Genomic DNA, 115343 nt, shown 5'->3' with positions numbered 1-115343 from the left:
GTGAAGAGCAGGTTGCGGTGGGCGACGAACGGGTCGTCGGTCATGCCTTCGACGCTACGGCGAGCGGCGCGAGGTTGCAGGCGGCGGAAAACCCCTGCGACTCGATGCCGAGTGCAGTGTTGGAGCGGGTCATGAAGTTCGTCAGCGCGATGTACGCGGTCAGCTCCACCATCGCGGCCGGACCGAGCGCCTCCAGCAGCCGGGCCGACAACTCGTCGGTGACCGTCGGCGGGGTCTGCGTCATCGCCTCGGCGTACTCCATGACGTCGCGCTCCAGCGGCGTGAAGACATCCGACTCGCGCCACCGCGGCACCTCACGCGCCTTCGCCACGTCCAGCCCCTTGTTGTGGGCATGGAAGTAGCCGAGGTCCAGACAGAAGCTGCATCCGACCAGGCTGGCCACCGCCATGTGGGCGAACGACTTCAGGTTCTCGTCACACCGGTCCCACTTCTGAATCCGGCGACCGACCCCGAAGCTGAAGTTCAGCACTTTCCGGTTGTGCCACATCACCCCCACCGCCTCGGGCACGTCGCCGAGCATCCTTCGGGACATCCGCTTGACGAGCGCGCCGTAGATGCCGGTCAGCTCCGCCTTCGGGATCCTGGTGCTGCTGGTCATGATTCCTCCTTCGGTTATGTGCTCTCGGCATGGAGACACCGGCCACGAATCGAATGTGACATCCGAGCCGGAAATCGTTGCCGCGGGCGGCCGAACCGAGGAGGACGAATATGCACGCGGCCGGCGGCAAGCCGATCGAACCACCGCGAAGAGGACACCATCGAGCACCTCATCGCCCGGGTTCGCGCCGGACAGGGCCGCCAGGCCGTCGAGGACTCGCCGAAGGAAGCCGCCGAACCCCACCGCTTGTTCCCTGGGTGGTCCGTCACCGCCGATGCGGTGAGGACTTGCCGGCGGCGACGGGGTTGTGCGCCGGATAGGCGTGGACGAGCGCAGTGGACAGTTTCGGCACCGCATGGGTGAGGGTGTGTTCGGCCTCGTGCGCCAACCGGTGCGCGTCGGCCAGGCTCGTGTCGGCATCGATGTCGAGTTCGACGTCGGCATGCAACCGGTGCCCGATCCACCGCATCCGCACACTGCGCACGCTGCGCACGCCGGGCTCTTCGGACAACGATCTTTCGGCGGCATCGACGAGTTCGGGATCGATCCCGTCCATCAACCGCCGGAACACATCCCGCACCGCGGTGCGCAGGACCACGAGGATCGCGACGGTGATGACCAGTCCGACGATCGGGTCGGCCAGCGGGAACCCGAGGGCCACGCCGCCGGCGCCGAGCAACACGGCCAGGGAGGTGAAACCGTCGGTGCGAGCATGCAGCCCGTCGGCGACCAGAGCGGCGGAGCCGATCCGGCGGCCGACGCGAATGCGGTAGAGCGCGACGAGTTCGTTGCCGACGAATCCGACGAGCCCGGCCAGGGCGACCCATCCGAGTTGCTGGATCGGGACGGGGTTGATCAGCCGACGCACCGCCTCGACCCCGGCGACCACCGCGGACAGGGTGATCATCGCGACCACGAACAGCCCGGCCAGGTCCTCGGCCCGCCCGAACCCGTAGGTGTAGCGACGGGTGGCGGCCCGGCGGCCGAGCGCGAACGCGATCCACAGCGGAATCGCCGTCAACGCGTCGGAGAAGTTGTGCACCGTGTCCGCGAACAGCGCGACCGACCCGGAGACGGCGACGACAGCCAACTGCGCGACCGCGGTGACAACCAGCGCGACCAGGCTGATCTTGACCGCCCGGATACCGATTTCGCCGGACTCGAGCGCGTCGTCGACACTGTCCGCCGCGTCGTGGCTGTGCGGAGCGAACACCTCCCGCACCGCGGCACCCCACCGGCCACCGCGTTCGTGCCCATGCCCACGACCGTGGGTGTGGCTGTGGGTGTGGGTTGGCGGTTTCGGCGCGTGGCTCATGCTCGGCCACCTTCCGTGCGTGCCGGTGCGGGATCGACGCCTCGCTCGGCATGCAGAATCCGCAGATCGTCGCCGGTGCGGTGATGACCGGGAACGCCGGGCCCGGCATGCTCGGCATTGAACACCGCGTCGGTCACCAGTTGGCGGACGTGATCGTTCTCCAACCGGTAAATCACCTGGGTGCCCTCCTTCCGAGTGCGCACCAGCCGCGCCATCCGCAGCTTCGCCAGATGTTGCGACACCGACGGGGCGGGCTTCCCCACATGCTCGGCAAGGTCGTTGACCGACAACTCTCGATCCACCAACGCCCACAACACCTGGACTCGAGTGGAATCGGCCAGCATACGGAAGACCTCGACCACGAGATCGACCTGATCGCTCGGCAACCGCCGCCGACATGAATCATTATCTGCATTCATACGCAGATAATATCCAATACGGGTGATGGACTCCACGGAAGCGCAAGACGCCTCTTGACAACTACCCTGCACAAGCGGACATCAACGGGCGCCGACAGATCGAGACCGACCAGCACCGAGGGCGCCGATCACGAGGTCGACCGCCCACCGACGCAGATGCACTAACGAAACCGGACGATTGGTTTTTCGATGGTACGCTGAGAGCGCCTCCAGGGACAGACCTCCGGGACGTGGCGTGCGCCGCGGCACGGACGGGCCTCTGGTTGCACCGCAGGGAGCGGAGGGTGAGGTTCCGTTCGGGCAGGCTCGGGGGGCCGGCCCGAACGGAACACCCCCGTCCGCACCTAGGTCACGCACGCTGTGGGGGCGGACAACGAAGCGAGGAGTGGTGATGCCCCGGGACTCCGTCGGTGCACCGACCGTCGAATCGGCAGCGGCCCCGGCCGACGCGAACGAGCCGGCCGCGGCTTCCCCTGCCGGGCGCCCGGCCCAGCAGCGCGCGATCCGGACACGACAACAGATCCTCCTCGCCGCCGCGCAGTTGTTCGCCGACAACGGCATCCACGGCACGGCCCTGGCAGAGGCCGCAGCCTCGGCCGAAGTGACCAAGGGCGCACTGACCTTCCACTTCCCCACCAAGGACGCCTTGGTCCAGGCGTTGATCACCGAACAGGAACAGCGCACCCTCGCCACGATCGGCGCGGTCCTGCACACCGACGCCCCGGCGCTCGAGCAGCTGGTCGCGCTCACCCATGCGCTGGGCCGGTTGTTCACCGAGGACCTGATCGTCCAGGCCGGATTGCGGCTGACCGGCGAATACGAACGCGCCGATCCCGAGGCGTACCGAGGCTGGATCACAGTGTTCGAGAGCCTGTTCCGACGCGCCGCAGCCGAAGGCGAGCTGAGCACCCGACTGAACCCGACAGCGCACGCCCGGTTCCTCGTCTCCGCCGTCGCCGGGGTGTATCTCCTGTCGATGGTCCTCGCCGGCCGCGCGGACCTCGAGGTCCGCCTCGACCAGATGTGGGAGCTGTTGCTGCCCGGCATCGTCCGTGCCGACCGGCACGACCGGATCCCGGTGATCCGCACAGCACGCTGACGCTTTTCTCCTACCCGTCGGCGACGGGGCGGTAGGTGCAGACGTGCACGCCCGTCCCGCTGGTGACCGTGGAGACCAGCGCGAGCGTGCGCTGCACACCGTCGCCCGGGAAGATCGTCTTTCCGCCGCCGAGGATCACCGGCTCGATCATGAGCCGCAGCTCGTCGACCAGCCCTTCGTGGAGCAGGGTCCGGACGAGAGTGGGGCTTCCCATGACCATCAGGTCGCCGCCGTCGGTCTCGTGCAGCTTCCGCACGGCTGCGACGACCTCGTCGCCGGGGATCAGCGTGGTGTTGTTCCACGTCAGATCCGCGTCCCGCAACGTCCGGGACACGACGTACTTCGGGACGGCGTTCATCCGATCCGCGAACGGGTCGCCCGCCCGCTCGGGCCACGCCGCGGCCATCGTCTGCCACGTGCGCCGCCCGAACAGCAGGGCCCCGGTACGGCCCATCGCCTCGTCGATGGCCGCCCCCATCACCTCCTCGTCGAAGAACGGGAACGACCAGCCGCCGTGGGCGAAGCCCCCGTCGGTGTCCTCCTCCGGTCCACCCGGCGCCTGCACGACGCCGTCCAAGCTCATGAACTCACTGACCACGATGCGCACGGGACTCGCTCCTGTTCCTCGACGGGGTGTACAGCGATACAGACCATCGCGTCACCCCGAAATCATCGCCTCTCCCGTCCCTCGTGCGCACCTTCGGCCTCGAACCGGGAGGAACTCGCGACGAGAAGGCGGTTCCCGCGGCATCGGCCGAGTAGCACGCCCGGCGACCGCCCGCTCGTCGCAGGAACCTCCCGTTCGGTCCGCCGAGTACCCAGGCGCGCCGGTCCCCTTCGGGGTTGTCCCCCATTCCGATTTCCGGTGTGCGCCCGGATGTGCCGCCGCGCCCGCCCCAGCAGTATCGATCTCGTGAAGCGGGTACTGCTGCAACTGTCCGGCGCCGTCGTCGCCGTGATCGTCCTCGTCACCGCGATTGCTGCCGGCGTCGTCGTGCACGCCTGGAACTCGACGGTGGTCGACACCACCGGGCAGGTCACCTTCGACCGTCCGCTGAACATCCCACCGCTCGCGGACAGCACGGTCACGCCCGACGGGGTCCGCGTGTTCGATCTGACCATGCAGCGCGGCACCACGGACATCGGTCGCGGTCCCGGTACCCGGACCTGGGGTGTCAACGGGTCGTACCTCGGGCCGACGCTGCGTGCCGGGCGCGGCGAGCAGGTGCGGGTGAACGTCACCAACGATCTCGGCGAGACCGGCACCCTGCACTGGCACGGCATGCACCTGCCGGCCGCGATGGACGGCGGCCCGCACCAGCCGATCGCCCCGGGGGCGACGTGGAGTCCGCAGTGGACGATCGACCAACCCGCCGCAACGCTGTGGTATCACCCGCACCCGCACGGCGCCACCGCCGACCACGTCTACCGCGGGGTCGCCGGGATGTTCCTGCTCGACGACCCGGCCGGCGGCCCGTCCCTCCCCGATCGATACGGGATCGACGACATCCCACTCGTGGTGCAGGACAAGCGGTTCGACGGCGACCAGCTCGACACCGGCGGGCCGATGTTCGCCGCCGTCGGTCTCCTCGGCGACGAGATCGTCGTCAACGGCACCCCGCGGCCCTACCTCGACGTCGCCACCGAGCGGATCCGACTGCGGCTGCTGAACGCCTCCAACGCCCGCGTCTACAACTTCTCCTTCGACGCCGGCCTGCCGTTCCTGCTCATCGGCACCGAGGGCGGCCTGCTCGAACGTCCGGCGCCGATGCGCCGCATCCAGCTCTCCCCCGGCGAGCGCGCCGAGATCGTCGTCGCGTTGCCCGCGGGCACGACGACCGTGCTCCGCAGCACGGCGCCGGACCTGGGCGCGGACTTCTGGCAGACCCGGTTCTCCGGCGGTGACGACGAGTTCGACGTCCTCGAACTGCGTGCCGCGCGGACCCTCGCGCCCAGCGCGCCGGTGCCCGGGGAACCGACCACCCCCGAGGATCTCGGCACACCCACCGTCACGCGACGCATCGATCTCACCGGCTCCGGCACCATCGACGGCCGCGAAATGGACATGGCGCGCCTCGACCAGACCGTCGCCGCCGGCGCCACGGAGGTGTGGGAGGTCCGCAACAGCAGCGGCGCGATCCACAACTTCCACATCCACGGCACGAGCTTCCGCGTCCTCGGCGACGGCCATCCCGCGCTGTCCGGCCCGAAGGACACCGTATACATCGCGCCGGGGCACACCGTCCGGCTGCTGATGCGGTTCGCCGGCCGCCCCGGCCCGGCGACGCCGTACATGTACCACTGTCACCTGCTCCGGCACGAGGACAACGGCATGATGGGACAGTTCGTCGTCGTTGCCCCGGGCGAGGAGCCGAACGTGCCGCACGAACCGGCCGCCCACACCGCAGTCCACGAGTAGCGTGCGTCCCATGACGTCCGCGATCCGGATCGAGGGACTGGTCAAGCGATTCGGACGATTCACCGCGCTCGACGACCTCGATCTCGAGGTCGCCACCGGCGAGGTGCACGGCTTCCTCGGCCCCAACGGCGCCGGCAAGTCCACCACGCTGCGGGTCCTGCTGGGACTGCTCCGCCCGGACGCCGGACACGTCGAACTGCTCGGCGGCGACCCCTGGCGCGACGTGGTGAGCCTGCACCGGCGGCTCGCCTACGTGCCCGGCGACGTGAGCCTGTGGCCCGGCATGACCGGCGGCGAGGCTGTCGACCTGCTCGGCCGGTTACGCGGCGGGCTCGACCGGCGCCGCCGCGCGGACCTGCTCGACCGGTTCGAACTCGATCCGACCAAGCGCGGCCGCACCTATTCGAAGGGCAACCGGCAGAAGGTCGCGCTCGTCGCGGCGCTGGCCTCGGACGTGGAGTTGTTGCTGCTCGACGAGCCGACCGCGGGGCTCGATCCGCTCATGTCCGCGGTGTTCCACGACGAGATCGCCCGGGAGAAGCAGCGCGGGCGGACGGTCCTGCTGTCGAGCCACATTCTCAGCGAGGTCGAGGCGCTCGCCGACCGGATGAGCATCATCCGCGACGGCCGGGTCGTCGAGACCGGCACCCTCGAGGACATGCGCGCGGACCTGCGGTCCACGATCGACGCGGTCCTCGCCGCGCCCGTGGCCGACCCGACGGCGCTGACGGCGCTGTCCGGGATCCACGACGTGCGGATCGACGGCCCGCGCGTGCACTGCGCGGTCGAGCACGGCCGCGCCGGCCCGGTGCTCGCCGCGCTGGGCCGCTACGACATCCGCAGCGTCACCGTCTCGCCGCCGTCGCTCGAGGAGCTGTTCCTGCGGCACTATCACCGGCACGGCCGGGACGGGCAGGCCCCGACGTGACGGCATCGTTGACGGGGATGCGGCCGCTGCTGCGGGCCACCGCCGAGCAGGACCGCGGCAACGTCGCGCCGTGGATCGTTCTCATCACGGCGCTGTCGGTGTCGTCGGTCCTCGCCTACGGCTGGGTGTTCCCGGACGCGGCGAGCCGGCGCACCCTCGATGCCACGCTCGGCGCGAACCCGGCTCTGCGGGTCGTGTTCGGTCCGGCTCGCGACCTGACGTACGCGGACGGGTTCAACGCGTGGCGGGCCGGGGCGCTCGGCGCGTTCTTCGCGGCCCTGATGGCGATCCTGGCCGTCACCCGCAACAGCCGCGCGCACGAGGATTCGGGCCAGGCCGAGCTCATCGCCTCCGGCGTCGTCGGCCGCCAGGCCCGGCTGGCGACGGCCGTCGCCTGGGCGGCGCTGGCCTCCGTCGCGCTCGGTGTCGTCTGCGCGGGCGCGACGATCCTCGTCGGCGGCGGTGTCGCCAACTCGATCACGCTGGCCGCGACGTTCACCGCGTCCGGGCTGGTGTTCGGCGCCCTCGCGGCGGTCACCGCCCAGCTCGGCTCCTACGCCCCCACTGCCAATACCCTCGCGATCGGGATCCTCGGAGCCTGCCTGCTGATCCGCGCCTACGTCGACGTGACCACTCCGGACGGATGGGCGATCTGGACGACCCCGCTCGGCTGGATGCAGCAGGTCCGTCCCGCGTCGGGAAACGACTGGTGGCCGCTGGCGGCCTGCCTGACGCTGACGGCGGTGCTGCTGCTGGTCGCGTTCGTCGTACAGGCGCGACGGGACTTCGGAGTCGGCGTGATCGCGCCGTCACCCGGGCCTGCGGAGGGCGGCGCGGGGACGAGCGTGTGGGGCCTGGCGCTGCGGCTGCACCGCGGTGCAGCCGCAGCGTGGGCGACGGTGTTCGTGGCGCTCGGGGTGGTGTTCGGATTCATGTCCACCACGTTCGCCGATGTCTTCGCCGACAATCCGGCGCTCGGATCGTTGCTCGGGAGCGGCCGCGGCTCGCTCGTGTTCGGTTTCGTGGTGACGATGCTGCAGCTGATGGGCATCGTCGCCGCGGTGTTCGGGGTCCAGGTGATGATGCGGCTGCGCGCCGAGGAACTGGCGCTGCGGGTCGAACCGGTGCTGGCCGGGGCGCTGACCCGGACCCGGTACTTCGCGTCGCACGCCGGGATCGCGCTGCTCGCCCCCGCGGCGGCGCTGCTCGTGGGCGCGACGCTGTTCGCGTACGTCTCGTCGGCGCGGGGTGGACAGATTCCGGCCGGGGATCTGATCCGGCAGGCGCTCGTGACGATTCCGGCGGTGTGGGTGCTGGTCGGGCTGGCGGTCGCGGTGATCGGCGCCCGGCCCCAGGCGCGGATGCTCGGCTGGCTCGGTGTGGTCGCCGCATTCGCGCTGACGATCCTGGGGCCGCTGTTCCGGTTGTGGAACTGGATCCTGGGGATCAGTCCGTTCCGGCACGTGCCGGTGGTGACGGCGGCGCCGCCGCAGTGGCTCGGGTTCGCCGTGCTCACCGCCGTGGCCGCGCTGTTCGTCGCGGCGGGGTTCGCGGGGTTCCGGCGCCGGGACGTCGGCTGAGGACCGGACGCCACTACAGTCGCGGAGCATCGGGTCGTCACCGCGAACGGAGCACACCACATGAACCGTTGGTCCACATTCGTCGTCGACCGGCGCTGGTGGGTGCTCGGCTTGGCCGTCCTCGTCGTCGTGCTCGCCGGGGTCTGGGGCACCGGGGTGTTCGGCCGGCTCTCGCAGGGCGGGTTCTACGACCCCGGCAGCGAATCGGCCGAGGTGCAGCGCATCGTGGACGACAACTTCGGTCCGCAGACCGCCGACATCATCGCGATCTACACCCCGCCGCCCGGGCGCACCGTCGCCGACATCGGACCCGAGGTGACCGCGGTGCTCGACCGGTTCGCCGCCGAGGTTCCCACCCATGCGGTCGACTCCTACTGGTCGGCCGCGCCGCCGGCGAAGCAGCTGCTGCTGGCGAAGGACGGCGGCAGCGCGGCGGCGGCCGTCACCCTCGAGCCCGGCTCGGAGATCACCGTCACCACGTTCCAGGGCCTGCTGCCGAAGCTCGAGGTCCCCGGCGTCGACGCGCAGTTCGCGGGGAACTCGGTCGTCGGCGTCGCATTCACCACCCGGCTCGAGCGCGACCTGTTGTTCGCGGAGGCGATTGCGCTGCCGGTGACGCTGGTGCTGCTGGTGTTCATCTTCGGCGGTCTCGTCGCGGCGGCGGTCCCGGTGTTCGTCGGGGTCCTCGCCGTCCTCAGTGCCCTCGCCACGCTGCGCCTGCTCACGATGTACACCGACGTGAGCTCCTTCGCGCTGAACGTCACGTCCCTCATCGGGCTGGGCCTGGCGATCGACTACGGGCTGTTCATCGTCAGCCGCTTCCGGGAGGAACTCGACTCGGGTGCCGACCCGGCGACCGCGACCCGTCGCACCGTGCTCACCGCGGGCCGCACGGTGCTGTTCTCGGGGCTGCTGCTGATGTGCGCGTTCGCCGGAATGCTCGTCTTCCCGCAGGCGCTGCTGCGCTCGCTGGGCCTCGGCGCGATCGCCGCGGTGCTCAGCGCGGCGGTGCTCTCACTCACCGCGATCCCCGCGCTGCTGGCGATACTCGGGCACCGCATCAACGCACTGACGTGGCGGGAGGGCGCGGCGCGGCGGGGCGAGGCCCGGGCCCGGCGCTTCTGGGGGGCGGTGGTGACGAAGGTGATGCGCCGGCCGGCGCTGGTCGCGGTGACCATCACCGCCGGCCTGCTGCTGCTCGCCACGCCGCTGTTGCGCGCCTCCTTCGGGGAGATCGAGTACACGGCCTTGCCGGCGGGCGACCCGGCGCGTGCCGCCACCCAGACGCTGCTCGACGAATTCCCCTCCACCGGCAACGGCGTCACGCTCGTGCTGAGGGGTGACGAGGGCTCCGGGCCCGCCCCGGCCGTGGTCACGTCGGTGTCCCGCGCGGCGGCGGACGTGGACGGCGTCGCGCAGACCGTCACCGTCGCCTCGCGGAACGATGTCGTGGTGCTGCAGGCGCTGTACGCACAGGGCGTGGAGGAGACGCCGCGGGCCGGCGAGATCGTCCGGGAACTGCGGGATCTGCCGCCCCCGCCGGGCACCGACCTGCTCGTCGGTGGCGGCCGGGCGATGGTCGACGACAGCAACGCCGCGATAGCGCGGTCGATGCCGGCAATGATCGCGATCATGGTGCTCTCGACCCTCGTGCTGCTGTTCCTGGCATTCGGGTCCGTGGTGCTGCCGCTCAAGGCGGTGGCGATGGCGGGCCTGAGCCTGGCGGCCACGTTCGGCGTGCTCACCTGGGTGTTCCAGCTCGGGAACGGAGCGGAGTTGCTCGGCGTGACCCCCAGCCCGCTGGAGCCGAGCTTCGTGGTGCTGATCCTGGCGGTGGTGTTCGGCCTGTCCACCGACTACGAGGTGTTCCTCATGTCGCGCATGGTGGAGGCACGGGCCGCCGGGGCGAGCACGGAGGAGGCGGTGCGGTTCGGCACCGAACGCACCGGCCGGGTGGTGACCTCGGCGGCGCTGCTGCTGATCGTGGTGACCGGCGCCTTCACGATCTCGGGCCTGTCGATCATGCGGTTCCTGGGTGTGGGGATGATCCTCGCGCTGATCATCGACGCGACGGTGGTGCGGATGCTGCTGGTGCCGTCGCTGGTCAAGCTGATGGGCGAGGCGAACTGGTGGGCGCCGGCGTGGATGAAGCGGGTGCACGCGAAGGTCGGCATCGGACACTAGAATCCGTTCTTACCTTGCAGTAGGTTCGGGCCATGGCCACGTACCTCGTCACGGGCGGCACCGGCTTCCTCGGCACGCACGTGCTCGGGCGACTGCTCGCGACCCACCCGGACGCCGACGTCCATGTGCTGGTCCGGCCGGCGTCGCTGCCGAAGTTCGAGGCCCTCTCCGCGCGCCTGGAGGGTGGGACCCGGCTGCACCCGCTGCTCGGCGATCTCACCGAGCCGGGACTCGGACTCGAGGCCGCGACGATTCCGCCGGCCGAGCACGTCCTGCACGTCGGCGCCATCTACGACCTCACCGCCGGAGAGGAGCAGGCCGCCACGAACGTGGCGGGCACCCGCGCGGTGATCGCCCTCGCGGAGAAGCTGGGCGCGACTCTGCACCACGTCTCGTCCGTGGCCGTCGCCGGTGATCACCGCGGCACGTTCGCCGAGGACGACCTCGACCTGGGCCAGCACTTCCCGTCGCCCTACCACCGCACCAAGTTCGAGGCCGAGAAGGCGGTCCGGGCGAGCCGGGTGCGCCGGCGCATCTACCGGCCGTCCGCGATCGTGGGCAGCTCCACCACCGGCGAGATCGACAAGATCGACGGCCCCTACTACTTCTTTCCCGCCCTGGCCGCGCTGGCGGCGCTGCCGGCGCGGCTGCCGCTGGTCCTGCCCGACCTCGGCGACACCAACCTGGTGCCGGTCGACTACGTCGCGGCCGCGATCGTCGAACTGATGCATCGTCCCGGACTGGACGGGCGCACCTTCCACCTCGTCTCCCGCCCGCAACCGGTCCGCGAGGTGTTCGCGGCGCTGGCCGCGGCGGCCGGTGCCCCCGTTCCCGTCGCCGGCGTGCCCGGCGCGCTGGTACGTCCGCTGTTGTCGATCACCGCGCTTCCCGGCCTGAAGACCGCCCGACGCCTCGCACTGCGACGGACGGGCATCCCACCGGTCGTGTTCGGCCAGCTGACCTTCCCGAGCCGGTTCGCCGACCGCAGCACCCGGGAAGCCCTGCGCGGCAGCGGCATCACGCTGCCCGAGTTCGCCGGCTACGCCCCCGTGCTGTGGCGCTACTGGCGCGAGCACCTCGACCCCGGCCGTGCCCGCCGCGACGATCCGCGTGGACCGCTCGTGGGACGGCACGTGCTGATCACCGGTGCCTCCTCGGGGATCGGACGGGCGAGCGCGATCGCCGCGGCCCGCGAGGGTGCCGTGGTCTTCGCCCTCGCCCGTCGCGCCGAGGCACTCGACGCAGTCGTCGCCGTGATCCGGGCGGGCGGCGGCAGCGCGTACGCGTATCCGTGTGACCTCACCGACCCGGCGGCGGTGGAGCGCACCGTGCAGGCGGTCCTCGCCGAGCACGACCACGTCGACATGCTCGTCAACAACGCGGGACGCTCCATCCGGCGCGGGCTGTACCACTCGACGGACCGGCTGCACGACTTCGAACGCACCATGGCGGTCAACTACTTCGGTGCGGTGCGGTTGACCCTGGCCTTGGTGCCGCACATGCGCGCACGGCGGTTCGGGCACATCGTGAACATCAGCACCGCCGGGGTGCAGGCCCGCACCCCGCGATACGCCGCGTACATCGCCTCGAAGTCCGCGCTCGAGGGGTTCGCCGACGTCGCCGCCTCCGAAACCCGGGACGACGGAATCACTTTCACCACCATTCACATGCCGCTCGTGCGCACCCCCATGATCGAACCCAGCGGGGCGTACAACCCGGGTCCGGCGATCAGCCCGGAGGACGCCGCGCGGATGGTGGTCCGAGCCCTCGTCGAACGGCCCAAGCGCATCGACGTGCCGATCGGCACCCTCGGCGAGCTCGGCGGCATCTTCGCGCCGGGCCTGCGGGACCGGATGTTCTCGCTCTACTACCACGCCTACCCCGACGCGCCCGCCGCGCGCGGCGAGCAGTGCGCCTCCGCCGACGCACCCCCGCAGCCGCGGACGCTGCCCCGTCCGGTGCTGCCGAACCCTGCGGTGCTGCGCCGGATCGGCCGGCTACTGCCCGGCGTGCACTGGTGAGGCGGCTGCGCCGCCGGTGTGTCCTTCGGGCGGTCCCGGCCGCCCGAAGGACACACCGCACTAGAGCGCAGTTGTCTCCGTCGCCATCAGCGGTCGCACCGGCTTCGGATCGGCGCCGCAGCTGACCGGACGCGGCGGCAACTGCCGGGTCTCGACCTGCACGCGCCAGCGGCGACCGTCGCGGTGCCGCACCACCGTTCCGGCGTCGCCCTCGTCGACGACGAGCGCGTCCGCATCCGCGGGCACCTGCCCCCGCACCGCGATCTCGGCGACCTGCCCGGCCGCGGACCAGCTGCTGCGCCCCCGCAACCCCGGCAGATACACCTCGCCGCGAGCGGCGGCCGCCACGGCGTCCCGGCTCTGCGCGACGTCGAGCCGGCCGTAGGTGTAGCCCGTGGGCAACAGGATCAGCGACGGGGCGAAGCGGTGCCCGCCGGTGTGCGAACACTCCCACACGTCGTCGCCGAACTCCGCAGCCAGCGCCGCCGCCACGGGGCGCCCCAGCACGGCACAGCACCGGTCCCGTTTGCCGTGGGCGCACACCAGCGCGACGGGCCGGTCCTGCGCACGGCCGAGGCCGGGCGCCGGGCCGGCGACGATGCGCGGGATCAGGTCGAGCAGTTCCTTCGGCTCCCCGACCTCCAGCCGCTCGCACCAGCTGCCGCCCGGATCGGAGCGGGCCAGGAGCACGGTGCGGCCGTCGCCGCGGCGGGCGGTGTCACGACCGGGCCGCCGGACGAACAGGAACCGCACTCCGACGGCGTCGGCCGCGGCCGAGATCTCGCCGGCGAGGCCGGGGCCGAGAGCGGTGCCGTCGAGGACGTCGCGCCCCCAGCCGGACGGCATCTCGAGGCACACCCAGCCGGGGGCGGTCGCCGCGGTGCCGGGCAGGGGCTCGTCCAGCGCGGAGGCCGCCGAGCAGGCAGGAGGAAAGGCGAGGCTCACCCGCCCATTGTGTCCGTTCGGGCTAGTCGTGGAAGCGACGGCCCTCCGCGAGCTGCTGCACGAAGGCCTCGATGCGGCGTGCCCGGGTCTCCGGGCGCTTCGCGGCCTGCAGCCGGTACACGATCGCGTACCGGTTGCGGCCGTCGAGCGTGTCGTAGAAGGCCTGCGCCGCGGGATTGCCCGCGAGGGCGTCGAGGAAGTCCTGCGGCACCTGCGCGGTCGCCTGGCCGGCGTAGGCGCGCTCCCAGCGGCCGTCGGCGCGGGCGCGGGCGACCTCGGCGGCCCCGGCCGGCGCGAGCCGGCCCTCTGCCTCGAACCGTTCGGCGAGCGCCCGGTTACGCTGCGACCAGGGGCTGCGGGCCCGGCGCGGAGTGATGCGCTGCAGCCGGAAGTCGTCGTCGAGCCTGCGTGCCTGACTGTCGATCCAGCCGTGGCACAGCAGTTCCTCGACCACCTCGGCGTAGGTCACCGACGGATGCGCCGATCCCTTCTTGGCGAGCTTGACCCAGATGCCGGGCGAGTCCGTGTGGTGCTCACGCAGCCAGGCGGCGAAGGACTCCCGGTCCGGGAAGTACTCGACGGGCAGCTCGTCGGCCATGATCATCTCCCCAGCCGGCGCAGGCCCGCCCGCGTCCCCAGGCCCAGGAAGCCCTGGGACAGGTAGGCGAGAGAGCCGAGCGCGAGCACCCACTTGACGGTGCTGACCGTCGTCGCCACCCGGACGGTGGTGTCGGTGATGCGGTCACGGTGGTCGAGCAGATACAGGCCCGCGGCGTTCTCGACGTAGTCCGCCGCCGCGGCCACCGCCGGAGCGACGGCGAGGACCCGGCGGGTGTGCGCGGGCACGGGCCGGTGCTCGGCGAGCGATCGCGCACCGGCCTGCAGTGCGATGGCAAAGATCAAGGGATGCACCAGATCCCAGTAATAGTGCCGGCGATACCGCGGGGCGGTGTCCGCGTCGAGTCCGTCGAGAACGTTGCGGTATGTCGCCGCGGAGAAGGCGGCCTGGATCCGTCCCACCGCCGGCGCGGCGGGGCCGAGCACGCGGGCGATGTTCGCCTGCGACACCACGAATACCGCGGCGGCGGCCAACAGTCGACGGTCGGACGCGGTCCATGTCATGCGGCGATCCTAGCGGCTGCGCCGCAGCGCGAGCGCCCTGTCGGGCCGACGGCTCGTGGGTGCCCCGTTCCCGCCCTCCCCGATCCGGATCAGCACGTGGTGATGAACTGTGCCGGCGTGCACCGTGCCCTCGTGCGTCGTGCAGGGCTGCCCTGTGTGCGGGAGTCGAACCCGCGGCGCTGCCCTCCGCGCGCCTGAGGATACAAAAAGGTCGATTCACCGCGACCCACGGCGTGTGCTCGCTTCCGATTCGGGTACCCGCTGCCCACGATCACTCGCCGATCAGATCAACCTCCCAGTTCACGCGCTGGATCTCCATGTCCACCTGCCGGATCCGGCGGGCCAGGTCGTCGGTGGTGCGCCGCAGGTCCCGGACCGACAGCGCCGAGACGTATGCCAGTTCGGACCGGAGTTGTCGCCCGTATCGGTCCCTGCTGCCCGAGGCCGCGTCCGCGGCCGCGGTCAGCGCACGGTGCCGGGCCTGCAAGGCGTCTCGTTCGGCCAGCGCGTCGGTGAGCGTGCGGTCGCCGACGCGGGTGGCGGTGTTCGTCTTGTTGATCCGAGCGATCAGCAGCGCATGCCGATCCATGGCGTCGGTGAGTTGGTCGAGGAGCTCGCCGGCATTCTCGGCGGGCTCCTCACCCTCCTGGTACCGGGCGTTGGCCACGATCCGGGTGCCGAGCTGCTCGATCCGCCGTTTCAGCTCGCCTCGCTCGGCGAGTGCCTCTGCCAACCGCATGGCGTCGAATCGTAGACGACCGGTCGTGTTCATGTGAACCCGGTTTCCGGCACCGTCGAGACCACCCAGCCGGGCGGAAATACCGTGTCCCACGTTCCGGTCCGCGAACGGCCCTGCCACGTCGGCGTGCTCGGGGGTGAGCTGCGGTACAGGCCGCGCGCGGCGGCAAGAGTGCGGTCGTACTGAGTCGGCCAACCGATGTCGGCGGCGAGCTGCTCGAGGACGGTGCGATCTCGGCTCAACGCCCGCTCGGTGTGCGCCAGCGCGGGCAGCGAATCCCGCTTGTCGGTGTTGCAACCTCCGCAGGCGAGTACGAGATTGGCCAGCCCGTCGAGAGGCACCCGGGACCACGGTAGCACGTGGTCAACCGGATTTCCATCGGAAAGGCTTGTCGCACAATAGAAACACTGCGTTCCGAAGGCCTCGCGCAGCGCCACGCGCGGCTTCGCGAGCGAGACGCGGTCGCGGCCGAACAGGTGCCCCGCGATGTCGGGAACGTCCTCGTCGAGAAAGGCGTTGTAGCGGCGCACGTCCTGAACCCACAGGATCTCCAGTGTCGGGGTGAGCAGACCGGACAGGCGGGCCAGCGCCGCCGCGACCCCCGGAAACAGGCGGATTACGCCACCGTGCCGGGCAATCGCCGCTCGGGTGATTCCGGAGTGCAACCAGGAGTCGTCGTAGAGGAACGGTTCGCCACGTCCGCCCGGTAGCCGCTGCAGCCGGTACAGCGGTTGCTGCGCCAGTGTGAGCGCGACCTCCGCGACAGCCTCGCGGTACAAGTCGGGCATCCGCAGCCTCGCGATGGACAGGCCGACCACCCCGCCGGCGTTCGCCGCACCGCGCAGCACCTCCACCGCCGTCAGGATCCGAGCCTTCGGCTGCGAGGACTGGCGCAACCGGTGCCCGTCGAACGGACGGACCTGGGGCCAGTACAGGTCGATCACCCGCTCGGCCAGGGCGTCGATCGGCACGTCGAGTGCCGCAGCCGGGTCCGCCGGCAGATGTTCGACGCAGAAGCCGACAAGTGCCGAAAGGGTCGCAAGCTTGTAAGTGGCGGTCCGGGCACCGGTCTCGAGGACGGCGACGACGCGCTGACCGAGCGCGAGGGCGTCCGTGGGTGGTCCGGTACCGTCCACCCCGCCACGGTAGCGCAGCGGGAGGAATCATGATGGGCAAGCTGGTCCGCGACCGGATTCCCGACATCATCGAGGCCGACGGCCGGGTGGCGCGCACCCGTGTACTCGATCGGGACGAGTACCGCAGCGCCCTGCTCGACAAGCTGGTCGAGGAAGCACACGAGCTGCGGGAGGCGCACAACGGCGACGAGCGGCTCGGCGAACTCGCCGACGTGCACGAGGTGTTCACGTCCCTGCTCGCCGCGTTCGGGATCGCTGCCGAGGAGGTGGCTGCCGCGGCCACCGCCAAGCGCGCCGAGCGCGGCGGCTTCGATCGCCGCATCTGGCTGGAATAGCGTCGGTACACCGCCAACAGGCTCCGGACAGCGACAACCGTCTCGACGGTTGTCGCTGTCCGGAAGCTCTGTCGTGGCGGAACGAGTGCTCAGGTGAGGAAGGGCAGCACGGCGGCCTCGAACTCGCGGTGCCGATCGCGGTGGATGCTGTGGCCGCAGGTGAAGTCGTGGACCGCGACGTCGCCGAGGACGTCCACAGCGGCCTCGAGCCGGGCCGGATCGACCATGCTGCCCGGCCCGCCCCGCAGGATCATCGTCGGTGCGGTGATCCGCGGAAGATGTTCCCACCAAAGCGGATTCGGCGCGCGGAACTGGGTGAGCGCCGAGCCGGTCATGGAGCGGTCGAAGGCGAACGTCGCGCGCGGATTGCGCAGCAGGCTCGTCGAGGCGTGCCACAGCTCGGCCGGCGACGGCAGGCGCCCGCCGAGCACCTGCGGCGGATCGCCCGGGCGCAGCGGCAGCGGCGCCTCCTCGAGCACCAGGCGCCGCACCAGGCCCGGGCGCTGCTGCGCGACGAGGGATCCGGTGTGCCCGCCGAGGGAATGCCCGACGAGGTCGACCGTCTCGAGGCCCAGGTGTTCGCAGAGCCCGAGCACGTCGGCGCCGAACTCGTCGAAGCGGTAGGACGCGGCGCGGGCGCTGCGCCCGTGGCCGCGCAGGTCCACCGCGACGACCCGCCGGCCGGCCGCGAGCAGGGACCGGGCGAACCGGTCCCACGTGCGTCCGTCGCCGCCCATCCCGTGCACCAGCATCACCGGCACCGGGTGGTGGCCCGTCCTGGGAGCCGAATCCCGGTAGGCGATCGCCACACCGTTCGGCGCGGCCGTCAGCACACTGGTCTCCACGTCAACCGAGGGTACTCACTCGTAGACGCCCTCCACATGCCAGCGGTCGTCGACGTGGATCACCAGCAGGGCCCGGGACTCCTCGAGCCGCACCTGCAGCCGCGCCGCCGCCCGCGCCGCGGCCGGGTCCCACCAGTACTCGTCCACCGGCCACGGCCCGGCCCAGGCGTGCACCCGCCAGCTGCGGCTGCCCCAGCTCAGCCGGGTGGGATCGCCGCTGAGCAGACCGCGCTCGGTCACCGTCACCGGGGTGCCCGACGCGTCCTCGAGCGCGATCGGGGGCAGGGTGGTGAGCACCACCGCCGGGGCGGGCGGGGGCAGCCGACCCGGCCACGGCGCCGACGGATCCGTCGCCGGCACCCGCTCCTCCCCCAGCGGCACGAGGGTCACCCGTTCCAGCGGGCCACGTCCGCCGCTGAGCACCCCCACCAGCACGGCTTCGCCACCGAGCAGTCCCTGCACCCGCACCAGGGCGCGCCGGGCCCGTTCGTCCTCGTCGCCGGCCCCGCCCCACAGGCCCAGCTGCAGCGCCCCCGCCGCCACCACCTCCACCGGTTCGAGCCGCAGCAGCACGATCCCGGCGGTGGGGCGGGTCGCGCTGTGCCCGGTGAGCCAGCCGTCGAGCTGCCAGCGCACCCGGTCGGCGGTGCCGTCCGGGGTCAGCGGCTCGGCGCAGCGCCACGTCCGGGCCAGCTCCTCACCGTTGCCGGTGCGGGCGGCCACCAGCAGCCGGGTGCAGGCCACCCCCGCCGCGGCCAGCCGGGTGTGCAGCAGCGCGGCGAGCGCCCGGCCGGCGAAGGCGGCCGAGTCGACCCGTTCGAGCGGCGGATCGCAGGGGCGCTCCACCACCAGATCGGGCGGCAGGGCACGACCGGACGGCGGGCGCTGCGGCCGTGCCCGTGCGCTGCGGTGCGCGGCGACGGCGTCCGCACCGAAGCGGGAGGCGACGTCGGTCGGCGACAGCGCGGCGAACGCCCCGATCGTGCGCAGACCGAGCCGTTTCAGCAGGTCCACCAGGTCGACGCGGTCCGGAGCGGTCAGGGACGGCTCCACGCAGATCTCCGAAATATTCAGGGGTGCAAGGAATTCCTCGTCCTCTCCGGGCGGGACGAGGCGGGCGTGGCGGGCGGCGAGCACCGCGGTGAACAGCTCGTCGGCGATGCCGACCTGGCATTCGACGCCGGTGGCGGCCACCTCGTCGACCAACCGCTCGGCCGCCGCCTCCTCGGAACCGAACCAGCGCACGACGCCGCGTGCAGCGAGCACCACCAGACCGGGGCGCAGCACCTCCACGCCGGGCGCCGCCGCGTCGATCGCCGCCACCACCGGCTCGAACAACCGCGCATCGCGGTCCGGATCATCCTGGGTGACATACAAATCCGGGCACCGAGCCTGAGCCTCCCGTCGCCGCAGGCCCCGTCGCACGCCGGCGGCCCGGGCCGGTGCGGAACAGGCCGCCACGCGGTTGGCCGAGATCACCGCCACCGGCGCCGTGGGCGGCAGGTCGGCAGCCGCGGCGGCGGCGATCGCCGGCCAGTCCGGGCACCACAGGGCCACCACCCGGGCCGGGCAGCCGGATTCGCTCACCGCGCCACCTCGACCGGGCGGGGCACACTCCCCACCCGCGCCGGTTCGCCGGGGCGCCACTCCACTCCGGTTCGACCGGCACACAAGTCTATTCGCGCCACACGGGGCTGGAAGGCCCGACCCTGCGCGCGCACGGAAAGCCCGGTGCCGCACAGCCTGCCCCGGGCCGAGGCCGACAGTCCCCGGTAGCCGTGCACCGCGGCCTCGAGCCGCACGTGCGCTCCGTCCCACCGGCCGTCGGTGACCATCAGGGCCGCGCCCTTGCTGCGGGCCCGCGCAACCACCGCCCGGGTCCGCGCCGGCGGCACCACGGCGCCCCCGAGGCCGAGGACGACGAGGTCCATGCCGTCGAGCAGGACGGCGGCCACCTCCACCGGATCCGGTCCGGGCTCGGGGATCAGCGCGATCCGGCTCAGTTCGGCCCCCATCTCGGCGGCGGCGAGCAGGCCGAGGCGGCGATGACCGACGACGGCGGCGTGCCCACCGGCGGCGGTGGCCGAGGCCAGCACACCGATCAGCAAAGACATTGCCCCGGAGAAACTTACGACGGATCCGCGGACCAGGCCACCGTCCGGGAGCAGCCGTGCGAGCGGCTCGGGCACCGGAAGCAGCCGGTCGACCGGCACCGGGGACGTCGCGGGCTCGGCGGGGCGGGGACGAGCACTCTCCCCCCTCACAGGAATCGCGGCGATCTGCCGCCGCAACGCCTCGAGCCGTTCCTGCCGGGGGAGCCCCGCCGGAGCCTGCGACCCGCCCTCGACCGGAAACTCGGCCACCTCACCCACACGAACTCCCCTCGCCCTGCGCCGGCCGCGTATAGCACGGCCCACCGACAAACCGCGGGGAAGACGCGATTGTTCGAACACGTATTCGAACAGGTTCAGTAGACCCGGCGGCGGGGCGCCCGTCAAGCGATGGCTCACCGCGGCATCCACTACCCTCGTCAAGGTGGCAGAACAGGAGCGAGCGGCAAGCGTCGTCGGCCCGGATCAGCTGGTGGCCGGACGTTATCGACTCGTCTCCAAGCTCGGCGGCGGTGGTATGGGCGCGGTCTGGCTCGCGCACGACACCCTGCTCGACCGGGACGTGGCCGTCAAGCAGGTCACCTCGACCGTGGGCCTGCCCACGGAGGCCGCCGAGGAGATCCGCCGCCGTACGCTGCGCGAGGGCCGGATCGCCGCCCGCCTCACCCACGAGCACGCCATCTCCATGTACGACGTCGCCCTCCACTCCGGCGAGCCGTGGCTCGTCATGGAGCATCTGCCCTCCCGCAGCCTCGCCCAGGTGATGAACATCGCCGACACCCTGCCGCCGCTCGAGGTGGCGCAGATCGGCACACACATCGCCGACGCGCTCGCCGCCGCCCACGCCGCCGGGATCGTGCACCGCGACATCAAGCCGGGCAACATCCTCGTCGCCGAGCGCGGCCGCGAGCTGGGCACCGTGAAGATCAGCGACTTCGGCATCGCCCGCGCCAAGGGCGACCACGACCGTTCCGGTGTGATCACCGGTACCCCCGCCTTCTTCGCACCCGAGGTCGCCCGCGGCAGCGATCCCACCGAGGCCAGCGACGTCTTCTCCCTCGGCGCGACCCTCTACACCGCAATCGAGGGCCAGCCACCGTTCGGCATCGACCCCGACTCGATCGCCCTGCTGCACCGCGTCGCCCGCGCCGAGATCATCCCGCCGACCCGGACGGGCCCGCTGACCGACGTCCTCCTCGCGATGCTGGAACCGGACCCCGCCCGCCGCCCGACGATGGAGCAGGCCCGGGACCGTCTCGCCGCGGTCGCCTTCGGGCCCGACGCCGATCCGGCACTGCTCCGCGGCCGGCCGATCCTGTCCGCCGACGGCACCGTCCCCGTGTGGGCGCGGCGCGCCACGACCCTCGTCGGTTCCCGGCGCACCGCGGGCACCGGGGGCACCCTCACCGGGTTGCCCGCAGCTCCCCACAGCGCGCCCCGCTCGATGTCACCGCGGGGCGTGCCCCGCTCGATGTCACCGCGGGGCGTGCCCCGCCCTGCGGAGCTGCTGCGCCGGCTGCGGCCCACCGGTCCCCCGCCGCGCACCACGCAGGAGAAGATCGTGGCGTTCGCACCGATGGCGATGGCGGCCATGGTGGCCGTGCTCGTTCTCGCGCTGATCGTGGCCCTGATCGTCGCGGTCGTCGTGAGCTGAGCTTGACCTTCGGGTCGGCCGAAGCTCGATGATGGGGCCGTGACCACCTCCCCAGACCTGATCACGATCGGCACCATGGCCCGGCTCAGCGGGCTCACCCCGGGAGCGCTGCGGTTCTACGGCGACTGCCGGCTGCTCGTGCCCGCCGTGGTCGATCCCGTCACCGGCTACCGGTACTACACGGTCGACCAGCGCGAGCGAGCGGTGACAATCCGTCAGCTCCGCGAACTCGACGTCCCGCTCGACGACGTCGGCCGGATCCTCGACGGCGATGCCGAGTCCGGTGCCGCGCTGCTCGACGAACACGTCGCCGAGCTGCATCGCCGGGCCGAGCGCGCGACCCGGCTGGCCTCCGCCGTCAAGGCCCGCCTCGTGGCGCCGCCGACGGTCGTCGTACCGGGCCGGCTCCTCGCCGACACCGTCGAACGCGTCCTTCCGTCCGTCGCCACGGATTCGGAAATCCCTTGTCTGACAGGCATTCTCGTTGAGGTCGACGCCGGGGCGGTGGTCCTGACGGCGACGAACCGTTACCGGCTGACCACCGGCTCGGTGACGGCCGCGGCCCGCACCGGGAACCCGTTCCGCACCGTCGCCGACGGCTCCGCGCTCCGCGGGACCGCCGCCTGGCTGCGGGAACACGAGAACGTCGGCCTGGCCCTCGACGACGACTCGGGCGCGCTCACCCTCACCGGCGCGGACGGCGGGCGGCACCGCTGCCCGGCCGTCGGGGGCACCTTCCCCGACTACGGCAGCATGCTCGCCGCCCTCGACCCACCGGTCACGCGGGTGATCGTGCACCGCGACGCCCTGGCCGGGGCCGTGCGCGACGCCGCGGCCGGCACGATCGACCTGCGCGTGCGGGCGGCGGCACTCACCGTCGGCCACCGGGGGCACGACCGCGTGCTGCCCGCCGACGTCACCGGCGCCGACCTGGATCTCTCCTTCGACCGGGACGGGCTGGGAGCCGCCCTCGACACTGCCGTCGGCCCGGAGGTGCTGCTGGACATCGCCTCCTACGACCGGCCCGTCGTGATCCGTTCCGCTGCCGCCGGCGACCTGACCACCCTGGCCATGCCCGTCCGCCGAGAAGAACACCCGTGACCGCGACCCGACCATGACCGCCGTCGCCGGGGCGATGATCGCGGCGGCGCTCGCGGCCGGATCGACCGAGCGGCTGCCCACGCACGGAACTCCGGTCAGTCGATCCGCCGCCGGTGCGCCCACCGGGTGAGCGCATTGCGGTTGGACTGCTGGGTCTTGCGCAGCACGTTCGACGCGTGCGTCTCGACGGTCTTGACCGAGATCACCAGTTCCTCGGCGATCTCGCGGTAGGTGTAGCCGCGCGCCAGCAGGCGCAGCACCTCGAGCTCCCGGGGGGTGAGCGAATCGAGTTCGGGGTCGAGCGGCGGCTCGGGGACGCTCGAGCGGCCGGTGAACGAGTCCAGGACGAACCCGGCCAGGCGCGGGCTGAACACCGCGTCCCCGCCGGCGACGCGGCGCACCGCGTCGGCCAGCTCGGCCCCCGAGATGGTCTTGGTGACGTAGCCGCGGGCGCCGGCCCGGATCACCGCGATGACGTCCTCGGCGGCGTCGGAAACGCTCAGCGCCAGGCACACCGGGCCCTCGGTGATCCGCCCGAGCACCGCCACCCCGCCCCCGTCGGGCATGTGGACGTCGAGCAGGACCACGTCGGGGCGGGTGGCATCGATTCCCGCGACCGCTTCCGCGACGGTGCCGGCCTCGCCGACGACCTCCATGTCGCTCTCCCGGCCGAGTTCGGCGCGCACCCCCGACCGGAACACGGCATGGTCGTCGACCAGGAACACACGGAAACGGCGGGAGGCGTCGAGTGACGTCAAGTGGGCTGCTCCTCTGGATGGGCGTCGGTGCCCTCCCACTCTAGGGTCGTCGTCCGCTCCGGTCCGGCACCGGCACGGGGCATATGGATGCGGATCTCCGTGCCCTTGCCCGGGTTCGAGCGCACACCGACCCGGCCGCCGCGACGCTCCACGCGACCCCGGATCGAACGGGCCAGGCCCTGCCGGTCCTCCGGCACCGCGGATTCGTCGAAGCCGACGCCACGGTCCCGGACGAAGACGCTCACCTGTTCGGGTTCGACCTCGACGAACAGGTCCACGCTGTCCACCCGCGCGTGCTTGGCCGCGTTGACCAGTGCCTCCCGGGTGGCGCCCAGCAGCGCGGTGAACGACTCGGCGGTCAGGTCCTCGTCGTCGCCGGGCACCACGTCGCCGACGATCACCGGCGCCACCGAGACCCCGTACTGGTCCTCCACCTCGCCGGCGATGGTGCGCAGCGCCTCGGCCAGGCTGGTGTGCGGGGTCTCGCCGCCGCCGAACAGCCAGCGGCGCAGCTCGCGTTCCTGGCTGCGCGCCAGGCGCAGCACCTCCTGCGAGTTGTCGGCCTGCTTCTGGATCAGGGCGAGCGTCTGCAGCACCGAATCGTGCAGGTGCGACGCGATCTCCTCGCGTTCCTCGTTGCGGACGCGGGCGGCGCGTTCCTCCTCGAGCGCGCGCCACATCCGCACCCACAGCGGCACCGACAGCAGGCCGGCCCCGACCAGCGTCACCAGCACCGCCAGCACCGACGAGCGCAGGGCCGCCACGTCGACCTGGGCGAGGATCACGACACCGAGCCCGAGCACGATGAGCGAGGCGCCGCCGACCACCCGCGCCCAGGTCAGCACCGTCGGGCGGGCGGGCAGGCCCAGCACCGAACGCGGTCCCTCGGCGTCGAACTCGCGCCAGACCAGCGCGGCGCCCACCGCCACCACGACGACAGGCGCGATCACCGAGCCCACACCGCCGTTGAGCAGCCACGAAAGCCCCACGGCCAGGCCCAGTCCGATGACCGCCAGGCCCAGCGCCCGGCGCCGCTCGGTGGGCGACGGCGGTTCGGTGTCCGAGCCCTGCGGCGTGAGCGCCCACAGCAACCCGTAGGCGACGATGCCGAGGCCGGCGAGCGCCGCCAGGACCGTGAACGCCACCCGCACCTTGAGCACGTCGACCCCGAGGTGGTCGGCGAGACCACCGGCCACGCCGCCCACGACCCGGCCGCCGACCCGGCGCTCGAGGCGGGGGGTGGGCAGGTGCGGGTAGGGAACCGGCTGCATACCTTCGATACTGGCACGCGCACCCCGCCCCGGGCATCGGGGACGAACCCTGAGCCGGCGGCCGCGCGCAGCGGCAGAATTCAGGGTCGGTCCCTGATGTGCGGCGGGGCGGCGGTCGAGAAGGATGTGCAGCATGAACACGCGAAGCTTCCCCGAGCAGCTCTCGGACATGTGGCGCACCCGTCCGGTCCGGCTGCCACGGCAGGGCCATGTCGCCGGGGTGTGCGCAGGCATCGGCGTGCGGTACGACGTGGATCCGGTGCTGATCCGCGTGGCGTTCGTGGTGTCCACGTTCTTCGGCGGCGCCGGCCTGGTGCTGTATCTGGCGTGCTGGCTGCTGCTGCCGCGCTACGGCGATCAGGTCTCCCCCGCCGAGTCCCTCGTCGGCCGGGGGCACAGCTCCGAATCGAGCACCAAGGCCGTGGTGCTCCTGGTGGTGCTGGCGGTCGCGGCCAGCGCCTTCGGCCCGATGGGCCCCGGGGTCGGCGGTTCCGGGTTCGTGAGCATGGTGCTGATGCTCGGCGGCCTGTGGCTGCTGTACCAGCGCCGGCCCGAACCCCCGGCGCTGCCCGGGGCGCCGCAGCTGTTCCCACAGAACCCCTTCCAGGCCCCGTTCCAGCAGAGCCAGTACCAGCAGGCGCCCTTCGCGCAGCACACCGCCGCCACCGGGCCCGCGCCGGCGGATCCGAACTTCTGGACGAAGCCGGAACCGGACTCGCCCCGGGCCGCCGGCACGGAGTCCCCCGAGGCGAACCCGGAGCCCCCGCAGGATCCGTTGCTGCAGCGCCCGACGCCGCCGTCCTGGGATCCGCTCGGCGTCGCACCGTTCGCCTGGGACCTGCCCGAGCCGGCGCCCGCGCCGTCGGTCGTGCCGGCGAAACAGCCCCGCTCACGGCTCACCACGACGGTGCTGGGCCTGGCGGTGCTCGCCGCGGCGGCCGCCGGCGCGGTGGCCTCCGCGGGTGAGGTCGCCTGGCTCACACCGGCGCGGATCGGCGCGATCGCGCTCGCGGTGATCGGACTCGGCCTGCTGTTCGGGGCGTTCCTGCACCGCGGCTACGGACTGCTGGTGGTGACGGGCCCGCTGCTCGGGTTCGTGGTGCTGGCCTCGCTCGTCGGGCCGATAGACACCTCGTCGTGGGGGGAACAGCTGTACTCGCCCCGCACCGCCGCGGAACTGCAGCCGGCGTACTCGGTGCAGATGGGTGCCCTGCAACTGGACCTGCGCGGGCTCGAACTCACCGAGGACGAGACCGTCACCGTCGAGACCCGCTTCGGTGCCACCGAGATCATGCTGCCGAAGAACCTCGACGTCGACGTCGTCTGCACCGAGCGGGCCTCGAACCCGTGCGTGATGCAAGGCCTCGACGGCGGCGACGACGGCGTCGGCGGACCCGTCCTGACCCTGAACCTCGACACCGCATTCGGCAACTCGGAGGTGCGCCGTGGCTGACTTCGACACCGACCCCACCGACCCCACGACCGGCACCCGTCGGCGGGGCCCGTCGATCCTGATGCTGCTGTCCGCGATCGCGGCGCTGGCGGTCAGCGGGTGGGCGCTGATCGGGCCGTTCTCCCTCGAGCCGCTCGCGAACGTCGAATTCCGCTGGCTGCTCGTCGCGCTCGCCGTCGTCGTCGGCGCGGCCCTGGTGTTCGCGCCGGGCAAGAAGAAGCGCTGACACCCCGGAACGCACTGCGCCCTTCGGATCGGATCCGAAGGGCGCAGCCGCGTCTCACTCCCACTCGATGGTGCCCGGCGGCTTGCTCGTGACGTCGAGGACGACGCGGTTGACGTCGGGGACCTCGTTGGTGATGCGGGTGGAGATCCGCTCGAGGGTCTCGTACGGCAAGCGGGTCCAGTCCGCGGTCATCGCGTCCTCGCTGGAGACCGGGCGCAGCACGATCGGGTGACCGTAGGTGCGGCCGTCGCCCTGCACGCCCACGCTGCGCACGTCGGCGAGCAGCACCACCGGGCACTGCCAGATCTGTCCGTCGAGGCCGGCCGCCGTGAGTTCCTCGCGGGCGATGGAGTCGGCGCGGCGCAGGATCGCGAGGCGTTCGCCTGTGACCTCACCGATGATGCGGATGCCCAGGCCCGGTCCGGGGAAGGGCTGGCGGCCGACGATCTCCTCGGGCAGGCCGAGTTCGCGGCCCACCGCCCGCACCTCGTCCTTGAACAGCAGGCGCAGCGGCTCGACCAGCGCGAACTGCAGATCCTCGGGGAGACCACCGACGTTGTGGTGGCTCTTGATGTTGGCGGTGCCGGTGCCGCCGCCGGACTCGACGACGTCCGGGTACAGGGTGCCCTGGACCAGGAACTCGACGGTCTCGCCGTGGGCGGCGTTCTCGCCGAGCACCTCCGACACGGCGCCCTCGAAGCTGCGGATGAACTCGCGGCCGATGATCTTGCGCTTGGTCTCCGGATCCGTCACGCCGGCCAATTCCCGCAGGAAGGTCTCGGCGGCGTCCACCGTGACGAGCCGGGCCCCCGTCGCGGCGACGAAGTCCTTCTCGACCTGCTGCCGCTCGCCCTCACGCATCAGGCCGTGGTCGACGAACACGCAGGTCAGGCGGTCGCCGATGGCGCGCTGCACCAGGGCCGCGGCCACCGCGGAATCCACCCCGCCGGACAGGCCGCAGATGGCACGGCCGTCACCGACCTGCTCGCGGATCTGCTCGATCAGGGCCTCGGCGATGTTCGCGGCCGTCCAGGCGGCGGGGATTCCGGCGATGTCGTGCAGGAACCGGCTGAGCACTTGCTGGCCGTGCGGGGAATGCAGCACCTCGGGGTGGTACTGCACGCCGGCGAGACGGCGCGCGCGGTCCTCGAACGCGGCGACGGGGGCGCCGGCGCTGCTGGCGGTCACTTCGAAGCCGGCCGGCGCGGCGGTGACCCCGTCGCCGTGGCTCATCCACACCGGCTGCGTCGCGGGCAGGCCGTCGTGCAGGACACCGCCGGTGACGGACATCTCGGTGCGCCCGTACTCGCGGTTGCCGGTGTGCGCGACGGTGCCGCCGAGCGCCTGGGCCATGGCCTGGAAGCCGTAGCAGATGCCGAACACCGGGACGTCCAGATCGAACAGCTTCGGGTCGAGTTGCGGCGCCCCGTCGGCGTAGACGCTGGAGGGGCCGCCGGAGAGCACCACGGCGAGCGGCTCACGGGCCGCGATCTCCTCCACCGTCGTGGTGTGCGGCACGACCTCGGAGTAGACCTTCGCTTCGCGGACGCGGCGGGCGATCAGCTGCGCGTACTGGGCTCCGAAGTCGACGACGAGGACCGGCCTGGACTGCTGGGTTTGCGACACCCGAACAGTCTAGAGGCCCGGTCCTCGCCCAACGAACGGCGGTTCGGGTCAGGCGACGCCGGAGGTGGAGCCGCTGCGAACCTCGACGATCGGCAGCGACAACGCGCCCGGAGCGCCCGCGGGCACCACCGGCTTCTTCGGGGCGATCGGGTCCAGCCGGCGGTAGCCCTCGCCCTGGGCGGGGCGCAGGTCCTGCTCCCCCTTGTTCGGCCACAGCGCCGCCGCGCGCTCGGCCTGCGCGGCGATCGTCAGCGACGGGTTGACCCCGAGATTCGCCGAGACCGCGGCTCCGTCGACGACGCTCAGCGTCGGATATCCGTACACGCGGTGGTACGGGTCGATGACGCCGTGCTCGGGGTCGGTCCCGATCACGCAGCCGCCGAGGAAGTGCGCGGTGAGCGGGATGTTGAAGATCTCCCCCCAGGTGCCGCCGGGGACGCCGTCGATCTTCTCGGCGATGCGGCGGGTGGCCTCGTTGCCGACGGGAATCCACGTCGGGTTGGGGTGCCCGTGGCCCTGCCGGCTGGTGACCTTACGGCGGCCGAGCAGGCCCTTCTTGGTGTAGGTGACGATCGAGTTGTCCAGGTTCTGCATGACCAGGGCGATGATGGTGCGCTCGCTCCAGTCCTTGACGCTGAGCATCCTCCCCATCTGGACCGGGTTCCGCGCGGCCTGGCCGAGGAACTTCAGCCACCGCGGGACACGGCCGCCGCCGTCGGTCATCAGGGTCTGCAGCAGACCCATCGCGTTGGAGCCCTTGCCGTAGCGGACGGGTTCGATGTGGGTGTCCGCGGTGGGATGGAACGACGAGGTGATCGCCACCCCGCGGGTGAGGTCGAGTTCCGGATCGACGCGCATCTTGCCGGCACCGACGATCGATTCGGAGTTGGTGCGGGTCAGGTGCCCGAGCCGGTCGGACAGCTGCGGCAGGCCGCCGGTGTCCTTGAGGTGGTGCAGCAGGTGCTGGGTGCCCCAGGTGCCGGCGGCCAGCACCACGTGCCCGGCGGTGTAGGTGCGACGGTTCTTCCGCTTCCATGCGCCGGTGCGCTCGGTGTCGACGTCCCATGTGCCGTCGGCGGCCCGGCGCAGGCCGGTGACCGTGGTGAGGGGGACGATCTCGGCGCCGGCGCGCTCGGCGAGCCCGAGGTAGTTCTTCAGCAGCGTGTTCTTGGCACCGTGCCGGCAACCGGTCATGCACTCGCCGCATTCGATGCAGCCCGTGCGGTCGGGGCCGACACCACCGAAATACGGGTCGGCGACGGTGCGGCCGGGCTCACCGAAGAACACGCCCACCGGGGTCTGGATGAAGGTGTCCCCGACGCCCATGTCCTCGGCGACGGACTTGACGATCTCGTCGGCGGGGGTCATGTGGGGGTTCTGCACCACGCCGAGCATGCGACGGGCCTGGTCGTAGAACGGGCTGAGCTCGTCGTTCCAGTCGGTGATGTGCGCCCACTGGCTGTCCTGGAAGAACGGGGCAGGCGGCTTGTAGAGGGTGTTGGCGTAGTTGAGGGATCCGCCGCCGACGCCGGCGCCGGCGAGAATGAGGACGTCGTGCAGCAGATGGATCCGCTGGATGCCGAAGCACCCCAGCTTGGGCGCCCACAGGAAGCGCTTGAGATCCCAGCTGGTCTTGGCGAAGTCCGCGTCGGCGAAGCGCCGGCCGGCCTCGAGGATGCCGACCTTGTACCCCTTCTCCACGAGCCGCAGGGCCGTCACACTTCCGCCGAACCCCGATCCGACGATGAGGACGTCGTAGTCCGTCGCGCGCTGCTCACCCACCGAAACACCTCCATGACGCTGGTTGTTACTCACCAGTATGCACAGACTCGCTGTGACCACTGCCACAAGGGTGCCCTAACTGTAACCTCGAGTTCTAGAAACCGCAGGTGGGCGCCGAAAACGGCTGTGGCCGAATGTCACATCACGTCGATCGGATCGAAGCGATGTGACATTCGGCCACAGCGGAAGAGGGGGACGGCTACGCGCGGACGGTCAGGCCCACCTTCTGGAACTCCTTGAGATCCGAGTAGCCCGACTTCGCCATCGCGCGGCGCAGGCCGCCGACCAGGTTCAGCGAGCCGAACGGGTCGTCGGACGGACCGGCGAGCACCCGGTCCAGGCCCGGGCGCTCGTCGTAGGCGACCTGCAGCAGCGCGCCCCGCGGCACGGACGGGTGCGCACTCGCCGACGGCCAGTACCAGCCGCGGCCCGGCGCCTCGGCCGAGACCGCGAGCGGGGCCCCGAGCACGGCGGCGTCGGCACCGCAGGCGATGGCCTTGGCCAGATCGCCCGAGGTCTCGATGTCGCCGTCGGCGATGACGTGCACGTACCGGCCACCGGTTTCGTCCAGGTAGTCGCGACGGGCGGCGGCGGCATCGGCGATCGCGGTCGCCATGGGCACGCCGATGCCCAGCACCTCGCTCGTGGTGGTGCCCCCGGCCGTCGAGCCGTAGCCGACGATGACGCCCGCCGCGCCCGTGCGCATCAGGTGCAGCGCGGTGCGGTGGTCGCTCACACCGCCCGCGACGACGGGCACGTCCAGCTCGGAAATGAACGTCTTGAGGTTCAGCGGCTCGCTCTCGCCGTGGGCGACGTGCTCCGCGGAGATGATGGTCCCGTGGATGACCAACAGGTCGATGCCCGCCTTCACCAGGTGCGGGGTCAGCGCCCGCGCGTTCTGCGGGCTGACCCGCACGGCCGCGGTCACGCCCGCGTCGCGCACCTGCGCGACGGCGGCGGCCAGCAGGTCGGGCTGCAGCGGGGCCGCGTGGAGCTTCTGCAGGTGGGCGATCGCCGCAGCCGGGTCCGCGTCGGACTCGGCGATGCCGACGAGCCTCTCGATCTCGGCGTCGACGTCGGCGTGCCGGCCCCACAGGCCCTCACCGTTGATGACGCCGAGACCGCCGGCCCTGCCCAGCTGCACCGCGAAGGACGGCGAGACCAGCGCGTCGGTGGGATGGGCGAGCAGCGGGATGTCGAATCGGTACGCGTCGAGCTGCCAGGCCGTCGACACCTCCTTCGAGGAGCGCGTCCGGCGGGACGGCACGATGTTGATGTCGTCCAGCTCGTAGGTGCGTCGGGCGGTCCGCCCCATGCCGATTTCAACCAGGTCGCGCACGCGCGTCCCTTTCTTCTCAGGTAGATGCCCCCGCCGGACACTCCGGCGGGGGCCCGATCGCGGACTCGGTGCTCTAGCGAACCACGTAGTTCGGTGCTTCGGCCGTGATCGTGATGTCGTGCGGGTGGCTCTCCTTGAGACCCGCCGCCGTGATCTGCACGAACTGTGCCTCCTGCAGCTGTTCGATGCTGGCGGCACCGGCGTAGCCCATCGCGGCGCGCAGACCACCGATCAGCTGGTGCGTCACCTGCTGCAGCGGACCGCGGAACGGCACGCGGCCCTCGATGCCCTCGGGCACCAGCTTGTCCTCGGAGAGCACGTCGTCCTGGAAGTAGCGGTCCTTCGAGTACGACTTGGCCGCGCCCCGGCTCTGCATCGCGCCGAGCGAACCCATCCCGCGGTAGCTCTTGAACTGCTTGCCGTTGACGAGGATCAACTCGCCGGGCGACTCGGCGGTGCCGGCCAGCAGGGAGCCGAGCATGGCCGTGGAGGCGCCGGCGGCGAGAGCCTTGGCGACGTCGCCGGAGAACTGCAGGCCGCCGTCGGCGATGACCGGGACGCCCGCGGGCTTGGCGACCGCGACGGCCTCGAGGATGGCGGTGATCTGCGGGGCGCCGACACCCGCGATGACGCGGGTGGTGCAGATGGAGCCGGGTCCGACGCCCACCTTCACGGCGTCCACGCCGGCCTCGATGAGCGCCGCGGCGCCCGCCCGGGTCGCGACGTTGCCGCCGATGATCTGGACTCGGTCGCCGACCTCGGCCTTGAGCTTGGCGATCATGCCGAGCACACCCGCCGAGTGACCGTGGGCGCTGTCGACCACGAGCACGTCCACCCCGGCGTCGGCCAAGGTCATGCCACGGGTCCACGCGTCGTCGCCCACGCCGACCGCGGCGCCGACGAGCAGGCGACCGTCACGGTCCTTGGTGGCGTTGGGGTGCTGCTCGGTCTTGACGAAGTCCTTGACGGTGATCAGGCCGGTCAGGCGGCCCTGTCCGTCGACGATCGGCAGCTTCTCGATCTTGTGGCGGCGCAGCAGCCCGAGGGCGGCCTCGGCGGTGACCCCCTCCTGCGCGGTCACCAGCGGCGCCTTGGTCATGACCTCCGAGACCGGGCGGTTCTGGTCGACCTCGAAGCGCATGTCCCGGTTGGTGATGATGCCGACGAGCTGGCCGTCGTCGTCGGTGACGGGCAGCCCCGAGATGCGGAAGCGCGCGCACATGGCGTCGACCTCGGCGAGCGTGGCGGTCGGCTTGCAGGTGACCGGATCGGTGACCATGCCGGCCTCGGACCTCTTGACGGTCTCGACCTGCGCGGCCTGCGCCTCGGCGGAGAGATTGCGGTGCAGGACGCCCATGCCGCCGACGCGGGCCATGGCGATGGCCATGCGCGACTCGGTGACGGTGTCCATCGCGGAACTGACCAGCGGAACGCGGAGGCGGATGTCCCGGGTCAGCTGGCTCGACGTGTCCACCTGGCTCGGGATCACGTCCGACGCGGCCGGAAGCAGCAGCACGTCGTCGAAGGTCAGACCCAGCATGGCGACCTTGTTGGGGTCGTCACCGCCGGTATGCACGTGCCCTCCGGTACTACTCATGCGGTTCGGACCCTCCATGACGCGTCGATACGGTGCGGGCGGGTGGGCCCCGGCCCGGCAACGGTGATTACGGAACACAATGTCGTGAAAGACAATGGCGTGAGCGGTGCGCACATTCCCCGGACGCTCCGAGCAACGATGCCCTGCTCGTGGACTATCGTATCGGTTTACCGGAACAGGCACACACGCGCATCCGCACGCGTGGATCCGCCCGCGTACACCAAGCCCCGCGGGAAGTCCACGGTGTGACGGCTGGCGCAGACCCCGTCGGACTGCGTACCGTGGAGTCGTGCGTGATCAGTTGCCTCCCGGTCTGCCACCGGACCCATTCGCTGGAGATCCCGACGATCCGTCCGCCGCACTGGACGCGATCGAGCCGGGTCAGCCACTCGACCCTGCCGAACGGCTGGCCGTCGAGGAGGATCTCGCCGACCTCGCGGTCTACGAAGCGCTGCTGTCGCCGCGCGGCATCCGCGGCCTGGTGGTGTGCTGCGAGGACTGCCACCAGGACCACTACCACGACTGGGACATGCTGCGGGCGAACCTGCTGCAGCTGCTCGTCGACGGTACGGTCCGGCCGCACGAGCCGGCCTACGATCCCTCCCCCGACGCCTACGTGACGTGGGACTACTGCCGCGGCTACGCGGACGCCTCGATGAACGAGGCGCTGCCGGTCGACCCGTACGGCCTCGACTCCTAGAAGAAGCCTCCGCACGACGGGAAGGGCCCGCCGGGACGAATGTCCTGGCGGGCCCTTCCCGTCGTGCCTACGGCGAAGGCGGGGGAACGACGGTGGAGGGCGGGGGAACGACCGTGGAAGGCGGGGGAACGACGGTGATCGTCTGGCTGATCGACTGCTGTTCGAGTGAACTCGACGGCGCCGGCGCCGAGGCCGACGCGGTCGTCGTCGGCGAGGCCGTCGGCACGGTGGTCGGCTCCGTCGTCACCGGAGCGCTCGTCGGTCCGGTTGTCGGCTCTGTCGTGACCGGCAGCGGTTCCTGGGTGGGCACCGGCTGCGACGACGTCGGCGGCGGCAGGAGATCGACGCTGGGCTCCTCGGTGGACGTCGGCGGCACGGTTCCCGTCCCGGGCGTCGTGCCGGCGATCGTGGGATCCACCGTCGACGGGGTGGTCGCAGTGGTCGGCACCGGCGCGGGAACCACCGGCGCCGACTGGGCCGGGGGGATGGGCAGCACGGGTGGGGGCGGCGGCGGAAGGAGCTGGCTCAGCTCGGTGGTGAGCCGCTGCATCCAGTCGCCCAGCTGGTCCCGCTGGCCGGCGTCGGTGACCGACCCGGAACGCTCCTGTGCCGACTGGAGCAGTTCCTGGGCGCCTTCGGTGTCGCCGACGGCGAGCCGCTGCTCGGCCTCCTGCAGTGTCGAGGCGGTGTCGATCCGGGCGACCGTCGACTCTGCCTGCTCGCTGAAGACGACCTGCTTGACGCTCCACAGCGGGTCGCCGGGTTCGGCCTGGTAGGAGACGGCGGTCGCGCCGCCCACGGCGATGGCGATCAGGGCGGCGGCACCGGCGATGGGACGGATCAGGCGAAGCTGGGTGCGGGACCGGGACCGGCGCTCGGCGAGCGCGTCGCGGGCACCGATCTCTCGGTTGACCGCGGCGACGATCTCGTCCAGGTCCGGTTCGGAAGGAAGAGGGTCGGCGAGGATCTCGGCACGCCAGCCCGCGAGGAGCGTGGCCAGCTCGTATTCCTCGGTCGTCTCGGTGGGCACCGGTCCGTCCCCGGAGATCGCGTCGATGAGGGCATCGTCACGGCGCACTGCCGCAATGTCCACGGGGGTGCCGTCGTCGGCGAGATCGGCGAAGAAATCGTCATCCGCGCCGTGCTTCCTACCCATTTCTCTCACCTGCTCTCGTCACTTCCTTCTTCAGTCGGGCGATGGCACGGTGCTGCGCCACTCGAATGGCCCCTGCCGTACTTCCCACCGCTGCTGCCGTTTCTTCCGCGGACAGGCCCATCACGAGCCGCAGGATCAAGATCTCCCGCTGCTTCTCCGGAAGCGTGCCCAGCAGCTTCTTCATCTGCCGGCTCGTCTCCGAGTTGAGTGCCTGCTCCTCCGGACTGTCGTCCAGCGACATCGACTCGGGTACCTCCGCGACCGGGTCCGCCCGGTTGCGGGCGGCGCTGCGGTGCGCGTCGGCGACCTTGTGTGCCGCGATCCCGTACACGAATGCCATGAAGGGGCGTCCCTGGTCCTGATACCGCGGCAACGCCGTCATCACGGCCAGGCACACCTCCTGCGCTACGTCGTCCGCGGAGAGCTGGCCACGCTCCGCGGATCCGACCCGCGCCCGGCAGTACCGGACGACCAAGGGCCGGATGGTCCTCAGAACCTGAGCGAGAGCCGTCCGATCCCCCTGCGCAGCCGCAGCGACAGCGGAGTCCAACTCCTCACCCATGACAGTCATCGATTGCGCAAGTCCTGGCGTTACAAAGTGACACGACCCCCCGGCCGGGTGTGCTTCCACTCGCAGTGGAACACCCCCAGACTAACGACACGACCGGACGGAACGGACGCACGGATGACTTCTAGGCCCGGATCGTTGCGAATCTCCCGCCGCGCCGGACGATGAGGGCGGCCGACTCGTCGCGCACGCGCCGGGCCGCATCACCGCCCCCCAGTCCGTCCCACAGCATCGAAGCAGCCCAGCGGAGCGGGACCAGACCGTGCGCGGTGCTGCGATCGAGCACGTCCAGGCACAGGTCGCGGGCGGGGGTCGGATCGGACTCGCCGGTCCACGAGGCGGCCTGCAACAGGTCGGACTTGATCAGGTGCCGGACCGAACCGCTGCGCTCGGCACCTGCCGCTGCGGCAGCGGAATGACGGCGGGCGGTGGCGAAGTCCCCGGAGGCGAGCGCGGTCTCGGCGGTGACCCAGTGCAGGCGCACGCGCTGGCGCCGGAACGCCTCGGGGTGGACGCCCCCCGCTTCGTCGAGACGTGCGGCGCAGCGGTCCAGCAGCCGGGCGGCGAGCCGGAGCCGGCCGCACCCGAGCGCGTCCGCCGCCAGGCCCGTGAGGGCGTCGCAGTGAGCCTCGACGGCCCACGGGCAGTCCGCCGGCGCGCCGGCGAGCGCCGCGACCGCCCGGCCGTCGAGGACGGATGCCTCACGATGCCGGCCGAGCTGACGCAACAGCGACGCCTCGGTGCTCGTCGCGAGGGACGCGAGCGCTCCGCCGGGGCCCGTGGCGCGGCGGAGCCGGGTCAGTTCCGCCCGGGCCGCGCTGTAGCGGCCCTGCCCGCCCAGCGCGACGGCCCGGTGCCACGACGCGACGGGATCGCCGGTGAGGGGCAGGGGGAACAGGCCGGGCCGGGCGCCGAATGCCGCCGAGGCGAGTGCGGACGCGTCGGACGGAAGGGCGATGTCGGGCACGCGCTCATGATCGCACCGCATCTCCCCCTCCCGACGCGGAGGTGGTCCGCATTCCGGGAAATATGCACCGGGGGCGCATGAATTACTCCGCACGACACTTGTGCTGCATCCGGTTGAACATTGGGTTTACGGCCTGTTAATTGCGGACATGGCGCCTGTACGCAAACCCGCGCACGCCGGGCCCGCCGACCCCGGCATTCTTGCCCCCGAGGCCCGGACGGGTGCCCTTCCGCGCCGACTGCAGGGCATATAGTCCCTGATCCGGGCTGTTCCGGGCACCGGACGGAGCCTCGAGCGGTCGAGGCGCACAACATCAAGACACAATCACGAATCGACCCCGATGTAAATATTTCGGTGGTTAATTCTCGCGGATCGGGATATGGAAATTGCCACTCCGCGAAACTGTTGACTCCATTTCGGCGGCCCCTTTACGGTTACGAAGCCTGAATAATTGCTTTGGGGGGAAAGACCTTCCGCCCACGGTCCGCTCGCCCCAGGCGAGCACGCTGCAAAGGAGTGCCCCATGCCTGCACCGAACCACTTGCCCGGACCCAACGCGGACGTCTGGGATTGGCAGATGCACGGACTGTGCCGTGGGGTGGACTCCTCGATGTTCTTCCACCCGGACGGGGAGCGTGGCCGGGCCAGGGCGCAGCGCGAGAGCCGGGCCAAGGAGATGTGCCGGCAGTGCCCGGTGATCGTGCAGTGCCGGGAACACGCTCTGGCCGTGTCCGAGCCGTACGGCATCTGGGGCGGCATGTCCGAGACGGAGCGGGAGATGTACGCGCGGCACCGACGACGGAGGGTCGCGGTCTGACCGGCCGCGACCCCCGGGACGACGAAGCCCCGCACGGGAAGTTCCGTGCGGGGCTTCGTGCCACCCGGGCCACCGTTACGCGCGGCCGGCCCGGGCGTTCGGATCCCTAGTGCGCGTGGCCGTGGCCGTGACCGGCCTCGGCCTCCTCCTCCGGCTTCTCGACGACCGCGCTCTCGGTGGTCAGCACCATCCGTGCCACCGAGGAGGCGTTGACGACCGCGGACCGGGTCACCTTCACCGGGTCCACGACACCGTCGGCGATCAGGTCGCCGTAGGTGAGGGTGGCCGCGTTGAAGCCGGATCCGGCCGGAGCCTCGCCGACCTTGTTCACCACGACCGCCCCGTCGAGGCCGGCGTTGCTGGCGATCCAGTACAGCGGGGCCGTGAGGGCCGCGCGCAGCACGGCGACACCGGTGGCCTCGTCGCCCGAGAGCGAGTTCTCGAGCGCGTCCAGCTCACGGGCGGCCTGCACCAGCGCCGAACCGCCGCCGGGCACGATGCCCTCCTCGACCGCTGCCTTGGCCGCGTTGACGGCGTCCTCGACACGGAACTTGCGCTCCTTGAGGTCGGTCTCGGTGGCAGCGCCGACCTTGATCACCGCGATGCCGCCGGAGAGCTTGGCGAGCCGCTCCTCGAGCTTCTCGCGATCCCAGTCGGAATCGGTGGCCTCGATCTCGCGGCGCAGCTGCGCGACGCGGTTCTGGATGTCCTCCTGCGTGCCGGCACCGTCCACGATGGTGGTGCTGTCCTTGGTGACCACCACGCGTCGGGCCGAACCGAGCAGGTCGAGACCGGCATCCTTCAGGGTCAACCCGATGTCGGCGTTGATGACGGTGCCGGCGGTGACGACGGCGAGATCGTCGAGGAACGCCTTGCGGCGGTCACCGAAGAACGGCGCCTTGACCGCGACGGCCTTGAGGGTCTTGCGGATGGAGTTGACCACCAGGGTGGACAGCACCTCGCCCTCGACGTCCTCGGCGATGATCAGGACCGGCTTGCCGTTCTCGGCGATCTTCTCGAGCAGCGGCAGGAAGTCGGGCAGGGAGCCGATCTTGTCGCGGTAGATCAGGATGACGGCATCCTCGAGCACCGCCTGCTGTGCGTCGATGTCGGTGATGAAGTACGGCGAGAGGAAACCCTTGTCGAACTGGACGCCCTCGGTGACGACAAGCTCGGTCTGCAGCGTCGAGGACTCCTCGACGGTGACGACGCCGTCCTTGCCGACGGTGCTCAGGGCCTCGCCGACCATGGTGCCGATCTCCTCGTCGCGCGAGGAGACGGTGGCGACCTGGGCGATGGCTTCCTTGCCCTCGACCGGGGTGGCGGCGGCGAGGAGCGCCTCCGACACCTTCTCGGCGGCCTGGGCGATGCCGCTGCCGAGCGCGATGGGGTTGGCGCCGGCCGCGACGTTCTTCAGGCCGGCCTTGATGATGGCCTGAGCGAGCACCGTGGCGGTGGTGGTGCCGTCACCGGCGACATCGTTGGTCTTGGTGGCAACGCTCTTGACCAGCTGGGCGCCGAGGTTCTCGAACGGGTCCTCCAGCTCGATCTCCCGGGCGATGCTGACACCGTCGTTGGTGACGGTCGGACCGCCGAACGCCTTGGCGAGCACCACGTGCCGCCCACGCGGGCCGAGGGTGACCTTGACGGCGTCGGCGAGCTGATCGACGCCACGCTCGAGTGCCCGCCGCGCGGTCTCGTTGAACTCGATTTGCTTGGACATGTTCTCCGACTACTCCTGGAACGAAGGATCCGGAACGGATTCCGCCCCGGGTCCGAGACGGAACTCCGGGGCGGAATGCGTGCGGCTTACTTGGCGACGACGGCCAGCACGTCGCGAGCCGACAGGATCAGGTACTCCTGGCCGGCGTACTTGATCTCGGTTCCGCCGTACTTGCTGTAGATGACGACGTCGCCTTCCTTGACATCGAGGGGGATGCGCTTCTCACCCTCGTCGTCCCAGCGGCCGGGGCCGACGGCGACGACGGTGCCCTCCTGGGGCTTCTCCTTCGCCGTGTCCGGGATGACCAGGCCGGAGGCAGTCGTCGTCTCGGCCTCGTTGGCCTGGACGAGGATCTTGTCCTCGAGCGGCTTGATGTTCACGCTCGCCACGATGAGCCCTCCACTTTCAGGGGTTCGATGGTCCGAGGCCTCTTGTCGTCCTCGGACAGGGTTTGTTCAGTCACCACGGTGACTCCGCGCGCAGTCCCGTCGTCGCGGGTGCCGGAACTCGCTCGGCGTCGACTAGCACTCTATACACGCGAGTGCCAGCGCTCAAGGGCAGCGGGTGCTGAATGTCCCCGTGTCGCCCCGGGCGCCCCATGCTGCCATCGAAGGCCCCTCGGCCCCGGGCGGCCCTCCGGTCGACCGCGCCCGCCCGGCAACGACGGCCGGAGGCCGGCCCCCGTCCGCCCATGAGCCGGGCCCGTCCGCAACCGAGGAGACCGAATCGTGACCATTCGTATCCGGGAGATGCCCGGTCGGCCACCCCGCCGGGCAGCGGTCCCCTCACAGCCCACTCCCCCGCCACTGTGCTCGCCCTGCGAGCCGGAAGAACGCCTCCGAGCTGGCACAACAGCGGAGCTGCCGGACTCGGCCCGCCTCCGCCACCGACGTCCGGCGGCCTGTCCACGGGCGGGGTAGCCGGGCCTGCGGCGCGGCCGGAAGGACGGGGATCGCCGGTTTTCGACGAGCGCTCGCGGCCACCCGTCTGTTACGTTCGGATAACGGAGACCGAACGCGTGACCATTCGGTGACATTGCGGCCTCGTCCGCGTCACTGTCCGCCGGTCACGCACGGGAGGGGAACTATGCGCACGTCGCTGGGGATTTCCACCGGCGCTTCCGGAGTGGGCTCAGCCCTCGTCGTCGAGGGGTCCGGGGATCGCACCACCGAGTACCGATTTCTCGCCGCCGATCCCGACGCAGCCGGGGATCTGGGCGACCTCGTCATCGATGCCCTCTCCCTCATGAGCACCCAGATCGACGGCCACGCCGTCCCCGACGCCGTGGCGGTGGCCTACCGCACGCCCGAGCACGCGGAGGCGATCCGCTCCGCGGCGGTGCGCGACGGCCACATCGTCCACCTGGTTCCGGAGACGACCGCCGTCTTCGCCTACCTGCACGGCACCGGCCTCGTCGACACCGCCGACACCCTCGCCGTCGCCGACCTCGGGGCATCGGGATTCACCGTCTCCGTTTTCGACCGACGGTCCGGATCGGTGCTGCGCTCGGCCCGGACCGGGGACGTCGGGGGCGACGCCGTCCGTGGCCGCGTCTACGACCACGTGCGCCGCCAGATCGGCCGCACCCGCGGCCGCATTCCGATCGACACCGCCCTGTTGACGGTGCGCTGCCAGGGCGCCCTCGAGGCCCTCGGCTCCGCGTCGGCCACCAGGGTCGAACTCGGTGACGCCGGCCCCGCGGTGCCCCTGACCCGCGCCGAACTCGACGAGATGGTGGCCGATCTCGCCGACACCGCCGCGGCGTTCACGCGACGGATCTGCGGCGGCACCGAGCCGCGGCCGCAGATGCTCGCCCTCGTCGGCGGCGCCGCGGCCATGCCGGCTCTCGCCGGAGCCGTGACCTCCGCGTTCGCGGGGACCGCCGTGACGGTGCCGGAACCGGCCACGGCAGCGGCCCACGGTGCCGCGCTGCTCGCCGCGTCGTCACGCCTCGCGTCGTATCCGCCGGTGGGCGCCTCGGCGCCGACGCCGAGCACCCCCGGGGGCAAGGTATCCGGCGCACTCGCCGGGGCGCTGGTCGTCGGTGCGCTCGTCGCCGGCTACGCGACCGACCGGATCGCGTCCGACGACACGCCCGTCTCCCCCGCCGGCACCAGCGACCAGGCCACCACCCAGCCTGCGGCGGCGGTTCCCGACACCGGACACACGCAGATCCCCTCCGAGGATCCTCACGCCACCGTCACCACGACGGCTCCGGACAACGGTTACGCACGCACGCCCGCGCCGGACCCCTACCCCACCGGGTCGCTACCCCCGACGAGCACCTCGGCGACGACCACGCCGCCCAGCACGCCGGAGTCGACCACCACCGACCGGCCCGAGTCGCCCCCGGAGGCCCCGGGCACCGACCGGCCGTGGCAGTTCCCGGGAACCCTGCCGAGCGTTTCGTTGCCGACCGTCCCGCTGCCGACACCGCCCGGTACGACACCGCCCGAGAGCACGACACCGAGCCCGACGACGTCCGCGCCGACGACCGAGTCCGCACCCGCCGAGACGACGACCGACACCTCCTCGACCGCCGCCCCGGCGGAGGGAACGACGAGTTCGTCCCCGTTGCGCATCGAACCGTCGCCGGTCGGCTGAGCCGCACCGGCCGATCCCCCGCAGCGGACGGTCAGGCCGGCACCTGGGCGATCTCGACCGGCAGCCCGGGGTCGGTCCCGACGGTGAGCGCGGACGGCTGCGCACCTCCGGCGATCAGGTGCGCCCCCAGCGCCGCGATCATCACCCCGTTGTCGGTGCACAACCGCGGCCGCGGCACCCGCAGCGTGATCCCCGCGGCGGCGCAGCGCTCCTCGGCGAGTTCCCGCAAGCGGGAATTGGCGGTGGCCCCACCCCCGAGGACCAGGGTGTCCACGCCCACATCCTGCGCGGCCCGCACCGCCTTCATCGTCAGCACGTCGGCCACCGACTCCTGGAAACCGGCCGCCACGTCCGCGAGCGGGACGGGCTCGCCGGCGCGCTCGCGCGCCTCGACGAACCGCGCGACGGCCGTCTTGAGCCCGGAGAAGGAGAAGTCGTGCCGGGCGTCGCGCGGCCCCGTCATCCCCCGCGGGAACACCACCGCGGTGCGGTCGCCGTCCTGCGCGGCCCGGTCCAGCGCCGGACCGCCCGGAAAACCCAGCCCGAGCAAACGCGCCACCTTGTCGAAGGCCTCCCCGGCCGCGTCGTCGACCGTGGTGCCGAGCTCGACGATCGGCGTGCGGCCGAGGTCCTCGACGTGTAGCAGGTGCGTGTGCCCGCCGGAGACCAGCAGCGCCACGCACGGCGGCATCGGCCCGTGCTCGATCGTGTCCACCGCGACGTGCCCGCCGAGGTGGTTGATCGCGTAGAACGGCACGTCCCACGCCGCCGCGTAGGCCTTGGCTGCGGCGACACCGACGAGCAGCGCACCGGCGAGGCCGGGACCGATCGTCACGCACACGGCGTCGGGCTTGGCGATCCCGGCCGCGGCGAGCGCCCGTCGCATGGTCGGGACGATCGCCTCGAGGTGTGCGCGGGACGCGATCTCCGGGACGACGCCGCCGAACCGGGCGTGTTCGTCGACGCTGGAGGCCACCTCGTCGGCGAGCAGTTCGAGGGTGCCGTCGCCGACCCACCGGACGATGCCGACGCCCGTCTCGTCGCACGAGCTCTCGATGCCCATCACGATCACGACTGTGACTCCTTCCGCCGGTCCGGCCGGCACATGGTGTACGCGTCGGCGCCGCTCGGCTGGTAGTACCGCTTTCTGGTCCCGACGATCTCGAAACCCTCCCGGCGGTACAGCGCGATCGCCGCGTCGTTGTCGGTGCGCACCTCCAGGAACACGGGGCCGCCCCAGGCGTCGGCCGCCCGCAACAGCTCGGCGAGCAGCGCGCCACCGACGCCGCGGCGCCGCTGCTGCGGGTCCACACCGATGGTGTGGACCTCGGACTCCGGATGGATTCCGGTGCCGAGACGGGCGAGACCGGCGTAGCCGATCAGCCGGCCTTCGTCGTCGCGGGCGGCGACGTAGTGGTTCTGCGGCGCCGCCAGCTCGGCGCGGAAGGCGCCGGCGCTCCACGGGTCGTCGCCGGGGAACAGGATCCGTTCCAGCTCGGCGCACCGTGCGACGTCGGACGGCTGCAGCGCGTCGACGAGGGGAAGCGGGTCGTGGGGGCTCATTTCTTCTTCCGGTCCGCCGTCTCCACCGCATCGGGCCGGCGCAGGTAGAGGGGCACCAGGGGCTCGGGCTCCACCCCGGCGAGCAGGTCCGCGACGGCGACGGCGACCAGGCCCGCCGGAGACGGTGTGGCCACCGGATGTGCGGGCAGCGCGAACAGGTCGGTGTGCGGGCGGGACCCGGCGATCCGCAGCGACGGCTCCGCCTTCAGCTCCGCCGGCTTGCACACGCCCGGCCCCTCGACGCGGTGGCCACCGGAGTACCGCGCCCAGTACACCTCGCGGCGACGGGCGTCGGTGACGACGAGCAGATCACCGTCGCCGTCCGTGCCGTGGACGTCGGCCGCGATCGCGTCGAGGCTGCACACGCCGTGCACCGGCACGCCGAGGGCGTCGCCGAAGGCCGCGGCGGTCGCCATACCGACACGCAGGCCCGTGAACGGGCCGGGGCCGACACCGACGACGACGGCGTCGAGGTCGGCCGGCGTGTGGCCGGTGGACGACAGGCAGTCGAGGATCTGCGGAGTCAGCACCTCGGCGTGGGCGCGTGGATTGTCCGTGACCCGCACGGCCAACGTCTCGATGTCGACGCCCCCGCGTTCACCGCCGTCGTCTACCCGGACGAGACCTGCGGTGACAGCGGGGGTGGCGGTATCCACGGCGAGAACGAGCACGAGTATCCAGAGTACCGCCGAGCGCGACGGTCACCCCACCCAGGACCAGGTGGCGGTGCGCACGTCCGAGTCCGGTTCGCGGCGCAGCCGCACCCGCAGGTGCCGCTCGGTCAGTGTCTCGACCAGCCCCTCACCCCATTCCACGACGACCACGGCGGCGGTCAGGTCGGTGTCGAGGTCCAGGGCATCGAGTTCGTCGAGGGCGTTCGGACCGTCCCCGAGGCGGTAGGCGTCGACGTGGATCATCCCCACGGGTTCGCCACCGGCGCGATCGCCGGGGCGATGCTCGCGCGCGATGACGAAGGTCGGCGAGGTGACCCGGCCCTGCACCCCCAGGCCCGCGGCGATTCCGCGGGTCAGGACGGTCTTCCCGGCACCGAGCGGACCGTCCAGGACGACGAGATCACCCGCGTGCAGTTCGCGTGCCAGGCGGCGGCCCAACGCCTCGGTGTCCTCGACCGTGGGCAGCTCGGCATACTGCTCGGTGCGTGTGCCGGTGGAGCGATCGTCACCCAATTGCGGCGCGCCTCCTGCCGGCGTCGTGGGCGAACCCGCGCTGGATGAGCCGGTCCAGCGCACCGACGACGACCTCGGGGAACTCGAGCTGGACCAGGTGCCCGGCCCCGCGGACCCGCTTGAGCTCGACGTCCGGCAACGCCGCCGCGAGCTCCTCGGAGCCGGAGAACGGGATGATCATGTCGGCGTCCCCGCACAGCACCAGCACGGGCACCTGTCCGAGCACCGGCAACGCCGCCGACTCGTCGTGCAGTTCGAGGGTGCGCAGGAAGTTCACGATGGTCAGCACCGAGGTTTCCGCCAGCATCCGGTCGGAGAACTCCACCAGCTTCGGGCTGACCACCGTCCCGTAGGACGCGGCGCGCAGGATCGGCGCGATGATCGCCTTGGCGGCCCCACGGGCGTACTGCACGAACCCCGGCGCGGTGCGCGCCAGATGCCGGAACGCGTCGATCACCGGGTTCTCGAGGTTACGGCCGATGCCGGTCTTGGTCAGCCCGGCGGCGGTGGTGGCGAGCAGGCCCACCCCGACGATGCGTTCGTCGAACAACTCCGGGCGCTGGGCGGCCAGGGCGATGGTCGTCATCCCGCCCATCGAGTGCCCGACCACGACCACCGGGCCGGTGGGGACGACGGTGTCGATGACGGTGCCCAGATCGCGGCCGAGCTGGGCGATGGTGCAGGACTTCGACGTCGACACGGCGGATTCCCCGTGGCCGCGCTGGTCGTAGAAGACCATCCGCACGTCCTTGCCCCACCGCTCCTGCAGGTGGCGCATCTGCAGATGCCAGGACTGCATGCGCAGGCAGTACCCGTGCACGAACACGATCGTCAGCGGCGCCAGGGCCGAACCCACCTCCCGGACGGCGAGGTCGACGCCGTCCTCGGTACGCACGGTGCGCTTGGGCAGCGCGAGCATCGCGTCGAAGTCTTCCTCGCCGTAGATCTCGTGCGCGGGCAGGCCCGCGGTGCGCACCGCGTACAGCCCCGCGTTCGAGCCGAGCGTGGCCAGGCTCGCACCCAACAGCCCCAAACTGCCCAACAGCGTCATCGCTGCTCGCCTCCTCCGCCACCGACGTAGGTGCGGACGGTGCGCCCGCCCACGCCGGTGACCACCTCGTAATTGATGGTGTCCAGTAGGTCGGCCCAGTCCTGCGCGGCGGGCTCGCCATGGCTACCGTCACCGAAGAAGAACGCGGTATCGCCTTCTTTTACTCCGTCCCCGTCCGGTCCGAGATCGACCACGACCTGGTCCATGCACACGCGGCCGAGCTGCGGTCGGCGGCGTCCGCCGAGCTGCACCTCGAACCGGCCGCTGAGATTACGCCGGATTCCGTCGGCGTATCCCATCGGCAGCAGGGCCACGGTGGTGTCGGCGGGCGCCACCCAGCGATGCCCGTAGGACACTCCGGACCCTGCAGTCACCTTCTTCACCAGCGCCACCCTCGTTCGCAACGTCATCGCGGGCCGGAACCCGAAGTCCCCGACCTCGGGGATCGGGGACAACCCGTACATCGCTATACCCGGTCTGACCATGTCAAAACGCAGGTCGGGGCGAGTAACGGTCGCTGCCGAGTTCGACAGGTGCACCACCTCGGGCTTCATGCCGTGGCGGCTCAGGTCGGCGACGGCCTCGCGCAGCCGGTCCCGCTGGCAGTCGATCTCGGGGTGGTCGAGTTCGTCCGCGTGTGCGAGATGGGAGAAGGCGCCGCGCAGCCGGATCGCCCCCTCCGCCCGGGCCCGGCCCAGATCCCGCAGGAACGCCGGCCACTCGTCCCGTGCCACGCCGTTGCGGTTGAGGCCGGTGTCGATCTTCGCGGTGAGCACCGCGGTCACACCCGTCTCCCGAGCCGCGGCGACGATCGACGCGAGATGCCGCGTCGACGACACCCCCAGCTCGACGCCGGCGGCGATGGCGGGGGCGAAGTCGGCGTCGACGGTGTGCAGCCACGACAGCACGGGCGCGTCGATCCCCGCGCGGCGCAGCTCGAGCGCCTCGGTCAGGGTCGTCACCCCCAGCTCCCGCGCGCCGGCGGCGAGCGCGGCCCGGGCCACCGGGACGGCACCGTGGTTGTACGCGTCGGCCTTGACCACGGCCATCACCGCCGCCTCCCCTGCGTACTCCCGCAGCCGCCGCACGTTCTCGGCCACGGCGTCGAGGTCGATCAACGCCTCGGCCTGCGGCAGGTCGTGGTGGAGGTGGTTGCGGGGTCGGGGTTCGGCCGTGGTCATGAATCTCGATCCTGCCACTGCGGACGAAGTGGCCCGCAGCACGGTGGCAGGTGTCGGGATCACGATTCGGCCATGCCCCGCAGGCTCCGCACCGCCGCGGGCACCCGATCCAGGATCGCGCTCGCCGAAGTGGGGGCGGCCCAACCGGGTTCACCGCCGCGAGCGGCGAGATCGCGACCGCCGCGAGCGGCGAGATCGTGCCCGCCGCGAGCGGCGAGATCCGCGGCGGTGGAGTGGGCGCGCGCGCCCGCCGCGGCCGCGAGATCCGGAGCCATCCCCGCGGACATCAGTGCCCCGATCATCCCGGACAGCACGTCGCCCGCGCCGGCGGTGGCCGCCCACGACCCGCCCGCCTCGTTGACGAACACGTGCCCGTCCGGGTTCGCGATCAGCGTCGACCGGCCCTTGAGCAGTACGTGAACCCGCCAGTCGGCGGCCAGTGCCCGCACCGCCGCCACCCGGTCCGGCTCGGGCCGGCGTCCGGTGAGCCGCGCGAACTCCCCGGCATGCGGTGTCAGCAGGGTCGGAGCCCGCCGGCCGCGGACCAGGTCCGGCTGCCGCGACAGCAGCGTCAGCCCGTCGGCGTCGACGAGGACGGGAAGATCGGTGGCCAGCACGTCGCGCAACGTGTCGGCCGCCTGGTGATCGGTGCCGCCGCCCGGCCCGATCACCCATGCCTGGACGCGGCCCGCCTCGGCGAACGACGGCGCGGCCACCACCTCGGGGAACCGGGCCAGCACGACGGGGGCGGCGCTGCCGGCGTAGCGGACCATGCCGGACGTCGCGGCCACCGCTGCGCCGGCGCAGAGCACGCCGGCGCCCGGGAACCGGGCGCTACCCGCGACGATGCCCACGACGCCCTGGCTGTACTTGTCGTCGTCGGCGCCCGGGACCGGCCAGATTGCTCCGATCTCGGCGGGCTCGGCCGCCACCATGCACGGCGGCGGCAGCTCGAGACCGATGTCGACGAGCTCGACCCGCCCGCACCGGGTGGGCGCGAGGGCGTGGACCGGCTTGTAGGCGCCGAATGTGACGGTCACGGCCGCGGTCACGGCCGGCCCGTCGACGGCGCCGGTGTCCGGGTCGACGCCGCTCGGGGTGTCCACGGCCACGATCGGGGCGGTGATCTGCTCGACCACCGCGGCCGCGGCCGGGCGCAGCGGGCCCCGGCCGGAGATGCCGACAACGCCGTCGAGCACGAGGTCCGGGTCACCGATCCGGTCCGGATCCGCCGGTACGGCGCGCCCGCCGGCGGCGCGCAGCGCCGCCAGTCCCGCCCGGTGCGCCCGCTCGGGGTCGAGGAGCAGCGCCGTGACCGCGACCCCGCGGCGGCGCAGGAACGCGCCCGCCCACAGGGCGTCGCCGCCGTTGTCGCCCGATCCGACGAGCAGGGTCACGCGACGACCGGCGACGGCGCCGGTGCGCGAGCGCAGTTCCGCCGCCGCGACCCGGGCGAGCCCGAACGCGGCGCGGCGCATCAGGGTGCCCTCGGGCAGGGCGGCGAGCAGCGGCGCCTCCGCCGCCCGCACCTGCTCGCACGGGTAGTAGCTGCGCATCGGGCCTCCCGCCGGGGTCGCTATTCCACCGTCACGGACTTGGCGAGGTTGCGTGGCTTGTCGACGTCGTAGCCGCGCGCCTGGGCGACCTCGGCGGCGAAGACCTGCAGCGGCACGGTCGACAGCAGCGGCTGCAGCAACGTCGGCGCGGCGGGGATCTCGATGAGGTGGTCGGCGAACGGCCGCACCGCCTCGTCGCCCTCCTCCGCGATCACCACGGTGCGGGCACCGCGGGCCTGGATCTCCCGGATGTTGCTCAGCAGCTTCGAGTGCAGCACCGCCCGGCCCTTCGGCGACGGCATCACCACGATCACCGGCAGCCCGTCCTCGATCAGCGCGATCGGACCGTGCTTGAGCTCGCCGGCGGCGAAGCCCTCGGCGTGCATGTACGCCAGCTCCTTGAGCTTGAGCGCACCCTCGAGCGCCACCGGATACCCCACGTGCCGGCCCAGGAACAGCACCGTCGACGACGCCGCCAGCTCCCGCGCCAGGCGCCGCACCGGCTCGACCGTCTCGAGCACCCGCGCGATCAGGTGCGGCATCGCGGCCAGATCGGCGTACTCGCGGGCCACCTCGTCCGGGTACTTGGTGCCGCGGGCCTGCGCCAGCGCCAACCCCACCAGGTAGTTCGCGGCGACCTGCGCCAGGAACGCCTTGGTCGAGGCCACCCCGATCTCCGGGCCGGCCCGGGTGTAGAGCACCGCGTCGGCCTCCCGGGGGATCTGCGCGCCGTTGGTGTTGCACACCGCCAGCACCCGTGCCTTCTGATCCTTCGCGTGCCGCACCGCCTCGAGGGTGTCGGCGGTTTCCCCGGACTGCGAGATCGCCACCACCAGCGTCGACCGGTCCAGCACCGGATCCCGGTACCGGAACTCGCTGGCGAGCTCGACCTCCACCGGCAACCGCGTCCAGTGCTCGATCGCGTACTTGGCCACCAGACCCGAGTGGTAGGCGCTGCCACACGCGACGACGAACACCTTGTCCACGTCGCGCAGCTCCTGATCCGACAGCCGCTGCTCGTCGAGCACGATGCGGCCCCCGGCGAAGTGCCCGAGCAGCGTGTCGGCCACCGCGGCGGGCTGCTCCTCGATCTCCTTGAGCATGAAGTAGTCGTGGCCGCCCTTCTCGGCGGCCGCCAGATCCCAGTCGATCTCGAACGGGCGGGTCACCACGTCGGTGCCGCCGTCGAAATCGGACACCTGATACCCGTCGGCGGTGATCACCACCACCTGGTCCTGGCCCAGCTCCACCGCGTGCCGGGTGTGCTCGATGAACGCGGCCACGTCCGAGGCCACGAACGTCTCGCCGTCGCCGACCCCGACGACCAGCGGCGTCGACCGGCGCGCCGCGACGATCGTGTCCGGATGGTCGGCATGGGTGAACACCAGCGTGAAGGCCCCCTCGAGCCGGCGCAGCACCGACAGCGCACTGGCCTCGAAGTCCCCCGCGGTCGGCCCGTCCGCATACGCCCGGGCCACCAGATGCACCGCCACCTCGGTGTCGGTGTCGCTGGCGAACTCCACCCCGGCCTTCTCGAGCTCCACCCGCAGCGGCGCGAAGTTCTCGATGATGCCGTTGTGCACCACCGCCACCTTCCCCGACCCGTCCCGGTGCGGATGCGCATTGCGGTCGGTGGGACGACCGTGCGTGGCCCACCGGGTGTGCCCCATGCCGGTGGTGCCGGCGAAGTGCTCCACCCCCACCTCGTCGAGCTCGGCCTCGAGATTGGCCAGCCGGCCCGCCTTGCGCTCGACGGCCAGGCCGCCCGCACCGTCCAGGACCGCCACACCGGCCGAGTCGTAGCCCCGGTACTCCATCCGCCGCAGTGCCTCCACCACGACATCGAGAGCCGGGCGATGCCCGACGTACCCCACGATTCCGCACATGGTTAGCAGGGTACTGGTCCGCGACCCGCCGGTAACAACTCGTCCACGTCCCGGCGGGTGGCACGCTCGAAGCTGATCATCGGCTAACGTTCACGCCGTGGCGGCGAAACCGAAATCCCTGGCCCAGCGGCTCTCGAAGCGCGGACCGCACACGGTGCTGCGCGGCAACCTCGCTCTCGCAGGTCAGCCGGGCATCGTCTACACCCCCGCCGAGGGCTTCGGCCTGCCCGCCGTCGCGTTCGGCCACGGCTGGATGACCGGTCTCGACAAGTACTCGGCGCTGTTCGAACACCTCGCCTCGTGGGGCATCGTCGTGGCCGCCCCGAGCACCGAACGCGGGCCGATCCCGTCGCACCTGGGCCTGGCCGCCGACCTCGGCACCACCCTCGACATCTGCGTGGGCGTGCGCCTGGGCACCGGACGGATCAGCGTGCACCCCGACCGTCTCGGCCTGATCGGCCACGGCATGGGCGCGGGAGCTGCGGTACTTGCGGCGTCCCGGCGCGACGTGGCCGCCGTCGCCGCGCTCTACCCGGCCCCGACGTCGCCGCCGGCCTCGGTCCTGGCCGCGCGTGTGCACGCGCCCGGGCTCGTGCTCGCCGCCGAGAAGGACCTCGGCTCGATGGGCAGTGATGCCGTCGCCGTCGCCCAGGCCTGGGGCGGCGAGATGCTGATGCGGTCCGTCCACAAGGCCACCGACGACGGCATGATCGAGGGCCGCCGCCTGCTCGCCTTCCTCGGCGTCGGCGGCGCCCAGCGCAACACCCAGAAGGTCACCCGCGCGCTGCTCACCGGATATCTGCTGTACCGGCTCGCCGGCGACAAGACCTACGCGCCGTTCGCCGACCCCGAGGCCGAGCTTCCCGGCTCGGAGGTGCTCACCGAGCCCGACGCGATCGACCGCGAGCTCGGCACTCAGATCAACCAGCTGCTCGGGCGATAGAACTCCTCTTCGACGGCCGGCGCCGGCCCGCGCGTCGCGCCGGCGGCGAGTTCACGGGGTTCCCGGAGGCGCCGCAGGTTCTCGAGCCGGCGCTCGACCGCGTCCCGGTGCTCGGCGACGATGTGTTCGAACCGTCCGGTCACAGCGGCCCCGCCTCCGCCAGGACCACGCCGTCGGCAGGCTCCTCCTCGGGGCCCGCTTCGACGCTCTCACCAGCAGGTTCCGCCGACGCGGGCCGCCGCGCGGGGGTGTCCGCCCGCGTGCCGGGCATCCCGGCCGGCGCGGGACCGAGCGCTCCGCCGTCACCTGGTTCGTCCGGTCGCCGCGGCTCGTCGGGCGGTGTGGGCGGCGTGTCGTCGCCCACACCGGCGCCGGGTGTGTCGGGGTCCGTTCCCGTCCCTCCGGCGGCGGGGGCCGGGGTCTCGGGGGCGGGTGTGCGCGACGGCGGGTGTGCCGGATCCGGCGGCGGCGACGACAGCGGACGCTCCGGCTGCGGTTGCGGCGGGCCGGCCGGCTCGACGGCCTCGGAAACCTCTTCCACCACGGTCGTGGCCAGACCGAGGACCGCGCCTGTGAGTTCGCCCACGGCCGTCGCCAGCCGCAGCCCCGCGGCCACCAGGTCCGTCGCCGCCCCACACGGCGACCACGGATCGGTCACCGGAGCCACGCTCCGCGGGCCGGGATCCGGCGGCGCCAGCGTCGCGGCGAGTTCGGCGAGTACCGCCCGCACCGCTCGGTCGGTGTCGTCGCACAGGTCGAGGAACGACTCGACGGCCGTCTCCACCCCGGGCCGGAACACCTCGTCGCGCCACCGCCCGCACCATTGCGTGACAGCCGCGCGTTCGGGGGCCGGGCCCAGCGCCGAATCCCAGGCGGCGAGCTGGGCTGTCGTCGGGCCGTCGCCGCCCGCGGCGCCGGCCAGAATCGCGTCGATCTCCTCGACGGTGCGCCCGCCGACGGTCGTGTCGGCGAACTCGGCGGCCGCCCGGGACTTCTCCTCGACGATCGCGAGCACCGCGGCCGCCGCGTCGGTCAGCGCGCGACGTGCGGCGCCGAGCCGTGCCTGCAGGTCCTCGCCGACCGCCACATGACGGTCGAGCGCGTCGGCCGCACCCACCGCCCCGCCTCCGGTCCAGGCCGCCGCCAAGGCGTCGACGTAGGAGCGCTGCCGCGCGACCTCGGCACCCAGGGCACCCTCGAGCCGGGCGAACACGTCGGCGTCCGCGAGCAGGACGGCCGGATCCGTGCCGCGCTGCTCGTCGTAGCGTTCCCGCAACTGCGCACAGGACGGCAGGCCGGGGGCGCAGCGCTCGGCGCGGGGAAGATGCTCGGCGAAGAAGCGCAACCCGACGCGGCCCCCGTCGAGCACCAGGTCGAGCCGCTGCCCGCCCCCGGTCACCGGCCTCCTCCGGTCACCGGTGCCCCGTCGGCGGCAGGTCGACGGCCCGCAGGACCGACTCGGACTCCCGCTCCAGCCACGCGTACCCCCCGGCCGCGCGCCGCAGCGCCTCCGCGCGGGCGGCCGTCGCCGCCGACCACTCCGCGACCGCCCGATGCAGCCCGTCGTAGCGCGCTCGCACGACCTCGGCCTCGGACCGGTAGCGGTCGCCGGCCGCGTCCGGACCGAAGCCGACGGCGCGGCACGCACGCGCATGCCAGTCGATCTCGGCGGCCGAGTCCGCCAGGCCCTCGGCGATCACCCGGACCGCCGCACCGTCGAGCCCCACCCCGTCACGCACCGCGCCGCCCCCTCCCTCGTCCCCCCAGGTGGTTCGACGCAGCGGGAGGCGGATCGGTTCCCCGGCGGGGCAGAGCCGACAGATGGAGGCCGACAGATGGAGGCCGACAGATGGAGGCCGTCGGATCGGTGCCGTCAGACGGAGGCGACCGCTCCCGCGAGACGATCGGCGAGAGCACGGGCCACCGCGTCGTCGGCGGCCTCGACCATCACCCGGACCAGTTGTTCGGTGCCCGACGGACGCAGCAGCACCCGCCCGGTCTCCCCCAGTTCCCGCTCCACGGCGGCAACGGCGTCCGCGACGACGGAAGCCTTGGCCACCGCGGCCTTGTCCGACACGGGCACGTTCACCAGCACCTGCGGCAGGGTGCGCATGACCGCGGCGAGCTCCGCGAGGGGCGAAGCGGTCGCGACCATCCGTTCCATGAGGCGCAGGCCGGTGAGCACCCCGTCGCCGGTGGTTCCCAGGGCCGGCAGCACGATGTGGCCGGACTGTTCGCCGCCGAGGCTGAACGAGCCGCGGCGCAGCTCCTCGAGCACGTATCGGTCGCCGACGCCGGCGGTCACGACCGTGATCCCGGCCTCGCGCATCGCCAGGTGCAGGCCGAGGTTGCTCATCACAGTGGCGACGAGCGTGTCGGCGTGCAGCTCGCCGGCCTCGCGCATCCCGAGGGCGAGGATCGCCATGATCGCGTCGCCGTCCACCACGGTGCCCGTCGCATCGACCGCGAGGCACCGGTCGGCGTCGCCGTCGTGCGCGAGACCGAGGTCGGCGCCGTGCTCGACGACCGCGGCCCGGAGGCCGTCGAGATGCGTCGAACCGCAGCCGTCGTTGATGTTGAGCCCGTCCGGGTCGGCGTGCAGCGCGACGACCGTGGCCCCGGCCGCGGCGTACGCGGCCGGCCCGACGCGCGACGCAGCGCCGTTGGCGCAGTCCACCACGACCGTCAGGCCCGTCAGCGGCATGCGCACCGCCGTCGCGAGGTGGGCGAGGTAGCGGTCGGCGGCGTCGTCGGCGGTCCGCACCCGGCCGATGCCCGCGCCGGTGGGGCGGGCGACCCCGCCCGCACCGTGCAGCATGGCCTCGATACGGTCCTCGACGGCGTCGTCGAGCTTGTGACCGCCGGCCGCGAAGATCTTGATGCCGTTGTCCGGCATGGGGTTGTGCGACGCGGAGATCATCACGCCGAGGTCGGCGTCGTAGGCCCCGGTCAGGAACGCGACAGCCGGGGTGGGCAGCACCCCGACGGACAACACGTCGACGCCGGCCGCGGTCAGGCCCGCGGTCACGGCGGCCTCGAGCATCTCCCCGCTGGCACGGGGGTCGCGGCCCACCACCGCGACGGGGCGCCGGCCCTCGGCACCGCCTGCCAGCACGGTCGCGGCCGCCCCGGCGAGCCGTACCGCCAGTTCGACCGTGAGCTCGGCGTTCGCCAAGCCTCGCACGCCATCGGTGCCGAACATCCGACCCATCGAGCAAAGTCCTCCACGTCGAGAAATGCGGTCTCCGCCGTCCGCGGGCGCCGCCTGCTGTCGCAAAAAGTACGTCAATGCACGAGAGCAGGCGTCCGGTAGGGAATTCTCTACCGGCGCCTGCTCTCGTGGTCGAACAGGAGCCGAGGCTGACGAGGTCAGCGTCGGCGGCACATCAGCGCTTGGAGTACTGCGGTGCCTTACGGGCCTTCTTCAGGCCGTACTTCTTGCGCTCGGTGGCACGCGGGTCACGCGTGAGGAAGCCGGCGCGCTTGAGCGCGGGGCGATCCTCGGCGGTGACCTCGATCAGCGCGCGGGCGATGGCCAGGCGCAGGGCGCCGGCCTGACCCGACGGGCCGCCGCCGTGCAGGCGGGCATGCACGTCGAACTGCTCGGTGCGCTCGACCGTGACCAGCGGCGACTTGACGAGCTGCTGGTGCACCTTGTTCGGGAAGTAGTCCTCGATGGTGCGGCCGTTGAGCACGAAGTTGCCGGTGCCGGGCACGAGGCGGACGCGGACGACGGCCTCCTTGCGGCGGCCGACGGTCTGCACCGGGCGGTCGAACACGATCGGCGCGGGAGCCGGAGCGGCCTCCTCGGCCACGTACTCGTCCGCGGCGACCTCGACGTTCTCGGCGTCGGTGTACTCGTCGCTGTAGTTCTCGTTCACGTTCTCGGTCACTGCGCCACCTGCTTGATTTCGAACGGCACCGGCTGCTGCGCGGTGTGCGGGTGGTTCGGGCCCGCGTAGACCTTCAGCTTCTTCGCGATCGCGCGACCGAGCTTGTTCTTCGGGAGCATGCCGGTGACGGCCTTCTCCACCAGACGGTCCGGGTTCTTCTCCAGAACCTCACCGACGGTGCGGGACCGGAGGCCGCCCGGGTAGCCGGAGTGGTTGTACAGGAGCTTGTCCTGCTTCTTGTTGCCGGAGATGGCAACCTTGTCCGCGTTGATGATGACGACGAAGTCGCCACCGTCCACGTGGGGGGCAAAAGTGGGCTTGTGCTTGCCGCGGAGCAGGTTCGCCGCCTGCACCGCGAGGCGGCCGAGCACCACGTCGGTGGCGTCGATGACGTGCCACTGGCGGGTCACGTCGCCGGCCTTCGGTGTGTACGTAGACACAGATCTTCCTCGTCTATCGTTTCGCTGCTGGCCCGCGCGCCGCCGATGATCGCTTCCGGCGGCCAGTTGGGACCCGAGAAGCGACGTTCGCCGCGCACGAGGCAACGACGACGGACGACACGCCAACGGCACACGATACCGGGGAGGTGTGTGCACGGTCAAAACAGCACGACGTCCCGGCGGCCTCTCCACCACCGGGACGTCGCTCGCTACTCGTGTCGCCTCAGGCCTGCCACCTCCGTGCCAGCTCGGATTCGACGCTGCGCATCTCGTCGTTGCCCCGCGCCACGGCGACGGCGATCTGGTCGAGCAGCAGATTCAGCTCGGCGGATGCCCGATCCCACTTCTGCTGGGTGACGTGGTACTCGGACCGGGCCTGCCCGTCCCAGGTCTGCACCAGCGGCTCGACCTGTGACCTGATCCGGTCGAGCGTGTCGTTCATGCCGCGCTGCAGTCCGACGACGCGGGTGTGCAGGTCGTCGATGCCACCGAAGTCCTGCCGGATCACATCGGGTCCACTCATTCGTTCGTTCTCCTCGAGTCGTGAGTCGTGTTGTGCGCACGGGCCGATGCGCGGTTCCGCACCGGCCCGCCCGCAGCGGCGTCAGTAGCTGCCGTGGAGGCTGTCGCCGAGGACGTTCAGCGACTGCGCCTGGGCCTGGACGGTGTCCTCGTACGCCCGGCCGTTGGTACGGATGCCGGCGACGATCGCGGCCAGTGCCTCGTTGAGCTGGAGGGCGCTGCGGTCCCATCGCGACATCACGTCGGTGAACGCCATCCCCGACCGGCCCTGCCATACGTCCGGCGACGACGACACGGTGGTGCGCAGCGCACCGAGCAGTTGCTCGAGTTCTCCGTGGGAGTCCTCGATCTGCCGCGCCGCCGTCTCCATGGTCGCGACGTCGGTCGCCACCCGATTCGAACTGCCCTGCCCTGGTTGCGTCACGCCTGTCTCCTCCGTCGTCCCGCGTCCCGTATCCCTCCGGCCCACCGTGGCCGAAGCCGGTTCGCGCCTACATCCGATTGGACGCAGCGCCTGTCCGCCGGGTTCCCCTGCTCGGCGAACGGGGCGATCCGCTACTCCACCGTCACAGTGTGGACGGCCTGCTCGCATTCGTTCTTGATTCCCGCCCATTCGTCGACGAGGAATTGGCATCCGACCGCCACCTGCATGCCGGACTCGACCACGACGAACCAACGCACGAGCGAGAATTCGTCCGGCGCCTCCACGTAGGCGATCACCGGGCGGTCCGCGAAGGTGGTGTCGGGGTCGAGGTCACGGATCACCGGGGAACGTTCGTCCGCGCGCCGGGCCAGCACCTCCCCCACGCCGGCCAAGTCCATATCTTCGCGAAGAAGACTGTGCACCAGCACTATTCGCCGATCCCTCCCGCCGGCGGGGACGAGTTCGACGCGCTCGGCCCCGGCAGGCACAGGGTCGCGGACCCTCCAGTCCCCCGGCAGTTCCAGCCGGACGGGCCCGAGTTCGTGACGAACCGAAGGTGGGCGCGGCATGGGCTGTCTCGTCGCCGAGGACTCATCGGCCGAGTCGCCGGCGACGGGAACCTCCGCGCCCACCGCGGGCAGGTCCGCGCCCTGTCCTGCAGTCCACACCCAGCCGGCCGTCGCGGCCACGACGGCCACGACGGCCACGACGGCCCAACGGATCCGGCGGACGGGCCGGGTCGACCGGGAGGCCGGCACGGTGTGCAGCCACTGTGGGAGCGGCTCCGTGTCCCCCGACGGGACGGCCGGGGGTTCCGGCACCGCGGCCAGCACCTCGGACGCGGCGACCGGTATCACCCGGATGCCGCGGCCGAGCCGCTCGGCGATCCGCTCGCACAGCGGAATTCCGGGCGGCTCGCCCGGAATCCCCGTCACGAGGACGACATCCGGATCGACGGAACCGCACACGTTTCGCATCAGCCGGTCCAGCCGCTCGGCTCCCGCCGGCGAGTCGAGCAGTCCCTCGTCGAGGTCGGGGTCCCGCGCGATGCGGTCGACGTCGCCGCCGTCGGGGGCGCTCAGCACCGCCATTGTCACGCCGGCGCCGTCGACCTCCGCGACCGCGCATCGCTCGCCGTCGCCCACAGGCGCGGCGCGGCGCGCGGCCACCGCGGCGGTCAGGAGGACGGCATTTCGCGCGACCTGCCGGGCGGCCGTGTGCAACTCCTCCCGCCGACGTTCGCCCCACTCGGTGGGATGGACCACCACCACCGTGTCGAGGCCGGCCGGCGCGCCTGCCGTCGCCGCGACGTACCCGAGCAGGGTCGCCAGCGGCGCATCGTCGTCCGTGGGGACACGGCCGGGAGCCGATGCGGGAATCGTCACGGTCCGATCGGACCGCCGCGCGTACACCCGACCCGGGACGACCTGCAGGTGCAGCGCGTGGACGTCGCTCATTGCGGCGGCAGCCACGCCGTCTGCACGAGCGTCTCCCCGTCGCGTTGCACGAGGATGCCCCGTCCGGGCGGCATCGGGCGCGGACGCGCGGTGCCCACGAGTGCTCCCTCCTCTCGATTGCCGCTCATCACGAGGCCGGCCGCCGACAATTCCCGCAGCCGCGCGATGACCGGCTCGAAGAGAGCCCGCCCGGCTCCCCCGGAGCGGCGCGCCAGGACGAGGTGCAGCCCGACGTCCTTGGCCTGGGGCAGATACTCCAGCAGGGGCGTCAGCGGCGACTGGCTCGCCGCGGAGACGAGGTCGTAGTCGTCGACGACGACGAACACCTCGGGTCCCGACCACCAGGAGCGCTCACGCAGTTGCTGCTGGGTGACGTCGGGACCGGGCATCCGCCGCTCGAACACCGCCGCGAGGTCGCGGGCCATCGCCGACAACGTCACCGCGGACGGCGCGTATCCGCCGAGATGCTCACCCTCGACGACGCCGAGCAGGGTGCGCCGATAGTCCCCGACGATGATGCGGGCCTGTGCGCCGGTGTGGGACTCCACGAGGCTGCGGCAGATGCCGCGCAGCACGGTCGTCTTGCCGCAACCCGAGTCACCGAAAACGAGCAGGTGAGGCTGCTCGGAGAAGTCGATCCCCACGGGGGCCAGTTCGGCTTCGTCGATGCCGACGGGCACGAAAAACCGCCGCTCCCCGGGCGCGCCACCGGCAGCCGATCGGTCCGCGAGCGCCGCGAGCACCCCGGCCCGATCGACGCGATCGGGAAGCATGCGCACGGGCGGGGCGGGGCGGCCCGGTGCGGCCGCGGCGACGGCGGCCACCGCGTCGGCCAGTCCCGCCGCGAGGTCGACGACCTCGGAGCTGCCGTCCACACGCGGCAGCGCGGACAGCACGTGCAGTCCGTGGCGGTCGATGCCCCGGCCCGGGCGGCCCTCCGGCACCGCCGCCGCCTTCTTGCGGCCGTACTCGGAATCGGCGGGGTCGCCGAGGCGCAGCTCGAGGCGGGTCCCGAGATGGTCCCGCATCGCCGGCCGCACGTCGCCCCACCGCGGTGCGGTGAGCACCACGTGGATGCCGAAGGACAACCCCTGCGCCGCCAGCACGCCGACCTGCGGCTCCAGCGCCTCGAAATCCTGCCGGATGCTGGGCCAGCCGTCGATCACGAGGAACACGTCGCCGAAGGCATCGACGTCCGCGGCCGGACCGCCGCCCTCCCGGCGGCGGCGCAGTTCGGCCATCGACTCCAGGCCCAGCGCGCCGAAACGACCCTCCCGGCGCCGCAGCAGGGCAGTCAGTTCGGCGATCGTCCGGCGCACCCGGTCGGCGTCGAGCCGGTTGGCGACCGACCCGACGTGCGGAAGGCCCGCGAGCCCGGCGAGGGATCCGCCCCCGAAGTCCAGGCAGTAGAACTGGACCTGCTCGGGAGTGTGCGTCATCGCCATCGACAGGACGAGGCTGCGGAGCACCGTCGACTTGCCGGAGCGCGGCCCTCCGACGACGACCACGTTGCCCGCCGAGCCGGCGAGATCCACCAGCAGCGGATCCCGCCGTTGCTCGAACGGGCGGTCCACGATGCCGATCGGCGTGCGCAGGGTGCTCCGCGGCAGCACGTCGCCGGTGAGCAGAGACCGCGGGACCAGTCGGTCCAGGCTCGGCGCGGCGTCGAGGGGCGGCAGCCAGACCTCGTGCGCGGGGGTGCCGTGACCCCGCACCCGGCCGATCAGGACATCGAGCACGGAGCGGCTCTCCTCCGCCGGGACCGGATCCACGCCGGGCTCGGCCGGCCCGGGACCCGGTTCGAGGTGCGCGAGGGGTACTTCGGCCGTGGTGAACAGCCGCGGCCGGGAGGTCGCCGTGCCCGGCCTGATCACCGACCGGCCCGAGCGGCGGGGCTCGTAGGGACCCGACACGTAGGCGGCCGCGAACCGCACGATCTCCGCCGAGTCGCACTTGAGGTATCCGGTGCCCGGCGACGGCGGCAGATGGTAGGCGTCGGGGACTCCGAGAACGCTTCGGGACTCGTTGGCCGAGAAGGTCTTCAAGCCGATTCGGTAGGAGAGGTGACTGTCGAGTCCGCGCAGCCGGCCCTCGTCGATCCGCTGACTGGCCAGCAGCAGATGCATGTGCAGGGATCGTCCCAGCCGTCCGATCGCGGCGAAGAGTTCCGCGAATTCCGGTTGTTGCGTGAGCAGCTCGGAGAACTCGTCCACGACGACGAACAACGCCGGCAACGGAGCCAGCGCGGCACCGCCGGCCCGGGCGCGCTCGTAGTCGCCCACATTCGCGAAGTTCCCTGCCGCGCGCAGCAGTTCCTGCCTTCGGTTCATCTCGCCCTCGAGGGCGTCCTTCATCCGGTCGACCATGGCCAGTTCGTCGGCGAGGTTGGTGATCACCGCCGCGACGTGCGCGGCCGACTCGAGCCCGAGGAAGGTTGCGCCGCCCTTGAAGTCGACGAGGACGAGATTCAGTGCATCGGGGGGATGCGTCGCGATCAGACCGAGCACCAGGGTCCGCAGCAGTTCGGACTTCCCGGACCCGGTGGCGCCGATACAGAGTCCGTGCGGCCCCATCCCGCCCTCGGCAGCCTCCTTCAGATCCAGTTCGACCGGTGCACCGTCGGTTCCGATTCCGATCGGCACGCGCAGCCGGTCGCGGCCCCGTCGCGGCGACCACGCCCGCTCCGGATCGAACTGTGCGACGTCACCGAGACCGAGCAGGTCTTCCCATGGCGCCGAACGATTCTCCCCGTTGCCGGACTCGGCGACCCGCTGGGCGGCGCGGTACGGTGCCAGGCGCCGCGCCGCCGTCTGCGCCTGCGCGACGCTCGCTCCGTCCGGGACCGCGAAGGTCTCCACGCGTTCGCCGGCGCGCGCACCCAATCGGCCCTCACCGACGACGAGTTCGAGCCCGCGGGTGGCCGACAGCCGGGGCATCGACGCGGACAGGTCCAGGACCGTGACGGAGTCGAGCCCGTCGTCGAGGATCCCCGACCCGGAGCCGGGTACGCCACCGTCGATCACGATCACCAGTTGGGGCACACCGTCGACCGGTGGGGTGTTGCGGACGAACCGGCCGCGGCCCGTCAGGCGGTCGGCGAACGCGGTCTCGAGATCCCGGACCGAGCCGAACACGGTGCGGGCGCTGCCCGCACCGTCGGCGATCTCGGGGTTCTGGGCGTGCGGCAGCCACTTGACCCACTCCCACTCCGGGGCGGTGTCCGGACCGCACACCACGGCGATCCGCAGCACGTCCGTGCTGTGGAAGGTGCACAGTTGCAGCAGCATCGCCCGCACCAGATCACGGGCCGCGGGGCGATCGCCGCCGAGCGACACCGCCGCGAACCCCCGCAACGACACCGCGGTCGGCAGGGCCGGTACGACCGAGTGCGCGCGCACGAACCGGCGCAGCGACACGGCCGCCACCGGTTCGAGGTCCTCGACGGGACCCGTGTCGGGGGCGATCAGCCGGGTTGCGAGGCGCTGGCCGCTGAGCCCGACCCGCACGTGGCAGAAGTCGGCGTCGGCTCCGTCGCGTTCCCACATGCGCACCGTTCCCGCGAGCGTCCACAGCACGGCCGGGTCGGGGTGCGTCCACTCCAGGGCCCTCCGCTGCCGGTCTGCGGTGTCGTGGACCTCCCGCCGGAGCTGATCGAGATACCGCAGGTAGTCCTTGCGGTCCTCGTCGGCCTCGGCCGCTTTCGCCCCGCCTCCGCGGCCGCCGCCGGCGAGCATGCCCACCATCGAGACGATCATCATGAGCGGGAAGACGAGCGACATCGGACTTCGCGCCATCCCCGAACCGAACATCAGCGCCACCATGCCGATCATCGCGGCGACCATCACGACGGGCAGCAGCTTCGCCAGGAGATTTCCCGGCGACGAACGCGGAATCTCCGGCGGGGCCTGCATTCTCACCTCGCCCGCCGGCACGCGTGGCACCTCGCGCCGCGGCCTGCGCACGAACCGCACCGTGCTCACACCCCACCCCCGACCCGCACCGTGCTCACACCCCACCCCCGACCCGCACCGTGCCGGCCGTCCTCACGACGGCCGTCCCCCCACGGTCGACGAAGGGTAACGCACCCCTGCGACATCGGCACGCAGGCGGGCGCGAAGACGGCCTGCGCGAAGCGATGTCGTATCGTCTCCGCGAGGTCCGGGCGACACCGGGCGGGCGAGCCCGGCCCGGACCGCAGCACGGTCGGGGGACGACGGGGGGATGGACGATGACGGCTGCGCACACCGAACCGGGGCGGATCGGCGCGCCCGAACTCTGCCGCGTGACCGTGCTGGCCCAGCACACACAGGTCGACCTCGCGTTACCCGCGGACGTCCCTGTCGCACTGCTCGTGCCGGGGGTCGTCGATCTCGTCACCGCCCACCGGTCCCACAACGACTTCGACGCCTCCTCCGAGCGGGTCGAGCCCGAGGCGTGGGCGCTGGCCCGTCTCGGATCGTCGCGTCTCGCCGCCGCGCTGAGCCTGCACGAGCACGGCGTCCGGGACGGGGACCTGCTGGTGCTCGAGCACGCGTCGGCACCTGCGCCACCCCCGCTGTTCGACGACGTGACCCACAGCGTCGCGACGGCGGACGAGGCCGGCGCGGGCCGCTGGTCGCCGCGTGCGGCGGCCGCGGTCGCGGCGGTCGTCGCCCTGTCCGCGACGGTCGTCGGGGTGGGGGCCCTGCTGCGACTTGCCTCCCCGGACGGCCGGACGGCCGCCGGTGCCGGCTGCGCCGCGCTCGCCGCCCTGCTCCTGCTCGCCGGGATCCTGCTCGGGCGGGCCCGCGACGACCACCGCACCGCGGCGCTCCTGTGCGCCTGCGCAGTCCCGGCCGCCTTCGCCACCGGAATTCTCGTGGTGCCCGGCTCTTTCGGACCGGCGCACCCCATGCTCGGGGCGGTCCTGTCGGGGGCGGTGGCGACCCTGGTCCTGCTGCTGACCGCCGTCGGAAGGGCGCCCTTCACCGCGGTCGCCGCCGTCGCCGCGACCGCCGCGGCCGCATTTCTCGTCGCCGCCTCGACCGGGATCTCCGCCTCCGCGGTCGGCGCCGGTGTCGTCGTCACGGCCCTGCTGACGGTGACATTCGCACCCCGCCTCGCCATGAAATTCGCCGACCTGCCGTTGCCGCCGGTGCCCGGTCCCGGGACCGGGACCGGGACCCCCGCGCCGCAGACCGAAGACGGCAGGGACGGACCGGGCTCCCCGGACGGCGGGGACCGGTCACTGCCCGATCCCAGCGAGCTGGCGGCGGCCGCCGCGCGGGCACGCGACCACCTCACCGGGCTGATCGGTGCGGGAGCCGTTCTCGTCGTCGCGGGCGCATGGTGTGCCGCGGCGCCGCTGTCCGGCGACGGTCTCCGCTTGCCCGGCACCGCCCTCGCCGTCGCCGCGGCGGCGGTGATCATGCTGCGCGGCCGCACCTACACCGATGCGCGCCAGGCGACGTTGCTGGTGGCAGGCGGCGCAACCGTGCCGGTGGGCCTGCTCGGCGCGGCCGCGGTCGGCGGATCCGCGCCGCCCGTCGTCGTGTTCGCCCTCGCCCTTGCCGTCGCGACCGCAGCGCTGGTGTTCGGCGTGGTCGCGCCGCGACGATCGTTCACGCCGGTGCAGCGCCGCGCCGCCGAAGTGGTCGAGTACGCGGTGATCGCGACGATCGTGCCGTTGGCCTGCTGGGTCACCGGGCTCTACGCCGCCGTCCGCGGGTTCTGACGTGGCCCGCGGCGCACGCCTCGTTGTCGTCGCCCTGGTGCTGACGGCCTCGTCCTTCGGAACGGCCCCGTCCGCCGCGGCGGAACCTCCGCCCGTCGATGCCGGGCGCCTGCCCCCGCCCGGGGAACCCGGGCCCGTCGACGACACCGGGCAGCGTTCGCCGTGTACCACGGTCGACGTCGCCGGCGACAGCGCCTCGATCCCGGAACCACAGCGCGTGCTGAACTTTCCGGCCGTGTGGCCGCTGAGTCGCGGGGCGGGGCAGCTCGTGGCGGTGATCGACACCGGGGTGGGCCGCAATGCGCGGCTGCCCGGGTTGGTACCGGGGGGCGACTATGTCTCCTCGGGCGATGGGACGCAGGACTGCGACGCCCATGGGACCCTGGTGGCGGGGCTCGTCGCGGCGCAGCCGGTCCCCGGGTCGGGGTTCGCCGGTGGCGCCCCGGATGCGCGGATCCTCACCGTGCGCCAGTCCAGCCGCCACTTCTCGGCGCGACGGTCGGATCCCGCCGACCACGATGCGCGCACGTCGCCCGGCTACGGCAACGTGCGCACGATGGCGATGGCGGTGCGCCGCGCCGCGGACCTCGGCGCCACCGTCATCAACATCTCCGAGGTCGCCTGCGCGCCGGCCGCGGAGGGCATCGACGACCCCGAACTCGGGGCGGCGGTGCGGTACGCGACCGAGGTGAAGGACGCCGTCGTCGTGGCCGCAGCCGGCAACGTGGAGGACCGCTGCCAGGGGTCGAACCCGCAGGGGCTCGATCCTCTCCGGCCGGGAGACGATCCGTGGCGCGCGGTCACGACCGTGGCCTCGCCGGCCTGGTACGACGACTACGTACTCACGGTCGGCTCGGTCGAGCCGGACGGGTCACCGTCGAGCTACAGCCTGCCGGGGCCGTGGGTGGACGTCGCCGCGCCCGGCAGCGGGGTGGTTTCCCTGCATCCCACCGCCGATGGCCTCGTCGACGCCTACCGGGGAGCCGAGGGCCCGGTGCCGGTGTCCGGCACGAGCTTCGCCGCGCCGCTGGTGGCCGCGACCGTCGCGCTGGTACGGGCGCGGTTTCCGCACCTCGATGCCCGCACCGTGGCGATGCGGATCGAGGCCACGGCGCACGCACCGGCGGAGGGCTGGAATCCGCGGGTGGGCCACGGCGTGATCGACCCCGTCGCGGCGGTGACCGCCCCGCCGAGGGAGCGGCGTCCGCAGGCGCCGGCCTCGGTGGCCGTCGCGGCGCCGATACCGCGGACGCCGCCGGATCACCGGCCCAGGGACGTCGCGGTCGTCGTGGCGGCGGTGGTGCTCGCGGTCCTGGGGGTGGCGGCGTCGGCGACCGCGCCGCTGCGGCGCCGTCGTCAGCGGCCGGCGCCGACCGGCGCCGGGTCGTGATCCGGCGCGACACCGTCGTGGGCGACGAGTGCCTCCGCCCGCCCGAGTGCAGGTCCCGGCGCGAACAGTTCGACGATCTGCCACGGCGCGGGCACCGGTTCGGAGAATCCCAGGGCGGTCGCGGCTTCCGCGTCGACGATCCCGTAGCGCACGCCGGTGTCGGCCACGTAGAAGAGGGCGCCGCGCCGCGCGCTGTCCGGCGCGACGGAGGTGGTCTGCACGAACGCCCCCCGGCCGGGCGCGAGGTAGGCGCTGTCGGCCTCGGGCCCGGCGCCGTCCGCCTGGGCCAGAGACACGGGCACCGCGCCGTCGGGCAGCGGCAGCACGGACCCCGCCGACACCTCGACGACGGACCGCGACCGTTCGGCCGCGCCGACCCCCGGGATCCACGTCAGGCAGGCGACGGGACGGTCGCGGGCATCGACGACGGTGGGCACGGTAGCGGGAAAGGTGTCCACCGCGAGACCCCGCACGGTCGGAGCCTCGCGCAGCACATCCGGCGCGACGGCCGGGATCTCCGCGGCGCCCTGCGAGTCGGTGAAGTGGACGATCTGCGCTGTCGCCTCGGACACCTCCTGCACGCCGTCGCGCAGCACGACGTAGAACCTCTTCCCGTCGGGCACCGCGACGCGGACCACCGAACCGACGGTCAGCGATCCGATCGGATAGCCGGGTTCGCCGCCAGCACCGGGGATCCGCGGGGCCTCGAGCCGCGGCACCTCCGGGATCGCGGCGAGCAGGCCCGGCCCGACGGGACGTGCCATGCCGGCATCGATGCCGAGGACGCGGGTGAGCGCCTGGTCCGCCAGATCCACCTCGGCGCGGGAGCCTCGGTAGACCAGATGGTGCCTGCCGTCGGCCGCGACGAGCAGGGCCTCGTCGTCGGCGAGAGGCCGCACGCGCTCGCCGTAGGCCGGCTCTCCCCCGGTGACGGTCGTTGTGACGGAACGACTTCCGTCGGTCGTCACGGTGTCGCACACCGTCCACGGCAGCGGTGCCGCGACGTGTGCCAGCGCGGACGGCGCACCGGGGATACCGACGAGGGGCCCCCGGGGCCGGGTTTCGAATTCGCCGTCGGCGACGACGGCGGGGGCCTCGGGCCGCCCGAGCACCAAACGGGCGGAGGCCAGGTTGAGTACCGGGTGGAAGGCGCCGTCGATCGTGACCAGCATCGCGCCGGAATCGCGTCCCACCACGATCGCCGCGTCACCGATCCTGTCCTGCGGGCGGAGCAGAGCGAGCGCGGCACAGCCGGCGAGGCCGACACAGGCGAGGACGGCGCCCACCGCCAGGGCACGCGACTGCGACCGCATCGGGTCGTGGATCATCCGCACGTCTCGCCGCACCAGTGCATGTTCCATGCGGCGCACCAGAAATCGGTAGCCGTTGACCTGCCAGCGCGTGGTCGGCTGCGCTCCCATCGATCCTCCCCCGTACGACGCCCCCTCCGCCGCAACACAGTACAGTTCCGCCCGGGAACGTCGGGGGGGCCGGGCCGTCGCTCGGGTGGGAACGGGGGAATCGTCGTGCAGGATGGGATCTTCCGGCGGCCGCGGCGCCGCTGCGTGGTGACGGTGGTGCGGGCGCAGTGCGCGGCGGTGATCGGCGCGACGACGGCGGCGGCGACGGGCGCTCCGCTTCCCGCTGCGGTGACCGTGGCGGTACTGGCCGCGCTGGCGGTGGCGGTGCCTGTCCACGGACTCGACGCCGTCGAATGGGGGCGGCTGTGGTGGCGGTTCCGGCGCCGTTCGCTGCGGTCCGGCCCGGTGATCGTCGACGTCGCGGCGGGCGACGATCGACCGGTCGGGGTGTGCTGGGACGGCACCGCCGTCGTGGCGGTGGTCGAGCTGGTACCGACGGCCGGCGAGCTCACCCGGCTGACACGAGATCGGGCCGAACCGCTGCGCCGGCTTCCGCTGGCCGCGATCGCCGCGTGCCTCGCCACGCACGACGTCGGCCTCGACGGAATCGACGTCATCGTGCACGGCAGCCGGGTGTGCGACGAGACCGCCGCCGGTGCGGCGTACGAGCGCCTGATCGGGCCGCTGCCCGCCGCCGCGACGTGCACCGTGTGGCTCGCGCTGCGGTTCGACTCCGTCGCCTGCCCGGCCGCAGTGGCCCGCCGTGGCGGCGGCTCGGAGGGCGCGGCGCGCGCGGTGACCGCCGCGGCGCGGCGCGTCGTGCGCGCGTTGGCGGAGCAGCACCACACCGCGAGGATCCTCGGCGCGGGAGAGATCGCCGGGGCGGTGGAGTCCGTCGCCGGGTGCGCGGATCCGGCGTTGCTCGAGGAGGATCGGGGCGCAGTACGGCTTCCCGGCGGCTACAGTCGCGCCGCGGTGGTGGAGCCGGGGCACCTCGACCGGGCGATCATGACCCGGGTCTGGTCCGAGTCACTGTCGTCGGCGACGATCGCGGTTCGGCTGCGCCCCGGCGCCGAGCCGGGAGCCGTGCGGGTGGGAGCGTCGGTGCGCGGCACGAGCCGCACGCCCGAGCCGAGGATCCGGATGCCGGGCACCCGACGGCTGTGGAGCCGCGAACTGGACGGGTTGCTGGCGTCGATCCCGACGGCCGCGGTGGGGCTCGAGGATCTGATCCCGCTGCGCACCAGGCACCTCGCCGACGTCGACGCCCTGGCGCTGCCGGTGACGGGATGCGGGCAGCTGCTCGGCGCGGACGAGTCCGGTGCGGCCGTGTCCGTCCGCCTGACCGGCCGGGGGGTGCGCACCGTGTATGTCGCCGGGGAGCTGTATCTGGCGCAGCAAGTGGTGTTCCGGGCGGTGGCGACGGGCGCCCGCGTGGTGATCCACACCGATCGCGCCCGGGCCTGGCGTCCCCTGCTGGCCGCGGCGGGTCCGGACCGGTTGCGGTTGGCCGGCGACGATCGGGGCTTCGACACGATCGTGTACGACGGCGTGCGGCCGGCGACGGTCCCGGCCGGGACGACCGCGATCCACGTGCACGCACATCCGGATCGGTGGCCGCGCGAGCGCCCGGACGTGTCGATCCTGCAGCCCGGAGCGGCCGGCGATCGGGTGGTGCTGGCGGCGGGTGGCCGACGGCTGTCGCTGTCGTTGGTGAGCATCGACGCCGAGGCCGCGTACATCGGCCGTCCACGTGCCGCGCAGCCGGCGCCCGCGCTGAGCCGGGTCCCTCAGCCGGGGTAGGGCTGGGCGGCCCGCCCGGCGCGCACGGTCCGCGCCCACCAGGCGAGCTGGTTCAACATGCGCTGCGCGGCGTCGATCGCGGCGCCGTCGGTGGTGGTGCCGTCGGCGGCGAAGGCGTGCTTGACGCGGTGGAAGCTGACCGATTCGCGGACCGGGACCATGTGCACCTCGACGACGACCTGCCGGAGTTGCTCGACGGCGCGCAACCCGCCGGAGAGCCCGCCGTAGGAGACGAATCCGATCGGCTTGGTGCGCCATTCGCGTTTGACGGTGTCGATGGCGGTCTTGAGGGCGGCCGGGTACCCGTGGTTGTACTCGGAGGTGACGACGGCGAATGCGTCGGCCGCCTCGATCCGCCGGGTGAACGCCTCGGCCTCAGGGCCGCCGGAGAGATCCTGCGGCAGCGGGGTGTCGGCGAGGTCGAGCACGCCGACGTCGAACTCGGGGCGCTGCCGTGCGGTGGCGGCGAACCAGTCGGCGACGACGGGGGCGATCCGTCCGGCGCGCACGCTGGCGACGACGATCTCGAGACGAATCGGGGCTTCGGCGTCCATGGGCCGATGGTAGGCGGCTCAGGCGGTGAGGCCGTGGGTCAGGAGGGCGGCGAGTTCGCGGTAGGCCTGGGCGTCCGGCAGGCCGGTGGCCTCGGCGACGTGGCGCTGCTGGATGCGGACCATGACAGCCGCGACGACGTCGGCGACGAACGCGGCGTGCACGTCGCGCAGTTCGCCGGCGGCGACGCCGTCGGCGATGAGGTCGCGGACGCGTTCGGCGGCGAGGCGGGTGTTGCGTTCGTAGACCTCGCGGGCGGTGGGGGCGGCGGCCATGTCCTCCATGAACTGCGCGGAGGCGGGTTCGAGTTGCCGGCCGACGGCTTCGAGGTAGGCGCGGATGCGGTCGGCGGCGCCGGTGTGGCCGTCGAGTTCGGCCTCGACGCGTTCGGTGGCGCCACGGAAGAAGTGCACGGTGGCCGCGCGGACGAGGCGGTCCTTGCTCTCGGCGAGGGTGTAGAGCGTCGACTTCGAGCAGTGCAGGCGGGCGGCGATGTCGTCGAGGGTGAAGTGGGCGAAGCCCGCGGCGAGGAACAGGGCGACGAGCTGGTCGAACAGCTGCGCCTGACGTGCCGTGCCGCGTCGGATCCCCGCTCTTGTCATACTTCATACAGTACTGCAGTATCGTTCTCAGTACTATTTCCGATCGAGGAGTCTGCCGTGCCTGTCGAGCGCCTGCTGCCCACCCCCGAGGCCTACGACCTCATCGAACTGACCCGCGACGTCGCGGACAAGGTTCTCGCCCCGCGGGTCGTCGAACACGAGCGCACCGAGACGTTCCCCGAGGGGGTCTTCCCGGCCCTCGGCGCGGCGGGGTTGCTGAGCCTGCCGTACCCGGAGGAATTCGGCGGCGGCAACCAGCCGTACGAGGTGTACCTGCAGGTGCTCGAGGAGCTCGGCGCCCGCTGGGCGGCGGTTGCCGTCGCGGTGAGCGTGCACGGGCTGTCGTGCTTCGCGCTGGCCACCCACGGCACCGACGAGCAGAAGAACAAGTGGCTGCCGGACATGCTCGGCGGCGACACGATCGGCGCCTACAGCCTCTCCGAGCCGCAGGCCGGGTCCGATGCCGCGGCCCTGGCCTGCCGCGCGACGGCCGTGGACGGCGGCTACCGGATCTCCGGATCGAAGGCGTGGATCACCAACGGCGGCAAGGCGGACTTCTACACGCTGTTCGCCCGGACCTCCGACGCCGGCTCGAAGGGCATCTCCTGCTTCCTCGTGCCGGCCGGAACCGAGGGCCTGAGCTTCGGTAAGCCCGAGGAGAAGATGGGTCTGCACGCCATCCCGACCACCACCGCCCACTACGACGACGCGTTCGTACCCGGCGAGCGCCGCATCGGCGCCGAGGGCCAGGGCCTGCCGATCGCGTTCAGCGCGCTCGACTCGGGCCGGCTCGGCATCGCGGCCGTCGCGGTGGGTCTCGCGCAGGCCGCGCTCGACGAGGCCACCGCATACGCCAAGGAGCGCAAGGCGTTCGGCAAGAAGATCATCGACCACCAGGGACTCGGGTTCGTCCTCGCCGACATGGCCGCCGCGGTGGACTCGGCCCGCGCGACGTACATCGACGCCGCGCGCCGCAAGGATGCCGGCCTGCCCTACTCGCGGCAGGCGTCGGTCGCCAAGCTCGTCGCGACCGATGCGGCGATGAAGGTGACCACCGACGCCGTGCAGGTGCTCGGCGGCTACGGCTACACCCGCGACTTCCCCGTCGAACGTTTCATGCGGGACGCGAAGATCACCCAGATCTTCGAGGGCACGAACCAGATCCAGCGGCTGGTCATCGCGCGGCACCTGGCCGGCTGACGGTGTGAACTCCCGGCAGCCCCGGGGCGCGCACTCCCGGTGGCGTCGGGGCGCGCGGCCGTCCTCCCCGGCGGCTCGCGCACCCCGACACCGCCCGGATAACTCCTGCCGTGGAATCTGAAACATCCTCCTGTCAGATTTCGCGAACCACCTGCTACCGTGCGCCGGTGGACAGACGCCGTAGGCGGGGCCGCAGAGCCGCGGACCGGATGGAGTGGGCGGCCGACGCCGCCGACACGGTGGCGACACTCGCCGAGCTCGGCGTCCTGTTCCTGCGGCTCCTGTCGCTGCCGTTCCGCGCGGTGGCGGCCCTGCTCCGGATGATCGCGGACTGACCTCCGACCCCTCGCCGTTCCCCTCGGTATCCTGCGTCACATTTTCTGGGCAAAGCGGACAGCCTGTACTTAGATCTTGTTGGACGTACGTCCAGGATTTGTACATCGACATCGGAGGTAATTCCCATGCTGCTCGGCTCGCTCGGCTCCCTGATCGACCACGTGCTCTCCTTCCTCAGCTGGCTGATCTGAGAGACGCCTCGACGCGTAGCGAAGGGGGCGAGGTCATCCGACCTCGCCCCCTTGCTGTTTCCGTCACGCGTGCCGGGCCGCGCTACGCGCCGATCGCCTCCGCGAGGATCGGCCAGGACTCGTGCAGCGCGTCCTGCCAGTAACCCCACGAGTGCGTGCCCTGCGCGCCCGTGCTGAAGGTCGCCTCGATCCCGAGTTCGTCGAAGGTCCGCCGCAGCCGCTCGGTGCACTGGGCCGTGGCCGCCTCGATGGATCCGAGGACGACCAGGTCGACCGGATCCACCTGCCCGCCCCACGCCGCCTCGTGCGGGCCGGGCAGACCGCCGCCGGACGAGATGTACAGCGTCGTGCCGCGCAACTTCTCCGCGTTCAGCGCCGCATCGTTGGCGATCCACCCCGGTCCGCCGATCGGCCCCCACATGTTCTCGACGTCGCCGCCGCCGAGGGTGACGACGGCCTCCACGTAGCTGCGCCCCGGGTCGCTGCTCGTCTGTGCACACCCGCTGTAGGACGCCACCGCCTCGTACAGCCCCGGCGACTGCTGGGCGAGGGCCAGCACCGAGCTGCCCGACATCGACATCCCCGCGACGGCGTTGCGGCCGTCGGCGCCCAGCACCGCGTCGACGACCGGCGGCAACTCCGACGTCAGGAACGTCGCCCACCGGTGCCGGCCGAGCTTCGGGTCGTCGCGGATCCAGTCCGTGTAGTACGCGAAGGCGCCGCCCACGGGAGTGACGACGTTGACGTTCTTGCCGTCGAAGAACTCGCGGACGTCCGTCTGGTCCCGCCAGTTGGCGGCGTCCTCACCCCCACCGGCGCCGTTGAGCAGGTAGAACGTCGGTCGCGCCGCGGAGGTGTCCGCGGGCCGGATCACCTCGACCGGGATCACCCGGTCCATGGACGGCGAGTACACGTGCAGCACCCAGTCGCGCGCGGTCCGCTCCTCCACGTGATCGACGTAGGCACCGGCCGGGTCCGCATCCGCAGCCGGCTGGGCGAGCGCCGGTGCCGTCAGCAGCGACGTCGCGGCGAGCAGTGCCACCGCCACCGTCGCACCCCGTCGCCGGATCGCGGGCAAGTCGAGCAATGGGTGCCTCCCTCTCACACGCCGATCCCCCGGCCGGGCCGGCCGGGGGACGTGCTCGTCGGAACATATCACCGGCCGGCCCGGCCGCAGGTCAGCAGCAGCCGGGGCTGATGGGCCCGCGCATCTCGCGGGTGGCCGCGTTGCGCGCCGCGAGGTCGTCGTCGGCGGGATAGTCGACGCCGACGAGACTGAGCCCGTGCGCCGGGGCCACGGCCACCGCCGCGGCACGCTCCCGTTCGTCGAGCAGTGCGGTCATCCATTCGACACTGCGCCGCCCCTCCCCCACGGCCAGCGCCGCGCCGACGAGGCTGCGCACCATCGACCAGCAGAACGCGTCCGCGCTCACGTGCGCGGTGAGGATCACGCCGACGTCCGGACCGGCGCCCGCCGCGCGACCGCCGGACACCGTCCAGTCGAAGCGCTGCAGTTCGCGGACCGTCGTCGCCCCGTCGCGCCGCTTGCAGAAGGCCGCGAAGTCGTGCAGGCCCAGCAGCGAGGTCGACGCCGCGCGCATCGCGTCCACGTCCACCGGCTTGGGCCAGGCGACGGTGTCGCGGGCCCGCAGGGGGTCCGCCCCGTACACGGCGGTGGTGAGCCGGTACTCGTAGTGCCGGCGGATCGCCGAGAAGCGGGCGTCGAAGTGCGGCGGGGCGACGGAGATGCCGGTGATGCGGACGTCGCGGGGCAGGAACCGGGCGAGACGGCGCACCAGGCGGACGAGGTCGTCCGGAATCGCGGCGGTGGGGACGTCGACGTGCGCGACCTGACCGGAGGCGTGCACCCCGGCGTCGGTGCGGCCGGCGACGGTGAGCTGCACCGGCGCGCGCACGATCGCACCGAGCTTCTCCTCGATCTCCCCGCACACCGTCCGCCGTCCGGGCTGACGCGCCCAGCCGGAGAAGTCGGTGCCGTCGTAGGCGATGTCGAGCCGCAGCCGGGTGGTGTCCACGGCGACGGCGGAAGGGTTCTCGATAGCAACGGGCCCGCCGCCCCCGTGGGGGGCGACGGGCTCGTTCGCTTCAGCGGATGCCGAAACCAAGTGGACTAGTCCTTCTTGGCCTCGTCGGCGTCCTTGGCGTCGGCCGCGGTGGCGTTCTCGTCCTCGATCGCGTCGACGACGGCGTCCGCGTTCTCGACCTGCGCGTCGGTGGCGTCGGCCTCGACGGCCTCGACCACATTCTCCTCGGCCGGGGCCTCGGTGGCCGGCGCGCTCTGCGAGGCGGCGACGCGCCGGGCGCGGTCGGCCTCGGACGTGACCGTCTTCTCCTTGACGAGCTCGATGATCGCCATGGGAGCGTTGTCACCCTTGCGCGGCATCGTCTTGACGATGCGGGTGTAGCCGCCGTTGCGGTCCTCGTAGAACGGGCCGATCTCCGCGAACAGCGTGTGGACGACGTCCTTGTTGCGGATGACCTTCAGCACCTCACGACGGTTGGCCAGCGTGCCGGCCTTCGCGTGCGTGACGAGCTTCTCGGCGTAGGGCCGCAGGGCCTTGGCCTTGGCCTCGGTGGTGGTGATGCGGCCGTGCTCGAAGAGCGCGGTGGCCAGGTTGGCCATCAGCGCCTTCTGGTGCGAGGCCGACCCGCCGAAGCGGGCACCCTTCTTGGGCTTGGGCATGATGAATCTCCTAGTAACGGACCGTGAGCTGCTACAGCTGCTCGGTCTCGGCGTAGTCCTCGTTCCCCTCGGCGTCGCCGAAGGAACCGGCGTCCGTGTCGCTCCAGGTACCGGTCGCGGCGTCGTAGCCGGCGACGGTGCTCGGGTCGAAGGACGCGGGGCTGTCCTTGAGGGAGAGGCCGAGCGAGTGCAGCTTGACCTTCACCTCGTCGATGGACTTCTGACCGAAGTTGCGGATGTCGAGCAGATCGGACTCCGTGCGTGCCACGAGCTCACCGACGGTGTGCACACCCTCGCGCTTGAGGCAGTTGTAGGACCGGACCGTCAGGTCGAGGTCCTCGATGGGGAGTCCGAAGGAGGCGATGTGGTCGGCCTCGGCGGGCGAGGGACCGATCTCGATGCCTTCTGCTTCGACGTTCAGCTCACGGGCCAGACCGAAGAGCTCCACCAGGGTCTTGCCCGCCGAGGCGAGCGCGTCCCGCGCGGTGATCGAGTTCTTGGTCTCCACGTCGAGAATCAACCGATCGAAGTCGGTGCGCTGCTCGACGCGGGTCGCCTCCACCTTGTAGGTCACCTTGAGCACCGGCGAATAGATCGAGTCGACCGGGATGCGGCCGATCTCGGCGCCGGATGCCTTGTTCTGAACAGCGGGGACGTAGCCGCGGCCGCGCTCGACGACGAGCTCGATCTCCAGCTTGCCCTTGTCGTTCAGGGTGGCGATGTGCAGGTCCGGGTTGTGGACGGTGACACCGGCCGGGGGCACGATGTCGCCCGCGGTCACGGTGCCGGGGCCCTGCTTGCGGACGTACATGGTGACCGGCTCGTCCTCTTCCGAGCTGACCACGAGGCCCTTGAGGTTCAGGATGATGTCGGTGACATCCTCCTTGACCCCGGGGACCGTGGTGAACTCGTGGAGCACGCCGTCGATGCGAATGCTGGTGACGGCCGCGCCCGGAATCGAGGACAGCAGGGTGCGACGAAGCGAGTTGCCGAGGGTGTACCCGAAACCGGGCTCGAGGGGTTCGATGACGAACTTCGAGCGGTCGTCGGCGATGACCTCTTCGCTGAGGGTGGGTCGCTGCGAGATGAGCATGGAGTGCCTCCTTGTGGGCGTCCGCCATATGACGCCCTGGTCGGGGTGCGGTGTCCCCCCGGACCTCGGGAGGACCGGAAGGACACCACGGCGCGAAGCGCCTTACTTCGAGTAGTACTCGACGATCAGCTGTTCCTGCAGCGGGATGTCGATCTGCGCGCGCTCGGGGAGCTGGTGGACCAGCACCCGCAGACGCGGGCCGACGACCTGCAGCCAACCCGGGATCGGGCGGTCACCCTGGGTCTCACGGGCCACCTGGAAGGGCAGCGTGCCCAGCGACTTCTCGCGGACGTCGATGATGTCGTACTGCGAGACGCGGTAGCTCGGGATGTCGACCTTCTTGCCGTTCACCAGGAAGTGGCCGTGGCTCACCAGCTGGCGGGCCTGACGGCGGGTCCGGGCGAGACCGGCACGGTAGACGACGTTGTCCAGACGCGACTCGAGGATGACCAGCAGGACCTCACCGGTCTTGCCGGGCCGGCCGGCGGCCTCCTCGTAGTAACGACGGAACTGCTTCTCCATCACGCCGTAGGAGAAGCGGGCCTTCTGCTTCTCCTGCAGCTGGAGCAGGTATTCGCTCTCCTTGATCCGCGCGCGGCCGTGCTGGCCGGGCGGGTAGGGGCGACGCTCGAACGCCTGGTCGCCTCCGACGAGGTCGACGCGCAGACGACGCGACTTACGGGTAACGGGACCGGTATAGCGAGCCATGATTCAAACCTTCCTTTCCCGTTAGACGCGACGCCGCTTGGGCGGACGGCAGCCGTTGTGCGGCTGGGGGGTGACGTCGGAGATGGTGCCGACCTCGAGGCCCGCGGCCTGGAGGGAGCGGATCGCCGTCTCGCGGCCCGAGCCCGGGCCCTTCACGAAGACGTCGACCTTCTTGACACCGTGCTCCTGCGCCTTGCGGGCAGCGTTCTCGGCGGCGAGCTGCGCGGCGAACGGGGTCGACTTGCGCGAACCCTTGAAGCCGACGTGGCCGGAGGACGCCCAGGAGATGACGTTGCCGTTCGGGTCCGTGATGGACACGATCGTGTTGTTGAAGGTGCTCTTGATGTGAGCGGCACCGTGCGGGACGTTCTTCTTGTCCCTGCGGCGCGCCTTCTGGGTCTTCTTCGGACCGGTGCTGCGTGACTTGGGAGGCATTACTTCTTCTTTCCTGCGACGGTGCGCTTCGGACCCTTGCGGGTGCGGGCGTTGGTCTTGGTGCGCTGTCCACGCACGGGCAGACCACGACGGTGTCGCAGGCCCTGGTAGCAGCCGATCTCGATCTTGCGACGGATGTCCGCCTGGACCTCGCGACGGAGGTCACCCTCGACCTTGTAGGTCTCCTCGATGAACTCGCGCAGCTTGGCGAGATCCTCGTCGGAGAGGTCCTTGCTGCGCAGATCCGGGCTCACGCCGGTGGCCTCGAGGATCTCCTTCGAGCGGGTACGGCCGATGCCGTAGATGTAGGTCAGTGCGATCTCCATCCGCTTTTCGCGGGGAAGATCGACACCTGCGAGACGTGCCATGTGGCATTCCTATTCGGTGTGCGGAGGTCTGCTCCCAGCCCGTCCCCTGCGTCGTGAAACTGTGTGGTCCCGCGGCCCGGCCGAAGCCGGAACGCCGGTAGTCCGAAACACAGTGGGGCCCCGGCCTCCGAACCGGGGGTGTATCGCGCGGCTCCCCGACGAATCGGGAATCGTGACCGAACGACTGGTGCTGGAAGGTCTTCTCTAGCTTGTTGCCAAGCCGATCTTTCGAAGAGCGGGTGGTCTAGCCCTGGCGCTGCTTGTGGCGCAGGTTCTCGCAGATCACCATGACCCGGCCGTTACGGCGGATCACCTTGCACTTCTCGCAGATCTTCTTGACGCTCGGCTGAACCTTCACGGTGCGTCTGATCTCCTGTGTGTACGCCTGCGGCAGAGCACGAGGCATGCCGCAGACATGGTTCTCCCCGACCGTGCGGCCGGGGAAGCTCTTACTTGTAGCGGTAGACGATGCGCCCACGCGACAGGTCGTAGGGCGAGAGCTCCACGACAACCCGGTCCTCGGGCAGGATGCGAATGTAGTGCTGACGCATCTTGCCGCTGATGTGAGCCAGGACCTTGTGACCGTTCTCGAGCTCAATGCGAAACATCGCATTGGGCAGCGGCTCGATCACGCGACCCTCGACCTCGATGGCTCCGTCTTTCTTGGCCATATCCTCCGCGATCCGTGTTGTTCGGCGTGTGGTTGCATCGGTTTCCGTTACCGTGACGCTCGACGTGACCGGCCTGCGGACAACCGCGGGCCGGCGCGCAGGGCGCACCATCGATCTATGTTACGGGAACTTTCCCACCGGGGCCAAATGCCGAGATGCGAGGAGGACAGCCGTGCGGGCGTTGGTTCAGCGGGTGACGGGTGCCGCGGTCGCGGTCGACGGGCGCGAGGTCGCCCGCATCTCGCCCCGGGCCGGCGGTCACGGGCTGCTCGTGCTCGTCGGCGTGACCCACGACGACGACGCGGCGAAGGCCGCCACGCTCGCCCGGAAGGTGTGGACGTTGCGGATCCTCGAGGACGAGAAGTCCGCGTCCGATCTGGCCGCACCGATCCTCGTCGTCAGCCAGTTCACGCTCATGGCCGACACCCGCAGGAGCCGCCGTCCGTCGTGGTCGGCGGCCGCGCCACGCGCGGTGGCCGAGCCCCTGGTGGACGAGTTCACGACGGCGCTGCGCGGCCTGGGCGCCGACGTGCAGACCGGCGTCTTCGGGGAGCACATGGAGGTGAGCCTGGTGAACGACGGCCCGGTCACCCTCCTGCTCGAGGCGTGAACCGGCGGCGCCCGCGGCCCGAGCGAATGTATCGTTCAGCTCCTTCACGGCAGCGAGCGATACATTCGCTCGCCGCCACCGCCGCTACTCCGGGCGCGGGGTCAGGATGCGCGGACCGTCCTCGGTCACCGCGACGGTGTGCTCCCAGTGCGCGGCGCGGCTGCCGTCGGTCGTGACGACGGTCCACTTGTCGCCGAGCACCTCGGTCTCGTAGGTGCCGAGGGTCAGCATCGGCTCGATGGCGAGCACCGATCCCACCACGAGACGGGGGCCCTTGCCGGGCGCGCCCTCGTTCGGCAGGAACGGGTCCATGTGCATCTCGCGGCCGATGGCGTGGCCGCCGTAGCCGTCGACGATGCCGTAGCTCCGGCCGTGCGCCGACTCCGCGGCGCGGGTACCCAGCTCGATGGCGTGCGAGACGTCGGTGAGCCGGTTGTCCGGCAGCATCGCCGCTATCCCCGCCTCCATCGACAGCCGCGTCGCATCGCTGAGGTCGGCGTCGGCGGCGGAGAGCTCACCGACTCCGAAGGTCCACGCCGAGTCGCCGTGCCAGCCGTCGAGAATCGCGCCGCAGTCGATCGACACGAGATCGCCCTCGGCGAGGATCTCCGTCGCCGAGGGGATGCCGTGCACCACGCGGTCGTTCACCGACGAACAGATCGAGCCGGTGAACCCGTGGTAGCCCAGGAAGGAGGGGACGGCCCCCGCGTCGCGGATGACCGCCTCCGCCACCTGGTCCAGTTCCAGGGTGCTCACGCCCGGCTTCGCCGCCTTCCGTACCGCCACGAGAGCGGCGCCGACGACGGCACCCGCCGCCGCCATCGCATCGAGTTCGCCGGCGGTGCGGAACGGAACCACCTTGCGCTTGCGCCCGAAACCCATCTTCTTGCTCCTGCGTCCTTACTTGCCGAGGGCCGCGAGGGCGCGCGCGTTGATCTCGTCGACCTCGCCGACGGCGTCGACCGTGACGAGCGAATCGGCGTAGTAGTCGAGCAGCGGCGCGGTCTCCTCGCGGTAGACCCGGAGCCGGTTGCGGATGACGTCCTCGGTGTCGTCGGCGCGGCCGCGGGCGAGCATCCGCTCCACCACCACGTCCTCGTCGATGTCGAAGGACAGGACCCCGTCGAGTTGGGTGTCGAGATCCTTCAGGATGGCCTCGAGTTCGCGGGCCTGCTCCACGCTGCGGGGGAAGCCGTCGAGCAGGAAGCCGTTGGCGGCGTCGGGCTCGGCGAGGCGGGCGCGCACCATGTTGTTGGTGATCTCGGCGGGCACGAGCTCCCCGGCGTCGATGTACTTCTTGGCTTCGAGGCCGAGCGGGGTGCCCTGCCCGATGTTGGCCCGGAACAGATCTCCGGTGGAGATTGCGGGGACGCCGAGCTTCTCCGACAGGATGGCGGCCTGCGTGCCCTTGCCGGCACCGGGCGGACCGAGGAGTACAAGTCTCACTTGAGGAACCCTTCGTAGTTGCGCTGCATGAGTTGACTTTCGATCTGCTTGACAGTGTCCAGCGCGACACTGACGAGAATGAGCACCGCGGCGCCGCCGAAGATGCTGGTGGCGGTCTGGCTGCCCGAGAGGAAGAAGTTGGGCAGCGTCGCGATGAGACCCAGGTACAGCGAACCTGGAACCGTGATGCGGTTGAGGACGTAGCTGAGGTACTCGGCAGTGGGGCGTCCCGGCCGGATGCCGGGGATGAATCCGCCGTACTTCTTCATCTCGTCGGCCCGTTCCTCCGGGTTGAAGGTGATGGCGACGTAGAAGAAGACGAAGAAGACGATCAGCGAGAAGTAGATCGCGATGTAAACGGGGTTGTTCGGATTCACCAGGTATTCGTTGATGATCCGCTGCCACCAGCTCGGGTCGGTGGCCGAGGTGGCTCCGGTCAGCTGGGCGATGAGGTTCGGCAGGTACAGCAACGACGACGCGAAGATCACCGGGATGATGCCGGCCTGGTTGACCTTCAGGGGCAGGTAGGTCGAGGAACCGCCGTACATGCGCCGGCCCACCATGCGCTTGGCGTACTGCACCGGGATCCGGCGCTGGCCCTGCTCGACGAACACCACGCCGGTGATGACCACCAGCGCGACGACGAGGACGATGGCGAAGACCAGGCCACCGCGGGACTCGAGGATGGTGCGGCCCTCGGACGGCAGCCGCGAGGCGATGCCGGCGAAGATCAGGATCGACATGCCGTTGCCGACGCCGCGCTCGGTGATGAGCTCACCGAACCACATGACGAGTGCCGCACCGGCCGTCATGACCAGCACGATCACGACCATGCCGAAGATGCTGTCGTCGGCCAGGATCGGTTCGGTACAGCCCTGCAGCAGCTGACCACGGGCCGCGAGGGCGACGATGCCGGTGGACTGCAGCACGGCGAGCGCCACCGCGAGGTACCGCGTGTACTGCGTCATCTTGGCCTGGCCGGCCTGGCCCTCCTTGCGGAGTTCCTCGAATCGTGGAATGACCACCGTCAGCAGCTGGACGATGATGCTCGCGGTGATGAACGGCATGATGCCGATCGCGAACACCGACAGCTGTAGCAGCGCGCCACCGGAGAACAGATTGATCAGCGAGTAGATCCCGGCGGAGTCGCCGCCGCTGAGCTGATCGATGCAGGCGCGCACATTGCCGTAGTCGACGCCCGGAGACGGCAACGTCGCGCCGAGGCGGTACAGGGCCACCAACCCGAGCGCGACGAGGATCTTCCGCCTCAGGTCCGGGGTCCTGAGGGCCGAGACGAAGGCGGAAAGCAAAGATCCTCCTGGCAGGGCGAAACGGGAGACTGTGGATCGACGCGCGGGGTCCGACGGTCGACAACTCTTGAACTCTAGCAGCGCGCCCCGGACCGGTGCCGTGGCGCCGGGTCGGGGCGGCTCGCACGCGCGGCGGATGTGCTCCGCCGCGCGGCACGCGGTGGGGTGCGAACGCCGAACGGCCGCACTGCGGGACGTGCTGCAGTGCGGCCGTTCTCGAGCTGTGCGTCACGCACGAGCGAACCGGTCAGGCCAGTTCGGTCGCGGTGCCGCCGGCAGCGGCGATCTTCTCCTTGGCGGAACCGGAGAACTTGTTCGCGGTCACCTGCACGGCAACCGTGAGCTCGCCCTCGCCGAGGACCTTCACGAGCTGGTTCTTGCGAACCGCGCCCTTGGCGACGAGCTCGTCGACGCCGACCTGGCCACCCTCGGGGAACAGGCGGGCGATGTCGCCGACATTGACGACCTGGTATTCGGTGCGGAAGGCGTTCTTGAAGCCCTTGAGCTTCGGCAGCCGCATGTGCAGCGGCATCTGGCCACCCTCGAAGGCCGCCGAGACGTTCTTGCGCGCCTTGGTGCCCTTCGTACCGCGACCGGCGGTCTTGCCCTTCGAACCCTCACCGCGGCCGACGCGGGTCTTGTCCGTCTTCGCGCCCGGGGCCGGGCGCAGGTGGTGCAGCTTGATGGTCACTTGGAGGCCTCCTCAGCAGTGACTTCCTCGACAACGACGAGGTGACGCACCACGTTGATCAAGCCGCGGTTCTGCGCGTTGTCCTCGCGGACCACGGACTGGCGGATCTTCCGCAGACCGAGGGTGCGCAGGCTGTCGCGCTGGTTCGACTTGGCGCCGATGGTGCTCTTGACCTGCGTGATCTTCAGCTCTGCCATTACTTCACGCTCCCAGCAGCCTGTGCCCGGGCGCGCAGCATGCCCGCAGGTGCGACGTCCTCGAGGGGCAGACCGCGGCGAGCCGCGACTTCCTCGGGGCGCTGCAGCTGCTTGAGGGCGGCCACGGTGGCGTGCACGACGTTGATGGCGTTGTCGCTACCGAGCGACTTCGACAGGATGTCGTGGATGCCCGCGCATTCGAGCACGGCACGCACCGCGCCACCGGCGATCACACCGGTACCCGGCGAGGCCGGACGCAGCATGACGACACCCGCCGCGGCCTCACCCTGCACCGGGTGGGTGACGGTGGAGCCGATGAGCGGGACGCGGAAGAAGCCCTTGCGCGCTTCCTCGACACCCTTCTGGATGGCCGCGGGAACTTCCTTGGCCTTGCCGTAGCCGACGCCGACCAGGCCGTTGCCGTCGCCCACGATCACCAGCGCGGTGAAGCTGAAGCGACGGCCGCCCTTGACGACCTTCGACACACGGTTGATCGAGACGACACGCTCGATGTAGTTCGACTTCTCGGCGGCACCGCCGCCACGCGAGTCACGATCGCGGCGGTCGCGACCACCACGCTGGTCCCCGGTGTTGGGGCCATTCTGTCCGGCGGGGCCGTTGCCGCCGTCACGCCGCTGACGTCCCGGCATCAGGCGTTCCTTCCGTTCGAAGAGATGGTCATCAGAACTTCAACCCGCTTTCGCGAGCCGCGTCTGCGAGGGCCGCGATCCGGCCGCTGTAGGTGTGGCCGCCGCGGTCGAAGACCACGGCCTCCACGCCGGCAGCCTTGGCACGCTCGGCGAGCAGCTGACCGACCTTGGCGCCGCGCGCCTTCTTGTCGCCCTCGACCGCACGCACGTCCGGCTCGACGGTCGAGGCCGCCGCCAGGGTGGTGCCCGTCAGGTCGTCCACCAGCTGGGCGTGGATGTGGCGCGAGGACCGGTTCACGACGAGACGGGGACGCTCGGCGGTGCCGGCGACCTTCTTGCGCAGACGGAAGTGCCGACGCTGCTTCGACAGCCGACGCCGGGTGGACGCGTCCTTGCCGAGCGGAATCCGCTTGGCCTTCTGGTTCTCGGTCTGGCTCATGATCACTTACCCGTCTTTCCGACCTTGCGGCGCACCTGCTCGCCCTCGTAGCGGATGCCCTTGCCCTTGTACGGGTCGGACTTGCGCAGCCGGCGGATGTTGGCCGCGATCTGGCCGACCTTCTGCTTGTCGATGCCCGAGATCGAGAACTTCGTCGGCGACTCGACCGCGAACGTGATGCCCTCGGGGGCCTCGATCGGGACCGGGTGGCTGTAGCCGAGCGAGAACTCGAGGTCCTTGCCCTTGAGCGCGACGCGGTAACCGACGCCGTGGATCTCCATCTTCGTGGTGTACCCCTGGGTGACACCGTCGATGAGGTTCTGCACGAGGGTGCGCGACAGGCCGTGCAGCGCACGGCTGCGGCGCTCGTCGTTCGGACGGCTCACGTTGAGCGCGCCGTCCTCACCCTTGGCGATGGTGATCGGCTCGGCGATGGTCAGCGAGAGGTTGCCCTTGGGGCCCTTCACTGCGACGTCCTGGCCGTCGATGGTCACCTCGACACCCGAGGGGACGGTGACCGGAAGCTTTCCAATACGCGACATTGTGGTGGCCTCCCTTACCAGACGTAGGCGAGGACTTCCCCGCCCACTCCCTGCTTGGCCGCCTGGCGATCGGTGAGCAGGCCGGAGGACGTGGAGATGATCGCCACGCCGAGGCCGCCCAGGACCTTGGGCAGGTTGGTTGATTTCGCGTACACGCGCAGGCCGGGCTTCGACACGCGGCGCACACCGGCGAGGCTGCGCTCACGGGAAGGGCCGTACTTGAGGTCGACGACGAGGGTCTTGCCCACCTCGGCATCCTCGGTGCGGAAGTCGGCGATGTAGCCCTCACGCTTGAGGATCTCGGCGATGTTCGCCTTGATCTTCGAGTGGGGAAGCTTCACCTCGTCGTGGTACGCCGTGTTGGCGTTGCGCAGACGCGTCAAGAAGTCTGCGATGGGGTCGGTCATGGTCATGGCTGACCTGTTCACCTTTCTCGTTGCGGTTCCCATGCAACACCGGCAGTGGTGACGAATCACCGGTGCGCCGGCCGTGGGCCTACGACGAACTTGGTTTCATGCGGACCGGACGCGGATGCGACCGGCCCCTGACAGTAGTGACGGTGGGTGACCCTGCGGTCACCCACCGTTCACGTCACCAGGAGCTCTTGTGAACTCCGGGAAGCTCACCGCGGTGTGCCATCTCACGGAGGCAGACGCGGCAGAGACCGAACTTGCGGAACACCGCGTGGGGGCGCCCGCAACGCTGGCAGCGGGTGTAGGCGCGCACCGCGAACTTCGGCTTCTTGTTGGCCTTGTTGACCAGTGCCTTCTTAGCCATGGGCTCAGTTCTCCTTGAACGGGAAGCCGAGGTGCTTCAGCAGGGCACGGCCTTCTTCGTTGTTGGTGGCGGTCGTGACGACGGTGATGTCCATGCCGCGCGGGCGATCGATCTTGTCCACGTCGATCTCGTGGAACATCGACTGCTCGTTCAGGCCGAACGTGTAGTTGCCGTTGCCGTCGAACTGGTTGCCGTTGAGGCCACGGAAGTCCCGGATACGGGGCAGCGCGATGGAGACCAGGCGGTCCAGGAACTCCCACATGCGGTCGCCGCGCAGCGTGACGCGCGCACCGATCGGCATGCCCTCACGGAGCTTGAACTGCGCGATCGACTTGCGAGCCTTGCGGATCTCCGGCTTCTGGCCGGTGATCAGGGCCAGGTCGGCGACGGCGCCGTTGATCAGCTTCGCGTCGCGGGCGGCGTCACCGACACCCATGTTGACGACGACCTTCACGACGCCGGGGATCTGCATGACGTTCGCGTAGTCGAACTCCGCGTTCAGCGCGTCGCGGATCTCCTCGCGGTACCGGGTCTTCAGACGCGGTGCGGTCTTGTTCTCGGTGGTGGTCATGTCAGATGTCCTTCCCGTTCTTCCGGGAAATCCGAACGCGCTTGCCGGTTTCCTCGTCGGTCCGGTAGCCCACCCGGGTGGGGTTGCCGTCCGAGTCGATGACAGCGACGTTGGAAACGTGGATCGGGGCCTCCTGCGTCACGATGCCCCCGGAGGAGGCGCCGCGCTCGTTGGCCGAGACCGCCGTGTGCTTCTTGATCCGGTTCACGCCCTCGACGAGGACCCGGTTCTCCTTCGGGTAGGCCGCGATGACCTTGCCCTTGGCACCCTTGTCCTTGCCCGAGATGACGAGCACGGTGTCGCCCTTGTGCACCTTCATCACAGCACCTCCGGAGCGAGCGAGACGATCTTCATGAACCGCTTGTCGCGCAGCTCACGGCCGACGGGGCCGAAGATGCGGGTGCCGCGCGGGTCGTTGTCACCCTTGATGATGACGGCGGCGTTCTCGTCGAACTTGATGTACGAGCCGTCCGGCCGGCGGCGCTCCTTGGAGGTGCGCACGACGACAGCCTTGACGACGTCACCACGCTTGACGTTGCCACCGGGGATCGCGTCCTTCACGGTGGCGACGATGATGTCACCGATACCGGCGTAGCGACGGGACGAGCCACCGAGAACGCGGATGCAGAGAATCTCCTTGGCACCCGTGTTGTCGGCGACGCGCAGTCGCGACTCCTGCTGGATCACTTACTTCTCCTTGACCTGGCTGAATTCGACAGATCCGGGTGCGCGCACCCTTTTCTGTCTGCACGGCGGATTTCCGACCCGACGTGCACGGTCCGTACCCACGAAGGTGGGGCTGTCCCGGCGCTGCCTGAAGCAGGCCGCTCGAGACAACCCCACCATCGTACTGGGTCCCTTCGTCACCCCCGCGGCGGGGGGTGGAGGAGGCCTTACTTGGCCTTCTCGAGCACCTCGACCAGACGCCACCGCTTGGTCGCGGACAGCGGACGGGTCTCCATCAGCTGCACGCGGTCGCCGATGCCGGCCACGCCGTTCTCGTCGTGCGCCTTCACCTTGGTGGTACGGCGGATGATCTTGCCGTACAGCGGGTGCTTCACCCGGTCCTCGAGCTCGACCACGATCGTCTTCTCCATCTTGTCGGAGACGACGTAGCCGATGCGGACCTTGCGGCTGGCGCGCTCTTCCTTCTGGGTCACTGCCTTTTCCTCACTCATGCCGCGTCACCCGCATCCGGGCCGGAGGCCAGGCCGAGCTCGCGCTCACGCAGCACCGTGTAGATGCGAGCGATCTCGTTGCGCACGACGCGCAGCCGGCGGTTGTTGTCCAGCTGGCCGGTGGCCATCTGGAAACGAAGGTTGAACAGCTCTTCCTTCGCTTCGCGGAGCTTGGTGACCAGCTCTTCCTCGGTCAGCTCGCGGAGCTCTGTGGCGGGGGTTCCGGTAGCCATCAGAACTGCTCCTCCCTCGTCACGATCCTGCACTTGCACGGGAGCTTGTGCATCGCGCGCCGAAGGGCCTCGCGGGCAATCTCCTCGTTCGGGTAGCTCATCTCGAACATCACCCGTCCGGGCTTGACGTTCGCGACCCACCACTCGGGCGAGCCCTTACCGGAACCCATGCGGGTCTCGGCCGGCTTCTTGGTGAGGGGGCGATCCGGGAAGATGTTGATCCAGATCTTGCCGCCACGCTTGATGTGCCGGGTCATGGCGATACGAGCGGACTCGATCTGCCGGTTGGTGATGTAGGCCGGCTCGAGAGCCTGGATGCCGTAGTCACCGAAGGTCACCTGGGTCCCACCCTTGGCGGCACCCGAGCGGCTCGGGTGGTGCTGCTTGCGGTGCTTGACCCGCCGTGGGATCAACATGCGTCAGCCCTCCTGATTCTCGGTCGGAGCGGGTGCATCGGCGGAGGCGGCGCGGCCGGCGTCGGTGCTCGTCGCGGTGGTGCCCGAGGCACCGGAGCGACGGGGACGGCTCGGACGCTCGCGACGGGGGCGGTCGGCCGGGGCGGCGGCCGCAGCGGCCAGCTCACGACGGCCACCGACGATGTCGCCCTTGTAGATCCAGACCTTCACGCCGATGCGGCCGAAGGTGGTCTTCGCCTCGTACAGGCCGTAGTCGATGTCCGCGCGCAGCGTGTGCAGCGGGACCCGGCCCTCGCGGTAGAACTCCGAGCGGGACATCTCGGCGCCGCCGAGGCGGCCCGAGCACTGCACCCGGATGCCCTTGACGTTGGGCTGGCGCATGGCCGACTGGATGGCCTTGCGCATGGCGCGACGGAACGCGACGCGGTTCGAGAGCTGCTCGGCGACGCCCTGCGCCACCAGCTGAGCCTCGGACTCGGCGTTCTTGACCTCGAGGATGTTCAGCTGAACCTGCTTGCCGGTCAGCTTCTCGAGCTCGGCGCGGATGCGATCGGCCTCGGCGCCGCGGCGGCCGATGACGATGCCCGGACGCGCGGTGTGGATGTCCACACGCACACGGTCGCGGGTGCGCTCGATCTCGACCTTGGCGATGCCGGCACGCTCGAGGCCGGTGGCCAGGAACTTGCGGATCGCGACGTCTTCCTTCACGTACTCCGCGTACTGCTTGTCGGCGTACCAGCGCGACTTCCAGTCGGTGGTGATGCCCAGACGGAAGCCGTGCGGGTTGATCTTCTGGCCCACTACTGAGCTCCCTTCCGGCGGTTACGGTTTCCAGCAGACGCAGGCGCCTTGCTCTCGACGATCACGGTGATGTGGCTCGTCCGCTTGCGGATGCGGAATGCACGGCCCTGGGCGCGCGGCTGGAACCGCTTGAGGGTCGCGCCCTCGTCGACGTACGCCGTCGCGACGACAAGCGTGCTCGGGTCGAGGTCGAGGTTGTTCTGCGCGTTCGCGGCGGCGCTCGCGATCACCTTGGCGACCGGCTCGGCCGCGGCCTGCGGTGCGAACTTCAGGATCGACAGAGCCTCGTCCACGGACTTGCCCCGGACGATGTCGACGACGCGGCGCGCCTTCATCGGGGTCACGCGCACGTGGCGCGCAACAGCCCGAGCGCTGTTTGCGGGTGTTTCGGTGCTCAGCTGTGCCGAGCTCTTCGCGTTGCTCATCGGCGCTTGCTCTTCCGGTCGTCCTTGATGTGGCCCTTGAACGTACGGGTCGGCGCGAACTCGCCGAGCTTGTGGCCGACCATCGACTCCGAGACGAACACCGGCACGTGCTTGCGACCGTCGTGGACGGCGAACGTGTGACCGATGAAGTCGGGCAGAATGGTGGAACGGCGCGACCAGGTCTTGATGACCTGCTTGGTGCCCTTTTCGTTCTGCGTATCGACCTTCGCCAGGAGGTGGTCGTCGACGAACGGGCCCTTCTTGAGGCTGCGTGGCATTCTCTAACTCCCTCCTTGACTAGCGCTTCTTGCCGGTACGGCGACGACGGACGATGAGCTTGTCGGACGCCTTGTTCTTGCGGGTGCGGCCCTCGGGCTTGCCCCACGGGCTGACCGGGTGGCGACCACCCGAGGTCTTGCCCTCACCACCGCCGTGCGGGTGGTCGACCGGGTTCATGACCACACCACGGACGGTCGGGCGCTTGCCCTTCCAGCGCATGCGGCCGGCCTTGCCCCAGTTGATGTTCGACTGCTCGGCGTTGCCGACCTCGCCGACGGTGGCGCGGCAGCGCACGTCGACGCGACGGATCTCACCGGAGGGCATACGCAGGGTGGCGTAGGTGCCTTCCTTACCGAGCAGCTGGATGCTGGCGCCGGCGGAGCGGGCCATCTTGGCGCCGCCGCCCGGACGCAGTTCCACCGCGTGGATGGTGGTACCGGTCGGGATGTTGCGCAGCGGCAGGTTGTTGCCGGGCTTGATGTCGGCCTGCGGGCCGGACTCGACCGGGGCGCCCTGCACCAGGCCCTTGGGGGCGATGATGTAGCGCTTCTCGCCGTCCACGTAGTGCAGCAGCGCGATGCGGGCGGTGCGGTTGGGGTCGTACTCGATGTGAGCGACCTTGGCCGGGATGCCGTCCTTGTCGTTGCGGCGGAAGTCGATCAGGCGGTAGGCACGCTTGTGTCCGCCACCCTTGTGACGGGTGGTGATGCGGCCGTGCGCGTTGCGACCACCGCGGCCGTGCAGCGGGCGAACCAGCGACTTCTCGGGCGTCGAGCGGGTGATCTCGGCGAAGTCCGAGACACTCGCGCCGCGCCGACCCGGGGTTGTCGGCTTGTACTTACGAATTGCCATGAGTCTTCTCGTCCTCTATCTCTCGAGACCCGGCCGCCTACGCGACCGGCCCTCCGAAGATCTCGATGGGCTTGCTGTCGGCCGACAGGGTCACGAGCGCGCGCTTGGTGTCCTTGCGCTTGCCGTAACCGAACCGGGTCCGCTTGCGCTTGCCCTGACGGTTGGCGGTGTTGACGCTGGTCACCTTGACGCCGAAGACCTTCTCGACGGCAATCTTGATCTGCGTCTTGTTCGAGTCCGGGTGCACCAGGAAGGTGTAGGTGCCTTCCTCCATCAGCCCGTAGGACTTCTCGGAGATGACCGGAGCCAGCAGGATGTCGCGCGGATCCGCGATCGTGCTCACTTGCTCTCCTCCTTCTCTGCCTGGGCGGACTCGGCCGGCCCGTGGATGAACGTGTCGAGCGCCTCGACGCTGAACACGACGTCGTCGCTGTAGAGCACGTCGTAGGTGTTCAGCTGGTCCGGAGCGATCGCGTGCACGTTCTGCAGGTTCTGCACGCTCTTCCACGCCGCGAGATCCTCACGGCCGACGACGAGGAGCAGGTTCCTGCGATCGGTCAGCTCCGCGAGGAAGGTGCGCGCGCCCTTGGTCGACGGCGTCTGTCCGGCCACGAGCTCGGTGATCACGTGGATGCGCTCGTTGCGGGCCCGGTCGGAGAGGGCACCGCGGAGGGCGGCGGCCTTCATCTTCTTGGGGGTGCGCTGGCTGTAGTCGCGCGGCTGCGGGCCGTGCACGGTGCCACCGCCGGCGAACTGCGGCGCGCGGGTCGAACCCTGGCGGGCGCGGCCGGTGCCCTTCTGGCGGTACGGCTTCCGGCCACCGCCGCGGACCTCGCCGCGGGTCTTGGTGGCGTGCGTGCCCTGGCGAGCCGCGGCGAGCTGCGCGACAACCACCTGGTGGAGCAGCGCGATGTTCGCGGGGGCGTCGAAGATCTCGGCGGGGAGATCGACGGTGCCGTTGGTCTGGCCGCCGGGGGCCTTGACGTCGAGCGTCAGCTTGGTTGCGGTCTCGGTGCTGGTCATGCCCGTGCACCACCCTTCACTGCGGTCTTGACGATCACGACGCCGCCCTTGCGGCCCGGGATCGCACCCTTGATCAGCAGCAGGCCGTTCTCGGCGTCCACCTTGTGGACCGAGAGGTTCTGCGTCGTGATGCGGTCGCTACCCATGCGCCCGGACATGCGGGTTCCCTTGAACACGCGGCCCGGGGTGGCGCAGCCACCGATGGAGCCCGGACGACGGTGCACAGCCTGCGCACCGTGCGAGGCGCCCTGGCCGGCGAAGCCGTGGCGCTTCATGGTGCCGGCGAAGCCCTTGCCCTTGGAGGTGCCGGTGACGTCGACGAATGCGCCGTCCTCGAAGACCTCGGCGGTCAGTTCCTGGCCGATCTCGAAGCCCTCGGTGTCGTCGACGCGAAGCTCGACGATGTGGCGGCGAGGGGTGACACCCGCCTTGGCGAACTGGCCGGCGACCGGCTTGGTGACCTTGCGCGGGTCGATCGCACCGTAGGCGAGCTGCACGGCGCTGTAGCCGTCGCGCTCCTCGGTGCGGATCTGGGTGACCACGTTCGGTCCGGCCTTGACGACGGTGACCGGAACGACCCGGTTGTTCTCGTCGAAGACCTGGGTCATGCCGAGCTTGGTGCCCAGGATTCCCTTGATCTGGTTAGTCATGTGTTGTCTCCGCTGCGTCTTCTACAAGCTCGCTGGTCTCGAAAGTCACTGAATGTTGACGTCGACGCTCGCCGGGAGGTCGATGCGCATGAGCGCGTCGACGGTCTTGGGCGTCGGGTCGAGGATGTCGATCAGCCGCTTGTGAGTCCGCATCTCGAAGTGCTCGCGCGAGTCCTTGTACTTGTGCGGCGAGCGGATGACGCAGTACACGTTCTTTTCGGTGGGCAACGGCACCGGGCCGACCACGCGGGCGCCCGTGCGGGTCACCGTCTCGACGATCTTGCGCGCAGATGCGTCGATCGCCTCATGGTCATAGGCCTTGAGCCTGATGCGGATCTTTTGTCCCGCCACGCTTAGTGTCCTTTTCTTGCCGCGTTTCGTAGTACCCGAACGAGTCGGGAACCACCTCGTCTGCACAGTTCCACCCGAACGGCGACGGCGAACAGCACTCTTCACACTTCGTGACCGGGCGCACCCGATCCGCATGCCGCTGTTCATCTGTCATTGTTCTCCGGCACACGCGGTCGGGCGTGTCGCCCTACTGCTCGCTCCGCGGCGTCGAACCAACGCTCGACACCACGGATCGACCTGCCGGATGCACCCGTACGGGTACAGGGAGGTACTGCTTCCGTCTTGCATGTGGCCGCGACCAGGCCGTCAGGCTCGATCCGCGACTGTCACTCGATCTCGTTCCGAGCCGCGGAAAACCGTGACCCGGTCAAGGCAACCCGACCAGTATGCAGGACCCGGTCGGCATTCTCAACTTCGCCCCGGCCGCGCGGCCGTCACCACCCTCCGGTCGACAACGTCGCGGGCGTCCGCACGGGCGCCGCCGCCCCGAGCGTGTTGGTCGGATCGGGACCCGGTCCCGGCGCCGCCGGCGTGGCCACCGGCAGCTCGCGCGGCGCCGGCGCCACGGGCGGCACGTCGCGCCACACCGGCAACGCCTCCTGCAGGGCCAGCCCCACCGAGATCAACGCGGCCTCCTGCCAGGGCAGCGCGCCCAGCTGGACACCGAACGGCAGCCCGGTCACCGCCGAGCGGCCGACCGGGAACGAAACGGCAGGGGCGCCGGTGTAATTGGCCCACTGGACGTCGCCGGCCACCCCGGACAGCACGCTCAGGCCCGCGAACGCGTCGCGGGGACAGCCGTCGTCGAGCGCGCCCGGCAACGCGATCACGTCGAGAGCGTGGTCCCGGAACATGGCGTTGTACTGGTGCTGGTAGCGCAGCCGGTCGCGCTCGAGCCCGAAGTAGTCGGCCACCGGCAGCGCGAGCGACGCCACCGCCGCGCTCACGAGCGGTGCGAGATCGATGCGGTAGTCGCCGAGCCGGTCCACGAACTGCCGGTGGTAGGCCCCCATCTCCGCCGTGTCGCCGGCCAGGAGCGAATCCGGTGGGTGCGGCATCGACACCGGTACGGTTTCGGCGCCCAGCGCACGCGCCGTCGCGAGGAACTCGTCGAACAGGCGCCGCAGCTCCGGGGCCAGCCGGTCGGTCGCCCCGTGCGGCAGGCCGATACGGACGCCCGCGAGCGGCGCGGTCCCGGCGGGCGGCACCAGCGGGTAGCCGCCCTCGGGCACGCCCGGGCCGGCGGCCGTCACCGGATCGTCCGCCTCCGCGCCGGCGAGGACACCCAGCAGCAGCGAGGCGTCCGCGAGACTGTGCCCGATGGGGCCGGGGTGGTCCCGGGTCCAGGTGAGCGGGATCATCCCGTGCGAGGTGATCCGCCCGTACGTGGGCTTGATCGCCGAGACGCCGCACGAGCTGGCCGGCAGCCGCAGCGAGCCGCCGGTGTCGCTGCCGACCGACAGGGGGACGAACCGGGCCGCCACCGCGGCGGCGCTGCCGCCCGACGAGCCGCCCGGGGAGTACTGCGGGTTCCACGGGTTGGCCACCTGCGGGGTGACCACGCCGATCGCGAACTCGTCGGTGTGCACGTGACCGAGCAGGACCGCCCCGGCCTCCTGCAGCCGGCGCCACACCCCCGAATCCCCGGCGGCCACGTTGTCCCGCAGCACGTTGCTCGACGCGGTGAGCGGGAGCCCGCCCACCGCGAAGAGGTCCTTGAGCGCGATCGGCAGCCCGCACACGGGCGAGACGGGCTCGCCCGACGCCCGGGCGGCGCTGAGCCGGGTCGCCGCCGCGTCGGCGGCGGCATAGGCGAGGTCTGGATAGAGGTGGATCCATGCGCCGACGCCGCCGTCGTGGTCCCGGCTACGGCGCAGGCAGGCATCGAGGAGTTCGCGCGGGTGCAACTGCCCGGACTGCAGCAGGCTCGCCGCTTCGACCGCGCTCAGCAGGGCCGGATCGATGACCGGGACGGTCCCCGGATCGGGCAGCCGGGCCGCCGGCCGGGCGCCCGCGCGCGCAGGGTGCATCAGGCCGAGCCCGACGAGGCCACCGGCCATGGTTCCGAGAAAACGACGTCGTGACGTTTCGAAACTCACCGGTCCGACCATAACGGCGGGTAGCGGAGGCCGCAGCGCACGCGCATCCCGCGCCCCTCCCCCACGGCGCACGACCGGTGCGGAATAATCCGTCGAACGGAAGCGACCCGCGCCCCGGAACGCGGGACTGAAGGAGCGCCGAATGACATCCTCTGCCCAGTCCCGGTCGCCCGGGTCCCGGCCGCTGCGCCGCAGGCCCCAGCTGTCCGACGACGTGGCGGTGCACGTCCGCAATCTCATCATGTCGGGTGGGGTCCGGCCCGGCGACTTCATCCGGCTGGACGAGACCGCGGCCGAGCTCGGCGTGAGCGTCACCCCGGTGCGTGAGGCCTTGCTCACACTGCGCGGCGAGGGACTCGTGGAGCTCGTCCCGCACCGCGGCTATGTCGTGGCCCCGTTGAGCCGGGGCGACATCGACGACCTGTTCTGGCTGCAGGGGCAGATCGCGGAGGAGCTGGCGCGACGGGCGGCCGCGGTGATCACCCCGGACACCGTGGCCGAGCTGGCCGACCTCAACGAACGCCTGGCCGAAGCGGTGCGCAGCGGGGACGGGGCGCGGATCGAGGACCTCGAGTTCGCCTTCCACCGCACACTCAACCGCGCGACCGGCGCGCGCAAGCTGTCCTGGTTCCTGCTCAACGCCACGCGCTACACGCCGGTGCACTTCTACTCGTCCGACCCCGACTGGGGTGCCGCGGCGGTGGCGTCGCACAAGCGCCTCGTGGACGCCCTGCGCCGCGGCGACGGCGATTCCGCAGGCCGGGAGACCCGCCGGCACTTCACCGACGGGGCCGGCCGGCTGGTCCGGCACCTCGACGAGATCGGCGTCTGGAGCTGACGGACGCACGGCCCGGCGCTCGCGGAAGACCGGGGCCGCAGGCACCGGCCGGTAACATCGCGGCGTGACGGCGGGATCTACTCGTCGACGGGTCCGCAAGCGGCCGACCGAGAGTTCCACGGCGGAGAGTGATGCTGAGATACCACGACGAAGCGGTCCTCGTCGACGACCTGCACAAGTCGTTCGGGGACGTCCATGCCCTCAAGGGCATCACGTTCTCCGCCCCACGAGGCTCGGTCCTCGGCATTCTCGGGCCCAACGGCGCCGGCAAGACGACGACGGTGAAGATCCTGTCCACGCTGCTGCGCCCGACCGGCGGGCGCGCGGTGATCGCCGGGCACGACGTGGTCGGCGACCCCGCCGCCGTGCGCCGCTCGATCATGATGACCGGCCAGTACGCCGCCCTCGACGAGACGCTGTCGGGCCGGGAGAACCTGATCCTGTTCGGCCGTCTGATGGGCCTCGACCGCGCGGCCGCGCGCCAGCGCGCCGACGAGCTGCTCCGCGAATTCGATCTGGTGGACGCCGGTAAGCGGGCGGTGCGGCACTACTCCGGCGGCATGCGCCGGCGCGTCGACATCGCATGCGGGCTCGTCGTGCGCCCCGAGGTCGTCTTCCTCGACGAGCCGACCACCGGCCTCGATCCGCGCAGCCGGCAGGGCGTCTGGTCCCTGGTGGGTGCGCTCAAGAAGCAGGGCATCACGGTGCTGCTGACGACGCAGTACCTCGAGGAGGCCGACCTGCTCAGCGACAACATCATCGTCATCGACCGGGGCACCGTGGTGGCGGAGGGGACGGCCAACGAGCTCAAGGCCTCCACCGGAGGCAGCTACTGCGAAATCGTCCCGGTCGACCCGAACGCGCTGCCGTGGGTGGTGCACGCCCTCGGCAACCTCGTCCCGCCCGACGTGCGCGCCGAGCTGGCCACCGCGGGCAGCAACGACCGCGTCTCGATTCCGGCGCCGCACGGCCCGGCGACGCTCGCCGAGGCGCTGCGCCGGCTCGCCCCCACCCGGATCGAGCTGGCCGACATCGGCCTGCGCCGGCCCTCCCTCGACGATGTGTTCCTCAGCCTGACCGGGCACTCGGCCGGCGCCGACACGACGTCCGCGACGACGGGAGAGCCCGCGTGACCGTCCACACGAAGAGCATCAGCGCCCAGCGGGTGCGGCACGACGCGAACATCTCGCTGCCGGAGAAGCGGGTGGGCTCGCACCGCCGGGCCGACCCGACGGTGCTCAACCAGTGGAGCGCGCTCACGATGCGCACGGTCCGCACCATGGCGCGGTACGGCGAACTCGTCGTCGCGGCGATCACCCCGGTGGTGTTCGGCCTGGGCTTCTACCTGCCGCTGAAGTTCGTGATGTCGTTGCAGGGCATCGACTACGCGCAGTACCTGATGCCGATCATCGTCCTGCAGGCGATGGCGTTCACGGCCATCTCCGCGGCGCAGCTGTCCTCGGGTGAGGCGATGACGGGACTGACGACGCGGTTGCAGACCATGCCCGTGTTCAGCGCGGTCCCGCTGATCTCGCGGATGTCGAGCGCGATGCTGCGGTCCGTCGTGTCCCTGGCGGGGGCGCTCCTGTTCGGCTACGCCATCGGCTTCCGGTTCTCGGCGGGATTCGCACAGGCGGTCCTGTTCTGCGTCACCGCCCTGGCCATCAGCCTCGTCCTGTCGCTGGGCGCCGACGCGATCGGCACGCTGTCGAAGAGCCCCGAGGCCACCGCGCAGGCCCTGACGCTGCCGCAGCTGATTCTCGGCATGCTCTCGTGTGGCTTCGTCCCGGAGGAGGGCTTCCCCGAGTGGATCCGGCCGTTCGTGCGCAACCAGCCGATCTCGCAGTTCTCGTTCGCCATGCAGGACATGGCCGAGGGCGGCGTCACGTGGTCGGTCCTGTTCCCCACCGTGGCCTGGTGCGCGGGTCTCGCGCTGGTGTTCGCCCCGCTCGCCGTGTGGGCCAGCACGAGGCGGGGGTGAGCGGCAGATGAACGGACCTCCCGACATCCGTCCCGTCGACGCCAACGGCGCCGCCTTCACCTTCCCGCCGCCCGAGCACGCTCGTCCGGAGCGATCGTGGGGCGCCCTGTGGGAGCACAGCCGCATCCAGTGCCAGCGGCTGCTGCTGCGCTGGGCGCGCGATCCCGCGACGATGATCCAGGCGCTGGTCTACCCGGCGCTCACCCTGCTCATGTTCCGGGTCGTCCTGGGCAACACGGTCACCGCCGCCACCGGACAGCCCGCGATCTACGGCACGGTCCCCATGATCATCCTGGTCGGTGCCATGTTCGGGTCGGTGGTCAGCGCCGTCGGCCTGCGCACGGAGCGGCAGAGCGGCCTGCTCGGCCGCTTCTACACCCTGCCGATCCACCGGGCGGCCGGGCTGCTGGGCCGCATGCTCGCCGAGGCCGTCCGTGTGCTCGCCACGACCCTCATCATCCTGGCGGCCGGCGTCGGCCTGGGCTTCCGCTTCACCCAGGGTCTCGCCGCCGGACTCGCGATCCTCGTCATCCCCGTTCTCTTCGGCATCGGGTTCGCCCTGATGGTGACGGTCCTGGCCACCATGTCGAGCAAGCTGCCCCTCGTGGAACTGGTGTCGATCGCGTGCACCCTGCTGATGTTCTTCAACTCCGGGTTCGTGCCGGTCATGGCCTATCCGAGGTGGCTGCAGCCGGTCGTGGAGAACCAGCCCATGTCGTGTGCGATCGACACGATGAAGGCCCTGGCGGTGGGCGGTCCGCTCGCGGAACCGCTGATCAAGACGCTGATGTGGTCGGCCCTCATGATCGCGGTCTTCACGATTCCGGCGATCCGGGGCTACCGGCGCGCAGCCGAGGAGGGCTGACCTCGGCGACCCCGAACGGCCGTCCCCGGCTGTTATCCTGTCCGCCGACCCGCGGCCGCACAACGGCTGCTGCAGCCACGGCACTGTCACCGCAGTGCGGCCCCTCGGAGGAATGCCGATGAAGTATGCCCGCCGGATCACCGTCGCGGTGATGGCCGCCGCCCTGACCGCCGCCGGGCCGGCGCTGCCCACGGCCGCCGCGGACACCACCGACGCCGCCTCGTTGCCGGCGCTGCTCGAATCGATGGGGCCGAGCCCCGCGGGGGCGAACAACCTCGACTGCGTGCCCTCCCCCGAACATCCCCGGCCGGTGGTTCTCGTGCACGGAACGAGAATGGACATGACCAGCTCGTGGGCCGTGGCGGCCCCGCAGCTCGCCGACCTCGGCTACTGCGTCTACGCCCTGAACTACGGGGGCATCCGCTCGCTCGTCGACCCCGGCCTCATGATCTGGGGCGTCGGGAGCATCGAGGAATCCGCGAAGCAGCTCGGCGAGTTCGTCGATGCGGTGCGCGCTCACACCGGGGCCGATCGGGTCGATCTCGTGGGCCACTCGCAGGGTGGACCGGTCTCCCGTCAGTACCTGCGGTTCGAGGGCGGCGCGGACCCGGCGGACCCGGCCCGCAACGAGGTCGACAAGCTGGTGATGCTGGGGGCGACCAACCACGGCACCACCTTCAACGGGATGCAGCAGCTGTATTCCCTGTTCGCCCGCCTGGGGCTGGGCAACCAGGAATGGGCCACCGAGCGCGTCGCGCAGATGGTGTTCGGTATCGCCGGTCGTCAGCAGCTGATCGGATCGCGCGTGCTGGCCCGGCTCAACTCCGGAACCGAGACCCTGCCGGGGATCGACTACACGTCGATCGCCACCCGTCAGGACACGGTGGCCACGCCCCCGGAGAATGCGTTCCTGCAACCGGGCGCGGACAGCGTCGTGCACAACGTGTGGGTCGAGGACGTGTGCCCGACCAGCCCGGCCGATCACCTCGCCCTCCTGGAACTTCCGGAGTCGCTGCACCTGGTGAAGTCGGCTCTCGATCCGCACTACGCCGAGACCGTGCCCGCGCCCTGCACCGCGCCGCCCGCCGGCTGACACCCGTAGATCCCCGGCATGCGAACGGCCCCTCCCGGCGGGAGGGGCCGTTCGCATGCTCACCGCGCCGGGTGTCAGACCCCGAGGGCCCGCTGCAGCACGGGCCACGAGTCCTTCAGGTCGTCCTGCCAGTAGCCCCACGAGTGGGTTCCGGTCTCGCGGAAGTTGTAGGTGGCGGGGATGCCGAGCGTATCGAGCCGGTTCTTCAGGTTGTGGGTGCAGTAGTTGGTGGCGGCCTCGATGACGCCACCGACGACGATCTGGTTCGCCAGGACACCGGCGTCCCCGTCGATCTCCGGTCCGGTCAGCGTGTCGTACGGACCGGGCAGACCGCTGCCGTTGGAGATGTACATCTCGAGCCCGCGCAGCTTCTCGGCGTTGACGTAGGGATCTTTCTCCGCCCACGTCGGGTCGTTCGTCGGTCCCCACATGTTCTCGGTGTCGCCGCTGCCCCACGTCTCGACCGTGGTCTTGACGAACTGCTGGCCGATCGGATCGGAGGTCTGCGCGCAGCCGCTGTAGGCGGCGACACCCCGGTACAGTCCCGGCGCGGCGAGAGGCAGCTGGAACACCGAGGTGCCCGAGGTGGAGATGCCCGCGATCGCGTTGACGCCGGTGGTGCCGAGCGCACCGTCGACCAGCGGCGGGATCTCCTTGGTCAGGAAGGTCTCCCACTTGTTCACGCCGAGCTTGGGATCGGGGTTCTTCCAGTCGGTGTAGTAGCTGAACATGCCGCCGACGGGCGAGACGACGTTGACGTGCTTGTCCTTGAAGAACTCGATCGCATCGGTGCGACCCCGCCAGGTGGCCATGTCCTCGCCGCCGCCGGCACCGTTGAGCAGGTACAGCGTCGGCGCGGGCTTGCTGGTGTCGGCCGGGCGCCACACGTCCAGCAGGATCTCCTCGTCCATGGACGCCGAGTAGACCCAGACGAGCAGCTGCTGCTCTCCGTAGTTCTCGATCCTGGTGATGTACGACCCGTTCTCGGACGTGACGGCCGTGATGGGCTGCAGGGTGTCGGCCACCGGGTCGGCCGAGGCGAACGAGGCGCCCGTGAACAGCGGCAGCGCGAGTACCGCCGCCGAGATCGCGGCTGTTCCCAGCCTCCGAGCGCGGCTCCGCGACTCGACAACACTCATTCCGTCAACCTCCTCAGGCCCGGCGGGCGGGCGTCCCCAAGCCCCGGCGAACCGGGGTGCGCCCTGCGGCGCAGCATGTACTGAATCGACAGCACGGGCGTGAACGTTACCTTGCGTACCGGCCGTCAGAAACCTCACCGTTCACATCCGTCACATCGATCGCGTCACGATCCAACGCCGGCACGATCACGTCGAGGGCGGGGGGATCCATCATCGCGCCGTGCGCTCCGGGCACGAACCGATTCCGGACCCGCCCGGACACGTACGGGACCCACAGAACCGCCGCGTCTGCCTCCGTCGGGTGCTCGTCCCGCGCGCTGAAGAAGTCGACGTCGCCGGCGAAGAGCCCCGGTTCGTGCCGGTTGATCAGATCCGGGGAGAGCACCGCCGCGGCGAAGATGCGCTGCACCCGCGGCGCGTCGAGTTCGATCAGCTCCCGGGGCACCGCGGCGGCCACAGCGTTCGCCGCCTCCGCCGGCAAACCGTCGCGCAGCGCGTCCGGATCCGCGTCCACTCCGAGACTGCGGAGGTTCTCGGCGAACTCGGCGCCGAAGCGGTCCGTGTCGATCCGCGGGATGCAGTCGAGCATCGCGAGGTGCTCGACCCGGGCGCCGCGGGCCTGCAACTCCACCGCCACCGCGTGGGCGAGCACCCCACCGAGCGACCAGCCGGCCAACCGGTACGGCCCCTCGGGACGGACCCGCGCGATCTCGTCGGCGTATCGCTGCGCGAGCGCCTCGATCGACGCCGGGACGAATCCCGGGTCCGTGAGCGCCGGCGTCTGCAGCCCGAAGACCGGCCGGCCGGGAGCGAGCCGCGCCGCCAGGGGCGCATAGGGCCAGGCCAGGCCGATCATCGGATGGATACAGAACAGCGGGGTCACGTCGGGCTCGCCGGCGCGCAGCGGCAGGACCACGGCGAGCGCCGCGTCCCCGCCGGCGTCGTCGCCGCCGATCCGGGAGGCGAACGACTCCACCGTCGGCGCCGCGAGCAACCAGGGCACCCGCACCTCCACCCCGAGCGCGTCCCGCAGGCGCGCGACGACCTGCGTCGCCACCAGGGAGTTGCCACCGAGTTCGAAGAAGTCGTCGTCGAGCCCGACCCGGTCGAGACCGAGCACCTCGGCGAACATGTCCGCGACGGCCCGCTGCGCATCGGTCTCCGGGGCGCGGTACGGCCGCGTGGCCGTGTCCGGTTCCGGCAGCGCATCACGGTCGAGCTTGCCCACCGGCGTGAGCGGGACCTCGTCGAGGGCGACGATCGCCGACGGCACCATGTGTCCCGGCAGCGCCCTCGCCGCCGAGGCCAGCAACGCGGCGGTGTCGACGGTCGCCGACGGCCGCGCCGTCACGTACGAGACCAACCGCACGACGCCCGCCTCGGAGGTCCGTCCGACGGTGACGGCGAAGTCGACCGCCGGATCACGGCGGAGCACGGCGTCGATCTCCCCGAGTTCGATCCGGAAGCCGCGGACCTTCACCTGGAAGTCCGACCGGCCCACGTACTCGATCTCGCCCGCCCCGGTCCATCGCACGACGTCGCCGGTGCGGTAGAGGCGGCTGCCGGTGCCGTACGGATCGGCGACGAACCGGGACGCGGTCAGCGCCGGCCGGGCGTGGTACCCCCGTGCCAGCTGGACGCCGGACAGATACAGCTCGCCGGCCACCCCGACCGGCACGGGCCGGAGCCGGTCGTCGAGGACGAGCGAGCGCGTGCCCCGCAGCGGCCCGCCGATCGTGAGCGGCCCGCCGGGGGTCAGCGGATCGCTGATGTTGGTCATGACGGTGGTCTCGGTGGGCCCGTACCCGTTGTGGAACGCCCGGCCCGGCGCCCATCGCGCGACGAGCTCCGGTGGGCACGCCTCGCCGCCGACCACGACGGTCCGCAGGTCGTCGAGGCCCGCGGGATCGACCGACGCCAGTGCCGCGGGCGTCACGAACGCGTGGGTGACGCGTTCGTGACGCAGCAGTTCCGCGAGGTCCGCGCCGCCGTAGACGGTGGGCGGTGCGATCACCAGCGTGGCCCCGGGCGCGACCGCGAGCAGCAGTTCGAGCACCGAGGCGTCGAAGCTCGGCGACGCGAAGTGCAGCGCCCGGGTGGCCGGTCCGAGGCCGTAACGCTCGCGCTGTTCGGCGGCGAAGTTGGCCAGGCCGGTGTGGGTGACGACCACGCCCTTCGGCAGCCCGGTGGAGCCGGAGGTGTAGATGACGTAGGCGGGGTTGTCCACATGCAGCGGACGCGCCCGGTCACGGTCCGTCACCGGCGCGGGCGACAGCACGGCGAGTTCGGACTCGACCTCCTCGTCGTCGAGCACCACCCACGGGATCGTGTCGGGCAGGCCGGTGCGTTCGGCGGCGACGGTCACTCCCGCCCGCGCCCCCGAGTCGGTGACCATGTGCACGACCCGGTCGACCGGGTAGCCGGGATCGACCGGCACGTACGCGGCACCGGTCTTCGCGACCGCCCACACCGAGATCACGGACTCGAAGGACCGGGTCAGCCCCACGGCCACGACGTCCTCGGGCCCGACGCCGCGGGCGATGAGCAGACGCGCGAGCCGCGACGAGCGGGCATCGAGGTCGGCGTAGGTCAGCTCGCGACCCCGGTACGACAGTGCGGTGGACTGCGGGTCGCGGGCGGCGGCCGCGGCCAGCAGGTCGGCCAGCGGCACGGCCGGTTCCGCCGGGCGTCCGGTCCGTCGGACGAGATCGTCGCGCTCGGCGTCGCCCAGGATCTCGAGCTGCCCGGTCGTGCCGGCCGTCCCGGCGACGAGGCCGCCGAGCACCCGGAGGTAGCGCTGCGCGAGGTTCTGCACGGCGGAGGCCGTGAAGGCGTCCCGGCGGTACTTGAACCCGAAGGCCAGCGACTCCTCGGCCGTGGCCACCACCGTGAGCGGATAGTGGGTGGCGTCCCGGGTGTTCACGCCGGCGACGGTCATGCCGTCGATCGAGCTGGCCTGCTCGAGGCCGCTCCGGTCGATCGGATAGGACTCGTACACGAGCAGGGTGTCGAACAACGCGCCGGTCCCCGCGAGCTGCTGGATCTCTGCCAGCCCGATGTGGTGGTGGTCGAGCAGGTCGGCCTGCTCGGCCTGCAGGGCACGCAGCGCCGCGTCGACCGCCATGTCCGGGTCGAGGCGGACGCGCACCGGAATCGTGTTGATGAACAACCCGACCATCGACTCGACACCCTCGAGCCCGCCGGGCCGGCCGGAGACGGTGGTTCCGAACACCACGTCGTCGCGGCCGGTGGAGCGGGCCACCAGCACGGCCCACGCCGCTTGGAGAACGGTGTTGACGGTGACGCCGAGCCGGCTCGCGTACTCGGTCAGCGCGGCGGTGGTGTCGGCGTCGATCGCGACGCGGTGCTCCGCGCCGCCCACGGCTCCCGCCTCGCCGTCACCGAGCACCTCGGCGAGCATGGCCGGCTCCTCGAGGCCGGCCAGCGCGTCCGCCCAGGCCCGGCGGGACCGGTCGTGGTCGCGCGCGGCCAACCACTCCAGGTAGGTGCGATACGCGGGCACCCGCGGCAGGATCGTCGCATCGGCGTCGGTCGCGTAGAGGGTGAGCAGGTCCTTCAGCAGCAGCGGCATCGACCACCCGTCGAGCAGGATGTGGTGGCTGCTGACGGCCAGCGTCCACGCGTCCGGGGCGGTGCGCACGACGAGGAAGCGGATCAGTGGCGGGGCGGCCATGTCGAACGGGACGTCCTGGTCCGCCCGCACCATCGCCTCCAGGTCGGAGCCGTCCGCGCCGACGGCGTCGACCTCGCGCCACGGCAGGGAGACGTCGTCGAGCACCAGCTGCACCGGCTCGCCGGACTCGCCGGCGACGAACGCCGTGCGCAGGTTGGGATGCCGCTCGAGCAGTGCCTCCGCCGCCCGGCGCAACCGGGCCACGTCGACCCGGCCCGCGAGGTGGAGCAGCACCTGGGTGGTGTAGACGTCGGGCCAGCCGTCGGCGAGCATCGCGTGGAAGAGCAGACCGGACTGCAGCGGGGCGAGCGGCCACACGTCGACCAGGGCGGGGTACCGCGTCTCCCACGTGTCGAGGTCGCTCTGGCCGACGTGCACGAGGGGGACGTCGGACGGCGTCAGACCGCCCGCGTCGGGTCGGGCGGCGTGGGCGGCGAGCGCCTCCAGGGCGCGCACCCACAGCTGCGCGAGTTCCTCGACGTCGCCGCGGTCGAGCAGACCGCTCGCGTATCCGAAGTTTGCGCCGAGCCGGCCGCCGATCACGACGGCGTTGATGTCGACCGTGGCCATCGCGGGCGCGTCGGCGTCGTCGCGACCCGACAGGTCGCCGAGGTCCCCGGCGGGCAGCCAGCCGAGACCGGCCGCGCCCTCGGGGATCTCGCCGGCGTCGATCCGGCCGAGGTAGTTGAAGCTGATCTGCCCGGACGGCAGCGCCCGCAGCACGGGGCCGGCGGCCGGATCGAGATAGCGCAGCAGCCCGTAGCCGATGCCCTTGTCCGGAACGGCGCGCAGGTGCTCCTTGACGGCCTTGATCGCGGCGCCCGCGGCGCGGCCCCCGGCGAACGCGTCGTCGAGATCCACCCCGGACAGGTCGAGCCGGACCGGGTAGATGGTGGTGAACCAGCCGACGGTGCGGCCGAGGTCCGCGCCGGGGACGACCTCCTCCTCGCGGCCGTGCCCCTCGAGCCGGACCAGCGCCGACGGCTCGGCGACGCCCCGGTCGCGGCGCCACCGGGCGACGGCGAGTGCCAGCGCGGCGAGCAGTGCGTCGTTGACGCCCCCGTGGAACCGTGCGGGCAACGTCGTCAGCAATGCGTCGGTCGTCGCGGGATCGACCTGGATCCGCACCTTATCCACCGTGGAGGCGAGGTCGACGGTGGGATCGAAGGGGCGCGCGCCGAGCATCGGATCGGGCCCGTCGACGATCGAGCGCCACAGCCCGAGTTCGGCCGCACGGGCCGGGACCGCGGTCTCGGCGAGGGCGTGCGCCCAGCGCCGGAACGACGTGCCGACCGGCTGAAGCTCCGGACGTCCGCCGTTCGACAGCTGCGCCCACGCCGTGACGAGGTCCGGAACGAGGATGCGCCAGGAGACGCCGTCGACGACGAGGTGGTGCGCGACGACGACGAGCCGCCCGGTGCGCGCCGCGCCCGGGTCGAGCCACACGAACTGCAGCACGACGCCCTCGGCCGGCCGCAACCGCGACTCGGCCTCGTCGAGTGCCCGCGCGGCGAGGTCTGCGAGCGCCTGTTCGTCGGTCCCGGGCGCGACCTCGATGCGGGCGACGAGCGCGTCGACGTCGACGCTGCCCGGCGGCGTGGTCGACAGCTCCCAGTCGCCGGAGCCGTTGCGGCGCAGGCGCGCCCGGAGCATGTCGTGGCGGTCGACGACGGCCGTGAGGGTTCCCACGACGCCGTCGCGGTCGATGCCGGCCGGCAGTTCCAGCGCGAGCGTCTGGGTGTAGCGATCGAATCGGCCGCCGCGTTCGACCATGAACCGGACGATCGGCGTCAACGGCATGTCGCCGACGCCGCCGCCGGGAAGCTCGGCCAGCGCGGGTACCGCCGCCTCCGCACCGACGCGCGCGACCTCGGCGAGCCCGGCCACGGTCTTGCGTTCGAACACGTCGCGGGGGGTGAAGACCACACCGCGGGCCTTCGCCCGCGACACCAGCTGGATCGAAACGATGCTGTCGCCGCCGAGCGCGAAGAACGAGTCGTCGGCACCGATCCGCTCCGCGCCCAGGACCTCCGCGAAGACCGCGGCGATCGCGACCTCGGTGGGGGTGCCGGGAGCACGGAATCTCTTGTCGCCCTTGAATATCGGAGCGGGTAGAGCCTTGCGGTCGAGCTTGCCGTTCGCGGTCAGCGGCAGCGTCTCGAGCACCACGATCGCGTCGGGAACCATGTATCCGGTAAGGAACCGGGCCACCGAGTCCAGGACCGTCGCGGGCTCGAGGTCGTGTCCCGCGCGCGGCACCACGTAGCCGACGAGGCGGTCGCCGGTGCGTTCGTCGGTGCGCACGACCGCGACGGCCTGCGCCACACCGGCGACGCCGGTGAGAGCGGCCTCGATCTCGCCGAGTTCGATGCGGAAGCCGCGCAACTGGACCTGGGAGTCGCTGCGTCCGGCGTACTCGAGCTGTCCTCGCGCGTTCCAGCGGGCGATGTCGCCCGTCCGGTACATGCGGGTGCCGGGCGCGCCGAACGGATCGGCGACGAACCGGCCGGAGGTGAGGTCGGCGCGTCCCAGGTAGCCGCGGGTGAGCTGCGCTCCGCGCACGTACATCTCCCCCGGCACGCCGACCGGAACGGGCTGCAGGCGCGCGTCGAGGACGTAGATGCCCAGCCCGGGGATGCCACGGCCGATCACGCTCGCGGCGAGTCCCGCGTCGGCCGCGGCGAGCGGCAGGTGCGAGACGTGCACGGTGGTCTCGGTGATGCCGTACATGTTGACCAGACGCGGCGCGTCCTCGGCGTGCCGGGCGTACCAGCCGGCGAGCCGCCGCAGATCGAGCGCCTCACCACCGAAGATCACGTACCGTAGTGCCGGAAGGCCCGTCTCGTCGCCGTGTTCCGCGGCCGCGCGGTCCGCCTCGGCGAGCTGGTAGAACGCCGACGGGGTCTGGTTGAGCACCGTCACCCGTTCCCTGGCCAGCAGGGCGCGGAAGTCCTCGGGCGAGCGCGAGGTGTAGTGGTCGACGACGACGAGCCGGGCACCGTAGAGCAGCGGTCCCCACAGTTCCCACACGGAGAAGTCGAACGCGTAGGAGTGGAACATCGTCCACACGTCCCGCTCGTCGAACTCGAAGGCGGGCCACGTGTTCTCGAACAGTTCGAGGACCGGCCGGTGCGGAACCTGCACGCCCTTGGGACGGCCGGTGGAGCCGGACGTGTAGATGACGTACGCGAGGTTGTCGACGCGCAGCGGGGCCCGTCGTTCGTCGTCGCCGACCGGTGCGCCGGGGACCGCGGACAGATCGAGCGCCGACACGTCGATCACCTCGACGGCGGTGTCCGGCAGCGCCTCCCGATCGGTGCCGGAGACGAGCACGCAGACGGGAGCGGCGTCCGCGAGCATGAATTCGAGGCGGTCCGCCGGATACGTCAGATCCAACGGCAGGTAGGCACCGCCGGCCTGGAGCACGGCGAGGAGTCCGACGACGAGTTCCTCGGTGCGCGGCAGGGCCACGGCCACGAGGCTGTCCGGCCGCACTCCGCGGTCGATCAGGGTACGGGCGAGGCGGTTCACGCGCGACGCCAGCTCCCCGTAGGTCAGGCTGCGGTCGCCGGCGGTGACGGCGACCGCGTCGGGGGTCCGGCCGGCCTGCGCCTGGAACCGGTCGACGAGCGTCTCGCCGGCGGCGCGGGTGCCCGGCGCGTTCCACGCCTCGAGCACGACGGCCCGCTCCTCGTCCGGCAGCAGCGGGATGTCCCCGACCACCGTGGCCGGATCGGCGGCGACCGCCGCGAGCACCCGGGTGAACCGCTGGGCGAAGGCCTCCATGGTGCCGGCGTCGAACAGGTCGGTCGCATAGGTCAGCGCCACGGACAGCCCGCCCGGCGCACCGTCCTCGGCGACCACGTCCGAGACGGTCACCTGCAGATCGAACTTCGCCTGGTCGAAGGCGAAGTCGACCGGTTCGACGGCCAGGCCCGGAAGTTCGAGGCGGGTGCGCGCCAGGTTCTGGAAGCTGAGCGCGATCTGGAACAGGGGGTGCCGCGCCTGGGACCGTTCCGGATCGAGGACCTCGACGATGCGCTCGAACGGCACGTCGGCATGGCCGAACGCCTCGAGGTCGGTCTCGCGGACGCGAGCGAGGAGGGCGGCGAACGTGTCGCCGGGGCCGACCGGGGTGCGCAGCACCAGGGTGTTGACGAACATGCCGATGACGTCGTCGAGTTCGGCCTCGCCCCGCCCGGCGACGGGCGTGCCGATCACGATGTCCTCGGTGCCGGACAGCCGCGCCAGCACAGTGGCCAGTGCCGCGTGGACGACCATGAACAGCGTGACGCCGTGCTCCCGGGCGAGGGCCGTCAGCGCCGCGTGCGTGCCGGCGTCCACGGAGAAGCCGGAGACGGCACCGCGGTTCGACGCGACGGGCGGACGGGGCCGGTCCGCCGGCAGGTCGAGCTGGTCGGGGATCCCGGACAGCGTTCTGCGCCAGTAGCCGAGTTGCTGCGCGAGCACCGACCGGGGATCGTCCTCGGCGCCGAGAACCTCCCGCTGCCACAGCGCGTAGTCCGCGTACTGGATCGCCGGCGGCGCCCAGTCGGGTTCCCGGCCGGCGGCCCGTGCGGCGTAGGCGAGCATCACGTCGCGTGTGAGCGGCCCCATCGAGAATCCGTCGCCGCTGATGTGGTGCAGCACGACGACGAGCACGTGCTCCCGTTCGGACAGCCGGAACAGTCTCAGCCGCAGCGGGACTCCGGTGGTCACGTCGAATCCGGCACCGATCTCGGCGGCGACCGCGGCCGCGAGGTCGGCCTCGCTCACCGGCGTCGGCTCCAGTCCGGCGGCCGGATCCGCGGTGGGCAGGACGACCTGGCGCGCCACCCCGTCGACCTCCGGGTAGACCGTGCGCAGCGACTCGTGCCGGAACACCACGTCGTCGATCGCCGCGCGCAGCGCCCCGACGTCGAGGTCACCTCGGAGCCGGATGGCCAGCGGCAGGTTGTTCACCGCGGAGTCGGGGTCGAAGCGGTTGAGGAACCACATGCGCTGCTGGGCGAGGGACAGCGGGACGACCTCCGGTCGCGGCCGGGGGCGCAGGGCGACGCGCCCGGTCCGGCCGACCTCGGATTCGAGGCGGGCCGCGAGAGCCTCCACCTCGGGGGTCTCGAACAGCACGCGGACGGCCACCTTGGTGTCGAGCGCAGCACCGAGCCGCGCCGCGACCTGGGTCGCGACGAGCGAGTTCCCGCCGAGGGTGAAGAAGTCGTCGTCGAGACCGACGCGGGTGAGGCCGAGCACGTCGGCGAAGATGCCCGCGACGATCTCCTCGACAGGCGTGCGCGGCCCGCGGAACCCGCGGGTTTCGAACACCGGCTCCGGCAACGCCTTGCGGTCCAGCTTGCCGCTCGCGTTGAGGGGGAAGGCGTCGAGCGCGACGAGCGCCGACGGCACCATGTACGCGGGCAGGATCTCCTTGACGGCGCCGAGCAGCTGCGCGCTCTCGACCGCCGCGCCCGGGGCGGGGACGACGTATCCGACGAGCTGCTCACCGGTGGCCGTGGGCACGACGAGCGCCACGGCCTGACCGACCGTGGGCTGCGCGAGCAGAGCCGTCTCGATCTCCCCCAGCTCGATCCGCTGACCGCGGAACTTCACCTGGAAGTCGGTGCGGCCGATGTAGTCGAGGACGGGCTCGCCGCCGGCGGTGCGGCGCCACCGGACGAGGTCACCGGTGCGGTACATGCGAGCGCCGGGGGCGCCGGCGGGGTCGGCGACGAAGCGATCCGCGGTGAGGTCCGGGCGGCCCACGTAACCACGTGCGAGTTGCCCTCCGGCAAGGTACAACTCGCCGGGCACGCCGACCGGGACGGGGTGCAGCCGGCCGTCGAGAACGTACACGCGCACGTTCCACTCGGGCACGCCGATGGGCACGCTCTGCCGCTCGTCACCGGCGGGCCAGTAGGTCACCGAGACTGCCGCCTCGGTCGGGCCGTACAGGTTGTGCACCGCGGCGTCCGAGACCCGGCGGAACGCGTCGACGGTCTCGGGCGGCAGGGCTTCGCCGATCACGAACACGTGCCGCAGCGTCGAGCAGGTGCCGGCCGGCGCATGGGCGGCGAACACGGTGAGCATCGAGGGCACGAAGTCGGTCAGCGTCACGCCGTGCCGGGCAATCGTCTCGGCGACGTACACGGGGTCACGGTGACCGTCGTGGGTGGCGACGACGAGGGTGGCGCCGGCGCGCAGGGGCAGGAACCAGCCCCACAGCGACACGTCGAAGGTGGTGGCGGTCTTCTGCAGATAGACGTCGCCGCCGGTGATCTCGTACTCGTGGGCCATCCACTCGAGCTGGTTGACGATGGCCTCGTGCGAGACGCACACGCCCTTGGGGCGTCCCGTGGAACCGGACGTGAAGATCACGTAGGCGGGGGTGTCCGGGCGGATCGGGCCGGCCGGCTCGCCGTCCCGGATCGGGTCGGGCGCGTAGCACTGCAGGTCGAGGTCGTCGACCAGGACGGGGGCGACCGTGCCGGGCAGGTCCGCCGCGTCCGCGCGGGTGCTCAGGACGCACACCGGCTGTGCCGTGGCCAGGATGTGCCCGATCCGCTCGGCCGGATGGTCGGGGTCGAGCGGGACGTAGGCGCCGCCGGCCGCGATGACCGCGTAGATCGCGACCGGGAGTTCGATCGATCGCCGGATCGCGAGGGCCACCAGGGTTTCGGGTCCGACGCCGAGACCGATGAGGTGCCGGGCGAGCCGGTTGACGCGCGCGTCGAACTCGGCGTAGGTGAGCGACTCGTCACCGAAGACGACGGCCACCGCATCCGGGTGGCGGGCGACGGCGTCCCGGTACGCGGCGAGGAGCCCGGTCGCCCGGACCGGATGCACCGCACGGTCGTTGCCGACGGCGAGGGCGCGTCGCTCGGCGGTGTCGAGGAGGTCGACGTCGCCGACCACGCGGCCGGCGTCGGCGGTGAGCGCCGCGAGCATCCGCATCAGGCGGCCGGCGAAATCCCGCACCGTGGACTCGTCGAAAAGGTCTGTGGCGTAGGTGAACTGCGCCGACATTCCGGCCGGCTTCCCGGCGTCCTCCCGCGGCGAGACGGTCAGCTGCAGATCGAACTTGGCGATGGCCCCGCCGAGGTCGACGGGCTCGATCTCCACGTCCGGCAGGGTCACCTCGGCACGGTCGAGGTTCTGGAAGAACAGCGCCACCTGGAACAGCGGGTGGTGCCCGGTCGACCGCACCGGATCGAGCACCTCCACGAGCCGCTCGAACGGCAGCTCCGCGTTGTCGAACGCGGCGAGGTCGGTGTCCTTGACCCGGCCGAGCAGTTCGGCGAACGTGGCGGCCGGCTCGATGCGGGTGCGCAGCACGAGGGTGTTGACGAACATGCCGACGAGGTCGTCGAGCGCACGCTCGCCGCGGCCGGCGACGGGCGTGCCGATCGCGATGTCCGCGGTGCCCGACAGGCGCGACAGCAGCACCGCCAGCGCGGCGTGGACGACCATGAACGCGGACGTGCCGGTCGCCTGGGCGGTGGCCTCGACCGCCTCGTGCAGGGCGGCATCGACCTCGAAGTCCACGGTGGCGCCGCGGCCCGACGCCTCCACCGGGCGGGGCCGGTCGGTCGGCAGGTCGAGCCGATCCGGGAGGTCGGCGAGCGCGCCGCGCCAGAACTCGATCTCCCGCGCGGCCGGCGACGCGGGGTCGGACTCGTCACCGAGCACCGCGCGCTGCCAGAGGGCGTAGTCGGCGTACTGCACCGCGAGCGGTTCCCACGCGGGGGCCGCGCCGCCGGTGCGGGCGACGTACGCGGTGACCAGGTCCCGCACGAAGGGGGCGATGGACGCGCCGTCGGCGGCGATGTGGTGGACGACCACGACGAGGACGTGCTCGTCGTCGGCCGACCGCAGCAGTGCGACCCGCAGCGGCACCTCGGCGGTCACGTCGAAGCCGGCCGTCGCGAGCCGGGCGACCGCTCCGGGGATCTCGTCGGGCGGCGTCGGCACCGGGTCGAGGGAGTGCGCCGCCTGCTCCGGCGGGAGGACCAGCTGGGACCCGACGCCGTCGCGATCGGGATAGACGGTGCGCAGCACCTCGTGCCGGGCCACGACGTCGGCGAGGGCCCGGCGCAGGGCATCGACGTCGAGCCCCCCGCGGACGCGCAGTGCGACGGGGATGTTGTTCGCGGCCGACGCCGGATCGAACCGGTTGAGGAACCACATCCGCTGCTGTGCCAGCGACAGCGGGATCGGGTCGGGGCGCGGCCCGGCGACGAGCGGTTGCTGCGCTCCTTCCCCGACGGAGGGTTCGACGAGTGCGGCGAGACCCTCGACGGTGGACGCCTCGAACAGCAGCCGCGCGGGGACCCGGGTGGCGAGCCGCTCCCCGAGGCGGGCAGCCGCGCGGGTGGCGACGAGCGAGTTGCCGCCGAGCTCGAAGAAGTCGTCGTCGAGCCCGGCCCGCTCGGTGCCGAGCAGCTCCGTGAACACCTCGGCCACCGCGTGTTCCGCGGCGGAGCGGGGCGCGCGGTACTCGTGGGCGGGCAGCTCCGGTTCGGGCAGGGCCGCCCGGTCGAGCTTGCCGACCGGCGTCAGGGGGATCCGGTCGAGGGGCACGATCACGGTCGGCACCATGTGCGCGGGCAGCCGGCGGGCGACGAACTCGGTCAGCGCGTCGGGGTCGACGACCGCCCCCGGCACGGGGTGAACGTACGACACCAGCCGGGCCTCCCCCGACGGGGTCGGCCGTCCCACCGTGACGGCGAAGTCGGCATCGGGGTGTGCGGCCAGCGCGGCATCGATCTCGCCGAGTTCGATGCGGAATCCGCGGATCTTGACCTGGAAGTCGTTGCGCCCCGCGTAGATCAGGCCGGTCTCGCCCGATCGGACGAGGTCACCGGTCCGGTACAGGCGGGTGCCGCCGGGCCCGGCGACGAACCGCTCGGCCGTCAGCGCGGCGCGACGGTGGTAGCCGCGGGCGAGGCCGGGCCCTTCGAGATACAGCTCACCCACGACACCGGCCGGGACGGGGTTGAGGCGCTCGTCCAGCACGTGCGCGGTCATCCCGCGGACGGCCCGGCCGATGGTGACCTGCTCGCCGGGCTGCAGCGCGTGCGAGATGTTCGTCATGATCGTGGTCTCGGTGGGGCCGTACCCGTTGAAGAAGCGGCGACCGGGCGCCCATCGCGCGACGAGGTCGGGTGGGCACGCCTCACCGCCCACGATCACCACGCCGAGGGTGTCCAGCCCGGCCGGGTCGACGGACGCCAGGGCGGCGGGCGTGACGAAGGCGTGGGTGACCTGCCGGCTGCGCAGCAGTTCGGCGAGGTCCTCGCCGCCGTACACCGACGGTGGGGCGATCACCATGGTGGCGCCCGCGCCGACGGCGAGCAGCAGCTCGAGGACGGAGGCGTCGAAGCTGGGCGAAGCGAAGTGCAGGGTCCGCGAGTCCGGGGTCAGCGTGTACCGCTCGACCTGCTCGGCGCAGAAACCCTCGAGGCCGGTGTGGGTGACGACCACGCCCTTGGGCCGGCCCGTGGAACCGGAGGTGTAGATCACGTAGGCGGGATGCTCCGCCCGCAGCGTCCGGACCCGGTCGTCGAGCGCGACGGGCGCTGCGGACTGCTCGGCGAGGGTGGTGCGGGTCTCGGCGGAATCGAGGGCGATCCAGGGCACGGAGCCGGGCAGGCCGGGCACCGAGGCCGCGAGGGTCAGGCCGGCCCGGGCGCCCGAGTCGTCGATCATGTGCCGGACGCGGTCGTCCGGATAGTTCGGGTCGACGGGCACGAAGGCGGCGCCGGTCTTGGCGACGGCCCACACCGACAGCACCGACTCGATCGAGCGGGGTACGGCGACCGCCACCACATCCTCCGGGCCGATCCCCCGCCGGATGAGCAGCCGCGCCAGCCGGGAGGAGGCCGAGTCGAGCTCGCCGTAGCTCAGGGTGCGGTCCTCGAACACCACGGCGGGTGCGCCGGGGTCCCGTTCGACCGCGGCGGCCAGGAGCTGGGGCAGAAGGGCGACGCGGGGTCCGCGCCGGCGTGTGGGCCGCTGCCGGACCGGCCGGCGGCTGCGTGATTCGTCCGGTCGTCGGTCCCCCGAACCGTCGACACTCATCCCCGCGTGCTCCGTCGCCGGTCGTCCTGCGCGTGCACTCCAGGCATCATCCACCTCGCGTATCCCTCATCGTCCCAGCCGCTGCCCTCTGCACACGACAGTGCAGGGTGGCACGCGCCAGCCCCATTAGACCATCGGGGCGTCGGGCGCTTCGTTACGGCCGAAACCGGGCGGTCGACCGCGGATCACCCGTCGCGGTCGCCGGGAGGACGACGGAGGATACGGGTCAGCGGGCGCCCCCGATCCAGCGGTCCAGCACCGGACCGATCCGGGCGAGGGCTTCCTGCGACGTCATCTTCCAGTGGGTGGCCTGGACCGATTCGACCGCCAGGGTGCCGGTGACGTGGGCCCGCCACTGCTGCGCGGCGCGGGCGGCCGAGGTTCCGTCCTCCCCCGCGGCGAAGAACAGCAGATCACCGTCGTATCGGGCGGGCCGGTGCTCGCCGAGCAGCCGGTAGGACAGGCGCACGCCCTCGAAGAGGCGTTCGAGCCGGGGCAGGGACAGCGCGTCGAACGGGGCCGGCAGGTCGGCGACCAGCTCCAGTGCCCGCGCGGGGGTGAACTCCGCCAGGTCGACGTCGGACCCGACGTCGGTTCCGATCGCGCCGAGCAGGTCGGCGACGGTGACCGCGGAGGGGGCGGTCCCGGTCGGCGCGGTGGGCGGATGCGCGTCGAGCAGGGCGAGGGTGGCGACCTCGTCGCCGTCGGCGCGCAGACGGACCGCGACGGCGTGGGCGAGGATGCCGCCGAGCGACCAGCCGACCAGGTGGTACGGACCGGCCGGCTGGACATGCCGGATCCGGGCCGCATAGTCGGCCGCCCACGCGTCGATGCTCTCGGGCAGCGGTTCGTCGTCGCGCAGGGCCGGGGACTGCAGTCCGAAGAGGGGACGCTCGGGGTCGAGGTGGCGGGCCAGGCCGGCGAAGCTCCACGACAGGCCGATCACCGGGTGGATGCAGAACACCGGTTCGGCGGAACCGCCCGGGCGCAGGGGCAGCACCGCGTCGAACCCTGCGGTGTGATCGGCCGGACCGGGATCGCCGGCGGATGCCTCGATCCGGGCGGCGAGGGCTTCGACGGTGGGCGTGAGGAACAGCCACTGCAGCGACACCGGCAGGCTCGTGCGCTCGCGCAGCCGGGCGATCACCCGCACGGCGCTGAGGGAGTTCCCCCCGAGGTCGAAGAAGTCGTCGTCGAGGCCGACCGGGAACGCCCCGGTGTCGGTTCCCCCGGCCGGCGCGAGGACCTCCCGGTATGCGGCGGCGACCTCCGTCTCGAGCGGAGTGCGCGGCGGGCGGTGGCTCCGCGGGGCGATCACCGGCTCGGGGAGTGCCGCGCGGTCGAGCTTGCCGTGCGGGTTCAGCGGCAACGCGTCGAGGGTGACGAAGCCGGCGGGCACCATGTAGGAGGGCAGGGTCTCGGCCAGCGCGGCGCGCAGCCGGGCGACGTCGACCGGCCCGGCAGCCGGGACCAGGAAGGCCACCAGCCGGTCCCCGCCGTGGACGGTGACCGCGGCGTCGCGGATCGCCGGAAGGGCGCGCAGCGCGGCCTCGATCTCCCCGAGTTCGATCCGGAACCCGTGCACCTTGACCTGGAAGTCGGCGCGCTCGAGGTATTCCAGGGTGCCGCGGCCGGGGTCGTCACCGTCGACGCGCCAGCGCACCACGTCCCCGGTGCGGTAGAGGCGTGAGCCGGGCACGCCGAACGGATTGGCGACGAACCGCTCGGCGGTCAGGCCGGGTCGGCCCAGGTACCCGCGGGCGAGCTGCACCCCGGCCAGGTACAGTTCGCCGGCCACGCCCGGCGGCACGGGGTGCATCCGCTCGTCGAGGACGAACGTCTGGGTGTTGGGGATGGGGTCGCCGATCGGCACCGACGTGTGCGCGAGTGCGGTGACCGCGTGCGCGGTCACCGAGACGGCCGCCTCCGTCGGGCCGTACAGGTTCACCAGGTCCGCGTTCGAGGCGCCGAGCGCGCGCTCCGCCGTCGGGGTGGGCAGCACCTCGCCGATGGCGAGGACGCGGCGCAGGGTGTCGGGCAGCTCGCCGGCCGAGTCCTCGAGCAGCGCCTCGAGCATCGACGGCACCACGTGCAGGGTCGTGACCTTCTCCCGGCGGATCAGGTCGTTGAGGTAGGACGGGTCGCGGTGCCCGTCGTGGGCGGTGATCACCAGGCGGGCCCCGCAGGTGAGCGCGGACCAGAACTCCCACACCGACAGGTCGAAGGTCGCGGCGGTCTTGAGCAGTACCGCGTCGTCGGGGCCGAGCTCGTAGTGCGCCCGCTTCCAGGCGATCTGGTTGACGATCGCCTCGTGCGGCACGGCCACGCCCTTCGGGCGTCCGGTCGATCCGGAGGTGTAGATGACGTAGGCGGTGTTCGCGGCGCGCAGCGGTGTCCGCCGGTCCGCGTCACCGAGCGGCGCGGGATCGACGTCGCTCAGGTCGAGGCGGTCGATGTCGAGCACCGTCCGCCCGGCCAGCGCGTCGACCCGGTCGGCGGTGGTCGACAGCACGCACTGCGGGGCCGCGGCGCCGAGGATGTACTCGTTGCGGGCCGCGGGGTGGTCGGGATCCAGCGGCAGGTAGGCGCCGCCGGCCTTGGCGACGGCGTACATCGCCACCACGAGGTCGACCGAACGCCGGATGCACAGGGCCACCGTGGATTCCGGTCCCACTCCCTGCGCCACGAGATGGCGGGCGAGCCGGGTGACGCGCTCGTCGAACTCCCGGTAGGTGAGGGTGCCGCCGCGGAACACCAGCGCGGGTGCGTCCGGGGTGGCCGCGACCTGCTCGTCGAACAGGTCGACGAGGGTCCGGCCGGCGGTGAGGTCGGCCTGTTCGGCCTCCCATGCCCGCATCATCCCGGCGAGTTCCGTGGCGTCGTGCAGATCGATGTCGCCGACGACGGTGTCGGGTTCGGCGACGATCGCCCGCAGAATCCGCAGGTACCGGTCGAGCATGCGCTGGATCGTCGGCGCGTCGAACAGGTCGGTGGCGTAACCGAACTCGACGTCGAAACCGCCCGGGCCGCCGCCCGCACCGTGGTCGACCACTGTGACGTGGAGATCGAAACGCGCTGCGTACGAATCGCTCTCGACCGGGGCGATCCGCAGTTCCGGCAGCTCGAGGGCGTCGTAGGCGAAGTTCTGGTACGAGAACCCGACCTGGAAGAGGGGATGGCGCGCGGTGGACCGGACCGGGTCGAGCACCTCGACGAGGCGTTCGAAGGGCACGTCGGCGTGCGCGAACGCCTGCAGATCGGTGTCGCGGACCTGCTCGAGCAGCGTCGTGAACGACGCGGCGACGTCGACGTCCGTCCGCAGGGCGAGCATGTTGACGAACATGCCGATCAGGCCGTCGAGTTCGGGGGCCGTGCGTCCCGCGACGGGGGTGCCGACAACCACGTCGTGGGTGTTCGACACCCGCGCGAGCAGCACCGCGAGGACCGCGTGCAGCACCATGAACGGGGTCACGCCGTGCTCGCGCGCGAGAGCCGCGATCGCGTCGCGGGTGGCCTCGTCGACTTGCGCCGAGACCCGTTCGCCCGCATGGCCGATGACCGCGGGGCGCGGCCGGTCGGTGGCGAGCTCGAGGTGCTCGGGGATGCCGGCGAGCGCACGTCGCCAGTAGGCCAGCTGCCGGGCCGTCCCGGACCGGGGATCGTCCTCGTCGCCGAGGGCGTCGAGCTGCCACAGCGTGTAGTCGGCGTACTGGACGGGCAGGGGCTC

At 71.6% G+C, this 115343-nt stretch carries 108 protein-coding genes (2 of these 108 running past the window's edge); 26 read left to right on the top strand and 82 right to left on the bottom strand.

The genetic code is table 11. The features are described 5' to 3' along the window. The 4 genes from JYA75_RS14010 to JYA75_RS13995 form a co-directional block, all read right to left on the bottom strand. A protein-coding gene (locus JYA75_RS14010) for an RNA polymerase sigma-70 factor (RefSeq protein WP_029544753.1) crosses the window boundary here: on the bottom strand, positions 1 to 44 show its start. It extends 820 nt beyond the left edge of the window; the window shows 44 of its 864 coding nt (coding positions 1-44); the start codon lies at positions 42 to 44; the stop codon falls past the left edge of the window. Then, positions 41 to 619, bottom strand: a complete 579-nt coding sequence (locus JYA75_RS14005; RefSeq protein WP_029544755.1) for a carboxymuconolactone decarboxylase family protein — start codon at positions 617 to 619, stop codon at positions 41 to 43. The genes JYA75_RS14010 and JYA75_RS14005 overlap by 4 nt, the downstream gene beginning before the upstream one ends. A 265-nt stretch (positions 620 to 884) precedes the next feature. Further along, positions 885 to 1934: a cation diffusion facilitator family transporter gene (locus JYA75_RS14000; protein ID WP_203330116.1), complete on the bottom strand. Its 1050-nt coding sequence runs from the start codon at positions 1932 to 1934 to the stop codon at positions 885 to 887. After that, the gene (locus JYA75_RS13995) at positions 1931 to 2353 is read right to left on the bottom strand and encodes a metalloregulator ArsR/SmtB family transcription factor (RefSeq protein WP_029544759.1); all 423 of its coding nucleotides are present in this window, start codon (positions 2351 to 2353) and stop codon (positions 1931 to 1933) included. Before JYA75_RS13995 ends, JYA75_RS14000 begins: the two co-directional genes overlap by 4 nt. A 391-nt stretch (positions 2354 to 2744) precedes the next feature. Here JYA75_RS13995 and JYA75_RS13990 point away from each other — a divergent pair, with 391 nt between their 5' ends. Next, positions 2745 to 3452, top strand: a complete 708-nt coding sequence (locus JYA75_RS13990; protein WP_050036395.1) for a ScbR family autoregulator-binding transcription factor — start codon at positions 2745 to 2747, stop codon at positions 3450 to 3452. Between the two features lie 10 nt (positions 3453 to 3462). Here the strand turns inward: JYA75_RS13990 and JYA75_RS13985 are convergent, their stop codons facing one another. Continuing rightward, positions 3463 to 4059, bottom strand: coding sequence for a dihydrofolate reductase family protein (locus tag JYA75_RS13985; protein WP_006945830.1), 597 nt, complete (start codon positions 4057 to 4059; stop codon positions 3463 to 3465). A 270-nt stretch (positions 4060 to 4329) separates the two neighbouring features. Here JYA75_RS13985 and JYA75_RS13980 point away from each other — a divergent pair, with 270 nt between their 5' ends. The 5 genes from JYA75_RS13980 to JYA75_RS13960 are packed head-to-tail and all read left to right on the top strand — an operon-like array spanning position 4330 to position 12584. Then, a complete protein-coding gene (locus JYA75_RS13980) occupies positions 4330 to 5871 on the top strand; it encodes a multicopper oxidase domain-containing protein (protein WP_203330115.1) in 1542 nt (513 codons plus the stop codon). A 10-nt stretch (positions 5872 to 5881) separates the two neighbouring features. Further along, on the top strand, positions 5882 to 6799 hold the full coding sequence (locus JYA75_RS13975) for an ABC transporter ATP-binding protein (protein WP_203330114.1): 918 nt from the start codon (positions 5882 to 5884) through the stop codon (positions 6797 to 6799). Further along, positions 6796 to 8379 carry a multidrug ABC transporter permease gene (locus JYA75_RS13970; protein ID WP_239010585.1) on the top strand — a complete coding sequence of 528 codons (1584 nt, stop codon included), beginning with the start codon at positions 6796 to 6798 and terminating at the stop codon, positions 8377 to 8379. Before JYA75_RS13975 ends, JYA75_RS13970 begins: the two co-directional genes overlap by 4 nt. 60 nt (positions 8380 to 8439) lie before the next feature. Further along, on the top strand, positions 8440 to 10563 hold the full coding sequence (locus JYA75_RS13965) for an MMPL family transporter (protein ID WP_006945823.1): 2124 nt from the start codon (positions 8440 to 8442) through the stop codon (positions 10561 to 10563). A gap of 32 nt (positions 10564 to 10595) precedes the next feature. Then, positions 10596 to 12584 (top strand): SDR family oxidoreductase, encoded by a 1989-nt coding sequence (locus JYA75_RS13960; RefSeq protein ID WP_203330113.1) that lies wholly within the window; start codon positions 10596 to 10598, stop codon positions 12582 to 12584. A gap of 60 nt (positions 12585 to 12644) precedes the next feature. Here JYA75_RS13960 and JYA75_RS13955 read toward each other — a convergent pair whose 3' ends face one another. The 5 genes from JYA75_RS13955 to JYA75_RS13935 all read right to left on the bottom strand — a co-directional run bounded on the left by JYA75_RS13955 (position 12645) and on the right by JYA75_RS13935 (position 16526). Further along, positions 12645 to 13529, bottom strand: coding sequence for a sucrase ferredoxin (locus JYA75_RS13955; RefSeq protein WP_006945819.1), 885 nt, complete (start codon positions 13527 to 13529; stop codon positions 12645 to 12647). 22 nt (positions 13530 to 13551) lie between these two features. After that, a complete protein-coding gene (locus JYA75_RS13950; protein WP_006945818.1) occupies positions 13552 to 14127 on the bottom strand; it encodes a YdeI/OmpD-associated family protein in 576 nt (191 codons plus the stop codon). Positions 14128 to 14129: 2 nt separating this feature from the next. Beyond that, positions 14130 to 14651, bottom strand: a complete 522-nt coding sequence (locus JYA75_RS13945) for a hypothetical protein (protein ID WP_006945816.1) — start codon at positions 14649 to 14651, stop codon at positions 14130 to 14132. 271 nt (positions 14652 to 14922) lie between these two features. Continuing rightward, positions 14923 to 15390, bottom strand: coding sequence for a DIP1984 family protein (locus tag JYA75_RS13940; RefSeq protein WP_203330112.1), 468 nt, complete (start codon positions 15388 to 15390; stop codon positions 14923 to 14925). Between the two features lie 29 nt (positions 15391 to 15419). Beyond that, positions 15420 to 16526 (bottom strand): HNH endonuclease domain-containing protein, encoded by a 1107-nt coding sequence (locus tag JYA75_RS13935; protein ID WP_203330111.1) that lies wholly within the window; start codon positions 16524 to 16526, stop codon positions 15420 to 15422. A gap of 32 nt (positions 16527 to 16558) precedes the next feature. On the opposite strand from JYA75_RS13935, the gene JYA75_RS13930 reads away from it, so the two are divergent. Further along, the gene (locus JYA75_RS13930; RefSeq protein ID WP_006945808.1) at positions 16559 to 16861 is read left to right on the top strand and encodes a nucleoside triphosphate pyrophosphohydrolase; all 303 of its coding nucleotides are present in this window, start codon (positions 16559 to 16561) and stop codon (positions 16859 to 16861) included. A gap of 89 nt (positions 16862 to 16950) precedes the next feature. On the opposite strand, the gene JYA75_RS13925 is transcribed toward JYA75_RS13930, so the two are convergent. The 3 genes from JYA75_RS13925 to JYA75_RS13915 are packed head-to-tail and all read right to left on the bottom strand — an operon-like array spanning position 16951 to position 20078. Next, a complete protein-coding gene (locus tag JYA75_RS13925; protein ID WP_203330110.1) occupies positions 16951 to 17706 on the bottom strand; it encodes an alpha/beta hydrolase in 756 nt (251 codons plus the stop codon). Positions 17707 to 17721: 15 nt separating this feature from the next. Then, complete coding sequence (locus tag JYA75_RS13920) at positions 17722 to 19293, bottom strand: DNA polymerase Y family protein (RefSeq protein WP_006945805.1); 1572 nt, start codon at positions 19291 to 19293, stop codon at positions 17722 to 17724. Next, the gene (locus JYA75_RS13915) at positions 19290 to 20078 is read right to left on the bottom strand and encodes a hypothetical protein (RefSeq protein ID WP_006945803.1); all 789 of its coding nucleotides are present in this window, start codon (positions 20076 to 20078) and stop codon (positions 19290 to 19292) included. The genes JYA75_RS13920 and JYA75_RS13915 overlap by 4 nt, the downstream gene beginning before the upstream one ends. Positions 20079 to 20241: 163 nt before the next feature. On the opposite strand from JYA75_RS13915, the gene JYA75_RS13910 reads away from it, so the two are divergent. Both JYA75_RS13910 and JYA75_RS13905 read left to right on the top strand, forming a co-directional pair. Next, positions 20242 to 21471, top strand: coding sequence for a serine/threonine-protein kinase (locus JYA75_RS13910; RefSeq protein ID WP_275408360.1), 1230 nt, complete (start codon positions 20242 to 20244; stop codon positions 21469 to 21471). Between the two features lie 39 nt (positions 21472 to 21510). Continuing rightward, entirely contained in the window at positions 21511 to 22572 is a 1062-nt protein-coding gene (locus JYA75_RS13905; protein ID WP_203330109.1) for a MerR family transcriptional regulator, read from the top strand. A gap of 95 nt (positions 22573 to 22667) precedes the next feature. Here JYA75_RS13905 and JYA75_RS13900 read toward each other — a convergent pair whose 3' ends face one another. Beyond that, positions 22668 to 23330 (bottom strand): response regulator transcription factor, encoded by a 663-nt coding sequence (locus tag JYA75_RS13900; protein WP_006934956.1) that lies wholly within the window; start codon positions 23328 to 23330, stop codon positions 22668 to 22670. Continuing rightward, a complete protein-coding gene (locus tag JYA75_RS13895) occupies positions 23327 to 24601 on the bottom strand; it encodes an ATP-binding protein (RefSeq protein ID WP_006934957.1) in 1275 nt (424 codons plus the stop codon). Before JYA75_RS13895 ends, JYA75_RS13900 begins: the two co-directional genes overlap by 4 nt. Positions 24602 to 24734: 133 nt before the next feature. Between JYA75_RS13895 and JYA75_RS13890 the strand changes: the two genes are divergently transcribed. Both JYA75_RS13890 and JYA75_RS13885 read left to right on the top strand, forming a co-directional pair. Next, positions 24735 to 26054: a PspC domain-containing protein gene (locus JYA75_RS13890; RefSeq protein WP_168579850.1), complete on the top strand. Its 1320-nt coding sequence runs from the start codon at positions 24735 to 24737 to the stop codon at positions 26052 to 26054. Further along, positions 26047 to 26280, top strand: a complete 234-nt coding sequence (locus JYA75_RS13885; protein ID WP_006934962.1) for a hypothetical protein — start codon at positions 26047 to 26049, stop codon at positions 26278 to 26280. The genes JYA75_RS13890 and JYA75_RS13885 overlap by 8 nt, the downstream gene beginning before the upstream one ends. Positions 26281 to 26334: 54 nt before the next feature. Here JYA75_RS13885 and guaA read toward each other — a convergent pair whose 3' ends face one another. The 4 genes from guaA to guaB form a co-directional block, all read right to left on the bottom strand. Next, positions 26335 to 27906: a glutamine-hydrolyzing GMP synthase gene (guaA, locus tag JYA75_RS13880; RefSeq protein ID WP_006934964.1), complete on the bottom strand. Its 1572-nt coding sequence runs from the start codon at positions 27904 to 27906 to the stop codon at positions 26335 to 26337. Positions 27907 to 27954: 48 nt separating this feature from the next. Further along, positions 27955 to 29688, bottom strand: a complete 1734-nt coding sequence (locus JYA75_RS13875; RefSeq protein WP_029544781.1) for a GMC family oxidoreductase — start codon at positions 29686 to 29688, stop codon at positions 27955 to 27957. Positions 29689 to 29887: 199 nt separating this feature from the next. Then, positions 29888 to 31027 carry a GuaB3 family IMP dehydrogenase-related protein gene (locus JYA75_RS13870; protein ID WP_006934969.1) on the bottom strand — a complete coding sequence of 380 codons (1140 nt, stop codon included), beginning with the start codon at positions 31025 to 31027 and terminating at the stop codon, positions 29888 to 29890. A 73-nt stretch (positions 31028 to 31100) separates the two neighbouring features. Next, complete coding sequence (gene guaB, locus JYA75_RS13865) at positions 31101 to 32624, bottom strand: IMP dehydrogenase (RefSeq protein ID WP_029544783.1); 1524 nt, start codon at positions 32622 to 32624, stop codon at positions 31101 to 31103. Between the two features lie 289 nt (positions 32625 to 32913). On the opposite strand from guaB, the gene JYA75_RS13860 reads away from it, so the two are divergent. Then, on the top strand, positions 32914 to 33324 hold the full coding sequence (locus JYA75_RS13860) for a DUF5319 domain-containing protein (RefSeq protein WP_006934975.1): 411 nt from the start codon (positions 32914 to 32916) through the stop codon (positions 33322 to 33324). Positions 33325 to 33391: 67 nt separating this feature from the next. Here the strand turns inward: JYA75_RS13860 and JYA75_RS13855 are convergent, their stop codons facing one another. The 3 genes from JYA75_RS13855 to JYA75_RS13845 form a co-directional block, all read right to left on the bottom strand. Then, entirely contained in the window at positions 33392 to 34480 is a 1089-nt protein-coding gene (locus JYA75_RS13855) for an anti-sigma-D factor RsdA (protein ID WP_043802547.1), read from the bottom strand. After that, a complete protein-coding gene (locus JYA75_RS13850) occupies positions 34473 to 35051 on the bottom strand; it encodes a sigma-70 family RNA polymerase sigma factor (protein ID WP_029544787.1) in 579 nt (192 codons plus the stop codon). Before JYA75_RS13850 ends, JYA75_RS13855 begins: the two co-directional genes overlap by 8 nt. 121 nt (positions 35052 to 35172) lie before the next feature. Next, entirely contained in the window at positions 35173 to 36015 is an 843-nt protein-coding gene (locus tag JYA75_RS13845; RefSeq protein WP_006940032.1) for a hypothetical protein, read from the bottom strand. Between the two features lie 523 nt (positions 36016 to 36538). On the opposite strand from JYA75_RS13845, the gene JYA75_RS13840 reads away from it, so the two are divergent. Continuing rightward, positions 36539 to 36832: a WhiB family transcriptional regulator gene (locus JYA75_RS13840; protein WP_029544792.1), complete on the top strand. Its 294-nt coding sequence runs from the start codon at positions 36539 to 36541 to the stop codon at positions 36830 to 36832. Positions 36833 to 36938: 106 nt separating this feature from the next. Here the strand turns inward: JYA75_RS13840 and groL are convergent, their stop codons facing one another. After that, complete coding sequence (groL, locus tag JYA75_RS13835) at positions 36939 to 38555, bottom strand: chaperonin GroEL (RefSeq protein ID WP_006940029.1); 1617 nt, start codon at positions 38553 to 38555, stop codon at positions 36939 to 36941. An 86-nt stretch (positions 38556 to 38641) separates the two neighbouring features. After that, positions 38642 to 38944, bottom strand: a complete 303-nt coding sequence (groES, locus tag JYA75_RS13830) for a co-chaperone GroES (protein ID WP_003938034.1) — start codon at positions 38942 to 38944, stop codon at positions 38642 to 38644. A 697-nt stretch (positions 38945 to 39641) separates the two neighbouring features. Here groES and JYA75_RS13825 point away from each other — a divergent pair. Then, positions 39642 to 41159, top strand: a complete 1518-nt coding sequence (locus JYA75_RS13825) for an Hsp70 family protein (RefSeq protein WP_029544794.1) — start codon at positions 39642 to 39644, stop codon at positions 41157 to 41159. Positions 41160 to 41190: 31 nt separating this feature from the next. Here the strand turns inward: JYA75_RS13825 and tsaD are convergent, their stop codons facing one another. Genes tsaD through glmS form a run of 8 tightly spaced genes read right to left on the bottom strand, consistent with a single transcriptional unit; the run spans position 41191 to position 49583 of the window. After that, positions 41191 to 42231 carry a tRNA (adenosine(37)-N6)-threonylcarbamoyltransferase complex transferase subunit TsaD gene (tsaD, locus tag JYA75_RS13820; RefSeq protein WP_006940025.1) on the bottom strand — a complete coding sequence of 347 codons (1041 nt, stop codon included), beginning with the start codon at positions 42229 to 42231 and terminating at the stop codon, positions 41191 to 41193. Then, on the bottom strand, positions 42228 to 42722 hold the full coding sequence (gene rimI / locus JYA75_RS13815) for a ribosomal protein S18-alanine N-acetyltransferase (RefSeq protein ID WP_006940023.1): 495 nt from the start codon (positions 42720 to 42722) through the stop codon (positions 42228 to 42230). Before rimI ends, tsaD begins: the two co-directional genes overlap by 4 nt. After that, a complete protein-coding gene (gene tsaB / locus JYA75_RS13810; RefSeq protein ID WP_029544796.1) occupies positions 42719 to 43393 on the bottom strand; it encodes a tRNA (adenosine(37)-N6)-threonylcarbamoyltransferase complex dimerization subunit type 1 TsaB in 675 nt (224 codons plus the stop codon). Before tsaB ends, rimI begins: the two co-directional genes overlap by 4 nt. Positions 43394 to 43423: 30 nt before the next feature. Next, on the bottom strand, positions 43424 to 43909 hold the full coding sequence (gene tsaE / locus JYA75_RS13805) for a tRNA (adenosine(37)-N6)-threonylcarbamoyltransferase complex ATPase subunit type 1 TsaE (RefSeq protein ID WP_203330108.1): 486 nt from the start codon (positions 43907 to 43909) through the stop codon (positions 43424 to 43426). Further along, positions 43902 to 44960, bottom strand: coding sequence for an alpha/beta hydrolase (locus JYA75_RS13800; protein WP_029544798.1), 1059 nt, complete (start codon positions 44958 to 44960; stop codon positions 43902 to 43904). Before JYA75_RS13800 ends, tsaE begins: the two co-directional genes overlap by 8 nt. Next, positions 44957 to 46141, bottom strand: coding sequence for an alanine racemase (gene alr / locus JYA75_RS13795; protein ID WP_029544801.1), 1185 nt, complete (start codon positions 46139 to 46141; stop codon positions 44957 to 44959). The genes JYA75_RS13800 and alr overlap by 4 nt, the downstream gene beginning before the upstream one ends. A 59-nt stretch (positions 46142 to 46200) precedes the next feature. Beyond that, positions 46201 to 47697 (bottom strand): NAD(P)H-hydrate dehydratase, encoded by a 1497-nt coding sequence (locus JYA75_RS13790; protein ID WP_006934938.1) that lies wholly within the window; start codon positions 47695 to 47697, stop codon positions 46201 to 46203. 20 nt (positions 47698 to 47717) lie between these two features. Further along, a complete protein-coding gene (gene glmS, locus JYA75_RS13785) occupies positions 47718 to 49583 on the bottom strand; it encodes a glutamine--fructose-6-phosphate transaminase (isomerizing) (RefSeq protein ID WP_029544805.1) in 1866 nt (621 codons plus the stop codon). Between the two features lie 97 nt (positions 49584 to 49680). Here glmS and JYA75_RS13780 point away from each other — a divergent pair, with 97 nt between their 5' ends. Continuing rightward, the gene (locus JYA75_RS13780; protein ID WP_006934933.1) at positions 49681 to 50526 is read left to right on the top strand and encodes a dienelactone hydrolase family protein; all 846 of its coding nucleotides are present in this window, start codon (positions 49681 to 49683) and stop codon (positions 50524 to 50526) included. On the opposite strand, the gene JYA75_RS13775 is transcribed toward JYA75_RS13780, so the two are convergent. The 10 genes from JYA75_RS13775 to eccCa form a co-directional block, all read right to left on the bottom strand. Then, positions 50499 to 50669 carry a hypothetical protein gene (locus tag JYA75_RS13775; protein ID WP_006934931.1) on the bottom strand — a complete coding sequence of 57 codons (171 nt, stop codon included), beginning with the start codon at positions 50667 to 50669 and terminating at the stop codon, positions 50499 to 50501. The two genes, JYA75_RS13780 and JYA75_RS13775, sit on opposite strands and share 28 nt — an antisense overlap. Further along, positions 50666 to 51925, bottom strand: a complete 1260-nt coding sequence (locus JYA75_RS13770) for a hypothetical protein (RefSeq protein WP_203330107.1) — start codon at positions 51923 to 51925, stop codon at positions 50666 to 50668. Before JYA75_RS13770 ends, JYA75_RS13775 begins: the two co-directional genes overlap by 4 nt. 13 nt (positions 51926 to 51938) lie before the next feature. Then, positions 51939 to 52265: a hypothetical protein gene (locus JYA75_RS13765; protein ID WP_006934927.1), complete on the bottom strand. Its 327-nt coding sequence runs from the start codon at positions 52263 to 52265 to the stop codon at positions 51939 to 51941. A 134-nt stretch (positions 52266 to 52399) separates the two neighbouring features. Then, positions 52400 to 53737: a phosphoglucosamine mutase gene (gene glmM / locus JYA75_RS13760; RefSeq protein ID WP_006934924.1), complete on the bottom strand. Its 1338-nt coding sequence runs from the start codon at positions 53735 to 53737 to the stop codon at positions 52400 to 52402. A 175-nt stretch (positions 53738 to 53912) separates the two neighbouring features. After that, positions 53913 to 54419, bottom strand: coding sequence for a 30S ribosomal protein S9 (gene rpsI / locus JYA75_RS13755; RefSeq protein WP_006934923.1), 507 nt, complete (start codon positions 54417 to 54419; stop codon positions 53913 to 53915). After that, on the bottom strand, positions 54416 to 54859 hold the full coding sequence (gene rplM / locus JYA75_RS13750; protein WP_006934922.1) for a 50S ribosomal protein L13: 444 nt from the start codon (positions 54857 to 54859) through the stop codon (positions 54416 to 54418). Before rplM ends, rpsI begins: the two co-directional genes overlap by 4 nt. Positions 54860 to 55082: 223 nt before the next feature. Further along, entirely contained in the window at positions 55083 to 55382 is a 300-nt protein-coding gene (locus tag JYA75_RS13745; protein ID WP_006934921.1) for a WXG100 family type VII secretion target, read from the bottom strand. An 81-nt stretch (positions 55383 to 55463) separates the two neighbouring features. Next, on the bottom strand, positions 55464 to 55805 hold the full coding sequence (locus JYA75_RS13740; protein ID WP_231772664.1) for a WXG100 family type VII secretion target: 342 nt from the start codon (positions 55803 to 55805) through the stop codon (positions 55464 to 55466). A gap of 131 nt (positions 55806 to 55936) precedes the next feature. Next, entirely contained in the window at positions 55937 to 57277 is a 1341-nt protein-coding gene (locus JYA75_RS13735; RefSeq protein WP_231385919.1) for a type VII secretion-associated protein, read from the bottom strand. Then, entirely contained in the window at positions 57259 to 61242 is a 3984-nt protein-coding gene (gene eccCa / locus JYA75_RS13730) for a type VII secretion protein EccCa (RefSeq protein WP_203330106.1), read from the bottom strand. The genes JYA75_RS13735 and eccCa overlap by 19 nt, the downstream gene beginning before the upstream one ends. Positions 61243 to 61490: 248 nt before the next feature. Here eccCa and eccD point away from each other — a divergent pair, with 248 nt between their 5' ends. Beyond that, positions 61491 to 62975, top strand: coding sequence for a type VII secretion integral membrane protein EccD (gene eccD, locus JYA75_RS13725; protein ID WP_203330105.1), 1485 nt, complete (start codon positions 61491 to 61493; stop codon positions 62973 to 62975). Position 62976: 1 nt separating this feature from the next. Continuing rightward, entirely contained in the window at positions 62977 to 64365 is a 1389-nt protein-coding gene (gene mycP / locus JYA75_RS13720; protein ID WP_050035524.1) for a type VII secretion-associated serine protease mycosin, read from the top strand. Here the strand turns inward: mycP and eccB are convergent. Further along, entirely contained in the window at positions 64332 to 65786 is a 1455-nt protein-coding gene (eccB, locus tag JYA75_RS13715; protein ID WP_168579856.1) for a type VII secretion protein EccB, read from the bottom strand. The two genes, mycP and eccB, sit on opposite strands and share 34 nt — an antisense overlap. A gap of 105 nt (positions 65787 to 65891) precedes the next feature. On the opposite strand from eccB, the gene eccE reads away from it, so the two are divergent. Next, positions 65892 to 67529, top strand: a complete 1638-nt coding sequence (gene eccE / locus JYA75_RS13710) for a type VII secretion protein EccE (protein WP_006947202.1) — start codon at positions 65892 to 65894, stop codon at positions 67527 to 67529. Here eccE and JYA75_RS13705 read toward each other — a convergent pair. Both JYA75_RS13705 and JYA75_RS13700 read right to left on the bottom strand, forming a co-directional pair. Continuing rightward, positions 67517 to 68083, bottom strand: a complete 567-nt coding sequence (locus JYA75_RS13705) for an NAD(P)H-dependent oxidoreductase (protein ID WP_029544898.1) — start codon at positions 68081 to 68083, stop codon at positions 67517 to 67519. The genes eccE and JYA75_RS13705 overlap by 13 nt on opposite strands. Positions 68084 to 68101: 18 nt before the next feature. Next, a complete protein-coding gene (locus JYA75_RS13700; RefSeq protein ID WP_006947198.1) occupies positions 68102 to 68683 on the bottom strand; it encodes a TetR/AcrR family transcriptional regulator in 582 nt (193 codons plus the stop codon). 57 nt (positions 68684 to 68740) lie between these two features. On the opposite strand from JYA75_RS13700, the gene JYA75_RS13695 reads away from it, so the two are divergent. Then, the gene (locus tag JYA75_RS13695) at positions 68741 to 69883 is read left to right on the top strand and encodes an acyl-CoA dehydrogenase family protein (RefSeq protein ID WP_006947196.1); all 1143 of its coding nucleotides are present in this window, start codon (positions 68741 to 68743) and stop codon (positions 69881 to 69883) included. A 167-nt stretch (positions 69884 to 70050) separates the two neighbouring features. Next, on the top strand, positions 70051 to 70218 hold the full coding sequence (locus tag JYA75_RS13690) for a hypothetical protein (protein WP_155948273.1): 168 nt from the start codon (positions 70051 to 70053) through the stop codon (positions 70216 to 70218). A 274-nt stretch (positions 70219 to 70492) separates the two neighbouring features. Here the strand turns inward: JYA75_RS13690 and JYA75_RS13685 are convergent, their stop codons facing one another. The 9 genes from JYA75_RS13685 to infA form a co-directional block, all read right to left on the bottom strand. Beyond that, on the bottom strand, positions 70493 to 71497 hold the full coding sequence (locus JYA75_RS13685; protein ID WP_168579857.1) for an alpha/beta hydrolase family protein: 1005 nt from the start codon (positions 71495 to 71497) through the stop codon (positions 70493 to 70495). A gap of 91 nt (positions 71498 to 71588) precedes the next feature. After that, complete coding sequence (gene truA / locus JYA75_RS13680) at positions 71589 to 72431, bottom strand: tRNA pseudouridine(38-40) synthase TruA (protein WP_174824784.1); 843 nt, start codon at positions 72429 to 72431, stop codon at positions 71589 to 71591. 110 nt (positions 72432 to 72541) lie between these two features. After that, positions 72542 to 73114, bottom strand: a complete 573-nt coding sequence (gene rplQ, locus JYA75_RS13675; RefSeq protein ID WP_029544902.1) for a 50S ribosomal protein L17 — start codon at positions 73112 to 73114, stop codon at positions 72542 to 72544. A gap of 31 nt (positions 73115 to 73145) precedes the next feature. Further along, positions 73146 to 74207, bottom strand: a complete 1062-nt coding sequence (locus JYA75_RS13670; protein WP_006947180.1) for a DNA-directed RNA polymerase subunit alpha — start codon at positions 74205 to 74207, stop codon at positions 73146 to 73148. A 102-nt stretch (positions 74208 to 74309) separates the two neighbouring features. Further along, entirely contained in the window at positions 74310 to 74915 is a 606-nt protein-coding gene (gene rpsD, locus JYA75_RS13665) for a 30S ribosomal protein S4 (protein WP_006947173.1), read from the bottom strand. Between the two features lie 21 nt (positions 74916 to 74936). Further along, positions 74937 to 75350: a 30S ribosomal protein S11 gene (gene rpsK, locus JYA75_RS13660; protein ID WP_003938066.1), complete on the bottom strand. Its 414-nt coding sequence runs from the start codon at positions 75348 to 75350 to the stop codon at positions 74937 to 74939. Further along, a complete protein-coding gene (gene rpsM / locus JYA75_RS13655) occupies positions 75350 to 75718 on the bottom strand; it encodes a 30S ribosomal protein S13 (protein WP_003938067.1) in 369 nt (122 codons plus the stop codon). The genes rpsK and rpsM overlap by 1 nt, the downstream gene beginning before the upstream one ends. Before the next feature lie 244 nt (positions 75719 to 75962). Beyond that, positions 75963 to 76076 (bottom strand): 50S ribosomal protein L36, encoded by a 114-nt coding sequence (gene rpmJ / locus JYA75_RS13650; protein WP_003938068.1) that lies wholly within the window; start codon positions 76074 to 76076, stop codon positions 75963 to 75965. 91 nt (positions 76077 to 76167) lie between these two features. After that, positions 76168 to 76389 carry a translation initiation factor IF-1 gene (infA, locus tag JYA75_RS13645; RefSeq protein WP_003886926.1) on the bottom strand — a complete coding sequence of 74 codons (222 nt, stop codon included), beginning with the start codon at positions 76387 to 76389 and terminating at the stop codon, positions 76168 to 76170. A 172-nt stretch (positions 76390 to 76561) separates the two neighbouring features. Between infA and dtd the strand changes: the two genes are divergently transcribed. Next, a complete protein-coding gene (gene dtd, locus JYA75_RS13640; RefSeq protein WP_006947171.1) occupies positions 76562 to 76999 on the top strand; it encodes a D-aminoacyl-tRNA deacylase in 438 nt (145 codons plus the stop codon). 84 nt (positions 77000 to 77083) lie between these two features. Here dtd and map read toward each other — a convergent pair whose 3' ends face one another. The 25 genes from map to JYA75_RS13515 form a co-directional block, all read right to left on the bottom strand. Continuing rightward, positions 77084 to 77881 carry a type I methionyl aminopeptidase gene (gene map, locus JYA75_RS13635; protein ID WP_006947169.1) on the bottom strand — a complete coding sequence of 266 codons (798 nt, stop codon included), beginning with the start codon at positions 77879 to 77881 and terminating at the stop codon, positions 77084 to 77086. 18 nt (positions 77882 to 77899) lie between these two features. Next, a complete protein-coding gene (locus tag JYA75_RS13630; RefSeq protein ID WP_006947168.1) occupies positions 77900 to 78445 on the bottom strand; it encodes an adenylate kinase in 546 nt (181 codons plus the stop codon). Then, positions 78442 to 79755: a preprotein translocase subunit SecY gene (gene secY, locus JYA75_RS13625; protein ID WP_165037754.1), complete on the bottom strand. Its 1314-nt coding sequence runs from the start codon at positions 79753 to 79755 to the stop codon at positions 78442 to 78444. The genes JYA75_RS13630 and secY overlap by 4 nt, the downstream gene beginning before the upstream one ends. Before the next feature lie 247 nt (positions 79756 to 80002). After that, positions 80003 to 80446, bottom strand: coding sequence for a 50S ribosomal protein L15 (gene rplO, locus JYA75_RS13620; protein ID WP_006947166.1), 444 nt, complete (start codon positions 80444 to 80446; stop codon positions 80003 to 80005). After that, entirely contained in the window at positions 80443 to 80643 is a 201-nt protein-coding gene (gene rpmD / locus JYA75_RS13615) for a 50S ribosomal protein L30 (RefSeq protein WP_006947165.1), read from the bottom strand. Before rpmD ends, rplO begins: the two co-directional genes overlap by 4 nt. Beyond that, on the bottom strand, positions 80643 to 81293 hold the full coding sequence (gene rpsE / locus JYA75_RS13610; RefSeq protein WP_006947163.1) for a 30S ribosomal protein S5: 651 nt from the start codon (positions 81291 to 81293) through the stop codon (positions 80643 to 80645). The genes rpmD and rpsE overlap by 1 nt, the downstream gene beginning before the upstream one ends. Before the next feature lie 31 nt (positions 81294 to 81324). Next, positions 81325 to 81732, bottom strand: a complete 408-nt coding sequence (gene rplR / locus JYA75_RS13605) for a 50S ribosomal protein L18 (protein ID WP_029544906.1) — start codon at positions 81730 to 81732, stop codon at positions 81325 to 81327. A gap of 2 nt (positions 81733 to 81734) precedes the next feature. After that, a complete protein-coding gene (rplF, locus tag JYA75_RS13600; protein WP_006947161.1) occupies positions 81735 to 82274 on the bottom strand; it encodes a 50S ribosomal protein L6 in 540 nt (179 codons plus the stop codon). Positions 82275 to 82288: 14 nt separating this feature from the next. Further along, positions 82289 to 82687, bottom strand: coding sequence for a 30S ribosomal protein S8 (gene rpsH / locus JYA75_RS13595; protein WP_017681442.1), 399 nt, complete (start codon positions 82685 to 82687; stop codon positions 82289 to 82291). Positions 82688 to 82865: 178 nt separating this feature from the next. Continuing rightward, entirely contained in the window at positions 82866 to 83051 is a 186-nt protein-coding gene (locus JYA75_RS13590; RefSeq protein ID WP_006947159.1) for a type Z 30S ribosomal protein S14, read from the bottom strand. 4 nt (positions 83052 to 83055) lie between these two features. Next, a complete protein-coding gene (gene rplE / locus JYA75_RS13585; RefSeq protein ID WP_006947158.1) occupies positions 83056 to 83622 on the bottom strand; it encodes a 50S ribosomal protein L5 in 567 nt (188 codons plus the stop codon). A 1-nt stretch (position 83623) separates the two neighbouring features. Next, positions 83624 to 83941: a 50S ribosomal protein L24 gene (gene rplX / locus JYA75_RS13580; RefSeq protein WP_006947157.1), complete on the bottom strand. Its 318-nt coding sequence runs from the start codon at positions 83939 to 83941 to the stop codon at positions 83624 to 83626. Then, positions 83941 to 84309: a 50S ribosomal protein L14 gene (rplN, locus tag JYA75_RS13575; protein WP_006947156.1), complete on the bottom strand. Its 369-nt coding sequence runs from the start codon at positions 84307 to 84309 to the stop codon at positions 83941 to 83943. The genes rplX and rplN overlap by 1 nt, the downstream gene beginning before the upstream one ends. Before the next feature lie 206 nt (positions 84310 to 84515). Next, complete coding sequence (gene rpsQ, locus JYA75_RS13570) at positions 84516 to 84800, bottom strand: 30S ribosomal protein S17 (RefSeq protein WP_026137932.1); 285 nt, start codon at positions 84798 to 84800, stop codon at positions 84516 to 84518. Continuing rightward, positions 84797 to 85033 (bottom strand): 50S ribosomal protein L29, encoded by a 237-nt coding sequence (gene rpmC, locus JYA75_RS13565; protein WP_003938084.1) that lies wholly within the window; start codon positions 85031 to 85033, stop codon positions 84797 to 84799. Before rpmC ends, rpsQ begins: the two co-directional genes overlap by 4 nt. After that, positions 85033 to 85449, bottom strand: a complete 417-nt coding sequence (rplP, locus tag JYA75_RS13560; RefSeq protein ID WP_006947154.1) for a 50S ribosomal protein L16 — start codon at positions 85447 to 85449, stop codon at positions 85033 to 85035. Before rplP ends, rpmC begins: the two co-directional genes overlap by 1 nt. 3 nt (positions 85450 to 85452) lie before the next feature. Continuing rightward, a complete protein-coding gene (rpsC, locus tag JYA75_RS13555; protein ID WP_003938086.1) occupies positions 85453 to 86250 on the bottom strand; it encodes a 30S ribosomal protein S3 in 798 nt (265 codons plus the stop codon). Next, complete coding sequence (gene rplV, locus JYA75_RS13550) at positions 86250 to 86675, bottom strand: 50S ribosomal protein L22 (protein ID WP_037201025.1); 426 nt, start codon at positions 86673 to 86675, stop codon at positions 86250 to 86252. Before rplV ends, rpsC begins: the two co-directional genes overlap by 1 nt. Beyond that, positions 86672 to 86953 carry a 30S ribosomal protein S19 gene (gene rpsS / locus JYA75_RS13545; protein WP_003938088.1) on the bottom strand — a complete coding sequence of 94 codons (282 nt, stop codon included), beginning with the start codon at positions 86951 to 86953 and terminating at the stop codon, positions 86672 to 86674. The genes rplV and rpsS overlap by 4 nt, the downstream gene beginning before the upstream one ends. 19 nt (positions 86954 to 86972) lie before the next feature. Next, positions 86973 to 87806, bottom strand: coding sequence for a 50S ribosomal protein L2 (gene rplB / locus JYA75_RS13540; RefSeq protein ID WP_003938089.1), 834 nt, complete (start codon positions 87804 to 87806; stop codon positions 86973 to 86975). A 37-nt stretch (positions 87807 to 87843) separates the two neighbouring features. After that, positions 87844 to 88149, bottom strand: coding sequence for a 50S ribosomal protein L23 (rplW, locus tag JYA75_RS13535; protein WP_003938090.1), 306 nt, complete (start codon positions 88147 to 88149; stop codon positions 87844 to 87846). Beyond that, positions 88146 to 88829, bottom strand: coding sequence for a 50S ribosomal protein L4 (gene rplD / locus JYA75_RS13530; protein WP_006947148.1), 684 nt, complete (start codon positions 88827 to 88829; stop codon positions 88146 to 88148). The genes rplW and rplD overlap by 4 nt, the downstream gene beginning before the upstream one ends. Beyond that, positions 88826 to 89479, bottom strand: a complete 654-nt coding sequence (gene rplC, locus JYA75_RS13525) for a 50S ribosomal protein L3 (protein ID WP_006947147.1) — start codon at positions 89477 to 89479, stop codon at positions 88826 to 88828. The genes rplD and rplC overlap by 4 nt, the downstream gene beginning before the upstream one ends. A 45-nt stretch (positions 89480 to 89524) precedes the next feature. Next, on the bottom strand, positions 89525 to 89830 hold the full coding sequence (gene rpsJ / locus JYA75_RS13520; RefSeq protein WP_003938093.1) for a 30S ribosomal protein S10: 306 nt from the start codon (positions 89828 to 89830) through the stop codon (positions 89525 to 89527). A gap of 434 nt (positions 89831 to 90264) precedes the next feature. After that, the gene (locus JYA75_RS13515) at positions 90265 to 91929 is read right to left on the bottom strand and encodes an amidase (protein WP_203330104.1); all 1665 of its coding nucleotides are present in this window, start codon (positions 91927 to 91929) and stop codon (positions 90265 to 90267) included. Positions 91930 to 92071: 142 nt separating this feature from the next. On the opposite strand from JYA75_RS13515, the gene JYA75_RS13510 reads away from it, so the two are divergent. The 5 genes from JYA75_RS13510 (at position 92072) to JYA75_RS13490 (ending at position 96706) form a co-directional block, all read left to right on the top strand. Further along, positions 92072 to 92767, top strand: coding sequence for a GntR family transcriptional regulator (locus tag JYA75_RS13510; protein ID WP_006947145.1), 696 nt, complete (start codon positions 92072 to 92074; stop codon positions 92765 to 92767). 131 nt (positions 92768 to 92898) lie between these two features. Then, positions 92899 to 93900: a daunorubicin resistance protein DrrA family ABC transporter ATP-binding protein gene (locus JYA75_RS13505; protein WP_006947144.1), complete on the top strand. Its 1002-nt coding sequence runs from the start codon at positions 92899 to 92901 to the stop codon at positions 93898 to 93900. Beyond that, a complete protein-coding gene (locus tag JYA75_RS13500; protein ID WP_050035539.1) occupies positions 93897 to 94748 on the top strand; it encodes an ABC transporter permease in 852 nt (283 codons plus the stop codon). Before JYA75_RS13505 ends, JYA75_RS13500 begins: the two co-directional genes overlap by 4 nt. A 7-nt stretch (positions 94749 to 94755) precedes the next feature. After that, positions 94756 to 95613, top strand: a complete 858-nt coding sequence (locus JYA75_RS13495) for an ABC transporter permease (RefSeq protein ID WP_203330103.1) — start codon at positions 94756 to 94758, stop codon at positions 95611 to 95613. Between the two features lie 118 nt (positions 95614 to 95731). Continuing rightward, the gene (locus JYA75_RS13490; protein ID WP_065922350.1) at positions 95732 to 96706 is read left to right on the top strand and encodes an alpha/beta fold hydrolase; all 975 of its coding nucleotides are present in this window, start codon (positions 95732 to 95734) and stop codon (positions 96704 to 96706) included. Positions 96707 to 96780: 74 nt separating this feature from the next. Here the strand turns inward: JYA75_RS13490 and JYA75_RS13485 are convergent, their stop codons facing one another. From JYA75_RS13485 to JYA75_RS13475, 3 genes are all read right to left on the bottom strand, one after another. After that, positions 96781 to 97809 (bottom strand): alpha/beta hydrolase family protein, encoded by a 1029-nt coding sequence (locus JYA75_RS13485; protein ID WP_044476578.1) that lies wholly within the window; start codon positions 97807 to 97809, stop codon positions 96781 to 96783. 142 nt (positions 97810 to 97951) lie between these two features. Continuing rightward, positions 97952 to 111616, bottom strand: a complete 13665-nt coding sequence (locus JYA75_RS13480) for a non-ribosomal peptide synthetase (RefSeq protein ID WP_203330102.1) — start codon at positions 111614 to 111616, stop codon at positions 97952 to 97954. Positions 111617 to 111842: 226 nt separating this feature from the next. Continuing rightward, on the bottom strand, positions 111843 to 115343 hold the 3' portion of the coding sequence (locus JYA75_RS13475; protein ID WP_203330101.1) for a non-ribosomal peptide synthetase. It continues 2316 nt past the right edge of the window; only the last 3501 of its 5817 coding nucleotides appear in the window; its start codon lies off the right edge, out of view; its stop codon occupies positions 111843 to 111845.

This window comes from Rhodococcus sp. PSBB066 (genome assembly GCF_017068255.1).
Lineage (GTDB): Bacteria > Actinomycetota > Actinomycetes > Mycobacteriales > Mycobacteriaceae > Rhodococcus > Rhodococcus aetherivorans.
The sequence above is the reverse complement of the archived record's forward strand: the minus strand, read 5'-3'. Positions and strand labels throughout refer to the sequence as shown.

Excerpts from the sequence above, each read along its gene's own strand:
- JYA75_RS14005 (WP_029544755.1), bottom strand. The coding sequence starts at position 619 with ATGACCAGCAGCACCAGGATCCCGAAGGCGGAGCTGACCGGCATCTAC.
- JYA75_RS14000 (WP_203330116.1), bottom strand. The coding sequence starts at position 1,934 with ATGAGCCACGCGCCGAAACCGCCAACCCACACCCACAGCCACACCCAC.
- JYA75_RS13995 (WP_029544759.1), bottom strand. The coding sequence starts at position 2,353 with ATGAATGCAGATAATGATTCATGTCGGCGGCGGTTGCCGAGCGATCAG.
- JYA75_RS13990 (WP_050036395.1), top strand. The coding sequence starts at position 2,745 with ATGCCCCGGGACTCCGTCGGTGCACCGACCGTCGAATCGGCAGCGGCC.
- JYA75_RS13980 (WP_203330115.1), top strand. The coding sequence starts at position 4,330 with ATGTGCCGCCGCGCCCGCCCCAGCAGTATCGATCTCGTGAAGCGGGTA.
- JYA75_RS13975 (WP_203330114.1), top strand. The coding sequence starts at position 5,882 with ATGACGTCCGCGATCCGGATCGAGGGACTGGTCAAGCGATTCGGACGA.
- JYA75_RS13965 (WP_006945823.1), top strand. The coding sequence starts at position 8,440 with ATGAACCGTTGGTCCACATTCGTCGTCGACCGGCGCTGGTGGGTGCTC.
- JYA75_RS13960 (WP_203330113.1), top strand. The coding sequence starts at position 10,596 with ATGGCCACGTACCTCGTCACGGGCGGCACCGGCTTCCTCGGCACGCAC.
- JYA75_RS13950 (WP_006945818.1), bottom strand. The coding sequence starts at position 14,127 with ATGGCCGACGAGCTGCCCGTCGAGTACTTCCCGGACCGGGAGTCCTTC.
- JYA75_RS13945 (WP_006945816.1), bottom strand. The coding sequence starts at position 14,651 with ATGACATGGACCGCGTCCGACCGTCGACTGTTGGCCGCCGCCGCGGTA.
- JYA75_RS13940 (WP_203330112.1), bottom strand. The coding sequence starts at position 15,390 with ATGCGGTTGGCAGAGGCACTCGCCGAGCGAGGCGAGCTGAAACGGCGG.
- JYA75_RS13930 (WP_006945808.1), top strand. The coding sequence starts at position 16,559 with ATGGGCAAGCTGGTCCGCGACCGGATTCCCGACATCATCGAGGCCGAC.
- JYA75_RS13895 (WP_006934957.1), bottom strand. The coding sequence starts at position 24,601 with ATGCAGCCGGTTCCCTACCCGCACCTGCCCACCCCCCGCCTCGAGCGC.
- JYA75_RS13890 (WP_168579850.1), top strand. The coding sequence starts at position 24,735 with ATGAACACGCGAAGCTTCCCCGAGCAGCTCTCGGACATGTGGCGCACC.
- guaB (WP_029544783.1), bottom strand. The coding sequence starts at position 32,624 with ATGAGTAGTACCGGAGGGCACGTGCATACCGGCGGTGACGACCCCAAC.
- JYA75_RS13855 (WP_043802547.1), bottom strand. The coding sequence starts at position 34,480 with ATGGGTAGGAAGCACGGCGCGGATGACGATTTCTTCGCCGATCTCGCC.
- JYA75_RS13850 (WP_029544787.1), bottom strand. The coding sequence starts at position 35,051 with ATGACTGTCATGGGTGAGGAGTTGGACTCCGCTGTCGCTGCGGCTGCG.
- JYA75_RS13840 (WP_029544792.1), top strand. The coding sequence starts at position 36,539 with ATGCCTGCACCGAACCACTTGCCCGGACCCAACGCGGACGTCTGGGAT.
- groL (WP_006940029.1), bottom strand. The coding sequence starts at position 38,555 with ATGTCCAAGCAAATCGAGTTCAACGAGACCGCGCGGCGGGCACTCGAG.
- JYA75_RS13825 (WP_029544794.1), top strand. The coding sequence starts at position 39,642 with ATGCGCACGTCGCTGGGGATTTCCACCGGCGCTTCCGGAGTGGGCTCA.
- rimI (WP_006940023.1), bottom strand. The coding sequence starts at position 42,722 with ATGAGCCCCCACGACCCGCTTCCCCTCGTCGACGCGCTGCAGCCGTCC.
- JYA75_RS13800 (WP_029544798.1), bottom strand. The coding sequence starts at position 44,960 with ATGACGCTGTTGGGCAGTTTGGGGCTGTTGGGTGCGAGCCTGGCCACG.
- alr (WP_029544801.1), bottom strand. The coding sequence starts at position 46,141 with ATGACCACGGCCGAACCCCGACCCCGCAACCACCTCCACCACGACCTG.
- JYA75_RS13790 (WP_006934938.1), bottom strand. The coding sequence starts at position 47,697 with ATGCGCAGCTACTACCCGTGCGAGCAGGTGCGGGCGGCGGAGGCGCCG.
- glmS (WP_029544805.1), bottom strand. The coding sequence starts at position 49,583 with ATGTGCGGAATCGTGGGGTACGTCGGGCATCGCCCGGCTCTCGATGTC.
- glmM (WP_006934924.1), bottom strand. The coding sequence starts at position 53,737 with ATGGGTCGGATGTTCGGCACCGATGGCGTGCGAGGCTTGGCGAACGCC.
- JYA75_RS13745 (WP_006934921.1), bottom strand. The coding sequence starts at position 55,382 with ATGAGTGGACCCGATGTGATCCGGCAGGACTTCGGTGGCATCGACGAC.
- eccD (WP_203330105.1), top strand. The coding sequence starts at position 61,491 with ATGACGGCTGCGCACACCGAACCGGGGCGGATCGGCGCGCCCGAACTC.
- eccB (WP_168579856.1), bottom strand. The coding sequence starts at position 65,786 with ATGGGAGCGCAGCCGACCACGCGCTGGCAGGTCAACGGCTACCGATTT.
- JYA75_RS13705 (WP_029544898.1), bottom strand. The coding sequence starts at position 68,083 with ATGGACGCCGAAGCCCCGATTCGTCTCGAGATCGTCGTCGCCAGCGTG.
- JYA75_RS13700 (WP_006947198.1), bottom strand. The coding sequence starts at position 68,683 with ATGACAAGAGCGGGGATCCGACGCGGCACGGCACGTCAGGCGCAGCTG.
- rplQ (WP_029544902.1), bottom strand. The coding sequence starts at position 73,114 with ATGCCCAAGCCCAAGAAGGGTGCCCGCTTCGGCGGGTCGGCCTCGCAC.
- JYA75_RS13670 (WP_006947180.1), bottom strand. The coding sequence starts at position 74,207 with ATGCTCATCTCGCAGCGACCCACCCTCAGCGAAGAGGTCATCGCCGAC.
- rpsD (WP_006947173.1), bottom strand. The coding sequence starts at position 74,915 with ATGGCTCGCTATACCGGTCCCGTTACCCGTAAGTCGCGTCGTCTGCGC.
- rpsK (WP_003938066.1), bottom strand. The coding sequence starts at position 75,350 with ATGCCTCCCAAGTCACGCAGCACCGGTCCGAAGAAGACCCAGAAGGCG.
- rpsM (WP_003938067.1), bottom strand. The coding sequence starts at position 75,718 with ATGGCACGTCTCGCAGGTGTCGATCTTCCCCGCGAAAAGCGGATGGAG.
- infA (WP_003886926.1), bottom strand. The coding sequence starts at position 76,389 with ATGGCCAAGAAAGACGGAGCCATCGAGGTCGAGGGTCGCGTGATCGAG.
- map (WP_006947169.1), bottom strand. The coding sequence starts at position 77,881 with ATGGGTTTCGGGCGCAAGCGCAAGGTGGTTCCGTTCCGCACCGCCGGC.
- rpmD (WP_006947165.1), bottom strand. The coding sequence starts at position 80,643 with ATGGCAGAGCTGAAGATCACGCAGGTCAAGAGCACCATCGGCGCCAAG.
- rpsE (WP_006947163.1), bottom strand. The coding sequence starts at position 81,293 with ATGCCGGGACGTCAGCGGCGTGACGGCGGCAACGGCCCCGCCGGACAG.
- rplR (WP_029544906.1), bottom strand. The coding sequence starts at position 81,732 with ATGAGCCAGACCGAGAACCAGAAGGCCAAGCGGATTCCGCTCGGCAAG.
- rplF (WP_006947161.1), bottom strand. The coding sequence starts at position 82,274 with ATGTCGCGTATTGGAAAGCTTCCGGTCACCGTCCCCTCGGGTGTCGAG.
- rpsH (WP_017681442.1), bottom strand. The coding sequence starts at position 82,687 with ATGACCATGACCGACCCCATCGCAGACTTCTTGACGCGTCTGCGCAAC.
- JYA75_RS13590 (WP_006947159.1), bottom strand. The coding sequence starts at position 83,051 with ATGGCTAAGAAGGCACTGGTCAACAAGGCCAACAAGAAGCCGAAGTTC.
- rplE (WP_006947158.1), bottom strand. The coding sequence starts at position 83,622 with ATGACCACCACCGAGAACAAGACCGCACCGCGTCTGAAGACCCGGTAC.
- rplX (WP_006947157.1), bottom strand. The coding sequence starts at position 83,941 with ATGAAGGTGCACAAGGGCGACACCGTGCTCGTCATCTCGGGCAAGGAC.
- rpsQ (WP_026137932.1), bottom strand. The coding sequence starts at position 84,800 with ATGAGTGAGGAAAAGGCAGTGACCCAGAAGGAAGAGCGCGCCAGCCGC.
- rpmC (WP_003938084.1), bottom strand. The coding sequence starts at position 85,033 with ATGGCTACCGGAACCCCCGCCACAGAGCTCCGCGAGCTGACCGAGGAA.
- rplP (WP_006947154.1), bottom strand. The coding sequence starts at position 85,449 with ATGTTGATCCCACGGCGGGTCAAGCACCGCAAGCAGCACCACCCGAGC.
- rplV (WP_037201025.1), bottom strand. The coding sequence starts at position 86,675 with ATGAGCAACGCGAAGAGCTCGGCACAGCTGAGCACCGAAACACCCGCA.
- rpsS (WP_003938088.1), bottom strand. The coding sequence starts at position 86,953 with ATGCCACGCAGCCTCAAGAAGGGCCCGTTCGTCGACGACCACCTCCTG.
- rplB (WP_003938089.1), bottom strand. The coding sequence starts at position 87,806 with ATGGCAATTCGTAAGTACAAGCCGACAACCCCGGGTCGGCGCGGCGCG.
- rplD (WP_006947148.1), bottom strand. The coding sequence starts at position 88,829 with ATGACCAGCACCGAGACCGCAACCAAGCTGACGCTCGACGTCAAGGCC.
- rplC (WP_006947147.1), bottom strand. The coding sequence starts at position 89,479 with ATGACTAACCAGATCAAGGGAATCCTGGGCACCAAGCTCGGCATGACC.
- JYA75_RS13510 (WP_006947145.1), top strand. The coding sequence starts at position 92,072 with ATGACATCCTCTGCCCAGTCCCGGTCGCCCGGGTCCCGGCCGCTGCGC.
- JYA75_RS13505 (WP_006947144.1), top strand. The coding sequence starts at position 92,899 with ATGCTGAGATACCACGACGAAGCGGTCCTCGTCGACGACCTGCACAAG.
- JYA75_RS13495 (WP_203330103.1), top strand. The coding sequence starts at position 94,756 with ATGAACGGACCTCCCGACATCCGTCCCGTCGACGCCAACGGCGCCGCC.
- JYA75_RS13490 (WP_065922350.1), top strand. The coding sequence starts at position 95,732 with ATGAAGTATGCCCGCCGGATCACCGTCGCGGTGATGGCCGCCGCCCTG.
- JYA75_RS13480 (WP_203330102.1), bottom strand. The coding sequence starts at position 111,616 with ATGAGTGTCGACGGTTCGGGGGACCGACGACCGGACGAATCACGCAGC.